Annotated in this window: 79 protein-coding genes and 5 pseudogenes (1 of these 84 cut by a window edge); 49 read left to right on the plus strand and 35 right to left on the minus strand. The window is 68.7% G+C overall.

From position 1 onward, the window contains the following. Nucleotides 1–696, minus strand: the 5' portion of a protein-coding gene (gene pqqB / locus ACZ55A_RS20730) for a pyrroloquinoline quinone biosynthesis protein PqqB (protein WP_468841866.1). It extends 237 nt beyond the left edge of the window; only the first 696 of its 933 coding nucleotides appear in the window; its start codon is at nucleotides 694–696; its stop codon lies off the left edge, out of view. A 10-nt stretch (nucleotides 697–706) separates the two neighbouring features. Next, nucleotides 707–781, minus strand: a pseudogene (pqqA, locus tag ACZ55A_RS20735) (pyrroloquinoline quinone precursor peptide PqqA); the annotation flags it as partial. 657 nt (nucleotides 782–1438) lie between these two features. Here pqqA and ACZ55A_RS20740 point away from each other — a divergent pair. The 4 genes from ACZ55A_RS20740 (at nucleotide 1439) to ACZ55A_RS20755 (ending at nucleotide 4303) form a co-directional block, all read left to right on the plus strand. Next, nucleotides 1439–2530: a PQQ-dependent sugar dehydrogenase gene (locus tag ACZ55A_RS20740; RefSeq protein ID WP_468841868.1), complete on the plus strand. Its 1092-nt coding sequence runs from the start codon at nucleotides 1439–1441 to the stop codon at nucleotides 2528–2530. Nucleotides 2531–2605: 75 nt separating this feature from the next. Next, nucleotides 2606–3166, plus strand: a complete 561-nt coding sequence (locus ACZ55A_RS20745) for a hypothetical protein (protein ID WP_468841869.1) — start codon at nucleotides 2606–2608, stop codon at nucleotides 3164–3166. A gap of 252 nt (nucleotides 3167–3418) precedes the next feature. Continuing rightward, nucleotides 3419–4045 (plus strand): alpha-ketoglutarate-dependent dioxygenase AlkB family protein, encoded by a 627-nt coding sequence (locus tag ACZ55A_RS20750; protein ID WP_468842075.1) that lies wholly within the window; start codon nucleotides 3419–3421, stop codon nucleotides 4043–4045. Nucleotides 4046–4084: 39 nt separating this feature from the next. Continuing rightward, nucleotides 4085–4303, plus strand: a complete 219-nt coding sequence (locus ACZ55A_RS20755) for a DUF2277 domain-containing protein (RefSeq protein WP_468841872.1) — start codon at nucleotides 4085–4087, stop codon at nucleotides 4301–4303. 83 nt (nucleotides 4304–4386) lie between these two features. Here ACZ55A_RS20755 and ACZ55A_RS20760 read toward each other — a convergent pair whose 3' ends face one another. Together ACZ55A_RS20760 and ACZ55A_RS20765 are read right to left on the minus strand one after the other, a co-directional pair. Next, nucleotides 4387–5250 carry an endonuclease/exonuclease/phosphatase family protein gene (locus tag ACZ55A_RS20760; protein WP_468842077.1) on the minus strand — a complete coding sequence of 288 codons (864 nt, stop codon included), beginning with the start codon at nucleotides 5248–5250 and terminating at the stop codon, nucleotides 4387–4389. A 478-nt stretch (nucleotides 5251–5728) separates the two neighbouring features. Continuing rightward, a complete protein-coding gene (locus ACZ55A_RS20765) occupies nucleotides 5729–6346 on the minus strand; it encodes a flavin reductase family protein (protein ID WP_468841874.1) in 618 nt (205 codons plus the stop codon). Nucleotides 6347–6481: 135 nt separating this feature from the next. Between ACZ55A_RS20765 and ACZ55A_RS20770 the strand changes: the two genes are divergently transcribed. After that, on the plus strand, nucleotides 6482–6865 hold the full coding sequence (locus ACZ55A_RS20770) for a hypothetical protein (RefSeq protein WP_468841877.1): 384 nt from the start codon (nucleotides 6482–6484) through the stop codon (nucleotides 6863–6865). Between the two features lie 92 nt (nucleotides 6866–6957). On the opposite strand, the gene ACZ55A_RS20775 is transcribed toward ACZ55A_RS20770, so the two are convergent. Next, nucleotides 6958–7983 (minus strand): helix-turn-helix transcriptional regulator, encoded by a 1026-nt coding sequence (locus tag ACZ55A_RS20775; RefSeq protein ID WP_468841880.1) that lies wholly within the window; start codon nucleotides 7981–7983, stop codon nucleotides 6958–6960. A gap of 62 nt (nucleotides 7984–8045) precedes the next feature. Between ACZ55A_RS20775 and ACZ55A_RS20780 the strand changes: the two genes are divergently transcribed. Together ACZ55A_RS20780 and ACZ55A_RS20785 are read left to right on the plus strand one after the other, a co-directional pair. Next, a complete protein-coding gene (locus tag ACZ55A_RS20780) occupies nucleotides 8046–8633 on the plus strand; it encodes a DinB family protein (RefSeq protein ID WP_468841883.1) in 588 nt (195 codons plus the stop codon). After that, nucleotides 8630–9091 carry a VOC family protein gene (locus ACZ55A_RS20785; RefSeq protein ID WP_468841886.1) on the plus strand — a complete coding sequence of 154 codons (462 nt, stop codon included), beginning with the start codon at nucleotides 8630–8632 and terminating at the stop codon, nucleotides 9089–9091. Before ACZ55A_RS20780 ends, ACZ55A_RS20785 begins: the two co-directional genes overlap by 4 nt. 6 nt (nucleotides 9092–9097) lie before the next feature. Here ACZ55A_RS20785 and ACZ55A_RS20790 read toward each other — a convergent pair. Next, nucleotides 9098–9258: pseudogene (locus tag ACZ55A_RS20790) on the minus strand (3-hydroxyacyl-CoA dehydrogenase family protein); the annotation flags it as partial. 223 nt (nucleotides 9259–9481) lie between these two features. On the opposite strand from ACZ55A_RS20790, the gene ACZ55A_RS20795 reads away from it, so the two are divergent. After that, complete coding sequence (locus tag ACZ55A_RS20795; RefSeq protein WP_468841888.1) at nucleotides 9482–9712, plus strand: hypothetical protein; 231 nt, start codon at nucleotides 9482–9484, stop codon at nucleotides 9710–9712. 199 nt (nucleotides 9713–9911) lie between these two features. On the opposite strand, the gene ACZ55A_RS20800 is transcribed toward ACZ55A_RS20795, so the two are convergent. The 4 genes from ACZ55A_RS20800 to ACZ55A_RS20815 all read right to left on the minus strand — a co-directional run bounded on the left by ACZ55A_RS20800 (nucleotide 9912) and on the right by ACZ55A_RS20815 (nucleotide 15512). Further along, nucleotides 9912–10691 (minus strand): aminoglycoside phosphotransferase family protein, encoded by a 780-nt coding sequence (locus tag ACZ55A_RS20800; RefSeq protein ID WP_468841891.1) that lies wholly within the window; start codon nucleotides 10689–10691, stop codon nucleotides 9912–9914. Nucleotides 10692–10830: 139 nt separating this feature from the next. Further along, nucleotides 10831–12096 carry a hypothetical protein gene (locus ACZ55A_RS20805; protein WP_468841894.1) on the minus strand — a complete coding sequence of 422 codons (1266 nt, stop codon included), beginning with the start codon at nucleotides 12094–12096 and terminating at the stop codon, nucleotides 10831–10833. 563 nt (nucleotides 12097–12659) lie between these two features. Further along, the gene (locus ACZ55A_RS20810) at nucleotides 12660–13802 is read right to left on the minus strand and encodes an alpha/beta hydrolase family protein (RefSeq protein WP_468841898.1); all 1143 of its coding nucleotides are present in this window, start codon (nucleotides 13800–13802) and stop codon (nucleotides 12660–12662) included. A 909-nt stretch (nucleotides 13803–14711) separates the two neighbouring features. After that, on the minus strand, nucleotides 14712–15512 hold the full coding sequence (locus ACZ55A_RS20815) for a helix-turn-helix transcriptional regulator (protein ID WP_468841900.1): 801 nt from the start codon (nucleotides 15510–15512) through the stop codon (nucleotides 14712–14714). A gap of 198 nt (nucleotides 15513–15710) precedes the next feature. Here ACZ55A_RS20815 and ACZ55A_RS20820 point away from each other — a divergent pair, with 198 nt between their 5' ends. The 3 genes from ACZ55A_RS20820 to ACZ55A_RS20830 all read left to right on the plus strand — a co-directional run bounded on the left by ACZ55A_RS20820 (nucleotide 15711) and on the right by ACZ55A_RS20830 (nucleotide 18778). Continuing rightward, a complete protein-coding gene (locus tag ACZ55A_RS20820; protein ID WP_468841903.1) occupies nucleotides 15711–16448 on the plus strand; it encodes an SDR family oxidoreductase in 738 nt (245 codons plus the stop codon). 594 nt (nucleotides 16449–17042) lie between these two features. After that, nucleotides 17043–17882, plus strand: coding sequence for a papain-like cysteine protease family protein (locus ACZ55A_RS20825; protein ID WP_468841906.1), 840 nt, complete (start codon nucleotides 17043–17045; stop codon nucleotides 17880–17882). A 62-nt stretch (nucleotides 17883–17944) separates the two neighbouring features. Continuing rightward, on the plus strand, nucleotides 17945–18778 hold the full coding sequence (locus tag ACZ55A_RS20830) for a hypothetical protein (protein WP_468841909.1): 834 nt from the start codon (nucleotides 17945–17947) through the stop codon (nucleotides 18776–18778). Nucleotides 18779–19041: 263 nt separating this feature from the next. Here ACZ55A_RS20830 and ACZ55A_RS20835 read toward each other — a convergent pair whose 3' ends face one another. Beyond that, nucleotides 19042–20676: a flavin-containing monooxygenase gene (locus tag ACZ55A_RS20835; protein ID WP_468841911.1), complete on the minus strand. Its 1635-nt coding sequence runs from the start codon at nucleotides 20674–20676 to the stop codon at nucleotides 19042–19044. Nucleotides 20677–21048: 372 nt separating this feature from the next. Between ACZ55A_RS20835 and ACZ55A_RS20840 the strand changes: the two genes are divergently transcribed. Then, on the plus strand, nucleotides 21049–23022 hold the full coding sequence (locus tag ACZ55A_RS20840) for a collagenase (RefSeq protein WP_468841914.1): 1974 nt from the start codon (nucleotides 21049–21051) through the stop codon (nucleotides 23020–23022). Between the two features lie 497 nt (nucleotides 23023–23519). Here the strand turns inward: ACZ55A_RS20840 and ACZ55A_RS20845 are convergent, their stop codons facing one another. After that, a complete protein-coding gene (locus ACZ55A_RS20845; RefSeq protein ID WP_468841917.1) occupies nucleotides 23520–24017 on the minus strand; it encodes a GNAT family N-acetyltransferase in 498 nt (165 codons plus the stop codon). Nucleotides 24018–24133: 116 nt separating this feature from the next. Between ACZ55A_RS20845 and ACZ55A_RS20850 the strand changes: the two genes are divergently transcribed. The 3 genes from ACZ55A_RS20850 to ACZ55A_RS20860 all read left to right on the plus strand — a co-directional run bounded on the left by ACZ55A_RS20850 (nucleotide 24134) and on the right by ACZ55A_RS20860 (nucleotide 26287). After that, complete coding sequence (locus tag ACZ55A_RS20850; RefSeq protein WP_468841920.1) at nucleotides 24134–24529, plus strand: DUF6153 family protein; 396 nt, start codon at nucleotides 24134–24136, stop codon at nucleotides 24527–24529. Between the two features lie 119 nt (nucleotides 24530–24648). Further along, nucleotides 24649–25281 carry a DUF305 domain-containing protein gene (locus ACZ55A_RS20855; RefSeq protein ID WP_468841923.1) on the plus strand — a complete coding sequence of 211 codons (633 nt, stop codon included), beginning with the start codon at nucleotides 24649–24651 and terminating at the stop codon, nucleotides 25279–25281. A gap of 169 nt (nucleotides 25282–25450) precedes the next feature. Continuing rightward, on the plus strand, nucleotides 25451–26287 hold the full coding sequence (locus ACZ55A_RS20860; RefSeq protein WP_468841926.1) for an ATP-grasp domain-containing protein: 837 nt from the start codon (nucleotides 25451–25453) through the stop codon (nucleotides 26285–26287). Nucleotides 26288–26530: 243 nt separating this feature from the next. Here the strand turns inward: ACZ55A_RS20860 and ACZ55A_RS20865 are convergent, their stop codons facing one another. The 5 genes from ACZ55A_RS20865 to ACZ55A_RS20885 form a co-directional block, all read right to left on the minus strand. Continuing rightward, nucleotides 26531–28582: an amylo-alpha-1,6-glucosidase gene (locus tag ACZ55A_RS20865; protein ID WP_468841928.1), complete on the minus strand. Its 2052-nt coding sequence runs from the start codon at nucleotides 28580–28582 to the stop codon at nucleotides 26531–26533. A gap of 242 nt (nucleotides 28583–28824) precedes the next feature. Continuing rightward, nucleotides 28825–29769: a carbohydrate ABC transporter permease gene (locus tag ACZ55A_RS20870; RefSeq protein ID WP_468841931.1), complete on the minus strand. Its 945-nt coding sequence runs from the start codon at nucleotides 29767–29769 to the stop codon at nucleotides 28825–28827. After that, the gene (locus ACZ55A_RS20875) at nucleotides 29769–30713 is read right to left on the minus strand and encodes a carbohydrate ABC transporter permease (RefSeq protein WP_468841934.1); all 945 of its coding nucleotides are present in this window, start codon (nucleotides 30711–30713) and stop codon (nucleotides 29769–29771) included. Before ACZ55A_RS20875 ends, ACZ55A_RS20870 begins: the two co-directional genes overlap by 1 nt. 35 nt (nucleotides 30714–30748) lie before the next feature. Beyond that, the gene (locus ACZ55A_RS20880) at nucleotides 30749–32014 is read right to left on the minus strand and encodes an ABC transporter substrate-binding protein (RefSeq protein ID WP_468841937.1); all 1266 of its coding nucleotides are present in this window, start codon (nucleotides 32012–32014) and stop codon (nucleotides 30749–30751) included. Nucleotides 32015–32241: 227 nt separating this feature from the next. Continuing rightward, nucleotides 32242–33939: a glycoside hydrolase family 13 protein gene (locus ACZ55A_RS20885; RefSeq protein ID WP_468841939.1), complete on the minus strand. Its 1698-nt coding sequence runs from the start codon at nucleotides 33937–33939 to the stop codon at nucleotides 32242–32244. Between the two features lie 654 nt (nucleotides 33940–34593). Here ACZ55A_RS20885 and ACZ55A_RS20890 point away from each other — a divergent pair. Beyond that, nucleotides 34594–35622, plus strand: a complete 1029-nt coding sequence (locus ACZ55A_RS20890) for a LacI family DNA-binding transcriptional regulator (RefSeq protein WP_468841941.1) — start codon at nucleotides 34594–34596, stop codon at nucleotides 35620–35622. Nucleotides 35623–35744: 122 nt separating this feature from the next. Here the strand turns inward: ACZ55A_RS20890 and ACZ55A_RS20895 are convergent, their stop codons facing one another. From ACZ55A_RS20895 to ACZ55A_RS20905, 3 genes are all read right to left on the minus strand, one after another. Next, nucleotides 35745–36086 carry a pentapeptide repeat-containing protein gene (locus ACZ55A_RS20895; protein ID WP_468841944.1) on the minus strand — a complete coding sequence of 114 codons (342 nt, stop codon included), beginning with the start codon at nucleotides 36084–36086 and terminating at the stop codon, nucleotides 35745–35747. A gap of 22 nt (nucleotides 36087–36108) precedes the next feature. Further along, entirely contained in the window at nucleotides 36109–36885 is a 777-nt protein-coding gene (locus ACZ55A_RS20900; RefSeq protein ID WP_468841947.1) for an alpha/beta fold hydrolase, read from the minus strand. Nucleotides 36886–37187: 302 nt separating this feature from the next. Continuing rightward, nucleotides 37188–37454, minus strand: coding sequence for a hypothetical protein (locus tag ACZ55A_RS20905; RefSeq protein ID WP_468841949.1), 267 nt, complete (start codon nucleotides 37452–37454; stop codon nucleotides 37188–37190). Nucleotides 37455–37778: 324 nt separating this feature from the next. On the opposite strand from ACZ55A_RS20905, the gene ACZ55A_RS20910 reads away from it, so the two are divergent. Beyond that, nucleotides 37779–38222: a nuclear transport factor 2 family protein gene (locus ACZ55A_RS20910; RefSeq protein ID WP_468841952.1), complete on the plus strand. Its 444-nt coding sequence runs from the start codon at nucleotides 37779–37781 to the stop codon at nucleotides 38220–38222. Between the two features lie 186 nt (nucleotides 38223–38408). On the opposite strand, the gene ACZ55A_RS20915 is transcribed toward ACZ55A_RS20910, so the two are convergent. Further along, nucleotides 38409–39362, minus strand: a complete 954-nt coding sequence (locus ACZ55A_RS20915) for a hypothetical protein (protein WP_468841955.1) — start codon at nucleotides 39360–39362, stop codon at nucleotides 38409–38411. A gap of 107 nt (nucleotides 39363–39469) precedes the next feature. Between ACZ55A_RS20915 and ACZ55A_RS20920 the strand changes: the two genes are divergently transcribed. From ACZ55A_RS20920 to ACZ55A_RS20955, 8 genes are all read left to right on the plus strand, one after another. After that, nucleotides 39470–39676: a hypothetical protein gene (locus tag ACZ55A_RS20920; RefSeq protein ID WP_468841958.1), complete on the plus strand. Its 207-nt coding sequence runs from the start codon at nucleotides 39470–39472 to the stop codon at nucleotides 39674–39676. Between the two features lie 432 nt (nucleotides 39677–40108). Beyond that, entirely contained in the window at nucleotides 40109–40381 is a 273-nt protein-coding gene (locus ACZ55A_RS20925; protein WP_468841961.1) for a hypothetical protein, read from the plus strand. Between the two features lie 22 nt (nucleotides 40382–40403). Next, the gene (locus ACZ55A_RS20930; protein ID WP_468841963.1) at nucleotides 40404–40676 is read left to right on the plus strand and encodes a hypothetical protein; all 273 of its coding nucleotides are present in this window, start codon (nucleotides 40404–40406) and stop codon (nucleotides 40674–40676) included. Nucleotides 40677–40915: 239 nt separating this feature from the next. Then, on the plus strand, nucleotides 40916–41338 hold the full coding sequence (locus tag ACZ55A_RS20935) for a YjbQ family protein (protein WP_468841966.1): 423 nt from the start codon (nucleotides 40916–40918) through the stop codon (nucleotides 41336–41338). A 315-nt stretch (nucleotides 41339–41653) separates the two neighbouring features. Further along, nucleotides 41654–42244: a DUF5994 family protein gene (locus ACZ55A_RS20940; protein ID WP_468841968.1), complete on the plus strand. Its 591-nt coding sequence runs from the start codon at nucleotides 41654–41656 to the stop codon at nucleotides 42242–42244. Nucleotides 42245–42843: 599 nt separating this feature from the next. After that, nucleotides 42844–44085, plus strand: coding sequence for a PP2C family protein-serine/threonine phosphatase (locus tag ACZ55A_RS20945; protein ID WP_468842080.1), 1242 nt, complete (start codon nucleotides 42844–42846; stop codon nucleotides 44083–44085). Between the two features lie 347 nt (nucleotides 44086–44432). Further along, nucleotides 44433–45368: a DUF5996 family protein gene (locus ACZ55A_RS20950; protein WP_468842082.1), complete on the plus strand. Its 936-nt coding sequence runs from the start codon at nucleotides 44433–44435 to the stop codon at nucleotides 45366–45368. Between the two features lie 167 nt (nucleotides 45369–45535). After that, on the plus strand, nucleotides 45536–45964 hold the full coding sequence (locus ACZ55A_RS20955) for a VOC family protein (protein WP_468841970.1): 429 nt from the start codon (nucleotides 45536–45538) through the stop codon (nucleotides 45962–45964). A gap of 47 nt (nucleotides 45965–46011) precedes the next feature. Here the strand turns inward: ACZ55A_RS20955 and ACZ55A_RS20960 are convergent. Further along, a pseudogene (locus ACZ55A_RS20960) lies at nucleotides 46012–46359 on the minus strand (transposase family protein); the annotation flags it as partial. 342 nt (nucleotides 46360–46701) lie between these two features. Between ACZ55A_RS20960 and ACZ55A_RS20965 the strand changes: the two are divergent. The 3 genes from ACZ55A_RS20965 to ACZ55A_RS20975 all read left to right on the plus strand — a co-directional run bounded on the left by ACZ55A_RS20965 (nucleotide 46702) and on the right by ACZ55A_RS20975 (nucleotide 51328). Next, nucleotides 46702–48009: an alpha/beta hydrolase family protein gene (locus ACZ55A_RS20965; RefSeq protein ID WP_468842084.1), complete on the plus strand. Its 1308-nt coding sequence runs from the start codon at nucleotides 46702–46704 to the stop codon at nucleotides 48007–48009. A gap of 151 nt (nucleotides 48010–48160) precedes the next feature. Further along, a complete protein-coding gene (locus ACZ55A_RS20970) occupies nucleotides 48161–49687 on the plus strand; it encodes a sulfatase family protein (RefSeq protein WP_468841973.1) in 1527 nt (508 codons plus the stop codon). Nucleotides 49688–49864: 177 nt separating this feature from the next. Beyond that, complete coding sequence (locus ACZ55A_RS20975; RefSeq protein WP_468841975.1) at nucleotides 49865–51328, plus strand: membrane-associated oxidoreductase; 1464 nt, start codon at nucleotides 49865–49867, stop codon at nucleotides 51326–51328. Between the two features lie 501 nt (nucleotides 51329–51829). On the opposite strand, the gene asnB is transcribed toward ACZ55A_RS20975, so the two are convergent. Together asnB and ACZ55A_RS20985 are read right to left on the minus strand one after the other, a co-directional pair. Then, nucleotides 51830–53656, minus strand: a complete 1827-nt coding sequence (asnB, locus tag ACZ55A_RS20980) for an asparagine synthase (glutamine-hydrolyzing) (RefSeq protein WP_468841978.1) — start codon at nucleotides 53654–53656, stop codon at nucleotides 51830–51832. A gap of 16 nt (nucleotides 53657–53672) precedes the next feature. After that, on the minus strand, nucleotides 53673–55112 hold the full coding sequence (locus ACZ55A_RS20985) for an MFS transporter (RefSeq protein ID WP_468841981.1): 1440 nt from the start codon (nucleotides 55110–55112) through the stop codon (nucleotides 53673–53675). Between the two features lie 390 nt (nucleotides 55113–55502). On the opposite strand from ACZ55A_RS20985, the gene ACZ55A_RS20990 reads away from it, so the two are divergent. Next, nucleotides 55503–55718, plus strand: a complete 216-nt coding sequence (locus ACZ55A_RS20990; RefSeq protein WP_468841984.1) for a heavy-metal-associated domain-containing protein — start codon at nucleotides 55503–55505, stop codon at nucleotides 55716–55718. Between the two features lie 398 nt (nucleotides 55719–56116). Here the strand turns inward: ACZ55A_RS20990 and ACZ55A_RS20995 are convergent, their stop codons facing one another. Next, on the minus strand, nucleotides 56117–56500 hold the full coding sequence (locus ACZ55A_RS20995; RefSeq protein WP_468841986.1) for a VOC family protein: 384 nt from the start codon (nucleotides 56498–56500) through the stop codon (nucleotides 56117–56119). A gap of 456 nt (nucleotides 56501–56956) precedes the next feature. Here ACZ55A_RS20995 and ACZ55A_RS21000 point away from each other — a divergent pair, with 456 nt between their 5' ends. From ACZ55A_RS21000 to ACZ55A_RS21010, 3 genes are all read left to right on the plus strand, one after another. Beyond that, the gene (locus ACZ55A_RS21000) at nucleotides 56957–58966 is read left to right on the plus strand and encodes an NACHT domain-containing protein (protein WP_468841989.1); all 2010 of its coding nucleotides are present in this window, start codon (nucleotides 56957–56959) and stop codon (nucleotides 58964–58966) included. Between the two features lie 162 nt (nucleotides 58967–59128). Continuing rightward, nucleotides 59129–59722, plus strand: coding sequence for a TetR/AcrR family transcriptional regulator (locus ACZ55A_RS21005; RefSeq protein WP_468841992.1), 594 nt, complete (start codon nucleotides 59129–59131; stop codon nucleotides 59720–59722). Next, nucleotides 59719–60555 (plus strand): alpha/beta fold hydrolase, encoded by an 837-nt coding sequence (locus ACZ55A_RS21010; RefSeq protein ID WP_468841994.1) that lies wholly within the window; start codon nucleotides 59719–59721, stop codon nucleotides 60553–60555. Before ACZ55A_RS21005 ends, ACZ55A_RS21010 begins: the two co-directional genes overlap by 4 nt. Before the next feature lie 6 nt (nucleotides 60556–60561). Here the strand turns inward: ACZ55A_RS21010 and ACZ55A_RS21015 are convergent. Continuing rightward, nucleotides 60562–61401, minus strand: a pseudogene (locus tag ACZ55A_RS21015) (IS5 family transposase). A 204-nt stretch (nucleotides 61402–61605) separates the two neighbouring features. Here ACZ55A_RS21015 and ACZ55A_RS21020 point away from each other — a divergent pair. Next, a complete protein-coding gene (locus tag ACZ55A_RS21020; protein WP_468841997.1) occupies nucleotides 61606–62256 on the plus strand; it encodes a LysE family translocator in 651 nt (216 codons plus the stop codon). 46 nt (nucleotides 62257–62302) lie between these two features. Here ACZ55A_RS21020 and ACZ55A_RS21025 read toward each other — a convergent pair whose 3' ends face one another. Then, entirely contained in the window at nucleotides 62303–62530 is a 228-nt protein-coding gene (locus ACZ55A_RS21025) for a hypothetical protein (RefSeq protein ID WP_468842093.1), read from the minus strand. Nucleotides 62531–62569: 39 nt separating this feature from the next. On the opposite strand from ACZ55A_RS21025, the pseudogene ACZ55A_RS21030 reads away from it, so the two are divergent. After that, a pseudogene (locus ACZ55A_RS21030) lies at nucleotides 62570–62882 on the plus strand (transposase family protein); the annotation flags it as partial. Nucleotides 62883–63048: 166 nt separating this feature from the next. Here the strand turns inward: ACZ55A_RS21030 and ACZ55A_RS21035 are convergent. Beyond that, complete coding sequence (locus tag ACZ55A_RS21035; RefSeq protein ID WP_468841999.1) at nucleotides 63049–64524, minus strand: MFS transporter; 1476 nt, start codon at nucleotides 64522–64524, stop codon at nucleotides 63049–63051. 85 nt (nucleotides 64525–64609) lie between these two features. On the opposite strand from ACZ55A_RS21035, the gene ACZ55A_RS21040 reads away from it, so the two are divergent. Continuing rightward, nucleotides 64610–64996 (plus strand): MarR family winged helix-turn-helix transcriptional regulator, encoded by a 387-nt coding sequence (locus tag ACZ55A_RS21040; protein ID WP_468842002.1) that lies wholly within the window; start codon nucleotides 64610–64612, stop codon nucleotides 64994–64996. Nucleotides 64997–65057: 61 nt separating this feature from the next. Here ACZ55A_RS21040 and ACZ55A_RS21045 read toward each other — a convergent pair whose 3' ends face one another. Then, complete coding sequence (locus tag ACZ55A_RS21045) at nucleotides 65058–66197, minus strand: agmatine deiminase family protein (protein ID WP_468842005.1); 1140 nt, start codon at nucleotides 66195–66197, stop codon at nucleotides 65058–65060. 92 nt (nucleotides 66198–66289) lie between these two features. Here ACZ55A_RS21045 and ACZ55A_RS21050 point away from each other — a divergent pair, with 92 nt between their 5' ends. Next, nucleotides 66290–66874, plus strand: coding sequence for a TetR/AcrR family transcriptional regulator (locus tag ACZ55A_RS21050; protein ID WP_468842008.1), 585 nt, complete (start codon nucleotides 66290–66292; stop codon nucleotides 66872–66874). Nucleotides 66875–67231: 357 nt separating this feature from the next. Here ACZ55A_RS21050 and ACZ55A_RS21055 read toward each other — a convergent pair whose 3' ends face one another. Continuing rightward, the gene (locus ACZ55A_RS21055) at nucleotides 67232–68638 is read right to left on the minus strand and encodes a cellulase family glycosylhydrolase (RefSeq protein ID WP_468842011.1); all 1407 of its coding nucleotides are present in this window, start codon (nucleotides 68636–68638) and stop codon (nucleotides 67232–67234) included. Between the two features lie 269 nt (nucleotides 68639–68907). Further along, nucleotides 68908–69213, minus strand: a complete 306-nt coding sequence (locus ACZ55A_RS21060) for a hypothetical protein (RefSeq protein ID WP_468842014.1) — start codon at nucleotides 69211–69213, stop codon at nucleotides 68908–68910. Between the two features lie 649 nt (nucleotides 69214–69862). On the opposite strand from ACZ55A_RS21060, the gene ACZ55A_RS21065 reads away from it, so the two are divergent. The 3 genes from ACZ55A_RS21065 to ACZ55A_RS21075 all read left to right on the plus strand — a co-directional run bounded on the left by ACZ55A_RS21065 (nucleotide 69863) and on the right by ACZ55A_RS21075 (nucleotide 73925). Continuing rightward, complete coding sequence (locus ACZ55A_RS21065; RefSeq protein ID WP_468842017.1) at nucleotides 69863–71893, plus strand: ABC transporter ATP-binding protein; 2031 nt, start codon at nucleotides 69863–69865, stop codon at nucleotides 71891–71893. Next, nucleotides 71890–72894 carry an NUDIX domain-containing protein gene (locus tag ACZ55A_RS21070; protein WP_468842020.1) on the plus strand — a complete coding sequence of 335 codons (1005 nt, stop codon included), beginning with the start codon at nucleotides 71890–71892 and terminating at the stop codon, nucleotides 72892–72894. Before ACZ55A_RS21065 ends, ACZ55A_RS21070 begins: the two co-directional genes overlap by 4 nt. A 617-nt stretch (nucleotides 72895–73511) precedes the next feature. After that, nucleotides 73512–73925 (plus strand): VOC family protein, encoded by a 414-nt coding sequence (locus ACZ55A_RS21075; RefSeq protein ID WP_468842023.1) that lies wholly within the window; start codon nucleotides 73512–73514, stop codon nucleotides 73923–73925. A 133-nt stretch (nucleotides 73926–74058) separates the two neighbouring features. On the opposite strand, the gene ACZ55A_RS21080 is transcribed toward ACZ55A_RS21075, so the two are convergent. Beyond that, entirely contained in the window at nucleotides 74059–74586 is a 528-nt protein-coding gene (locus tag ACZ55A_RS21080; protein ID WP_468842025.1) for an NTPase, read from the minus strand. Nucleotides 74587–74710: 124 nt separating this feature from the next. Between ACZ55A_RS21080 and ACZ55A_RS21085 the strand changes: the two genes are divergently transcribed. Together ACZ55A_RS21085 and ACZ55A_RS21090 are read left to right on the plus strand one after the other, a co-directional pair. Next, a complete protein-coding gene (locus ACZ55A_RS21085; RefSeq protein ID WP_468842028.1) occupies nucleotides 74711–75163 on the plus strand; it encodes a YbhB/YbcL family Raf kinase inhibitor-like protein in 453 nt (150 codons plus the stop codon). Between the two features lie 159 nt (nucleotides 75164–75322). After that, entirely contained in the window at nucleotides 75323–76231 is a 909-nt protein-coding gene (locus ACZ55A_RS21090) for an amidohydrolase family protein (protein ID WP_468842087.1), read from the plus strand. Nucleotides 76232–76352: 121 nt separating this feature from the next. Here ACZ55A_RS21090 and ACZ55A_RS21095 read toward each other — a convergent pair whose 3' ends face one another. Next, nucleotides 76353–77390, minus strand: a complete 1038-nt coding sequence (locus tag ACZ55A_RS21095; RefSeq protein ID WP_468842030.1) for an NAD(P)H-dependent flavin oxidoreductase — start codon at nucleotides 77388–77390, stop codon at nucleotides 76353–76355. 70 nt (nucleotides 77391–77460) lie between these two features. Between ACZ55A_RS21095 and ACZ55A_RS21100 the strand changes: the two genes are divergently transcribed. Next, complete coding sequence (locus ACZ55A_RS21100) at nucleotides 77461–77862, plus strand: winged helix-turn-helix transcriptional regulator (protein WP_468842033.1); 402 nt, start codon at nucleotides 77461–77463, stop codon at nucleotides 77860–77862. 118 nt (nucleotides 77863–77980) lie between these two features. Here the strand turns inward: ACZ55A_RS21100 and ACZ55A_RS21105 are convergent, their stop codons facing one another. Beyond that, complete coding sequence (locus tag ACZ55A_RS21105; protein WP_468842036.1) at nucleotides 77981–79831, minus strand: glycoside hydrolase family 35 protein; 1851 nt, start codon at nucleotides 79829–79831, stop codon at nucleotides 77981–77983. Nucleotides 79832–80130: 299 nt separating this feature from the next. After that, nucleotides 80131–80862 (minus strand): DUF4232 domain-containing protein, encoded by a 732-nt coding sequence (locus ACZ55A_RS21110; RefSeq protein ID WP_468842039.1) that lies wholly within the window; start codon nucleotides 80860–80862, stop codon nucleotides 80131–80133. A gap of 588 nt (nucleotides 80863–81450) precedes the next feature. Between ACZ55A_RS21110 and ACZ55A_RS21115 the strand changes: the two genes are divergently transcribed. The 7 genes from ACZ55A_RS21115 to ACZ55A_RS21145 form a co-directional block, all read left to right on the plus strand. Next, nucleotides 81451–82299 (plus strand): SGNH/GDSL hydrolase family protein, encoded by an 849-nt coding sequence (locus ACZ55A_RS21115; RefSeq protein ID WP_468842042.1) that lies wholly within the window; start codon nucleotides 81451–81453, stop codon nucleotides 82297–82299. A gap of 29 nt (nucleotides 82300–82328) precedes the next feature. Further along, nucleotides 82329–83579: an acyltransferase family protein gene (locus ACZ55A_RS21120; protein ID WP_468842045.1), complete on the plus strand. Its 1251-nt coding sequence runs from the start codon at nucleotides 82329–82331 to the stop codon at nucleotides 83577–83579. Between the two features lie 47 nt (nucleotides 83580–83626). Beyond that, nucleotides 83627–84256, plus strand: coding sequence for a GerMN domain-containing protein (locus ACZ55A_RS21125; RefSeq protein WP_468842047.1), 630 nt, complete (start codon nucleotides 83627–83629; stop codon nucleotides 84254–84256). A 95-nt stretch (nucleotides 84257–84351) separates the two neighbouring features. Then, nucleotides 84352–85044 carry a winged helix-turn-helix domain-containing protein gene (locus ACZ55A_RS21130; RefSeq protein ID WP_468842050.1) on the plus strand — a complete coding sequence of 231 codons (693 nt, stop codon included), beginning with the start codon at nucleotides 84352–84354 and terminating at the stop codon, nucleotides 85042–85044. Continuing rightward, the gene (locus ACZ55A_RS21135; RefSeq protein WP_468842053.1) at nucleotides 85041–86477 is read left to right on the plus strand and encodes an ATP-binding protein; all 1437 of its coding nucleotides are present in this window, start codon (nucleotides 85041–85043) and stop codon (nucleotides 86475–86477) included. The genes ACZ55A_RS21130 and ACZ55A_RS21135 overlap by 4 nt, the downstream gene beginning before the upstream one ends. Next, nucleotides 86474–87010, plus strand: coding sequence for a GerMN domain-containing protein (locus ACZ55A_RS21140; protein WP_468842055.1), 537 nt, complete (start codon nucleotides 86474–86476; stop codon nucleotides 87008–87010). Before ACZ55A_RS21135 ends, ACZ55A_RS21140 begins: the two co-directional genes overlap by 4 nt. Nucleotides 87011–87282: 272 nt before the next feature. After that, the coding region (locus ACZ55A_RS21145; RefSeq protein WP_468842057.1) for an FGGY family carbohydrate kinase at nucleotides 87283–87650 on the plus strand (368 nt) is incomplete at its 3' end.

The following is an 87650-nucleotide window of genomic DNA, read 5'->3' on the forward strand; positions in this document are numbered from 1 at the left end:
CCAGAAGGTGCCGTCGAGCAGGACGAGATCGGCGTCCGTGAGCGCCTTCTGGAGGGCGTCGGGCCAGGCGGCGAGCGCGGGGGCGTAGAGCGCGGTGCCACCGGTGCGGCGGTCGTGCAGCCGGAGCGCGATGACCCATGGCTCGGGTTCCGCGGCGCGGGCCGACGGCTCCCCGTCCGGGCCGGTGGCCGGCCGGCGGTCCGCGTACCGGGGCCGCTTCGCGGAGAGGGGGAGGGCGCTGATCTCGACGTCGGAGCCGTCGCGCAGCGGGACCGGCGCGGAGCCCAACTCCCGCCATTCGAGGTCGGTGTACGGCGTGAGGAGGTCGTCGAGGTGCGCCTGGCCGGATAATGCCGCGCGGACCGGTCCGGTGGCGAACACCTCGATCCGGTCGGCCTCGCGCAGCCGGGCGATGCCGAGGGTGTGGTCGAGCTCGGCGTCCGTGAGCACCACTCCCGCCACGGGGGTACGGCGGGCCGCGGGGCCCGGATGCAGGACGGCCGTGCTCTCGATCTGGTCGGCGATATCGGGGGTGGCGTTGATCAGATACCAGTGGTCGTCGTCGGCTCGTACGGCGAGCGAGGCGTGGCGGCGGCGCCGGCCGGGGTGGTGGCGCGCCCCGGAGCACCCGGGGCACGCACAGTTCCACTGCGGCACTCCGCCGCCCGCCGCGGTGCCGAGCACCTTCAGCAGCACGGCGGGGCGGTCAGCGGGCGGTCAGCGCATAGGCGGTGACTTCGAGTGCGGTCTCGATGACCGTGTAGCCCGGCGTCTGCCAGGCGGACCGCTGCTCGCGGCGTGCCACGGTCGGGGAGCCGGCGGGGCCCGGCAGCGCGCCGGCGGTATGTGACGGCGTCGGTGACTGGATACGTGACTGAATACCTGACTGCGTCCGGGAATTCATGCCGATACCTGCCTTTCGTAGGGGTGGCGGGCGAGGAAAGGTGGGGGGGTGTGGGCGGTGGGGTGCAGAGCATGCGAAGTGTGCGAAACGTCCGGAGCCTCCAGGGCGCAACCGCCGTAACACGGCACGCTGGAGGGAACGGTGGGAGAAGCGGAGCGGCGCGAGTCGCTTTGCAGAATCCTCAGCCGCACGGCCACGGTCAAGGGCGGGACGAGAAAATGATCCGACCTATGGGTCGGTTAGACAGCCGCCCGGCCTTCCCGGATTTCCCAACCCCGCTGCTCATCCCGGGTACTTGGAGAATGCACACCGACGGCAAAGATCTCCATGCCTCAACTCCCCTCCCCCGCAAGCGTGATACCTCCCATCTCCGCTCCCTTGACCACGGTCACCGAGGCGCAGTACGTTCCGGAACCCGCTCGAACAGGAAACTTTCCTATCAGCTCGGCCTGCCCATCAGCCCGGCGCCGCCGATGCCCACCCCGAGGGAACATCCGTCGCAGCGCCTTCCTGACCGGAGGACCCCCCATGCGCATGCGCCCCAGAGTCGCGCGCCACACTCCGCTGACCGCGATCGCCGCCACCGCCCTCGCCGGCGGGCTGCTCATCTCGGCCGCGGGTACGGGCGATGCCGCCGGCCCCGCCGCCCTCGCCTCCGAACCCGGCACCCCGAAAACCCTCTCCACGGGCTGGTCCGTCCCCTGGGGCCTGAGCTGGCTGCCGGACGGCTCGGCCCTGATCACCGAGCGCGACTCGTTCACCGTCTCCGCCCTCGCCCAGGACGGCACGAAGAAGCCGGTCGGCAAGGTGCCCAATGTCGTCAGCACGGGCGGCGAAGGCGGCCTGCTCGGCCTCGCCGTATCACCGTCCTGGCAGACGGACCACTACGTCTACGTGATGCACAGCGCCGCCGAGGGCAACCGCATCGCCCGCCTGACCTTCGACGGCAGCACGCTCAACAACTACAAAGTGCTGGTCGAAGGCATCAAGAAGAACACCAACCACAACGGCGGGCGCCTCGCATTCGGCCCCGACGGCTACCTCTACGCCAGCACGGGCGATGCCCGGAACCCCGACCTGGCCCAGGACAAGAAGTCCCTCAACGGCAAGATCCTCCGGATGACCCCCGGCGGCAGGCCGGCCCCCGGAAACCCCTTCGGCTCGCTGGTCTACTCCTACGGCCACCGCAACCCGCAGGGCATCACCTGGGACGCCCAAGGGCACCTTTGGGAAGCCGAGTTGGGCAACAGCAAATACGACGAGCTGAACCTCATCGAGCCGGGCAGGAATTACGGCTGGCCACGGTGCGAGGGCACATGCTCCACCACCGGAATGACCAACCCGAAGCGCCAGTGGCCGGTCGCGGAGGCCTCACCCAGCGCGGTCGCCTACGCCGACGGGGCGGTCTACATGGCGGCGCTGCGCGGCGAACGCCTGTGGCGGATCCCGGTTTCCGGGACTACCGCGGGCACCCCCAAGGCGTACTACACCCATGACTACGGGCGGCTGCGCACGGTCGAGTCCGTACCCGGCCGGAAGTCCCTCTGGCTGACCACCACCAACGCCGACAGCAACGGGGACGGCGATCCAGGCTCGGACAAGGTCTTCCAGATCGACCTGAAGTAGCTTCCGGCTCCGCCCAACCACCGTGACGTCGGTATTCCGCCAGCACATCCATCACCCCCGCCCCACACTCAACGTGTGCCCTCTCCCCTCCTCCCGCAAGGTGCGGCGTCCGCGTACGGCGACCTCCCCTCCCCCACCCCGTACACCCACGCCGAACTCACCGCTCTCCTCCACCTGTTGACCGCCTCCCGGGCCCGCATCGACACCGTGGTCGTCGGACACAGCCGGGACGCCGCCTCCCGGGCATCCGCGGCGGCGTTCATCGAGGCCTGGTGTGCCACGGAGGGGCGGACGGTCCTCGCCACGGTGGACTGGCCGGAGACCGCCGCGTCCTGGCTACGGGCAGCCCACCGCTTCACCGCCGGGGAACCGGACGCCTGGGTGGTGGCCGCGGCCCCACTCGGCTGGGCCCAGATGAGCCGTCGGCTCCGCCGCAGCACCACCTGGGACCCGGCACGCACCTACGGCTTCGCCCCGCTCGGCGACTCCCGGCTGCCCGTCCTGGCCGGACCGGCCACACTGCACGGCATGAGCGGTGCCACGGCCGACGGCGGGATCTGGACCATCGACCACGGCCGGCTCCCCCGGCACCTGCCGGCCCCCGTCGACCGGCGGCTCCCCCGTGGCACGCTGTAAGCAGGCAGCACGACGAGGCAGGAGCACATGAGCACGCCACTTCCCGGCTTCGAGGATTTCGGGAACGCTACGGGGCACCATGAACTCCGTCGGGAACGCGGACAGGAGCTCGGACACGAACTCCGGCGGGAACTCGGACAGGAGCCCGGACAGGAACTCCGGCGGGAGCTCAGCCAGGAGCTCCAGCAGGAGGCCCACCAGGAGCTCCACCGGGAAGTCCGCGGGCAGGCTCGTCAGAAAGGCCGAAGGGAACTGGCCCCCGGGGCCGTCCACGTCCCCGGCTGGCTGTCCCTCCCCCAGCAGCGGGAACTGGTCAGCGCATGCCGTGGCTGGGCGCGTGGTCCGGCCCCGATCCGGCACACCAAGCTGCCCCGCGGCGGTGTGATGTCCGTCCAGACGGTGTGCATCGGCTGGCACTGGCAGCCGTATGCGTACACCCGCACCGCCGACGATGTGAACGGCGCCCGGGTGGCCGAATTCCCATCCTGGATGGTCGAGTTGGGCCGACGTGCACTGACCGAGGCGTACCAGGATCCGGCCGCGGGCGACGACTACACACCGGACACCGCGCTGATCAACTTCTATGACAGCCAGGCGAAGCTCGGTATGCACCAGGACAAGGAGGAGCGCTCGAACGCGCCGGTGGTCTCCCTCAGCATCGGGGACACCTGCGTCTTCCGCTTCGGCAACACCGAGACCCGCACCAAGCCGTACACCGATGTCGAGCTGGCCTCCGGGGATCTCTTCGTCTTCGGCGGGGCGTCCCGCTTCGCGTACCACGGGGTGCCCAAGGTCCACCCCGGCACCGGTGATCCGGCGACCGGCCTGACCAGCGGCCGCCTCAACATCACCATGCGGGTGACCGGCCTCGGCGGGTGATGCCGGGGCGTTGTCAGACCCCCGAGGCACACTGGACTCATGTGCCGCAGTATCAAGACGCTCCGCCCGCCCACCACCCCCGAGGTGACCGACGAGGACATCCGGGCCGCGGCCTTGCAGTACGTCCGCAAGGTCTCCGGCTTCCGCGCCCCGGCGGCGCACAACCGCGAGGTCTTCGACCAGGCCGTGGACACCGTGGCCACCGCAACCCGAGAACTCCTCGACAACCTGCACATACGCGGCGCCGCCGCCCGCTAGGCGTACTCCGTTATGAGGCGGGTAACCCGCATCGGCAGTTGATCAAGAGAAAACCGCCCGCCGGCCCGCAAGCGCGCCCTCCCTCACCACTCGACCCATGCCTGCACCGGTAGGTGATCGCTCGGAAACTGACCGTGCGCGGAGTACGTATTGATCTTCGCGCGCCGCGTGCGCACCCCCGGCGAGGTGAGGATCCAGTCGATCCGGTCCCCGTCCCGCACCAGTGGCCGGTAGCCATGGAAGGTGGCGTACTGCGTGCTGCGCTCCTCGGCCGTGTCCCAGCTGTCGGCGAGCGCCCCACCGTCCAGCATCGTGTCGTAGACCGGGTTCTTGTGCGCCGCGACGTTGAAGTCGCCGGTGACGATCCGGGGCAGTGCGGCATCCAGGCCGTGCAGCCGCTCGGTGATCAGTCCGGCGGACCGCTCCCGCGCGTACTGATGCGCATGATCGAGGTGCGTATTGAGCGCATAGAACTCGCCCCCCTTCCGCAGATCCCGGAACCGCACCCAGGTCACCATCCGAATGACGGTGTTTCCCCAGGTCGCCGACCCGATCAGATACGGCGTACCGGACAGCCAGAAATGGTCGTACTCCACTGGCGCGAGCCGCCGCACGTCATAGAAGACCGCGGCGAACTCATCCTTGCTGCCCCCGGCCCGCCCCGTTCCCACCCAGTCGTACTGCGGACCAAGATCCTCCGCGATATCGCGCAGTTGCCCGTAAAGCCCCTCCTGAGTCCCAAGCAGCTGCGGGGCCTCCCGCCGCAGCAGGTTCCGCATCACGGGCCGGCGCTCGACCCAGGAGTGCGGCCGGACCTCCGAGGCGTACCGCAGATTGAACGTCATCACCCGCAGCGCCCGCCCGCCATCAGCGGCGTACGCATTCCCCGCCCCGTACGCCACCGACAGCACCGGCCCGCCGACCGCCGCGGCCGCCACCGCCCGCATCGCCGACCGCCGCCCGAACGACGCCGAGGCATCCGCCCCTGACGCATCCACCTGGGCCCGGCCCACCCAACCCCCATACGACGAGGTGGACCGCTTCGAGAGCGACCGCTTCGAGAGAGACCGCTTCGAGGTAGACCGATTCGATAGGTACCGCGTCGACGAGTACTCATCACACGGAAATCCGAGACCAGCCACAGCAACTCCAGTCAGTCAGCCGGCTCCCCAGAGTCTCGGATCCCGCCGTAAGCCGAAAGTGGCCCACAGAGAAACCGACTTGATTCCTTCGCGGACCAGCGACCGACCAGACCAGCGATCAGACCAGCCCCGCGACGCCCCGCCAGACGGACCGCGGGACGTACCGCCAGGCGGGACCGCCAGACGAGCGGGCAGACGGGCGGACACGCGGATGTACAGGCGGCCAGACACGCAGACAGACGGGTCGACCGCGAGGCCGGAAGAAGGCCTTCTGCTCCCCGCCCTACCGGTCGCCCGCCGGCCCCCGCCAGTCCGCATGCCGGATGCGGGAGATCTCCCGTACCTCACCGACCGTGGCCCACTCGTCCTTCCCCAGCCGCGACAACGGCTTCATCTTGGAGATCTCGGGGTGCCCGTCGACCAGCACGTCCTGCGACACGACCGCATGCACCACCCGCCCGAACACAATGGTGGAATCCCCGATCCCGATTGTGGTGTGCACCTCACACTCCAGCGCCACCGGCGCGGCCGCCACCCGCAGCGGCTTGACCCGCACACTCGGCTCGGATTCGATCCCGGCCGCCTCGAATTCACTCACTCCGTGCGGAAAGTCGGTACCCGTGTCATTGATCTGCTCAAAGCACTCCTCAGGCGCAAAATTCACCACGAACTGCCCGGTGGCCTCGATATTGCGCAGGGTGTCCTTACGCCCGACAGAACTGAACTGCACCACGGGCGGCGCGACGCTGGCGATCGTGAAGAAGGAGTGCGGGGCGAGATTGGCGACTCCGTCCTGGGACATGGTGGACACCCAGGCGATGGGCCGCGGCACCACGGTGGCGGTGAGCAGCCGGTAGAAGTCGTTACGGGACATGACAGCGGGATCAAAGTCGGTGCGCATGCGGATCAGTATCCAGGTACCCGACCGCGGACCTTACGGCGGATCCACGGCATCACCCAGCCCCTGAGTTCGTCAGAGAGTGCCTGGCACCCACGGGGCGTGAGGTGCCGGGCGGGTGTCTCCGGACTACCGGGCGTGCTCACCGCCAACCGGGAAAGGCAGGGTGGGACATGCTGTAGCACTCGGGCCCAGCTGGAGGCCGTCGGCCTGCTCAACCAAGCCCTCGCCCTCGAAGCCCTCGACCTCGACCTCGACCTGCGACGGCCCCGGGACTACTTCGAACGCGCCTGGAACACGGTCGAAAAGGCGATCCGCCAACTCCGCCGGGAGAGAGGCTGGTTGACCGTCCGGGCCGTCACCGAAAGGGCCAGCGTCTCCGCCACGTTCCGCTACGAGAACACCGACGCGCGGTCCGTCGTCCAGCTGGCCGTCGCCGACCACCGCAACCGAGCAGGACCACTCATGACCGAACCTCCCGACTCCGACCCGGTCCGTCGTCCGCCCACCAGGTTGGCCTGATCGGGCCGGCGCATGGCGAAGCCCAGGATCGGGGCGACGTGCTCGGCGTAGCGGCAGCGGAGGCGCTCAGTCGGCGCTGTTGTGATCGCGGCTCATGGCTCCTCCGTGTCCGGCACCGGTGAGATCGTTGCGCCGGCCGACAGCAGTCTCTGGGCCAGCGCGCGGCAGCGCGTCCCGAGCTCCGGAGGGTCGAGTACCTCGAAGTCGTGCCCCAGCAGGAGCACGTGCATGAGCACGGCATCGAGGCGTTCGGCGCCACTGAGTACCTCGCAGAGCTCACTCCCTCGCGGTCGCACGACGGCCGCCGACGCCGGAATCTGCGCGCGCACCGTGTCGGCCGACGCGTGCACGAGGAAGCGCGCCTGGTGCGGGTAGACCCGACTCGCCACACCCTCCTGCACGTACGTCGCCGCGTCGGGCGCCGCGCGCGGGCGAAAGCGCCAGGTCCGTGCAGACACATCGGTCATCCGGTCGACGCGGAAGCTGCGCCAGTCGTCACGATCGAGGTCGTAGGCAAGGAGGTACCAGCGCCGGTCGGAGGCGACCAGGCGGTAGGGCTCGACCCGCCGCCGTCGCACCTCGCTCCCTGGGAGCACCTTCCGGACAGAGTCTGGGGGACGGTAGTCGAAGCCGGCCTCGACCTCGTCGCGGCAGGCTTTGGCCAGCGTCAGGAGCACCTCGGGGTCGACCGGCGTGCGGCCTCCGCCAAAAGACTCCACCGAGTCGGAGAGCGCGCGCACCTCGTGTCGCAGCCGGGTGGGCAGCACCTGGTCGAGCTTGGTCAGCGCCCGGAGTGCGGCGTCGCCGGCGCCGGCGACCGCGCCACCCGCGCCGACGAGCAGCGAGACCGCGGTGGCGATGGCCTCCTGGTCGTCGAGGAGCAGCGGCGGCAGGTCCTGCCCTGGGCCGAGCTGGTAGCCGCCGCCGACACCTTGGCCGGCATGCACCGGATAGCCGAGCTTGCGCAGCCGCTCGATATCACGCCGTACCGTGCGCGGCGTGACCCCGAGCCGGTCGGCGAGCTCCGGACCGGTCCAGACCTGGCGCTGCTGCAACAGCCCGAGCAGGGTGAGCACCCGCTCCGTCGTACCCCGCTCGTCGCCGCTTGCCACGTCCATGTCGCCCAGCCTGCCAGAGATAGCGGACAGATCCTGTCCGCCAGAGGTGTCAGGGTGGCTCCATGGACGCAAACGAACTCGACTGGAACCGCACGCTGCGCGAGCAGTGGGAGTTCCACTGGAATCATCAGCTCCGAGCCCGGCTCGACGGCCTCACCGACGACGAGTACTTCTGGTCGCCGGTACCGGACGCCTGGAGCGTGCGGCCGCGCGGCAGCTCGACGGCGCCCGTGCAGGTCGGTGCCGGGGACTTCACGATCGACTACGCCTTCCCGCAGCCGGTCCCCGCGGCCTTCACCACGATCGCCTGGCGACTCGGCCACGTCATCGTCGGCGTGCTCGCCGCGCGCAACGCGGCGCACTTCGGCGCGCCGGCGGCGTCGTACGAGACCTGGGAGTACGCCGGCAGCGCGGCCACCGCGCTCGACCAGCTCGAGACCCAGCTCGACGTCTGGCTGGCCGGGGTGCGCAGCCTCGGCGAGGCCGGGCTCCGGGTCCCGGTCGGCGCGAAGGAGCCCTTCCCCGAGGCGCCCATGGCCGACCTGGTGCTGCACATCCACCGCGAGCTGATCCACCATCTGTCCGAGGTCTGCCTGCTTCGCGACCTCTACCTGCACACGAATCCCGCTACGAACGGAGCAACCCGATGAGCCGCCACATCCAGGTCACCTTCGACGCCCATGACCCGCGGGCGCTGTCGTCCTTCTGGCGCGACGTACTGGGCTACGTCCACCCCGGCCCGCCCGGGGTCGACCTGCCCGAGGGCGCCGACCCGCTGGCAGCGTGGGACGACTTCCTCGCTCGGGTCGGCGTACCGGAGGAACAGCGCAACTCGAAATCGGCCATCGAGGACCCCGACGGGCACGGCCCACGGGTGTTCTTCCAGCAGGTGCCGGAGGACAAGGTCGCCAAGAATCGCGTCCACCTCGACGTCCGTGCGGCTCCCGGACTGCAGGGAGAGGAGCGGATGGCGGCACTGGAGGCCGAGTGCGACCGGCTCGTCGCGCTGGGAGCGAAGCGGGTACGTCGCGATGAGCCCGCTCCCCCGATGAGCGCCGGCTTCATCGTGATGGCCGACCCCGAGGGCAACGAGTTCTGCCTGGACTGACGCAGCTCAGCTGTAGTCGCGGAAGCCATGGCCGGTCTTGCGGCCGAGGTGGCCGGCATGACGAGTTGCTCCAGCAGCGGGGAGGTCGCGAAGCCGGACTCGCGGAACTCCAGGTCGAGCTCGTGCGGCATCGCCAGCGACACGTCGTTGCCCACCACGTCGAGGAGCACGGAGGTCCGGATGGCGTCGCTTCCGAGATTGGCTCATCTCGGAACTCGGCGATGCTGAGCCGTACGTGTGAGCTGCCGTCTTCCCAGGTCACCGGCTTGATGATGAACCCATGGCGGTATTGCCCCTATGCGGCAGCCAACCAACACCGCGATGGTGGAGGCGACTTGGCTGAGCGCCAGGGCCACTCGCAGGCACTGTCTAGGAGACGACGTTCCCACCGTGGACGCCGCAATCAGGGGGTTCGAGCTCCAGTTCGTCATTAACGGCGACCCGTACGAGTACGTGCTCGGCGCGGAACACGTACAGCTGGACGTAGAAACGTCGCAAGGCCACAGCTCCGGCGAAGTCAACCTGGACATGAACCTGCGGCCCATGGCACCGCAGGCCGCTCCTGCCATCAGCTTCAAGGGATACGTCGAGGCCCTTGTCATCGCGGACCTCATCGACTGAACGGCTTCTGTACAGGTCGTATCCGATGGGTCGGCTAAACGAACCGTCGGATACGACCTAAGGAGTGTCCGGCGGGTCACTGACTGAGCCCAAGCCGGATCGACGCGAGGGTCACCGTGCCGTGGAAGACGTCAGACGCCGAGACGACAACAGCCATTGCCAGGTCGTTTCAGCAGGGGTCAGCCGGGACGGGCCGTGCTCAGCCGCCCGAACCACCGAGGAGAACCGTGCGTTTCGATCGGAGCCAGGATCGCTCGGCCACCATCTCGGCCACATCGCCGCGGGCGAGAAACGTCAGCCATGGCTCGTGGCCTTGCCGGCCCAGCCGTTCGATGCGCTCGGCCTCACGGGACTGGACGGCATCCAGCGCGTCGAGAACTGCTGCCGGGCGTGCTCCGTAGGCGGCGCAAAGGGCGTTGAGGCGGCTCCGCAGGGTGTGCTCCCCGGCGATCGGTACTCTTCGCTGCTGCTCGGTGGGACGCAGCGGCACGGCGTACCACGCGAGCTGCGCGAGATCGTCAAGGGCATGGCCGGGCGCTGCGAAGTCCCAGTCGATGAAACCGGCGAGTCCGTCGTCGTTCCAGATGGAGTTCCACGGGCCGAGGTCGCCGTGCCGAATGACCATGCCTGGCCTCCACTCGGTCTCCTGGCCCTGCCATCGCGCATCGGCCGGCGGCTGGAAGTCCCGGACAGCGTCGTGGTAGTCCCGCAGCCAGGACCCCAGTTCGCTGATTCCGACGGTCGAACGCAGAGCCGACGGCCAGGGCGTGAACGCCGGTTCGCCGTGCAGCAGCGACAGCACCTCATCGGTGCCGTCGGTGCCAAGGACTCGCGGAGCCCGAGTGAAGCCCACTGATTCCAGGTGGGTCAACAAGGCGTGCACGGCAGGCGTCCACTCGCCGACCGGCCGGCGGATCGTCCCGCCGATCCGCCGCACCGTGGTCACACTGCCCTTGTCAGTGGCGCCGTCCTCGATCATCGGGTCAGCGTAGCCCTGCCACCGACGTCAGTGTCCTGGATATCAACGCCCAGAACGGTCAGCGCGATGCGCCCGAGGCACCACCCAGACCTCCTTGGCTGTGATCTCACCATGGATGCTGCCAGTTACGGGACAGCCTTTAGTCGAGGTAGATCAGACCGTGCCCCCGGAGGTGCGACAGCCACGTGGTGCGGTCCACCATGGTGATCGAGGAGTGGTTGTCCGACACCAGCCGCTGTGAGTTGACCGGCCAAAGCTTCTTGTGGTCGAGCTCGAAGGCCCCGGGCAGCCCTGGAGCCCCAAGCACTTTCGCGCCCTTGTGCAATGACGCCCCGTAGGGAATGGCGTGGTAGATCGATGACGGGACCTTGATGCGGTTGCGGGTCATGTCGGTGTAGACGGAGGCGTTTTGAATTTGCAGCCGTCGGCCACCCACCACGACGGCTGCGGGCAGTCGGCTGGTCTGCAACCCGTAGCCCTCGTACATCGCCGCGAGCTGGCCGGCCGGCATCGACGCGCAACTCTGGCCGCTGAGCAGGTCGACACCGACGTGGGTCAACCGCTGCGGCGGACGTCCCGTGCTGGCATGGATCACGTCGACAGGGACCCGCCCACAGTCGTTGTTACCCGAGACCACCCCGTGCTTGTCAGGACGCGACACGATGCCCGGTCCCTCCGACCACTGGCCGGGGACGGCCACTTCGCCATACGGGTGCGTCGCGAGATTGCTGGGGGCGTGGAAGGACAACGTGGTCTGGCCAGGGGTGTTGTCACGGGCGATAACGAAAGCGCGCAAGGCGTCCGAATACTGCCAGTCAGCCGAAAACGCATCGACGACGGAGAAGCTGCGTGAATTGGCACCGGTCTTGGCCCGCCAGCCGGAGGAGGCGAAGACCTGGACACGTGACTGGAAGGTGGGGTCGGGCGAGCGCCAGACGAACTTGCCGGCCCCATTGCCCAGCGCGCCCGCACCGGTGGTGTCGGTGAACATCAGGTAGAAGTCGCCGTTGAGGTAGACCACACTCGGCTGACCTGCGCCGTATGTGTTCGGCGTCTGCTGCTGGTTCGCCGGGGTGACGATCGGCCGGCCGTGGTTGAGCCTGGTCCAATGGATCCCGTCGCGGCTGGAGGCGACACCCATCGTGGTCGGTTCGCCGGTTGCCCGCTCGGCTCCGTAGTACAGGTAGTAGATGCCGCCGACGCGCACGACCGAAGGGTCGCAGGTGTGTGTGCTGTCGAAGCTGCCGGTGCCGGTTCCGTCGAAGACCCTCTGGTACGGGGCCGAACTGCCTCGTGCGTGGAACGGGCCGTTCAGGCTGGCCGACTCCGCGTAGAGGATGTCGTCACCGGGCGTCCCTCCCGGCGTCTGGCCGCACCACCACATCCTGTACACGCCGTCAGCCATGATGCTCGGCGCGTAATCGTAGACGGAACTTCCCGCGACGGGCCCAGGACTTGATCGGAAGGAGCCTGTGCCCAGAGTGCGCGACTGGCGGGACGACGTACGGGCGGGCTGGTGCATTGGTGGCGTCGGCGGATCCATCCGCTCCGGGGCCGCTGCGTGGTGACCGCCGGGCGACCCCGCTGCGGGTTCCACCGCTGCCACAAGGGCTGTTGCGACTCCGACAGGGAGTACGGCCAGGAGCAGTGTCAGGACGGCAGCGGATCTTCTCGCGCGCCGGGGCATGCCTTCTCCTCGTGCGGGGGGGTGGGGTGTCAGCGACACCGTGAGTTCAGTGTCGGTAGGTCCAGGTGTATCCGAGCTGCACGGAAGTGCACGTGCCCGGCGGCTGTCGGTGTTCGGGCCCGCTTCTGCACTCGCAGTGGTACGGCTTGGCGGGATATGCCGCGGCGGCATCGGAACGGCGTTACCGGTCGGCATCCGCAACAGGCGCAGCGTGCAGTGTGGCCGGTACGTCGAGATATGCCGTTGCGCTGCGCAGTGGCCGACGGTGAGCTCCGGTCCGTTCAGCGTATGAAGTCGACCTCCGGGTAGTGGCGCGAGGGGCCGTCGAGCAGGTGGCCGTGCCGGTGGCGCAGGTGCTTGTCGAAGAAGGCCGCGAGGTAGGTGCGTTGGACGGCGATGGCGCGGTCGGGGGCGATCGTGCCGAGATCTTGGACGAGTTGGGCCGGGGAGTGTTTGAACGGGCCGGGCGCCTGGGACCAGAGAGCCTCGTAGTCGAAGAAGGAGAGGTGCTCGGCGCCGCGCAGCTTCAGGTCGTACCGCTCTCCGTGCAGATGCTCCCAGAACCTTGCCCAGCTCCGGTCGGTGTCGCGGTTGTGGTTTTGCGAACTGAACAGCAGGAAGGGGCGGTTGAGGTCCTGGGCTTTCGCCGGGCCGAAGAATTGGCCGTCCAGGTTCGCACCGGCATCGATCCTGGAGTCCGCCTGCATGGCCGCAGGTACCACTGCTCCGCCGATGGAAGGGCCGAACATCCCGATGCGTTTCATGTTTATCGCGTCGGACAGCCCATTGGGGAGAGACGCATGGTCCGCGTCCGGGTTGTGGCCTCGGGCGATCGCGGCCAGCTTGTCGATGACGAAGCGGGTGTCGGCGACCCGGGCGGCGATCACGCGGGACGCCGGGGTGGCGGGCGGCATGGTGCTCAGCTCCAGCCGGCCGCCGGGGAACTCCACTTCGGCGTCATCGTGGGTGTCGGCGACGGTGACCACCAGGTAGCCGCGGCTGGCCAGGTCTTCGGCGAGCGCGGTGCCCGCCGCGCGGCCCGAGCCCCGCCCGGGCGAGTACAGCACCACCGGCAACTTGCCGGCCTTGTGATCAACCGGGGCGCCGGTGTGGCCGGCGGTGGTGGGCAGGGTCACCGAGCCCGGGGGGATCTGATAGCTCGCCAGGTAGTGCGCGGCGGCGGCGGACTGTAGCCAGGGTGCGGCGGGGTAGCGGGAGGTGTGTGTGGCGGGGTACCAGAGGGTGACCATCAGCTCGCGCGGCTGGGGGTTGGGCGTCCATGGATCCGTGCGTGTCGAGTCGCGCAGATGGAGGTCGACCGTTCCGACGCGATGGCGCCCGGTCGGGGCGGGGAGGGTCAGCTGGCCCGGGGCTTGCGCCGCGTCCGGGGCTTCCGCCGCGTCCAAGGAGGCCGCCGTGGTCATGGGAGCACCGGTGTTCTTCCCCGCGGCGGTAGCTGGCGCGACTCCGGCGCCCAGGGCGACGGCCAGTACTCCTGTGGCGCTGGCGATCCGGGTGCGAAACCGGCTCTGGCGCTTTCGTGCGTGTTTCAAGGCAGCCCTATTCATGGTGACGATCGCCCTGCGACCGGCGATCGGGTGGCGATCAGCGTAAAGCCAGTTTGCCGTGTCCGCGCCAACTTCACTGATTTCGCGAAGAGTTCTCGCCCGGGGCGACTGGTGGTGTAGGAGCTGCCGGCGCTCCCAGAAATACGAGGCGCCGACTTCGTACCCCGTCCGTCGGCGTGCCGTACGGCCGGCCTTTCCGTGGCCGCGTATGCGCGGGACACGATCTGTCGGCGTTCGTCGTGGAGTATGCCATCGAGTCGGCGGTGGCTGGCCGGGGCGCCGACCCCGGCCAGCAGAACTCTGCCGGAGGTTTGGCTCATTAACGCCACAGCTGGACCGCGACCGTCGGATCCAGAATTCCGCCGGGTTGATCACGATTTCACTGAGCGCTTTTGTTACGCGGCAGTTCGTAACACCGACACCTGAGGCGTTCAGCACATCCGCGACTGTGCGTCACGCGGCGAATGCAGGCAGGGAGCATTCACTCATTTATGCCCCCTTGCTGGAAGGGGGATTGGGAATCTCCCCTCACTTCGCGAAGGGGTCGGGGGCACAGAAGCGGCCTTTCCCTTGAACGAGTTGGGCGCCAACATCGCGCCCCGGTCAGCCTCTTCAGCCGCCCCACCCCGGCCCACCTCTACGGTCCCAAGGGCGGCCGACCGCCCAAGCACGGAGCCGGGTTTGTCTTCGGCAGCCCTGCCACCTGCGGCCCGGCTCACCACAAGGACGGCACGACACCACGCCGCACGGGGTGGTCGGCAGAGCTCAATCGGCGGATTCCCGGCCGTCGGAGTAGATCACCAGTGTCTGTTCAGGCTGTTCGGCCAGGTGGAATGCGGTGTAAGCGAAGTCGACCGCCCCGCCTCCCGGGCGCCGCAGCCGTTTCCGTCCGCCGTGCCGGGCCTGCACGTCGTACTGCGGCCACCAGGCACGCACTTCTGTGCTGCCCGCAGTCAGCTCGTCGATCAGCCGGGTATATCGGACGTCGCCCGGGTGGCGTCCGGCCAGTGTCCGCAGGCGGGCGAGCAGGCCGCGCGCCTCGGGCTCCCAGTCGACCAGAACGTCCCGGGCCGCAGGTTCGAGGAACACCCAGCGGGCGAAGTTCGCCGGCCGGTCCGCGGCCGCGGTGAGGTGCGGGAACAGTTCGTCGGCCGCCTGGTTGTGGCTGAGCACGTCGTAGTTGCCGTCGATGATGTACGCCGGGTGCGGCTGGAGCAGGAGCGGGACGGCCGCCACCTCGGCCGCGAGCGGCTCGGGTTCTTCGGTTTCGGCCGCAGGCGCGTGACCTGCGAGCCGGAAGAGGTGACCGCGCTCGTACCGGTCGAGTTGCAGCGCTGAGGCGAGGGCGGTGAGCACCTGGTCCGAGGCGCGGATGTCCCGACCCTGTTCGAGGTACGTGTACCAAGTTGCGCTGATGCCTGCGAGCAGCGCGAGTTCCTCCCGGCGCAGGCCCGGGGTCCGGCGTCGGCCGGTGTGTGGCAGGCCGACCTTGTCAGGGGTGATCCGCTCTCTGCGGCTGCGGAGGAAAGCGCCCAGCTCACGGCGTTCGTCCGGCTGCTTCTGCATGGTGGATGGCATCCCTGGTTCCAGAATAAACACGCTCTGGATACCAGGCTAAGGCCATCCCAGACTGGAGCTCGGGTGGGGGTGCAGCTCTCACCGATGGCCTGTGGACGGTCATCCCGGCGCCGGGCGGCCCCGGCGCGCGGACGCGTTTCGGGGCGATCACCTGGAACCGGTACCGAGAAGGAAGAGGAAGACATCGTGTCGGGAATCGACGGCAAGGTCGTGGCGATCACGGGAGCCAGCAGCGGCATCGGCGAGGCGGCCGCACTGCTGCTTGCCGAGCGAGGCGCGCGGCTCGTCCTGGGTGCGCGGCGATCCGAGCGCCTCGCGGAGCTGGTGGCGCGGATCGAGAAGGGGGGCGGCACGGCCGTACAGACCCGCACGGACGTGACCCGACGGGACGACCTGCACACCCTGGTCGCACTGGCCGGCGAACGGTTCGGCCGGCTCGACGTGCTGGTCAGCAACGCCGGGGCCGGCACCATCTCGCCTCTCGACGATCTGCGCGTCGACGAGTGGGACCAGATGGTCGACGTCAACATCAAGGGTGTGCTGCACGGAATCGGCGCCGCGCTGCCGGTCTTCCGGGCCCAGGGCACGGGCCACTTCATCACCATCGCCTCCACGGCCGCATTTCGCATCGTGCCGGCCATGGCGGTCTACGCCGGTACGAAGTTCGCGGTCCGTGCCATCTGCGAGGGCCTGCGCCAGGAAGCCGGTGACTCCCTGCGGGTGACCACCGTCTCGCCCGGCGCAGTCGGGACCGACTTCGCCGAGGCATCGACGAACCCGCAGGTAAGAGCAGAGATCACGGCGATGAGGGACCGGATCGCGATCCCGCCCGAGGCGATCGCCCAAGCCATCGCGTTCGCGATCGAGCAGCCAGCGACCGTCGACGTGAACGAGATCGTCGTCCGGCCCACCGCCCAGAACTGACCCCCGCCCAAGTTCGAGGCGCGTTTCAGGCCCGGGCCTTGGAAGACAAGCTCAGAGGTCGTCACATTTGGCGTGGTCGGTATCTGCCGCTCGTGAAGCGCGTGGGGGATGTCCGATGAGGGGGCGAGCCCTCGGCGGAGGCCCCCGGTCCGTCACCTACGACACCGAACACTGCCGTGACCGCAACAAGGTTGAGCGTGCCATCAACAGGTGAAGGCAGGGCCAGGTATCGCCCCGCGCAGGACGCCATCTCGGCGCAGCGGCCATCTGAATCCCGCCTCCTGCAAGCCAGTTGATCCCAGTGGTAGACACCCTGAAAATACCACCCGGTAACCAATCCCAAATCGGGCGCTAAGCCGCCGAATTGATTACTGAGCGTGGGTAATCAATCCGGCGGCGTAACGCTTTCTCCAGTCCTACTCTTCGGTAACGCAGGGGTATTGACAGGTAGTCATTGCCATAGGGGCTTCAAGTGTTGTAATAATTCTCTGCCTCAGGGCATAGACGACGTGCGCTTCCCGACTCTGCATCGCATTCACCTGCGAAGGCGCCCGCGGCATGCCCTGGGTATCCCCCACACGAAAGAGTTGAGATATGCGCATTCGCCTCACGCGAAGGAGAGCCTTAACGGCAGCCTCGGCAGCCGTGGTCGGCGCCGGACTCCTCCTCAATGCCGGAAGCCTCGCCCAGGCGGGCTCTACCACCGGAACCATCACCAGTGGTAAGGGCAACTACAGCACCATCAACAAACGCCAAGCACCCAATCTTTCCGCCCGCATCGTGGGAAAAGCCCACGTCGGCAGCACGGTCTCCATGACCTGCCAGGTGCAGGGCGACAGCGTCAACGGCGACTCCCGCTGGATACGGTCCAGCTCGGGATCCTTCTACATAGCCCACGCGTTCATCAAGGAGAACACCGACAAGCTACCGACCTGCTCCTCGTCCGCCGGCGGACGGGTCGCCCTCAACATCTCCATGCAGAAGCAGGTCCAGGACCAGTGGTGTTGGGATGCCTCCGGCCTGACCATCGCCAAGTACTGGGGATACAACCAGTACAGCCAGGCCGACTTCTGCCGGCTCGCCGCCCAGAACAGCTACCTCAGCTGTGACAACCAGCCCGCCACGCTCGATGACATGGCCAACGCCTGGGCCGGCATGGGCTTCTCCAACACCGGAAACGGCCTGTCCCGCAACGCGTCCTTCTCGGAGACAGGAAACGAGATCAGTGGCGGCCGACCGTTCGGGGTACGCATTGGATGGACTTCCGGCGGCGGCCATATGAATGTCATCTACGGGTACGACCAATCGTCAAACACCATCGCGGTCGGCGATCCCTGGCCTTCCACCCAGACCTACACCTGGTGGAACTACAACGACTACGTCAACAACTCGTCGTTCCAGTGGACCCATTCCCGTATCGGCATTCACAAATAGGACGGGCAGCAATGCGCAGCAAGATACGTTCCATAAACCGGGGTGCTGCTCGTTTCACAGGCATGGCCCTCGGTGCGACGCTCTGCGCGTCGGCATTCCTCTGCACCCAGGCGCAGGCCGCCGACGGCCCGGCGGGCGTACCCGACTACCACGGCGCCCGCCAGGTGTTGCAGTCGCCACAGGTCCACGACACCGTCAACCGCTTCCTCAACGCCGCGGATTCCAAGGGGAAGGCGGGCGCGGACGGTGGGCAGGAGGGCGAAGCTCCCCTGACCTCCGGGGCACAGGACGCCCCGCAAGCCTTCAGCCTGAAGGATCCGGTCGCGATGTACGAGATCACCCCCGATTTCGTCACCGGAAAGGCGAAGCCCACTTCGGCCAGCGCGCTACGGCTGTCGTACCTGGCCTCTGAGGTCAACGGCGCGAACGGCCATCGTGCCACCGCCCTGCTCGCCGGCCAGGCGTCCCCCTCCAAGGGTGGGAAATGGCATCTGGCCGGAATTCAGGACGGCAACACCGACCTCGGCTTCGCCAAGAAGGCCACATCGGACTCGAGGGTATTCAGCGAGCCGCAGATCCACGCCTGGTACCGGCTCAAGAACGGCACGGTCCAACCCCTGAATCGCGAAGCGGTCTCCGGCCTCGGTGGTAAGCGGACGATTTCGCTCACCGCCTACCAGAAGCTGGTGCACGGCCGGTACGCCGACAAACTGCCGGGGTCGGCCTACGACCGCAAGGGCATGGCCGGTGGGTACAAGCTTGCCGCTCCGGCGCACAACGCCCCGTCCTCGACACCGATGCTGGTCGGCGCCTCGGGCGCGTTCGCGCTCGCCCTGGCGGGCGGTACGTTCGGGTTCCGCTTCCGCCGCAAGCGGACGCGCGCCCAGACCAGTTGACGCATACACAGGCAAAATGATGCGCACGCACATGAGTTGACCGTCCGTCCATGCCCCGCCACCCTCATGTGGCGGGGCATGGCGCTGCCGCCCCGCGGTGATCGGCAATGCCGCCGGACTACGGCCCTGGGGCTGCCCGGCTGGTCACGGCCCGGGATCTGCCGGCGGCAGCAGCCCCCGCGCCGGGCGCCTGAATGGCTCGCAGCCGGACCACAAGACCAACCTGACGTGCCCCTGCGGGATAGACAGCAGGACGAGGCTGGCTATGCGGAGGAGGTGGTGGAGAGGACGAAACCGGTGTAGCCGCTCCGGGCCGCGGCATCGCATTCCTCCCGGTACCGGTCCAGCCCGCCCGCGTAGGCCAGGAACACGCGGGGTTTGCCCGGTATGTTCGCTCCCGTGTACCAGGAGGCCACGGCCGGGTAGAGCGTCCGGGCGGCGAGTTCCGCCACTTGGGCGCCCCAGTCCGCCTCGGCCGCTGGAGCGGCGTCGATCTCCGTGAGACCGTTCCTGCGCAGATAGGCGATGCAGTCAGTGATCCACTCCACCTGCTGTTCCAGGGACACCGCGATGTTGGTGAGTACGGACGGGCTGAGGGGCCCGAGGACGGTGAAGAGGTTGGGGAAGCCGGCCGAGACGAGCCCCAGGTGGTGCCGCGGGCCGTCCGCCCACTTCTCCCGGAGCGTCACGCCGCCCTTGCCCACGATGTCGACGGCGAGCTGGGAGCCGGTCAGGGCGTCGAAGCCGGTGGCGAAGACGATCGCGTCGAGGGCGTGCTCCCCCTCCGAGGTCCGGATACCCCGGGGCGTGATGGTCTCGATCGGGGTCGTGCGCAGGTCCACCAATGTCACGTGCGGCCGGTTGTAGGTGGCGTAGTAGCCGGTGTCCAGGCAAGGACGCTTGGTCGCGAACGGGAACGTGCGCGGGGAGAGCAGTTCGGCGGTCGCCGGGTCGGTGACGATCGACCGGATCTTGGCGCGGACGAACTCGGCCACGGTCTCGTTGGCCGTCTCGTCGGTCAGGATGTCGGTGTAGGTGCGCAGCAGTCCGCTCAGCAGCCCCGAGGCCCAGGCCGCCTCGTAGGTGGCCGTGCGCTCCGCCTCGTCCACCTCCAGGGCCGACCGGGTCGGCGGCTCGAAGACGGTCCCACCCCGGGACAGCCGCTGGGCATGCCGGAACTCCGGGTACCGGGCCTTGAGTTCCGCGATTTCCGTGCTCCGCAGCGGGCGGTTGTGGGCCGGCAGCGCGTAGGCCGGGGTGCGCTGGAAGACGGTCAGTGCGGCCGCCTCCTCGGCGATGACGGGTATGGCCTGGACACCGGAGCATCCGGTTCCGATCACGGCGACCCGCTTGCCGGTGAAGGAGACCTCCTCGCGCGGCCAGCGGGCGGTGTGGTAGACGGCGCCCGTGAAGCTGTCTGCCCCGGGGATCCCGGGGTCCTTGGGGACCGACATGCAGCCCGACGCCAATACGACGAACCGGGCGGTGACGGTCCGTCCGGTGTCCGTGGAGACCCGCCAGACGTGAGTGTCCTCGTCGTACGCGGCGCGGGTGACCCTGGTGCGCAGCGTGACGTTCCTGCGCAGGTCGAACCGGTCGGCGACATGGTGGATGTAGCGCAGGATCTCCGGTTGGGACGCGTAGCGCTCGCTCCACTCCCACTCCTGGTCCAGTTCCGGGGAGAAGGAGTAGGAGTACGACATGCTCTCGACGTCGCAGCGGGCCCCGGGGTACCGGTTCCAGTACCAGGTCCCACCGATGTCGTCACCGGCCTCGAAGACCACTGTTGTTAAGCCGAGTTCGCGCAGCCGGTGGAGCTGGTAGAGGCCGGAGAGTCCGGCCCCGACGACGACGGCGTCGACCTGGTGGGCGGCGGAAGGGTCGGGGCTGATGTCCATCGGGTTCTCCTGTCTCCGCGCACACGGCGCGCGGGGCTGCGGTGTGCCGGGGGCGTACGGGCGTCGTGCATAGGGCGGGGAAGGCGTAGGGCGCAGGGGCGACATCCTGGTCCACGCCCGGCGTCACGGGAAGTCCCGTACTCCGTCCGACGGCCGCGGTTCCCAGCGCTCCCGCCTGCATCATCCTTGACCCACCCACCTTCTGACGGTCCATCAGTTCCTTCTGTTCTTGCAACCCTCTTCCACTGCCATGTGAACTGTGAAATTGTACGGTCACACTTTTCGGGCCATGACAGCTGCTCGGAGAGTGCATCACGGTCCCCCCACCGCCGTGCCCCACGCACGGTGCCGACCGGCCCGGAGGCCATCGCTATGCGTAGACCCCCCACGTTCAAAAAACCCGCCCAGCTGCTGCTAGCTACCGTGGCCGCCGCAGGCCTGGGGCTCACCATGCTCGCCCCCAACGGCGGGGCGGCACCGGCCGGAGCCGAGCCACACAAGCCCGCACCCAAGTCGGCCCTCGCCCCGCAGCCCGCCGCCGCCACCGTTCTCGCCGACGATCTCGCACCCGGACACGCCACTGTCCCCGCGCGAGCGGCCGCGAAGGCCGCGAAATCCGCGCAACACCCTCCGCTCCCCGCGGTCCAGAACGCCGCAGAGCGCAAGAAGGCCCGCTCTGCGGCGAAGGCAGCAGCGGACTGTAACGTCAGCGACTTCACCTCGAAGACCGGTGCTGCCCTCGTCGAGCAGATCAAGAAGTCGGAAACCGCCTGCATCAACACGCTGTTCAGCGTGACCGGTGAGGACTCCAAGGCCCTCTTCCGCGAGGAACAGATGGTCACGGTGGCGAACGCATTCAAGGATGTCGCGACCAACTACCCCGGGGACAACAGTACTTTCGCCACCCAGGTGGTGCTGTACCTGCGCGCCGGCTACTACATCCAGTACAACCAGCCGGAGAACGTCGGCGAATACGGCCCGACGCTGAAGAGCGCCATTCAGGGTGCCCTGGACGGCTTCTTCGGCTCGTCCCACGCCTTCGACGTCACCGAGGCCAACGGAGAAACCCTGGCCGAGACGGTCACCCTGATCGACAGCTCCGAGGAGAACGCCCGGTACCTCGACGTGGTCAAGCGTCTGCAGAAGGACTACAACTCGTCGTACGACGAGTTCTACGGGATGCTCTCGGCGGTCAACAACACCTACACCGTGCTGTTCCGCGGGCACCAACTGCCGGAGTTCGCCGAAGCCGTGAAGGCCGACCCCAGCGTCCTCACCGGACTGCGTGACTTCGCCGTCGCCCACGACGATCTGCTCGGCACCGACAAGTCCTACCTGGCCAGCAACGCCGGACGCGAACTCGCCCGCTTCCTCCAGCACGCCGACCTCAAGGACACCGTCAAACCGTTGGTCAAGGAGCTGCTCGGCCGCAGCGAGATCACTGGGCGCACCGCCCCGCTCTGGGTCGGCCTCGCCGAGATGACGAATGAGTTCGACAAGGAGAACTGCTCCGAGTACGACACCTGTGACCTTCAGAACCGCGTGCGCGACGCGGTGCTGACGATCAAGCACACATGTGGTCCGAGCGCGAAGATCCTCGCGCAGGAGCTGAGCGCGTCCGAACTCTCAGCGACGTGCGACAGCATCCTCAAGCAGGACCCGGTCTTCCACGACATCGTCAAGGACAACGGCCCGGTCAAGGACGACAAGAACACCAGCATCGAGATCGTTGCCTTCAACTCCAGTACCGACTACAAGACCTACGCCGGTGTCGTCTTCGGCATCGACACCAACAACGGCGGCATGTACCTGGAGGGCGACCCGGCCGCTGAGGGCAACCAGCCGCGCTTCATCGCCTACGAGCAGCCGGCCCAGGACGGCGCCTTCCAGATCTGGAACCTCAACCACGAGTACACCCACTACCTCGACGGCCGCTTCGACATGTACGGCGACTTCGCAGCCGGGCAGACCACCCCGACCGTGATGTGGGTCGAGGGTTTCGCCGAGTACGTCTCCTACTCGTACCGCGGCGTCACCTACGACAGGGCGATCGAGGAGGCGGGCAAGAAGACCTACAAGCTCAGCCAGCTCTTCGAGACCACCTACGACAACGCCGACACCACCCGTATCTACCAGTGGGGCTACCTGGGCGTCCGATACATGCTCCAGTCACACCCCGAGGACGTGGCCACCCTGCTCGGCCACTACCGCGCAGGCGAGTACGACGCGGCCCACACCCTGCTCCGCGACACCATCGGCACCAAGTACGACGCCGACTTCACCGACTGGCTGAGCAAGTGCGCCGGCGGCGACTGCGGCAAACTGCCGGCCAAGAGCGGCCGGTGATCGGGGCCTCGGCCACCGACAAGAACTGAGCCAAGCGAGCCTGGTGTCCCACGCATCATTCCTGCGCGGGACACCAGGCTTCTCAACTGTCCCGGTTCATCTGCCAACGTGGGTAGCGGGGCTCAGACGGGGATGTCTTTTCGGTGCGGTGCATCAACTCCCGTACGCCCAGCATGAGATGACTCAGCAAGGAGCGTCGACGGACCCCACGCGGACGCAGCCCGGGGGCCGACACGCGGCGGGCGGCGCGGGCGGTGTCGACGGCCCGTTCGCCCTGAAGCCCTTCGGGGACAACCGGCCGTAAGAGTGACTCAGGTCATGCACTGGCATGACATACAGGCGGCCCTTTCCCATCGTGTGTAGGGCGTCCGACTGGCTCCATAGCGCTGGGCGATGGCCGCAGGGCCGCCAACCGTGAGCTGACCAGGGCCCTGAACCAGCGAGGATGACCGACAGCACCACCAAGGGCGGCCGACTTCTTCGGCCGCCCTTGCATGTCACGAGGCGCGCGGCAGCGCGAGCCAGTCCTGCCAGGAAATGTCGCGGCCCAGATAACGGGGCTGCTGGAAGGGCCAGTCGGCGGCGATCCACTGCGGCACCAGCGCGTCGAGCGCGCGCTCCACCTCGCCGCCGGCGAGGTCGTCCACCACCCACCAGGAGACCTCTCCGTCGGAGCCGGTGCGCTCGGGCGGGTCGACGTAGACACAGCCGAGGATCGCCGTCTCCTCCTCGTCCAGCAGCGCGTAGTTGAACGACTGGTGCGCGGCTATCTCCTTCTCGTGCCGCAGCAGGTCGAGCCGGTCCTCTTCATAGGTCATCGTCTCCTTGGGCCAAGCCCAGGCCGGGCCGAAGATCTCCCACAAGCGCTCTCGGGAGCCCATCACGGCGGGGTAGTCGAGCGCGGTGTCCGCCTCCCGGATCGGCCGCAGGTGAAGCGCGGTGTTGGGCACCGGCACGTAGACGGGGTGGACGAAGTCGTCAGGAAGCCAACTCATAAGGGCCGAGGCTACAACCGGTCGGCGCTGCACGGGCCGGCTCCTCGGGGCCCGGCCTCGCTCTGGCGCCGGCAACCAGTGCACGTCGTGTGTCGACGCACCCGTACGATGACGGCATGACCGGCAGCACCCGACCGAGCCGCCGCCCCGCCGGGCGGCTTTTCGTGCTGCTGGTGCTGGCGGTGCTGGCCGGCGTCCTGGGAATGCACGCGCTGCCCCCCGGCGGAACACCGACGCCCGAGCACGCCATGGCCACGGCTATGGCCCATGCCCCTGCCGCGGAACATGCGAGCGGGGGGTGTTCGCACACCGACGGCGGCTTGGGGCACCTCGCGCACGCGGACGGTACCTGTGCGGCAGCCGGTATCGGCTCCGCATACGTGCCGCCCGCGCTGGCCGACGCCCTGCCCGGTGCCCCGACTGCTGGCGGTGTTCCCCTCGCCGCACCGGCGTCGGCCGTACAGGGCCGGGCCCCGCCTGACCTGTCCGAGCTGCAACTCCTGCGGGTATAGAGCGGCCCGCACGGCACCCTCGTACGCCCCGGCCGGGGCGGGTGCCGCGCTGTCGCCTGCTTCCACATCCGTCTGACCTCGCGCGCCGGGACGGGCGCGCGTGAAGGAGTTGCACCATCATGACCAGCAAGCGTTCCCTGATCCGCCGCGGCGCTTCCATGGCCGCCGCCGGCACGGCCGCTGTCGTCCTGGCCGCCTGCGGCACAAACGGCGACAGCTCGGCCGGTCACGACGGCCACACCAGCACGTCGGCTTCCGCCGCCGCTTCGGCTCCCGCGTCGCAGGGGCAGCACAACGCCGCCGATGTCGCCTTCGCCAAGGGGATGATCCCCCACCACCGCCAGGCCGTGGAGATGGCCGGTCTGGCGCCCGGCCGGGCCCAGTCGGCCGAGGTGAAGAAGCTCGCCGCGGACATCAAGAAGGCTCAGGACCCGGAGATCAAGACACTGTCCGGCTGGCTGACCTCCTGGGGCGAGGAGGTGCCCGCCGAGGGTGCCATGGACCACTCCATGCACGGCATGGGCGGGATGATGACCGACGAGGACATGGAGAAGCTGAAGAAGGCGTCAGGCACCGCGTTCGACACCGCCTTCATGGAGATGATGATCAAGCACCACGAGGGCGCCGTCACCATGGCCAAGACCCAGCAGGCCAACGGCTCCCACACCGCGGCCAAGAAGATGGCGGGGCAGATCATCACCTCCCAGACAGCCGAGATCAACAAGATGAACAAGCTGCTCGGCAAGAGCTGATCGCGGCATCCTGCGGGGCGGGCACAGAAGTGCCCGCCCCGCAGGGCACACCCAGCGACGGGGGCACAGAGGGTGCCAGCGCGCTGACACCCTCATGACCGCGCAGCCCTGCCTGCGGACGTGTTCCGCGGGACGGATAGGTTGGTGGCCACCGCTCAAGGAGATCACCATGCCCGTCCGCCCCAGCGTCCTGTTCGTGACCGATCTCGCCTACCAGGCCCGGGGACGACGCTACTGCGACGAGGACATCTTCCTGACCTCCCGCCTGCGCAACGACTTCGACATCGCCCTGTGCCACCCGCTGGATGCCGCCGCGCTGCTGGACGACTTTGATGCGGTCGTGGTCCGCAACAGCGGTCCCGTACTGCACTACCAGAAGGAGTACGACGCCTTCCGGGAGCAGGTTACGGCGCGCGGCACCCGGGTCTACAACCCGCTGTCCGGCCGCGGCGACATGGCCGGCAAGCAGTACCTGCTGGACCTGACCGCCGCCGGATACCCGGTCATCCCCACCGTCGACCGGGCCCAGGACCTGAACCTGCTGCCCAAGGTGGGGCAGTACGCGGTCAAGCCGAAGGCCGGCGCGGACTCCATAGGCCTGGCCTTTGTTCCCCAGGACGAGCTGGGCGGCCTCGAATTCGGCGACATCCTGGTCCAGCCGCGCATCGACTTCCGCTACGAGGTGTCCTTCTATTACGTCGATGACGCCTTCCAGTACGCCCTCCATGCCCCCGACCCCCACCGGCGCTGGGTCCTCGAACCCTACGAGCCCACGGACGCCGACCTCGGCGTGGCCCGCCGCTTCATCGACTGGAACACCCTTGACCACGGCATCCAGCGCGTGGACGCCTGCCGTACCCAGGAAGGTGAACTGCTCCTGGTGGAGTTGGAGGACCTCAATCCCTACCTCTCCCTGGATCTGGTCTCCGACGAGACCCGCGACGCCTTCGTGACGAGCATGACGGCCTCCCTCCACCGGTTCTTGGACACTCCGCCCGCCACCTGACCGTCAGCCCTCTGACCAGCACCCTCATCTGGCGGCGACGTCCCATGGTCACGGCTGAGTCAACTCCACCGTGGCCATGGGACGTTCATGAAGTTCGGGTTGGGGAATTGCACGAGCTTCCACACCGATTCCCCACGCCGCGCCGTCGGTGACCAGTGTCGTCCACGGGCGTCGACCACAACCTCGGCAGGCCGCTTTCGGCGCGTGCCAGGGCTGCTCGGCGCGTTTGCAGTCCGACGATCGCTACCTCTCGACCCGTGTTCCCTGCGAGAGGCCGGCGATCTCGCCTTGTCCGCAGCCGTCCACGCTGACCGTCACCGATGAAGAGCCCAGACGGATGCCGCTGACCTCAAGGGCCCCGACAGGCGAGGCGGCGAGGGGACGCAGCCGGATTCGGCCGGCAGGCAGATCGGGCTGGAGTCCCAGGAGCGATGTCAGCAGGCTCACGCCCGCCGCGGCAGCCCATGCCTGGGGGCGGCAGGAAGCGGGATAGGGGGCAGGGCGGGCATGCGGGCGGCGCTGCTCACCGGCATGCAACTCGGGCAAGCGGTGGTCGAAGGCCGTCGCGGCGTCGAGCAGCCCGTCGAGCAGGGATGCCGCTGCCTGATCGTGGCCGGTCGCCGCCAGTCCGGCGACGGCGATGGCCGTGTCGTGGGCCCAGACGGAACCGGTGTGATACCCGAGGGGGTTGAACCCTTCGGCGTTCGCGCTCATCGTGCGCAGCCCCCAGCCACTGTCCATCTCCGGACGGGAGAGCCGATCAGCGACGAGCCGGCACTCCGCCTGGTCGAGGATGCCGCTGCCCAGCAGGTGGCCCATGTTGGACGCCACGACATCGACCGGTCGCTTGCCACCGTCCAGGGCGATCGCCACATAGGGACCGAGATCGTCTTCGACCCAGAACGCCGACCGGAAGCGCCCGGCCAGCTTCTCCGCCCATTCCCGCCAGTAGTCCGCTCCCGGCCTCCCGAAGGCGGCGAGCAGCTCCGCACCCGCGCGGGCGGCCTCGTAGGCGTAGCCCTGGACTTCGGCAAGCGCGATGGGCGGCTCCGCGAGGCGGGCGGCGGTTGACTGTACGGCGTCCTCGGAGTCTTTCCACCCCTGGTTGACCAGGCCGTTCTCGCGGAGCCTGGCGTACTCGACAAAGCCGTCGCCATCGGCGTCGGCGTAGTCACGCAGCCATGCAAGCGCGCGTTCCGCGGCGGGCAGCAGAGCTGCCACCTCGTCCTCGGGCATCCCCCACCGCCATGCCTCGGCCAGCAGGGTGACGAACAAGGGGGTGGCGTCGATGGTGCCGTAGTACAGCGGGGGCAGGGTGAGACTGGCTTCGCGCCGTAGCTCGTGCATGATCTTGCCGGGCTGCTCCTCGGTGGCCGCGTCGTGCGCGGTGCCCTGGCGACGCGCCAGCGTTCTGAGCGTGCCGGCTGCCAGCTCGGTGCCCAGGGGCAGCATCATCCGGGCTGCCCAGATGGAGTCGCGTCCGAAGAGGGTGAGGTACCACGGCGCGCCTGCGGCGAGGAAATGGTCGGCGCGGTCCTGAGGGTCTGCCATGGTCAGCGCTGCCAGGTCGTCCAGGCTCCGGTCGAGAAGGCGAGCCAGCCGGGAGTCGGTGCAGGTCACGCGCGGCGACGACCACGGCTTCGGGCCGGTTGTGGCAGCGGCCACCACGGGCGGTGGGGAGGCGGCGCTGGATGAGGCGTCCAGCGCCAGGGTCAGCGTCCACTTCTGCGCCGGGGCGAGTTCGATGTCCCAGACGAGAGCGGCGACATCGCGGTCGGCTTCGACTCGGTCGGGGGCGGGCGTCCCCGTCAAGGTGACGGCGTCCTCCCCCGGTGACTTCCACGAAACGCCCCGTCCGTTCGCCGTCGCGGGCAGCGCTTCGCGCGGTCGACCCGACTTCACTTCTGACATGTCCGACAGATCACAGGCCGTCTCCAGCCGCAATGCCAGCCGGGCGCGATGGCGCCCATGGTTGGCGACGGTGATCCGCTCACAGCCTTTGCCCGCTGTGCGCACACGCTCCACGGTCACGGCCGGGTCCGGCGTGTGGTCGTCGCGGCCACGGTGGACGGCCAGGAAGCGGGCTTCCCCCGCACTGGACAGCTGCGCGTCGACAGGTTCCGGCTCCTGGCCGTTGACGCTGAGCACGAGGCGGCTGATCAGCCGGGAATCCGCCGCGTAGAAGCCGTCCGCCCCGTCCCTGATCTGACCGTCCTGCGGGGACACGACAAGGTGTGGGGCCTCGAGGCAGATGATCGCGTCGTGGATGAATGGCTGGGGTGTCCAATTCGTCAATGTCGCTCCTTGGTGAGGGCACGTCTGAGAAGCCCGGTATGTACTGCTGACTTCTTCAGAGCTGCGCGGCGTGGTGGTCGGGGCGTCCCTGTTCAAGGGCGTGAGCTCCCGCGGTAGTTCGCTTACGGCCGGTCCGGCGGACGGGGCGGACGGGCATCCCGTCCCGCCCCGCCCCGTCCTGGGTGGGATCCGTCAGGTATTCCCACCCGGCTTCGAGGGCGATGGCGCCCGTGCCCACGTGGTCAGCCCTTGACGGCCCCGGCGGTCAATCCGGCGACGATGCGACGCTGGAGGATGAGAACCAGGACGATCAGTGGGAGGGCCACGATGACGCCTGCGGCCATCTGCGTGCCGAAGGGCTGCTGATACTCGGAGCTGCCCGTGAACTTCGCGATGGCCACCGTGACCGGCTGGGCGGCGAGGGTGAGGGTCATCGCGTTCGCGATCAGGTACTCGTTCCACACCGCGATGAACACCAAGAGGGCGCTGGTGAACACACCGGGAGCGGCGAGCGGCAGGAGCACCTTGCGGAAGGCCTGCCCTGACGTACAGCCGTCGATCATCGCCGATTCTTCGAGATCCCACGGCAGTTCGCGCAGGAAGCTCGACAGCGTCCAGATCGCCAGGGGCAGCGCGAAGCTGATGTCCGGAATGATCATGGCTTGGTACTGGTCGATCCATCCCCAGTCGCTGAAGAGCTGGAAGATCGGTGTCAGCAGGGCGACGCCCGGGAACATCGAGGCCGCCAGGACGGCTCCGAGCGCCAGCCGCTTTCCGCGGAATCGCAGCCGCACGAAGGCGTACGCCGACAGCAGACCGATCAGCATCGCGAGGGCCGTGGTCGTGCCGGCGATGATGCCGCTGTTGCGAAGGGCGTAGAGAAAGTTGTTCCGGCCGCTGAAGACGGCCTCGTAATTGACCAGCGTGGGAGAAGCCGGCCACAGGTCATTGTTGAAGATGTCGTTCGGCCCTTTGAGGCTGGAGACGAACATCCAGTAGAAGGGCGCGAGGCAGAACAGGGCGATGAGGGCCACGCAGATCGCCAGCCCCGCATTGCTGAGCCTGCGGCGCGCGACGGGGGACAGTCCCCGGCGGACCGACCCCGCGGATCGCTCGTGCACCCTCCGGCGAGCGCCGCGCCGTAGCGTCCGGCTCGCGGGCGCTGTTGGTTGCGCTGTGGTGTGCATCAGGCCTCCTTGCCTTCCTCGGCCGGCAGCAGGCTGGTGCCGAGGAATCTGACGAACAGCAGCGCGACCGCGAAGATGAGCAGGAAGGTCAGCGTCGAGAGCGCGGAGCCGTAACCGAACTTCGTCTGTTCGACAGATGCCTGGACCACGAGCATGGACAGGGTGGTCGTCCCGTTCGCCCCTCCGGTGAGGATTTGCGGCAGGTCGTAAATGCGCAGGACGTCGAGCAGGCGGAACAGGACGGCGACCATGAGGGCGGGCATCAGAAGAGGCAGGGTGATGCTGCGGAAGCGGCGCCAGGCACCGGCGCCGTCCACCTTCGCCGCCTCTTGAAGCTCGTCGGGGATGAGCTGGAGGCCTGCGAGGACGAGCAGCGCGAGGAACGGTGCCGTCTTCCAGGTGTCGGCGATGATGATCGCCCACTTGGCGGGCCACTCACTGCCGGTCCACAGGACGGTCTTCCCGAGCAGTTCGTTGACGATGCCGTCGGGCTGGAGCATCCATCGCCACAGCACACTGGTGAGAGCGGTGGGGATGGCCCAGGGAACCAGGACACTGGCTCGCACCAGCCCGCGTCCGCGGAAGGCGCGGTGCATGACGAAGGCCATGGCAGTGCCGATGACCACTTCCAGCATGAGGGTGACGACCGAGAACAGGGTGGTCACCTGCACAGCGGCCCAGAAGTCCGAGGAGAATTCTCCGGTGAGCGCCGCCCGGTAGTTGCCGAGCCCGATGAACTGGGTTTCCTCGCCGATGGTGTCGCTGAACAGCGACAGGTAGACGGCTTTGACAAGGGGGTATCCGATGACGCCTGCGAGAAGGCACAACGCCGGCGTGATCAAGTACCAGGCCCGCCGTGCCTCACGGCGGCTCCGGCGTCCGCGGCTGGGCTTCGCGGCGGGTGGCGCGCCCGGTGTGGCGGGCGCGCTTCCTGCGGTGGGCACGGTGGCCTCCTGGTTCGTATACGGGATCGGGCAGATCAGCCGGTCTTGACCTTCTTCAACTGATCAGCGAGGTCCTTCAGGGCATCCGAGGTGCTCGTGTCCCCTTGCAGTGCCTTGTAGATCTCCTGCTGGATGCGCAGGCTGGCGTCGTTGTACGCGGCAACCTGCGGCCGGGGACGGGCGTGGAGCAGGCTCTTGCGCAGGGCCGGCAGGTAGGGGAACTCCTTGGCGAGCGCCTTGTCCGTGTACAGATCGCTCAGTACGGGGGCGTTGGACAGGTCCTGCACCTCCACGCGCTGGACCTCGGGGCTCTCCACGAACGCCATGAAGTCGAGGACCGACTTCTTGTGCTTCGAGTAGCTGCTCAGACCCAGGTTTGCACCGCCGAGGGTGGAGGAACCGGGGCCGTTGGCGCCGGGCAGCGGCACCACTCCGACCTTTCCTGCGACCTTCGTGTCGGAGCCCTTGGTGTTGGCGAGGCCGTACACATAGGGCCAGTTGCGGAGGAAGAGAAGGTCGCCCCGCTGGAAGGCGCGGCGGCCGTCCTCCTCCTTGTAGGTGATTGCCTTCTTGGGGATGTATCCCTTGCGGAAGCCGTCCACGAGGAAGTCGAGGCCCTTCTTGGCCTCAGGGCTGTCCACGGTCACCTGACCGTCGCGCCCGTACACAGCCCCTCCCGCCGAGTTGATCGCCTCGCTCGCGTTGACGGTCAGGCCCTCGTACTGGGCGAACTGGCCGGCGTAGCAGTCCATCTCCTGCCGCTTGGCGACAGCGCAGTCGGCGATGAGCTCCTTCCACGTGGTCGGGGGCTTGCTCACCAGGTCCTTGCGGTAGAAGAGCAGCGCCCCGGACGACGCGAAGGGGGCTCCGTACAGCTCCCCCTTGTACTTGGCGGTCGCTACGGCGGCCGGGAGCAGGTCGGCGATGGGCAGCGCGTCGGCATCCAGCTTCTGCACCCACCCGCGGGCGGCGAACTCCGCCGTCCAGACCACGTCCATGGCCACCGCGTCGAACCGGTCGCTCTTGGCCTGGAAGTTCTGCACCATCGCTGCCCGCTGCTCGTCGGCGGACTCGGGCAGCTCGATCAGGGTCACTTTCTCGTTGGGGTGCCGCTTGTTCCAGACGTCGAGGACCTTGGTCTTCAACTTCCCGGTGGTGTCCTTGCCCATGGCGAGGGTGAAGGCACCACGGCCGTCGGTGTCCTCTTCTCCACCGGGGGTGCTGCCGGCGCAGCCGGCAGCCAGAAGCATGGCCGTGCTGGTGAGAACGGCTGCTGCTGCGGCGGTTCTGGGCTTTCTCATGGCTACTCCTTTGTGCCGTGTGTGACCGGGCGGGTCACGGCATCGTGTTGGGGGTTCCGCTGGTTCGGGCTGAGGAACTGACGAGCGCTTCAGGAGGCCGGCGCGGCCGGACCGGGCCGATCAGCCTGATCGAGCAGGGTTCGAGATATCCGAGAGAAGTTGTATGAACGTTCAAACGACATTGCGCAACGATCCATGCAGCTACCTGTTCAATCGCTCAGCCAGCCCTAGGTCACGGTGAGGTCAGCCGTTTCGTGGGACGGCGGGCGCTGCCCGCATTCGCACGGCAGGCTGTCGACGAGCCACCAGGCGGCGCTGTTGGCGGCCAACTTGCCGTCGTCGCACGGGAGGCTGGAGAGCACCGGTCTTCCGCATACGGGTGCGGAGACCTGCGCGTCGGAGAAGTTCACGGCACAGACGAATTTCCCTCCCCGGGCGAAGGCCACGACCTCGGGCGGTGCCGGCAGCCACTGCAACTCGGGGTCGTGCAGCGGGGTCAGGCTGCGACGCAGTTGCAGTGCGTCGCGGTAGAGATGCCAACTGGACCCGCCGTCGCCGCGCAGTCGCTGGACCGCGTATCGGGCGAACCAGTCAGGCTGCGGCAGCCAGGACCGCTGGGGTGGCGCATCGGAGAAGCCGAAGGGTGCTTCCGTTCCCGACCACGGCAGCGGGACCCGGCAGCCGTCACGACCCCGTTCGGGTTGTCCGGTAGCGGCGACGATCGGGTCGGTGAGGACTTCCGGCGGCAAATCGGTGACCTGGGGCAGTCCCAGCTCCTCGCCCTGGTAGAGGTAGGCACTGCCGGGCAGAGCCAGCATCAGCAGCGCGGCCGCGCGAGCCCGGGCCGCCCCGCGGTCCGCATCCGGCTCCTCACCGAGGTCCGCACCATGGCTGTACCGGGTGACGGTGCGCTGCTGATCGTGGTTGTTGAGAACCCAGGTGACGGGGGCTCCGGTCGAGGCGATGTCCCTCATGGCAGCGTCGATCCGCTGCCGGAAGGCGGAGGCATCCCAGGGGGCGTGGAGCAGGTCGAAGTAGAACGCCTGATGGAGTTCGTCCGGCCGAAGGTAGCGGGCCTGGTCCGCGGGGGTCGGCACGGCCACCTCCCCGACGAGGGTGCGCTCCCTGCCGTCTGCCGCGGTGTACGTGTCACAGATGGTGCGCCAGCGACGCCAGATCTGGTGGACCTCCGGCTGGTTCCACGCCAGCGGGTTCACAGCGTCCCTGGCTTCCTCGTCTGCGGCAGGGGCGGGCGAGTCGGGCAGCGCCGGGTGCTTGTACAGGCCGACCGCGACATCGATGCGGAAGCCGTCCACCCCTCGGTCGAGCCAGAACCGCAGCACCGTGTCGAAGTGGTTCGCCACCTCGGGGTTGCGCCAGTTCCAGTCGGGCTGATGCGGGGTGAACAGGTGCAGGTACCACTGCCCCGGTCGGCCGTCGGCCTCCTCCACCCGGGTCCAAGCAGGCCCGCCGAACATCGCCCGCCAGTTGTTGGGCGGCAGCTCACCGCTGACCCCGCGCCCGTCGGCGAAATGGAACCGCGCGCGGGCCGCACTGCCGGGCCCTGCCTGCACCGCCTCCTGGAAACGCGGGTGCTCCGTCGAGCAGTGGTTGGGAACGATGTCGAGGATGACCTTGAGCCCCAGGGTGTGCGCGTCGGCAAGCAGCCGGTCGACATCGTCCAGGTCACCGAAGAGCGGGTCGACCGCGCAGTGGTCCGCCACGTCATAGCCGTGATCGCGCTGCGGGGAGGGGTAGCAGGGGCTCAGCCACACTCCGTCGACGCCGAGCGTGGCCAGGTAGGGCAGTCCCGCCCGAGCACCACGAAGATCGCCCACGCCATCGCCGTTTCCGTCGCGAAAGCTGCGCAGATAGAGCTGGTACATCACGGCGTCGCGCCACCATGGCACGGAGGGAGTCGCCATCTGACAGTGACCTTTCGGGCAGGCGGAATCGACCGGTGGGTATCGGGGGCGGGGGCTGGGGGTTCTGGGCTCTCTTCCGCTGTTCATGCAGGAATGCGCGACGCTGGACAGCGGCATCCCGAGAGGCAGGGCATTGGCGGCGCCCGGGCCGTCGGGCGATGAGGCCCGGGCCCTCGCAGCCGCCACAGTTCACCGTCACCCGCGGCGCGGTGGCATTGCGGGTGAGAGGTGAGCCGGACAGCCAGGACCCGGTTCAGGACCGACTGGGCCAGCGAGTAACAGCGGCGATTTGATCGTTCAAATCGTGCCCAAACAAAAGCACCGCCCGATACCCCTGTCAAGGGATCGCGCACAGAGATGTTTCGCGAGTATGAAGGGTGCCTAAAGAGTGGCGCATACTCTCCGGCAGGCCGTGAGGGTGGCCGCCACCCGCTCCCAGGACACCCCGCCCAAGCCCTGGCCGGTAACACACACCCCGCGGACGCCGCCGTTGACTCAGCTCGCCGACCATGGCACGTTTGAAGCACGCATTTGATCGATCAAATGCGTGCCGGCTTTCCCAGCTACTTTTGCGTGGCTGCGGACCCCTGGCCGGCACAGGGCCCAGGCAGCGCGCCCGACAAGGCAATAGGTGAGGGAGCTGAACGAGGCGACATGACTACGCACCGGCATTCCGAGGGCCCCACCATCATGGAGGTCGCGCGCGTGGCCCAGGTATCGCGCCAAACGGTCTCCAATGCTCTCAACGCCCCCGAGCGGGTCCGCCCCGACACCCTGAAACGCGTGCTGACGGTGATCGACGAATTGGGCTACCAGCCCAACCGGATGGCGAGGTCACTGCGCACTCAGAGCACCCGCCAGATCGGCTACCGCCTCGACCCCGACCGCTCCGACACCGCCAGCGTCCTACAGGACCGCTTTCTGCACGCCCTCACCACCGCCGCCGAATCCGCCGGCTACCTCCTGCTCCTGTTCAGCGCCGGGCAGACCACTGACGAGCTCACCCGCTACGCCGACATGCTCCGTACCGGCAGCGTCGACGGTTTCGTGCTCTCCGGTATCGACCCCGGAGATCCTCGCCCCAGCTGGCTCGCCCAGCGCCGGGCACCCTTCGTCTGCTTCGGCACCCCCGATCCCGACGGCTCGGCCGCCGACATGCTCACCGTCGACGTCGACAACGCTCGGGGCGCCGAGATGGTCGTGGACCACCTCGTGGAGCGAGGGCACCGGAACATTGCCTTCCTCGGCTGGCCCCCCACATCCGGCCCCGGCGAAGCCAGGAAGCATGGCTGGCAGCGCGCCATGCGGAAACACGGCCTCACTCCCGACCGCTGCGTCCGGGCTCTGGACTCGGTGTCGGACAGCGCTCGTGCAGCCCTGCAACTCCTCGACGAGACTCCAGCTCCCACGGCCGTGGTGGCAGCGAGCGACACCTTCGCGATGGGCTGCTACGCGGCGGCCCGGCAACGCGGACTGGAAATCGGCCGCGACCTCGCAGTGGTGGGCTTCGACGACTCTCCCACCGCCGCCGTGGTCAGCCCCGCACTGACCAGCGTCCGGCAACCCCTCGACGAGGTCGGGCGCACTGTCATGCGCCTGCTCATCGGCCGACTCCAGGAAGAGCCTCCCACCGACACCCACGTATTCCTGGAACCACTGCTCGTCGTCCGCGAAAGCTCGTAATCAAGGGTGCGATGCGGTGGGCCCACTGAGGCCCTGGTACAGGCATGGACCTGCCCGCCCTTGACGGTTGCCCGGTATGAGGACCGAGGCACCGGGCCGGCTCGTCATGGTCACGGTCATGGTCATGGGCGCCCATGAGATCGCCTCGGGGCCCCCGCGCGGGAGGAGTGCGGCCGGCGCGGGGATTCCCTCCGGCCCCCGGGGATCCGCCCTTCGGAGATCCGCATCTGTAAGGTCCCGCCGCGGAGTTTCGTGTTGGCCAGGATCGCGGTGTCGAGAAGCGCTCCGCTTAGGTTCGCGCCTTCAAAGTCAGCGCCTTTGAGGTTCGCTCCTCCGAGGCCGGCGCCGGAGAGGTCAAGAGCAGCCAACTGCGCGACCCGGAGGTCTGCCCCCGTCAGGTTCGCGAAGTGGAAGTTCCCAGCGACGCTGCCTTCCTTGAGCCCGAACTCCTGGGATCCGGACACCGCCGCAAGTGAAAATCGAAGGCTAGCGGCCGAGGAATCTTTCGACCACTGTCGCCAGGGCCTCTGGGCTCTCCTCCGGGGCGAAGTGGCCGGCGTCGTTGAAGACCTCGAGCTCGGCGTTCGGATACCACTGGAGCCAGGTGGACCGCATGATGTCAGGGCCCATCGCCGGGTCGTTCGCACCAGCCACGACAAGCACCGGGGTCGGATTTCCCTCGAGCCGCTCGTGGATATCGGAGCCGCGAGTCCAGGATTCGAGGTACGAGCGCAGGGCAGCCGACGAGGAGCGTTCCGAGCCGCTCACTCTGGCATCAAGCCATGCATCGTCGTGCCGACCGCCGGTGGTGACGTCAAAGATCGTCCTGCGCTTGCCGGAATCCTCCACAGCCCCGACGAACAGCTCCCACATCTCCCCTTCGAGTGGGAACCCGGACGCGGGTACCGGCGAGATGCCGACGATCGAGCGGACCCGCGAGGGGGCGTCCAGCAACATCAGCTGGGCCGCCTTGCCGCCCATGGAGTGACCGATGACCGAGAAGGTGTCCCAGCCGAGGTCGTCGGCCACGGCGAGGGCATCCGCCGCGACCTCCTCCATCGTGTACGTGCCGGAGGTGTCCATCGCCTCGCCGTACCCACGGCAGTCCACGAACGCGTAACTGAACGCGCTCCCGTCCAGGTACCGCCGCAGAGAACCGAAACTCGACCTGTCGCTGAGCCAGTGGTGGAGTGCGAGGACCCGCTCCGGACCGTTGCCCTGTACCTCATACGGAATTACGTGTCCTGCTACATGGCCTGTCACGATGCTGGGTCTCCCCCACCGGGCCGGATCCGGAATCCCGTCGGCTTGCGGATTCGCTCCAACGGCACAGCAGCCCGAGCGGGCGACCGAAGGCGTCACAGGCCAGATGAATCTTGCCGGTCAAACCCCTGGACCAACAGAACCCCTCAGCAAGTTTCATCGCGCCAGGGCAGGACTGCACTTTCGCGTTGGCGCCTCGACAGCCGCCACACCCAACCGAAACGGCGAGGCCAGGTGGCAGCTGGGCGAGGAAGCGCAAGCTCAGCTGAGGCGGCTTCACCTCAAAGCTGCGTGGCGAGATCCTATTTCTTAGGGGCGGTAGCGACGGAGTAGCAAGCCTGTGAGGCGAGTGTCATACCCATGCGGTCCAGCATCTCAATGGACTCCAGGAGGATCTTCGTGTCCATCTTCGCCATGGCTTCGCCGAAACGATTGCGCTCGGCCAAGTCCTCTGGGGACACCGCGGTACGAAGCGCCGCTACCCGCTCGGCCAGCTTCTCGCGCTCGGCTTGCATCGCCGCCATCCCACGTACGGCGCGGACGATATCGTCATCAGTCATGTCGCTCATCGGGTGCCCCCTCGGTCTCCTGCTTCAATTCTCCTGATCAGATGAGGCAACTGCCCTCCGAGGTCACTCCATCACGTCGAACTGTGACATGCGCGACTTGGCCGGTTCCGCAGTGCGTCTCCAGCGTGGACTGGGTTTCAGCCGTTCGTCAACGTTCTGCACGATCAGCAGCCACACCAGCCCCAGGACCAAGGCACGTATCAAAAGCGAGTCTTGGTGATGCGCTTGCCTTACTTCAGAGGTAATCGTCTCGGGCTGCCTGCGCCGGCAGGATTGGCGATCTCTCCGCGTCGGAGGACGCGGACCAGGACGGAGAGGTCAGTCATGTCCCTAGCCGCACCCACGAACACGCGTACTGTGGTTGAGGAGTTGTTGCGCAGAATCAGCGAGGGCGACCCCGAGCGCATCGCCGAGCTGTATGCCGAACAGGGCGATTGGAAGCTCGACTGGCCGGAGGCCGAGCACGGCCGTGCTGCCACGCCGTGGATCCGTCACCGATCCACCCGGGCCGACGCGGCCGCCCACTATCGCGAACTTGCCGAGCACCACGTGCCGGAGCACGCGGCGACTGAGGTCGAGCGCATTCTCATCGACGGCAACGACGCGGTCGTGCTCGGCGAGATCCGCCAGACCGCCCGGCCCACCGCACGTGCGTATCGCGCGCGGTTCGCTCTGCATCTCACCGTCGAGGACGGCCTTGTCACCCGGCACCACGTCTACGAGGACAGCCTCGCCGTCGCCCAGGCATTCGAGTCGGAGAGTCGATGAAGGCCACCAGGTCAAGGGTGAAGCTGCTGCTCACAGCCACTCGATGATGGCCGTGACGAGGACGGTGGCCTCATAGCGGGCGGCGAGTTTTTCGTAGCGGGTGGCTACCGTCCGGCGCCTCTTGCGGCGATTGATGACGCACTCCACTCTCCATGGCGCTCCCAGTAGTCGATCTTGTCGAACTTCTCAGGCGGTGGTGGCCCCGCCCTTGGCCAGCCGTCCCGTCACTTCGGCCAGCGCGGCGGCCAGCCTGGCGCGCCCGGTCCGGGAGTCGCGGACACTGCGGCTGTTCTCAATGTGCAAGAAGGGGACGCCCCTCGCCGCCGCCATGCCTGCCTGCACGTTGGTGGTGCCTTCCAGCCGACCGCAGTCCTGGTCCCACGCCCGGCACACCGTGAACCCGGCGGAGGACAGCGGGAGCGCCGCCTCGCGCACCCGGGGGCTCGCCTCGCCCGGCCCCGCTGACACCACCACGTCGTTGCCCGGCGAGCTGTCGTCGGCGAAGCCGTGCACCTGAATACCGGGGATCCGACGGGCAGCCAGCGCGGCACACACGGCGTTGAAGACCGAGTCCTGGCGGTGCGCCACATCTGCCGAGTTGCCGCGGCCCGCATCGCGGGGGGCGCCCGCCAGCACCAGGACCCCGCCGGGGGACCGGGAGAACAGCTCCGCGCCGAGCAGCTCGGTGTGCTGATCCGAAACCGGGTGCGGCACCTGCGCACTCCATTGCACACGCCGGCTCAGATCGACGAACACCTCGCCCCAGCCGCGCGGTTGCGCTCGCTGCCCGGGGGCCTCGGCGACCTGCGCGACCACCCGGTGCGAGCCCGCCAGACGCACGGTGCGCACCGTATAGCCGACCTCGGACAGTGGTTCGCGCGCCGCGTCGAGTCTGCCGTCGACGATGTCCGCGACCCCCTCGCTCACCCGCGCGCGTTCGACGGCGTCGGGGATCCGGTACTCGTGTTTGGAGGGGAAGTGCCGGATGTACCCACGGATGTGCTCCTCCAGATCGACCGTCGGCGCGGCGGACGGCGGCGCGTGTGTGGCTCGGACCGCGAGGGTGATGAGCGTCGCCGTCACGCTGAGGACGAGTAGTGCGGCGACCGCGAGGAAGCGCCGGTTCCGCAGCTTGCGCACGGCCCGCTTCACGGCAGTGATAAGGATCAACGTTTCACCCTGTCCTTTGGTCTCAACACCCGGATAAGTCCCGCCCTCTGTAAGGGAGCAAGGAATGCCCAGGAAGGTTGATCGCCTATGTCGGCAGGTTCAAGGGCTGCACTGCTCCGCATCCACCACAGCGGGTGCGGCGAAAGCACCTCGCCGTTTCCGGGATCACCGCCATGACCCTGGGCCGCTCCAACGACAGCGGCTCCAACGACAGCGCGGTTTCGCATCCCGTCGTCGAGTCCCAGCAGCTCATGGCCGCACCTGGTACCCGGCGCTGGAAGTGATCATCACCGAGCCCAGCGACGTGCTCACGGCCCCGGCGTGGTCATCCGTGCCGTCGGCGTGCGGTTCGACGCGGCGGTCGGGTTCCGAAGGCGACAAGCGGAACGGGCTGCCTCCATGAACGCCTGGTCTCGTGGGTTCGGTGGACCGTCGGCCGGAGTACGGTGAACACATCGGGATATTTCGAGCGCTCCCACCCCTGGCAGTGATTCCTCTCGGCAAAAACGGGAGGAACGCAAGCTTTCACCGCAGCGATGTCTTGCCGGAGCGGAAAGACCGGCAGTGGGCCCGGCCGGAGCATCCCGTCGTCCGTCGGCAATACGCCGCGGACAGCACGATGAGGGCGGTGAGGACGCCACCCCTTCCATGGCTGGCGGCGCTAGGTGTGAGCCTCCCTTCGCCCCGTGGGCACCTCGCCTGACAGAGAGGCCGGCATGAGTCCGAGAGAAACGATGCCTTCGGCAGGGATGGCCGAGGTCCGTATCGTCGCCGCATCCCCCGAGGCCGCCCGCCGCGTCGCAGAAGTTCTGCGGCACGGTTTCCCCGCCTCCGAACAGCGCAGCTATCCCGCCGGCCACGATGGCGGGACCCGCCTCCACATCACCGTGGACACCACGCACACCCCCGAGCCCAACGCGACAGCCCCGCCGTGGCTGGCGGCCAGCAAGTCAGCCGCGCGTGGCCGCCCGCATCCGGACGAGGTCTGAGGAAGCCTCCGAGGTGGCAGTCATGGCATCACTGGCCGACCGGAAGGCGTACCGCGAGAAGATCATGCAGGCTCTCTACGAGGCCACCGAAGGCAACCGCCTTCTGGGTGTCACCGGGACGAAGCTGCTCCAGGACCTCGCGATCCCAGAAGAGGATCTGGCAGCCGCCTGCACCTATCTGGTGGGCGAGGACCTGATCACTGTCGACTGGGCGTCGGGCAATACGCCGGCCATGGTCACGCTGACGCACCAAGGCATTCGACGCATGGAGGCTGAAGAAGAAGAGCACGATTGACGCGATGCTCAGGCTGCGTCCGGACCGTTCGACTGCCACATCGCCTGTAACAGCAATGGATGTGTGTGTGGGGCCGGGCGGGCCGGGAAGCCGCGATCCACGTCTCGCCTTGCGGGACTCGGCTGCGACGGCACGAGGGATCTGTCAGGTACGGGAGCGCGTGCCCTTACGGCGGAGTTCCGGAGGAACAACCCATCCGGCCGTTAGTGCTCGGGCTGTGCGAGGGGTACCGGTGAATCATGGCTGGCACCTTCACCACCCGCACGATCAACATCACCACCGGCTCCACTGAGACCCTGCACGACCTCACGAACGCATGCTCCGCGTTCCTCCGAGAGGCCGCTCACGGGCGAAACGGACTGCTGAACGTCTTCACCGCCCACGCCACGTCCGGCCTGGCCATCATCGAGACCGGCGCGGGCAGTGACGACGACCTGCTGGCGGCCCTCCGCGGCATTCTTCCCGCAGACGACCGTTGGCAAGACCGTCACGGGACTCCAGGCCATGGCGGCGCCCACATGCTCCCGGCTCTGGTGCCGCCACACGCCACGTTGCCCGTGGTCGATGGTGAGCTCGAGCTGGGGACCTCGCAGTCCGTCGTCCTGGTGAACACCGACCGGAACAGCCCGGAACATCAAGTCCGGCTGTCTTTCCTCAGCTGACCACACGGCTCACCCGGCCCTGCGGCTCACCCGGCCCTGCGGCTCACCCGGCCCTGCGGTGACCCGGCCCTGCGGCTGACCGCCCCCGCTGGCAGCCGGGGCCGTACGAGACCGTCCAGATGCCCGCACGAGCGGCTATCCCAAGGACTCCTGCGCCGTTCACCCCGTCGCTCCGCATCGGTCCAGCGGGCCTTACCAGGAGTAAGCTGGAACTACCGAGGGCACTCCGTACACCAGCTCCCATGCTCGTGTCGTTTTCGGCGATTCACGACACCGGGCCGGTTACGGTCGGCCCGGGGCAGGGTGGTCTGCGTCATGACCACGACCATTCGGTATCCGCCTGCGGTCGGAGACCGGACCGCTTCGCTCCCCCTCCGCCTCATGCTGGCACCGGCCGGCACCACTCCGGCTCTGCTCGACGGTGCGTGGTGGCCCCGCTCCCGTGACCTCACGGCGGAACTTCCCGCACTGACGGCCGTCCTTGACCGGCTGTGGGGGCGGATCACCCACGTCACGGTGAACCCCACGTTCTGGCCGGTCATCCCACGGAAGGTGCCCGTCGACGGGCATGTAGTGGGTGTCGGCTGGTTCAAGGCCGAGCAAGATCCCCACAAGCTGCTGCTGCTCTCCTACACCGTCGGCCGCTGGGACCTCCTGGTGATCCCCCCGGAGACCAGTCCCGCCATGGCCGCCCGGCTCATGGCCGAGGCCGCCGATCCGCTGGGCACCCGCACCGCGAGCGCCCTGATGGACGAAGCGGAGCAACGCCGGATCGCGGAGGAGATGGAACTGTCCCTGGTCTCGGTCTGGGACTCCGAAGGCGGCTATCCAGCAGGCCTGCCGACCTCTCGTCCCCCCGCCCAAGCAGTCACTGCTCAGGTGCCAGATGCGGCGAAAGGTATCTGAGCACCGTGTCAGTCATCGAGAGCGCGACGTCGATCCCGCAGCCCGCTCCGGAGATAAGCCCCAGGCCAACAGCCTGGGGCTTATCTCCGGACCTTTCCACCGCACGCCGTTCACGTGCACAACGTGCCGAACAACACGCCGAGTTGGCATGCTGAAGGAGGCTGACACGCCGCCACTGGCGCAATGAGCCCTTTGGGCCGGTTGGCTGGGTCACGCTGTGCGAGTTGATCACGGTGGTTTCAGGAGCCCGTGTGCACAGTCGCATGACGGTGGTCTGCCCGTGGGCCCTGTGCGGCCGGCGGCCGCCGAGCAGGGCGTGAACTTGTGCTCCAGATCCTCACCGAGCGGGAGGAGCCGAAGGGCCACAACGGACTCGAACACTCCGACGGTGGAGTGCGGCAAGGCCTCGCTGGCCCGCCTGCGCTCAGTCATTCGCGGACCGGCTCACCTTCCCCTCACCCTCATCCAGGCCCGCACCCAGTGCTACTGGAGCCAAGGCACCGAAGTCGAACGCCAGGCCGCCCGATGACTGACCCGTTGGAGACAGCCGGTCCAGCGGATGAAGGCGCAATGAGGCTGCTTGGTGAAAGGGCATGGGTATGGCGGCAGGTGAGCGGCAGCCGGACACGGGCGCGGTGGACCGGTCGGAAGGGTTCGGCGAGCGACTGCTGGGGGTGCTGCTGGACCGGGCGCACGAGATGCCGCCGCAGTTGATCGCCCCGCTGATCGCGGAAGAGGTGGCGAGGGTCGGCGGCCGTAACGTCTCGATCCTCTTGCAGGACTATGCGCAGCTGCTGCTGGTACCGCTGCCAGGTAGGCGGCTGACCGTCGGCCGGCCCGAGCTGATCGGTGACTCGCATGCGGGCACGGCCTTTCTGCATGCGGCCCCTGTCGAGGTGCCGCAGGCCGACGGCGTTCGGATGTATCTGCCGTTGCTTGACGGCAGCGACCAGGTGGGCGTGCTGGCCCTCACCCTGGACACCGTCGATGACAATGACCGGCGCTTGTTGCGCAGACTCGCAGGACTCGCCGCCGACATGCTGGTCACCAAGCACAGCTACACCGACCAGTTCTTCCTCGCCCGGCGACGCGAACCGATGAGCTTGGCCGCGGAGATCCAGTGGTCTCTGCTACCGCCGCTGGCGATGTCCGTCCCGCAGGTCGCGGTGGCGGGAATCCTGGAGCCGGCCTACAACGTGGCCGGCGACAGCTTCGACTACGCCCTCAATGAGGACATCCTGCACGTGGCCATGGTCGATGCGATGGGCCACGGCCTGGATGCCGCCACCATGGCGACCGTCGCCATCGGCGCCTACCGGCACGCCAGACGCGCCGAAATCGGCCTGTCCGAGATCTACGCGTTCATGGACCGGGCCATCGCCGAGCAATTCGGACCCGACCACTTCGTCACCGCGCAGATGATGCGCCTCAACATCACAACGGGCCACCTTCAGTGGGTCAACGCGGGCCACCCCTCACCGCTGCTGATCCGCAACGGCCAGGTTGTCCGGCAACTGGCGGGCCCGACCACCTTGCCGGTGGGCTTCGGTGGTGAAGAGCCCCGGATCAGCGAGCAGATGCTCCAACGCGGCGACCGGGTGCTGTGCTTCACCGACGGCCTGATCGAGGAGCACGAAGCCGGCGAAGAGCAGTTCGGCGAGGAACAACTCATCCACTGGGTCAACCGCATCGAGCACACAGAGAAGGGTGTGCGGGCGGTGGTGCGCTCGCTCTCCCACACCCTGAAACAGGAGCGGGGCGGGAGCACCAGCGACGACGCAACCCTCTTCCTGATCGAGTGGCGCGGGGGCGCCGCCGACCACCTCGCCGTCCTGGAGTGAGCCGGTACTCGCATCATCATTGACGGAGCCGACGGCGCGCAGGCCCGCTGCCTCGCCAACCGTGATGCGCACTCGCCACTGGCTTCCCTCTGCGCGCCCTGGCCGACGCCGCACCCGGAGCCGAGCTCTCACGAGCCATGCCAGCCGGGGCACGGCCCCAAGAGATCTGGGACCTCTGCGCTTCCGCGCCGAACATCGCAACCTGCCCCGCACCACGCATAACGCCGTCAGTGCAGTGCTGCGCTGCCCCTGGCGGTGCATGAAGAATCACCGCCATCGCCGAACCGCTCCCTCCCACCCCCGGCGCGGGTGCCGGACGCCGCCCGCGGGGTCATCATGGGAGCGTGATGGAACTGTTCCCACCGATGCCACTGACGGAGTGGCGGGACACCAAGGAGACACTGCACCGCTTCGCGCAGATCGTCGGCAAGATCCGCCTGGCGGCGAGCGCCCGGCGCAACCATTGGTGGAACGTCCCGTTCCATGTCACGGGGCGCGGCATCACCACGCGTCCGATGGGTCAGGTCGACGGGAATCCGATCTTCACGATCGACTTCGACTTCGTCGACCACCGGCTCATCGTCACGACACTGGAGGGCGAAGAGCGGTCCTTCCCACTTCCGGGCCAGTCCGTCGCGTCCTTCCAGGACGCGACCCTGGCCGCTCTGGCTGCGCTGGGGGTCCGGGTGGACATCGCCATTCCCAGGCCCTTCGACCTGCCCGACGCCGGCCGGCCGTTCGCCGAGGACACCGAGCACTCGACATACGATCCCGTGGCCGCCAATCGCTACCGGCGGGTCCTGAGCCAGGTGGCGTCCGTGCTGGAGGAATTCGCGGCGGGCTACTCGGGAAAGAACAGCCCGGTGCACCACTTCTGGCACACCTTCGACATCGCCCACAGCCGGTTCTCCGGGCGACGGATAAACCAGCCCCCGCAGGCCGACCCCGTTACCCGTGAGGCGTACTCCGAGGAAGTGATCAGCTTCGGCTTCTGGTTCGGTGACGACACCTTCGCCGAGCCCGCTTTCTACTCCTACACCGCCCCCGAGCCCGCCGGCCTGGCCGGGGAGTCGCTCAGCCCCGCGTCCGCGCGGTGGGTCGCGCGCGGCGACAGCCATCTGGCCGTGCTGCGCTACGACGCGGCCCGCGTCGAGACCGATCCCCGTGCCGCCGTCCTCGCCTTTTACGAGAGCGCCTACCGGGCCGGGGCCGGACGCGCCGGTTGGGACCTCGCGGCGCTCGCGTGCCCCGGAGGCATCACGGACCCGGTCCGGCAGATCTGACTCCCGGACTCCCGGACCGGAGAGTCCAACGATCGAGCGCGGGCAGTGAAGCTGCGGCCTCCAGTCGCCAGGGATCTTGTCCCGGGGCCTGGAGTGGGCTGCCTGGCTGGCAACATGCAGATCCCTACCGGGAGATGAGCAACAAAGCCCCCTGCTATGGTGCGCCGATGGCATCGGTAAAGCAGTTCCAAGTCACCTTCGACTGCGCAGAACCTGAGCGCCTCGCTCGTTTCTGGTGCGAGGTGCTGGGGTACGTCGTACCGCCGCCACCGGAGGGGTTTGCCACTTGGGACGATTTCAAGTGCTCGCAGCCGCCTGAGCAGCGGGATTCATGGTTCGCTTGCAGTGATCCGTCAGGTGTGGGCCCGCGACTGTACTTCCAGCGTGTCCCCGAAGGGAAGGCCGCCAAGAACCGGGTGCATCTTGATGTGCGGGTCGGCACCGGACTCGTGGGGGAAGAGCGCCTCGCCGCACTTGAGGCCGAATGCGCACGACTGGTCCCGCTCGGCGCGGTGCACGTGCGAACGCTGTATGACGGCAATGATTCCTGCATCCCGATGCTGGACATCGAGGGCAACGAGTTCTGTATCGACTGAGCATTCTCCGAGCCGGAGGGGTGGGGAGCCGGCTCCCTTGGGCCTAAGACGTGCTCGACGCGAGTCCGGACCTTGCGGTGGGAGGTGTTGTGCTTCTCCTTCCAAACAGGCAGTTCGATCTGGCCGCGTTCGCGGCGGTGCGGGATGACCAGGCCGGTGCCCCGATAGCCGCCGTCCGTGATGACCGTGGTCCCGCCGACGGCGGCTGAAGCGCGCGACGGCCCGAGGCGGCCGATGATGCGGCCAGCGGCCGACTTCGACACCCCGAACGGCGGGGCGAGCTGACGCGGCGTCAAGTTCTTACCTCAGTAGGCCGCTACCAGCAGGGTCCGGTCCTCCAGTGTCAGGCTCCACGGCCGGCCCTTGCGTACCGGGTCCGCACCCTCGCGCCGCATCGCAGCGCGGCGGTGCCGGCGCACCAAGACAGGGCCCCTCGGTAGCTCGGGGTTGCGAAACCAATCGAGCCCGCCAGCAAGGTGATTGAGGAATTCTTCCCATATGCATTCGCCACGTCACACGCAGTCGCGGATTGATCTCACGAACTGTCGCGTAATAAAAGCGGTCAGTAAACACAGGGCCCAACGCTGAGGAATTCTGGCTCCGATGGTCGTCATCCGGCGGTGGATAACTCCTCTCGCATTCAGGGGAGTTGGCGCGAACACGGGCAGACTGCCTTTACGATGATCGCCAGCCGGTCGCCGGTAACGTGGCGATCGCCACCATGGAGGGGGCTGCCCATGAAACACGCACGAAAGCGCCAGAGCCGGTTTCGTACCCGGTTCGCCAGCGCCACAGGAGTTCTGGCCGTCGCCCTGGGCGCCGGGGTCGCGCCGGCTACCGCCGCGGGGAAAACCACCGGTGCTCCCATAACCACCACGGAAATCCCGGACACGGCGAAAGCCCTGGGTACGACGAAAGCCCCGGACACGACGAAAGCCCCGGACACCGCGAAAGCTCCGCGCAAGCTGACTCTCCCCGCCCCGACCGGGCGCCATCGCGTCGGAACAGTTGACCTCCACTTGCGCGACTCGACACGTACGGATCCGTATGTGCCCGGCCACCGGCCGCGCGAGCTGATGGTCACGCTGTGGTACCCGGCCACGCACACCGCCCACCATCCCACCGCGCCGTATATGCAGCCCGCTGCTGCCGCGCGTTACCTGGCCAACCATCGGGTGCCGCGGGGCTCGGTGACCCTGCCCACCACTGCCGGGCACACCGGCGCCCCGGTTGACCGCAGGGCCGGCAGGTTGCCGGTCCTGCTGTACTCGGCCGGGTTGCACGGGCCCCGCGCGAAGGGCACCTCACTGGCTGAGGACCTGGCCAGTCGCGGCTACTTGGTCGTCACCATCGACTTCACTCACCAGTCCGAGGCGGTGGAGTTCCCCGGAGGGCGGCTTGAGGTGAACACCATGCCGCCGGATGCCCACTCGTCCGACACGATCGACGTCCGGGCGGCGGACATCCGCTTCGTCAACGACCAGCTGGAAGCGATCGCCCACGGCCGCAACCCGGACGTGGAACACAAGCCGCTCCCCCACGGGCTGTCCAAGGCCGTGGATATGAACCGTATCGGGATGTTCGGCTCTTCCCTCGGCGGAGCAACCGCGCCAGAGGCCATGCATGCGGACTCCAGAATCCGCGCCGGCGCAAATCTGGACGGCGAATTCTTCGGCCCGGCGACCACCCGTGACCTCGACCGCCCCTTCCTGCTGTTCAGTTCCCAACACCACGACCGCGACTCTGACGAGAGCTGGGAAACGTTCTGGGAGCACCTGAAAGGAGAGCGCCTCAACCTGAAACTGCGCGACTCCGGGCACAACTCCTTCACCGACAACCAGGCCTTCCTGTCCCAGGCGCCCGGCGCTTTCAGCAGGTCCCCGGACCAGCTGGAGGACGCCATCGGCACGATCGACCCCAACCGCTCCATCGAGGTCCAACGCACCTACCTCGCCGCCTTCTTCAACAAGCATCTGCGCGACCGGCCCGGCCACCTGCTCGACGGCCCCTCCAACGACTACCCGGAGATCGAATTCATGCGCTGAACCGAGTGGAAACCACCGTCCGCACTGCTCAGCGCAAACTTCCCCCCCCACACTCTGCGACGCGCCTTTGGGGCGGCCGGCCTGCACGGAAATACGCACGCTGTGAGCTGCCGGCCCGCGGACCTGACCCGCTCCATCACAGTTACGGAAGGTGCGCAAGGTGAGGTTGATACGGCAGGCAGCCGGCTTCGTTGCGCTGGCCCTGCTGGTGGCAGGCGTTGCCGGTTGCGCCCCAAAGCGGCACGCCGCGGCGGCGAGTGACCCGGACCGGCCCAATATTGTGCTGGTGATGGTCGACGACATGGACCAGGGGCTGGTGCGGTTCCTGCCTCAGGTGCGGCGGATGCAGCAGCAGGGAGCCACATTCACCAACGCCACGGTCGCCGACTCATTGTGCTGTCCGTCCCGCGCGTCATTCCTGACCGGACGGTACCCGCACAACACCGGGGTGCTCACCAACGGCAAACCGAATGGCGGCTTCAGCGTGTTCCACGGGCGTGGTGAAGAAAAGGACACGGTGGGCACGCAGTTGCGGGCGGCCGGCTATCGGACCGCGTTGATGGGCAAGTACCTCAACGAATACGAGACCGAGCCCGCGACCGCCGGTGGTGTCAGGTCCTACGTGCCGCCGGGCTGGACCGAGTGGGCAGTCGCCGGGTCTGGCTACCGGGGGTATGACTATGACCTCAATGTCAATGGCAGGATGGAGAAGCACGGCAGTAAGCCGACGGACTATCTGACCGATGTCCTCGCCAAACACGGCACCGACTTCATCCGGAAGAGCGCCAAGGCCGGCACTCCGTTCTTCCTCGAAGTCGCACCGTTTGTGCCCCACCGGCCCTCCACACCCGCGCCGCGGCACGCCGACCGGTTCCCCGGACTGACCACACCGCACAAACCGGCATTCAATGAGTTCGACAAGTCGGACAAGCCGAAGTGGCTGCGTCGGCTCCCACGGCTGACCCGCCATCAGATCGCCACGATGGACCAGGAGTACCGCAAGCGTGCCCAGACTCTGCAAGCCGTCAGTAACATGCTGGCCGACATCCAGCAGACGCTGACCGCGACCGGGCAGGCCCGCAACACCTATGTCGTGTTCACCTCGGACAACGGCTACCACATGGGTGAACACGGACTCATGCCCGGAAAGCAGACCGCGTTCGACACGGACATCGTCGTGCCGCTGATCATCACCGGTCCGGGCGTCCCAGCCGGGCGCAGGATGCCGCAGCAGGTGGAGAACATCGACCTGCGGCCAACCTTCGCCGAGCTCGCATCCGCAGCCCCGAATTCGACCGTGGACGGACAAAGCTTCGCCGACGTGCTGCACGGGCGGCCCACGCCGCCGGGCAGCAAGACCGTGGCACTGGTCGAGCATCACTCGCCGATCACCCGGGGTGAGGCTGGTCCCGACCGGCAGATGACCAAGAGCGCGGACCCGCCGACCTACAACGCGATCCGTACCCCGGAGGGAACCTACGTCGAGTACGAGACCGGGGAGCGCGAGTACTACGACCGGGCGACTGATGCCTACCAGCTGAACAACAGCTACGCCACACTCCCACCCGACCGGCGCAAATTCCTCCATCGCACACTCAGCGCACTCACACGCTGCCACGGCAGCAAGGAATGCAGGCAGGCCGCCCGGACGGCACCGCCGACCCGTCGGTCCAGCTGATTCCGGACCATCCGCCGGCCCCGGCCTGCTGACGGCCTTGGGGAGAATCAGTCGACCGGTGCGCATCGGGTTGCCCTGATCGACTTTGGCGGAAGAGTCGGGATGAGCGAGGCGGCCCGACCAGGAGGCTTCAGGGGAAGTTGACAGCTTCGGGCCGTGGCGTCAGAGTCCCGGCTGATGGACATAAACGATCTTACGCCTGCCGAGCTGCGGGTGTGGCAAGCCTTTCCCAGGGGCGCGTCCGTGGACTTCCGTACGGCGGACGACGAGGACACCGCGCAGGGAGCGGACTGGGGCCCCGAACGGACCGTCCGGGCAGACGTGTTGCGGGCCCTGCTCCTCAACGGCCCGCTGGACGACGGGGAGATACCCGCCCTCAGACTGGGCGGCGCGCGGATCACCGGGGTCCTCAATCTGCAATACGGCACGATCGACCACGCCGTACGGCTGAGCGACTGCTTCTTCGAGGACGCACCCCTGCTGTACGCCTCCCGACTTCGCCAGCTGAACCTCAGCGGCTCCGTACTGCCCGGGCTGGCCGCCGCCACCGTGCGGGTGGAGGGCATGGTGCAGTTGTCGGGCTGCCGGTTCCTCGGGCCGGTGCGGCTCGGCGGGGCGCAGATCGCCGGGGCGCTGTACCTGGACGGATGCGAGATCACTCCGCCGGACACCGAGTGGCCTGCGCTCCGCCTCGGCTATGTGACCATCGGCGACAACCTTTGGGCACCCGGGCTGCGGACGCACGGGGAGGTGCGACTCAGCGGCGCCTCGATCGCCGGGTCGGCGACCCTCGACGACGCACGGCTCAACCACCCGGGCAGCGTTGCCCTCGACGGGCAGACACTCGTGGTGGGAGGCGACTTCCATATGCGGCGCATGCACACGCAAGGCTGGATCGGCCTGCGGGGCGCCCGCGTCACCGGGCGGCTCGACCTGTCGTACGCCCGCCTGTCGAACCCCGGCGACGCGGCGCTGCGCGCGAGCAGCTGCACCATCGGGGAACTCTGGTTGCGGAAGAGTCCGCCCATGGAAGGCACTCTGAATCTCCGCCGCGCCCAGATCGAGGTTCTGTTCCTGGAACCGGAAGTGGTGCCGGACGACGTGCTTCTCAACGGGCTCGTCTACACCACCCTCACGCCGCACGAGCCCGCAGAGCGCCGCCTGCCCATGCTGAACAAGGACAGCGAGGGCTATCTCCCCCATGGCTACGAACAGTTGACGGCGGCCTACCTCCGCGTCGGAGACGACCACGCCGCCCGCGTCGTCCAGCTCGCCAAGCTCCGCAGACACCGCCGGACCCTCCCCTGGTACAGCCGAGTGTGGGGGCACCTCCAAGAGGTCACGGTCGGCTATGGCTTCCGCCCCATGCTCGCCTGCGTCTGGCTTCTGTCCCTGCTCGCAGTCGGCTCGGCCGCCTACAGCGTGCACCGCCCCCGCCCGCTCAAGGCGTCCGAGGCCCCCGACTTCAATCCGGTGTTCTTCACGCTCGACCTGCTGTTGCCAGTGATCTCCTTCGGCCAGGAGGGGGCGTTCGCACCGAAGGGCTGGTACCAGACACTTTCCTACGCCCTCGTCGTCGCCGGTTGGATTCTGGCCACGACGGTCTTCGCCGGCGTGACCCGAACCGTCAGCCGCCAGTGACCGCCCGCCCGCACGACATGCTGGGCGGCCAGGCGCAGGGCCCCCCCTTGAACGGACCATTGGCCGGCCGCCCACGGAAACCACTGGCGGGCGTTGGGGAGGAGGCGCGCGTTGGGGAGGAGGTGGGCTGTGCGGAGGCATTGGGGGCCGGGTGACTCCGCGGTGCAGGCCGCGAGCGCGAGGCAGGCGGCGGTGATGACCGTAGCGGCAGTACGGCGCATGGTTCCCCCGGAGGCGATGTAACGGCGAGGGGGAGACCGCGCACCGCCACCGAAGATTGTATGGCCGTTCGCCGACGCCCGTCCGTCGGCGAACGGACTGCTACGTGGCGGCTCCCACGCGCCCCGAGTGGCCGAGCGTAAGTGCGCGGTGCCGGCGAATCGCCTCCGTAACTCACCCCTCCACCCCGCCACCGGTAGGCGATTCGGCCCGCGGGCACCTCCGCTGACCTGCACAAACACCCTGCGTGGGCGCCCGAGCGCGGCCCGCGGCGTGGGCTCCTCAGAGGGCGAGTTCGGGTCGGTGGTGGTCCAGCCAGAGGGCGAGGTCGACGACGCGTTCGAGGCGGAGGCGGTGGCTCCACTCCAACCGGTCGGGCGGGGTGTCGAGGGAGGGTTTGATGCGGGCCTCGTCGGCCAGGGCACGGACCTGATCGGTGGACAGGGCGTCGCGGGCCAGGTCCTGAAGGCCGCGGTTGTAGTCGGGGTGATGGGTGGCCGGGTAGTGGTTCTTGGGCCGGTGCAGCACGGAGTCGGGCGCGAGTCCGGCGCCGGCGGCGCGCAGCAGGCTCTTCTCCCGGCCGTCGAAGCTCTTGAGTGCCCAGGGCGTGGCGAAGGCGTACTCGACGAGGCGGTGGTCGCAGTAGGGGACACGGACCTCCAGGCCCTGGGCCATGCTCAACCGGTCCTTGCGGTGCAGGAGTTGGCGCAGCCAGCGGGTCAGGGACAGGTGCTGCATCTCGCGTTGCCGGTGCTCGGCCGGGGTTTCGTCGTCCAGATGCGGTACGGCGGCCAGCGCGCTGCGGTACGTGTCCTCGCGGAACTCCCCCATGCGCAGGTCGAGCTCCGGGTTGAGTGGCATCGCGGCCTCGTCACCCGTGACGAGCAGCCACGGGAAGGTGGCCGCGGCCAGTGCCTTCGGGTTGTGGAACCAGGGGTAGCCGCCGAACACCTCGTCCGCCGCCTCGCCCGAGAGGGCCACGGTGGAGTGCTTGCGGATCTCGCCGAACAGCAGGTACAGCGAGGTGTCCATGTCGCCGACTCCAATCGGGGAGTCCCTCGCCACGACGACCGCCTTGCGGTGCTCGGGGTCGAGCAGGGCGCGCGGGTCGAGGACGACCGTGCTGTGGTCGGTGCCGATGAAGGCGCCGGCCTCGGTGGCGTACGGGGTGTCGTGGCCGGTGCGCAGGACGTCGCCGGTGAACTGCTCGACCTGGTCGCTGTAGTCGACGGCGTAGGAGCGGATGCGGGCGTCCGGGCCTTCGCGCAGCCGGAGTTCGTCGGCGAGCAGCGCGGTCAGGACGGTGGAGTCGAGGCCGCCGGACAGCAGGCTGCACAGCGGGACGTCGGCCTCCAGCTGGCTGCGGGCGGCCGTGCCGACCAGCTCACGGATCCGTTCGACGGCCGTGTCCCGGTCGTCGTCGTGGACTCCGGCTTCCAGCTGCCAGTAGCGGCGTTCGCGGATGCCGTCCCGGTCCAGCACGAGCAGGCCGCCGGGCTCCACCTCACGCACCCCGGACCACACCGTCGGCCCGGTGTTGAACAGCAGGCTGTACGCCTCCCGCAGCCCGTCGGCGTCCACCCGGGGACGTATCTCGGGGTGGGCGAACAGGGCCTTGGGCTCGGAGGCGAAGGCCAGGCCGCCGTCGACGGCGGCCCAGAACAGCGGTTTGACGCCGAGGCGGTCACGTACCAGCAGCAGCCGCTGCGCGCGCTCGTCCCATACGGCGAAGGCGAACATGCCCTCCAGGTGGTCGGCGAGGCCCTCGCCCCACTCGGCGTAGGCGCGCAGTACCACCTCGGTGTCGCTGCGGGTGCGGAAGTGGTGTCCACGGCTGCGGAGTTCGGTCCGCAGCTCGTGATGGTTGTAGACCTCGCCGCTGTAGCTGAGCACGATGTTCGGCCGGTCGGGCCGGTCGGTCATCGGCTGCACGCCGCCGGCGAGGTCGATGACGGCCAGGCGGCGGTGGCCGATGGCGGCGCGCTCGCCGAGCCAGACGCCGCCCGTGTCGGGGCCGCGCGCGGTGAGGGTGGTGGTCATGGCCTCCATTACCGGGGCCTGGGTGCGGGCGTCGTGATGGAAGGACGCCCAGCCGGTGATTCCGCACATTGCAGTGACTCCTGGTTCAGTTGTGGGCGGCGGGCGCCGCGTCGGCGGTCTTGTCCGGCACGTGGGCAGGCCGTCGGCCGGGCAGTGCGAGCAGGGGTACGGCGAGACAGGCGGCGGTGGCGGCCAGGGCCAACCCCGCTCGGTCACCGTTGGTCAGGCCCCAGGCCGCGGTGGCCAGGGCCGGGCCGAGGGTGAAGCCGAGGCTGCGGGCGAGTTGCACCGTCGAGCCGACCGTCGCGATGCGGTCCGGCGGGGCCGCGCCCATGACCAGAGCCTGGGTGGGGCCGCCGTTCAGGCCCATGCCGAGTCCGGCCAGCGCCAGCCGCCAGGCCACGTCCAGCGGTGACCAGCCGTCGCCGAGCGGGATCAGCAGGAGCAGGCCGGCGGCGGTGAGCGCGGCGCCGGTGACCGCAACCGGCCGGGCGCCGATGGGGGTCCCCCCTGCTCGACCGGAGCCGAGAGCTCGGGGGATGTCCGCGAGGCGGCCGCCGAGCGGGCCGGCCAGTCCCATGCCCAGGGGAAAGGCGAGGACGGTCAGGCCGGTCGTCGTGGCGCTGAAGCCGTCATCGCGCTGGAGGTGCAGGGCGACGACGTAGTGCATGGCCGCGAATCCGGCGGCGAGGGCCAGCACGGCCCCGTGCGACCGGAACAGCCCCACCGTCCGGAGCACGCCGGTCACCGGACGCCCGCCCGGGCCGCGCAGCCACCACCACAGCGGCGGTACGGCGGCGAGGGCGAGGAGCAGCCAGGCCGGGCCGTCCGGCGCCAGCGTCAACGCCAGCAGCAGAATCGCGGTGCCGGTGGCCACCAGCAGTGCGTCGGCCACCGACCGACGATCAGGCGTCCGCAGTCCGCCGTCCCTCGGCATGGCCCGCCAGGCGACGACCAGGGCGAGCACACAGAAGGGGATCTTCACCAGGAAGACCGAACGCCAGCCCAGATGGTCCAGCAGCAGGCCGCCCAGGGCGGGCCCGGTCACCGCGCCCAGCGGGCCCAGGGTGGCGGGCACGCTCATCGCCCGCCCGCGCAGCTCCGGCCGTACGGAGCGGATCGCCAGGACCGGCATCAGCACGAACAGCACCGCCCCGAACGCGCCCTGCATCAGGCGGGCGGCGATCAGCCAGGCCACCCAGGGCGCGGCGGCGGCCAGGGCGCTGCACAGACCGAAGCCGCAGATACCGACGAGCACGGCGGAACGCAGCCCCACGCCGTCGAGCCACCGACCGACGGGCAACAGCAAGGCCACAACGGGAAGTTGGTAGCCCAGCGCCACCCACTGGGCAGTCGCCGTGGACACCTCCAGACCGTCGGCGATGTCCGCCAAGGCCACGTTGACGATGTTCATATCGAGCATCGCCACGAACGCCAGCACGCCCGCCACAGCGACCAGCAGCCAACGGTCCTCGCCGACGGGTATGCGACCGGTCTGTTCCGAACCGGGACCGCCGTGTGTCACCCTTCCCCCTCACCAACGCGGGTGGGCTGCCGGTCAGCAGCCTCGTCCCATAAGTCGGGCGGAAAATGGGGTGAGTTCCCGGCTGTGCCCCGCCCCCAGAAGTGACCGCCCGCCAGCACGGGTTTCCGCGCCGATCAGCAGAGCCTCTCGGGTACCGCGAGCGGAGCCCGGTCAGTGAGCGTCACGGCATGGCGCGTTCCGATTGCACCGACGGCGCGATGCCACGCCTGCGCCGCTCCCCTGCCCCGTCCCCGTATCCAAACCGGCGCGCGGCCGTGGGAACTCCGTACCCCGCTCAGCCGACTTCTGAGGTGAGGGCGTCGGCCTGAACACCCGCACCCGCGCATCCGTACACCACCAAAATCCCCCATGACACCCAGGAGTTCCCCCATGGACCAGAAGCAGTACAACGTCACCGGCATGAGCTGTGAGCACTGCGTGGCGAGCATCACGGAAGAGGTCTCCGAGGTGCCGGGTGTCAGCGAGGTCGTGGTCGACCTCGCCGCGAACGCCGTCACGGTGCACGGCACGGACCTCGATGACGCGCGGCTGCGCGCTGCCATCGTCGAGGCCGGGTACGGCGTCACCGACGCGATCGCTGCCTGATCCTCCGAAACCGCGGGCCGGGCAGGGCGGCAATCCCCTCCTGCCCGGGCCGCGTTCATCCGCCGTCCGAACGCCTCGGCCGGCAGGGCGGTAATGAGGACATCGCGGGGTGGTCCGGAGGCGATCATGGCTCCGGCATCCGGACGGCGGCTACTGCGGATCGTGCTTCTGCATCCGGACGACAGCTACTGCGGATAGTGCTCCGACTATGCCGTCGAAAAGGGCGACGCCACCATGGGCCGCGCCTCAACTCGCCCGATTTGCACCGCATCCTCCCCTGCCCGGGCCCGGGACTACTCCCACGATGGTGGCAGTTTGCGCTCGACACGCCGTGTGGACGCGGCTCTCTGTGGCCCGTGACGCAGCCACTCCCAGGTCCGCACCGAAGGACACCATTGTCACAGCGGCTTGAGCCGGGTGCGCAGGAGGCAGAACTCGTTGCCCTCGGGGTCGGCCAGGACGTGCCAGCCTTCGGTGCCGGTCTGGCCGACGTCGACGGGCCTTGCGCCGAGAGCGAGCAGTCGTTCCAGCTCAGCATCCTGGTCGCGGTCTGTGGCGTTGACATCGATGTGCAGCCGGAGCTTGCCCGTCCGGGGGGCGCTGGTCGGGCCGAAGACGAGGGTGGGCTGCGGGCCGCCGAAACCGGCGTCGGGCGGGCCGATCTCGATGCTTCCGTCGCTCTCCCGACCGAGCTCGACGTAGCCGAGGACGTCGCTCCAGAATGCGGCCAGCCGGTCGGGGTCCGCGGCGTCGATGACCAGTTCACTGATTCTGCATGCCATGACCGTCACCTTACGAGATGACGTGACGGGCTCGGCCGCCGTGGACTGCTGGTGAAGGGCACCGAAACATGACGCGACAGTGCCCGTATCCCAGCGAACTGTCCGATGTCCGCTGGGAGTTGATCGAGCGCACCTTGACAGCCTGGCGTACCACCGACGGCGGCAGCGGGTGGCGTAGGGATCGCCGTGCACGGGCTGAAAGGATCGCGCCGAATGGCCATGGCGTAACGCCTTTGGGGAATTGATGCTCTGTGAGTGCGAAGATACAAGTGTAGAAGTTGGCGCGGCGGCATCGGAAGGCGCTCATGCCTATCCGCTCCCCGGCACCGTACCTCTGGGGGATGTTCGACATGCCGGACACCAGGTAAGCCTGTCATGGCCGCGCGCAGGAGGAGGGTTGTAGCTGCGATTGCGCTGGCTTGCGCCAGTGCTAGCTCGGGGGTTGCCACCGAGCTCGTGCCCTATCAACTGCCGGGCTGGCTGGTGAAGAATTCCGCGCTCGCCTGGGCCGCCTTCAGCATCACGGCACTGCTGTGTCTCGGGGTCGCGGCATGGCAGGCATGGATCGAGCCGCAGGAGGATCCCGCACCCGATGCTCCGGTTCAGCAGCAGCACCGGAGACTGATGCTCCAGCGCCAGCGGGACTTTTGGATCGACGGGGTCCTGAACCAGTCACTGGAGGTGGTGACGAGGCTTGAGCTGGGGCTGGAGACCCGCTCGGACGCTGTCGAACGCCCGTGGAACGTAGTGGTGTACGACGATCCGGACCGGCCGCGTGCACTTCCGCCGGGAACATCCGCCATCGATGTTCTCGACCAGTCCGGAGGCTCCCTGCTGATCCTTGGCATGCCCGGGTCCGGCAAGACGACGTTATTGCTTGAGATAGCCGCGGAGCTGCTTCAGCGGGCGCAGTCCGACTGCCAACAGCCGATGCCCGTCGTCTTCAACCTCTCCTCGTGGGGGAAGTCCGAAAGTCCGCTCGGCCAATGGCTCGAGGACGAGCTGCATCGCCGGTACACCGTTCCGCGAAAACTGGCCCGGCAGTGGCTCCACGACGAGATGATCCTGCCCCTTCTGGACGGTCTCGACGAGGTCAGGGTCGACCGCCGCGATGGCTGCGTCAGGGCGATCAATGACTTCCTTGGCGCGAACGGCCCACTGCAAATCGTCGTCTGCTCGCGGGTCGCGGACTACGACGCCATCGGCTCGCGGCTCCGCCTGAACAGGGCCGTCCTGATTCGTGACCTGACGCAAAGCCAGGTTCTCACCCACCTCGCCGGCGCTGGAGCTCAGCTCGCAGGGCTGCGCACGGCTATCGAGCATGACGATCAGCTGCTGTCACTGCTGTCCTCTCCGCTGCTGCTGAATGTGGCCTCCCTGGCCTATCGGGGCTTGTCCGCAGAGGAACTGGAGGCCGAAGGGCGGGTTGCGGACCGCCGTTCACACCTGATCGACAGCTATGTCCAGCACACGCTGCGCCGCAGGCCGACCGGCCGTGCCTACGATGGCGAACGCGTCGTCCGCTGGCTCGGTGAACTCGCGCATCAGATGAGCCAGGACGACCAGACCGTGTTCCACGTGGAGTGGATGCAGCCTGCGTGGTTGTCGAGCCCGCTGCTGAGGATCATGACGGCATGCTTCTCCCCTCTTCTCCTCGGGGTGGCGATGGCTCTGGCGACCGGGTACGCAATCGACCACGCCAACACCCTCGGTGCCAAGCTCTTCGGCTTGGGGAACGACGTCTATGTGGCGGGCATGTCGACGGGCTGGCTCACAGGTGCAGCGATCGGGGGGCTGGTCTGCGTCTTCGCGTTCGACAAAGCGATCCGTCCAGCCGAGATCATCTCTTGGTCGTTGCGCTCCCTGCGGCAGAACGCCGGCCGGCAACTGCGCTTGGCCCTGCCCTGGGGCGTTGCACTCTCAGCCACCGTTGGGACCATCATGCACGTGTGGGGCCTGACCACCACCGTGGTCTTTGCGGTCTTCTTCATGGTCTTGCCGATCACCTTCTACGTGGTGGTCGGTGGGGTGTCGCCGCAGCTTCGAGAGGCCCGCATCAGTCCGAACGAAGGAATGCGCCGCTCTCTGATGAACGCTGTCGCCGTCGGTCTGCCCGGAGGAACGGCCGTCGGCATCCTGGCAGGAGTGGCGTTCGGGGCACGGATGACGTTGCTGTTCGGCGTGATCGATGGGCTGACGTGCGGCATTTCCGTCTTCGTTCTGACGGCGTTGCACACCGGAGGACGCGCCTGGCTGCACCACTACACCCTGCGGGCGATGCTGGCGCTACAGGGCCGCATCCCGCTGAGGTGGGTGCGGTTCCTCCAGTACGCGAGCGACCGTATCCTGCTCCGCCGGGTCGGCGGCGGCTACATGTTCGTTCACGGCCTGTTCCTCGACCACTTCGCGGCCCTGCACGCCCGTGCCGTGCAGGGCTCGACACCTGCCGAGCCATCGGCCCGGTGAACGTACCGACACGTCACCCCATACGCCTCACCCGGGACTCCACCCAAAACTGGGGCGGCAGAAAACGACGGTTTGTTGGCTGAACGCCGCCCAGGTGCACCTCTCAATTGCGCTTCCTAATACCTCTAGGTTATACCTAGCTTCTCTAGGAAGGGAGAGAGCATGGCGCGGGCCGGACTGACGGCGGAGCGGGTGACGATCGCGGGTGCCGAGTTGGCGGACGAGGTCGGGCTCGAGCAGGTGACCATGTCGCAGGTGGCACGGCGGCTGGGTGTGAAGGACGCGAGTCTCTACTCACACGTCCGCGGTCTGGAGGATCTGCGCGGACGGATCGCGCTGCTGGCCGCGGACGAGAAGACCATCCGTATCGCGGAGGCGACCGCCGGGCGGGCAGGCAGGGATGCGCTGGTCGCGTTCGCCAACGCCTGGCGGGAGTACGCCCACCGGCATCCGGGCCGCTACATGGCGACGCAGACCCCGATCGAGATCGACCCGGAGCTGGCCGCAAAGGCGCCCGGACCGCGGCGCGCGGTCGAGCTGACCTACGGCATGCTGCGCGGCTACGGACTGGCCGAGCCCGACCTGACCGACGCGGTCCGGCTGCTGCGCAGCTCGTTCCACGGGTTCGTCGCGCTGGAGGCCGCGGGCGGGTTCGCGCACGCGCGTTCGCCTCAGCAGTCCTGGGTCCGCGCCCTCGACGCCCTGCACACCCTCCTGGAGCACTGGCCCACTTCCCGAGAAGGAGACTCCGCATGACCGACCCGACCACCGGAAGCCTGCGCGTGCACGGCGCGACCCTGCACTACGAAGTGCGCGGCCAAGGCCCGCTCCTGCTGCTGATCCCCGGAGGGGCGGGCGGCGCAGCGTCCTTCGACGGCATCGCCGACTACCTGGCCGCTGAATACACCGTCGCGACCTACGACCCGCGCGGCATGTCCCAGAGCACGCTGGACGACCCCGAAGCCGAGCAGCGAGTGCCCGAGCACGCCGACGACGCGCTCCAGATACTGGAACTGCTCTCACCCGCTGAACCCGCCCGGGTGTTCGGCACCAGCTCAGGCGCGATCGCCGCCCTGCACCTGCTCACCACCCACCCCGAACGCGTCGAACGCCTCTTGGCGCACGAGCCGCCGGTAGTGGAGGTCCTGCCGGACGCCGCCGAACACCGCGCGCTCATCGCCCGCGTGCAGGAGACACTCCGCACACAGGGGCTCATGCCGGCAATGGCCGAGTTCGCCGCAGGTCTGAAGAAGGACGGCGACACCACCGAGCCGAAGGCCGAGGTCAAGCTTCCGCCGCAGGCGGCGGCGCGGGCCGAGCAGACGATGGCCAACCTGCCGTACTTCGTCGGACGTATCGTGCCCAGCTTCATGTCCTATGCCCCGGACATCCACCAGTTGGAAGCACTGTCGGACCGGCTCGTGCTCGCCTGCGGCCAGGACTCACCCGGCGAGCTGCCCTACCGCTCCGCCGCTTTCCTTGCCGAGCGAATCGGCACGCAAATCCACCATTTCCCCGGCGGGCACACCGGGTTGACCACACACCCCGCCGAGTTCGGCAAACTCCTGCGGAAGGCATTCCATGCCTGAGAGGAGCTAACACAAGGTTCGGACGCGTCGGTAGGCGATCACGCAGCAGGCCAATTCGAGGAACGCCTCGTGGATGTCGTCCCGGATGTCCCAGCGGATCCGCAGGCGCCGGAAGCCTTGGATCCAGGCGTTCGTCCGCTCGACGGCCCACCGCACGGTCCCGAGCCCGGAGCCGTGCCGCACACTCGGAGGGCGATCACCGGCTTGATGCCCCGCTTCCACAGCAGGCGGCGGTACTCGTCGAAGTCGTAGCCGCGGTCGGCGAACAGCTGCCGGGGCCGGTGGCGTGCCCGCCCCGTTCTGCCGCGGATGCACGGGATGGCATCCAGGAGCGGCATGGGCTGGGTGACGTCGTGGCGGTTGCCACCGGTCAACGCGATGGCCAGAGGGGTTCCCGGCCGTCTGTGATCACATGGTGTTTCGAGCCAGGCCGGGCACGGTCGACCGTGCTCGGCTCCGTTTGGGGCCGCCGCGACGGGCCAGGCGGTGCGAGCCGTCGATCACCGCCCGCGACCGCTCCACTTCCCCGGCACGGCGCACTCGGTCAGCAGCACCTGGTGCAACCGGTCCCTCACCCCGGCCTCGTGCCAGTCCCGCAGCCGGCGCCAGCAGGTCATGCCCGAGCCGAAGCCGAGCTCTGCGGCAGCCCGCCCACTGGATCCCCGTGTGCAGCACGAACAGGATCCCAGCAGGTATCCCCGGTCATCGAGTGGTGGACGGCCGAGCTTGCGAAGCCGTTGTTGCCGCGTCCGGTAGCAACGGCTCGACCCGGCCCCACAGGTCGTCCGACACAAGCCACAGCGGTCCCTTCCCCACGACCCAACGAGCGGCGGAAAGAACGCACATGGGCACCTCCTCCTCGCAGCCGGTGTTCTCATTGCAATGCCTTCCTCTGTACGAGGGCCAACTCGTGCCGCGACTTCGCCGGTCTCGATCTTGGTGACAGTCAGCGTGACGAGGTGACAGCTGTCTCGGCTCGGCACGCTGGGCCGCACATGACTGTGAACTGCTAGGTTGCGTCCAGGCGAACGCGCGTACGGGGGTAGTGCTGTGATCGAGCTGGGAGCAATAGCGGGGATCGCGGTGGTGGAGCTCGGCATGGTGCTGACGCCGGGGCCGAACATGATCTACCTGGTCTCCCGCTCGATCGCCCAGGGCCGCCGGGCGGGGCTGATCTCGCTGGCCGGGGTCTTCCTCGGCTTCCTGGTCTACCTCTTCGCGGTGTCCGCCGGTATCGCCACAGTCTTCGCGCTGGTGCCGGAGATCTACCTGGCGATCAAGCTGGCCGGGGCGGGCTACCTGCTCTGGCTGGCCTGGAAGGCCGTCCGGCCGGGCGGCCGATCCGCTGTCGCGACCCAGGAGTTGGAGCAGGACGGGGCCCGCAAGCTCTTCCTGATGGGCTTCCTCACCTGCCTGCTCAATCCCAAGGTGGCCATCCTCTACATCTCGCTGCTACCGCAGTTCGTCGACCCGGCGCGCGGCCATGTCGGCCTACAGGGGCTGCTGTTGGGGCTGACCCAGATCGCGGTGGGGGTCGCGGGCAACGCGTTCTTCATCGTGACGGCCGGCTCCGTCGCCGGGTTCTTCGCCCGGCACCCGCTATGGCAGCGCCTACACCGCTATGCGATGGGCACCGCGCTGGCGGGCTTCGCCGTCAGGGTCGCCACCGAACGAACGGGCGCGACGGTCGCCCTGCGCTGACAGCTGGGCGCTGAGGGCGGCCCACCGCAGGCCAGCTGACCGATCGTCAGCCGAGGTACTGCGAGAAGATCTTCGAGAGCTCGTACGGCGCCTGCTGGATGTTGGTGCCCTTGAACAGGGCGCCGGTGCAGCGTTGGCGTCCCAGCTCTCTCCTCCAGGAGGCCAGCATGCCGAGGTGGTGCTGCTTGGCGAAGGTGACCAACTGCTGGGCGGCGGCCTGGTTGTAGTTCTGGTGGTCGTCGTTCTCGCCGAGCATCGGCGTGACGCCGGTCATCGCCCAGAGCTGAGCGCCGGTCTTGGCCGGGTAGAGCGTCTTGAGCTCCTGGATGCCATCCCGTGCATCCGCGGCAGAACGGGGCGGGCACGCCACCGGCCCGGCAGCTGTTCGCCGACCGCGGCTACGTCTTGGACGAATACCGCCGCCTGCTGTGGAAGCGGGGCATCAAGCCGGTGATCGCCCTCCGAGTGTGCCGCACGGCTCCGGGCTCGGGACCGTGCGGTGGGCCGTCGAGCGGACGAACGCCTGGATCCAAGGCTTCCGGCGCCTGCGGATCCGCTGGGACATCCGGGACGACATCCACGAGGCGTTCCTCAAATTGCCTCTCGATGACTGCCCGGACGCGTGACAGGCCGGCGTCGCCGGATGCTTTAGTTGTCCAGTTGCGCCCCCGCGCGGCGTATGCGCAACGGAGCCGTCAGCGAGTCATGCGGAGGGGTGCGGAGGGGCACCAAGAACGGCACATCCCGGTTTTGGCTGGTGCCTCATACCGGGATGTGCCGTGACAGGGCCGGTCAGTCGACGAGGGCGAGCTCCGGCTCGTGCGATGACTTCTCCGCCGGCTTGTCCGCCGGCTTGTCGGTCTTGCGCCGTCCGAGGACTCCTGACAGTCCGATGAGCAGGCCGATGGCCGAGAGGACAGTGACCGTGAGCAGGGCCGGGGTGAAGCCGGCGAGCAGGGCGTCGGGGCCGGTCTTGCCTTCGCCGCCGGCAGTGAGGACCGCTGTGACGATGGCGAGTCCGATCGCGCCGCCGACCTGCGTCGAGGTGTTCAGCAGGCCGCCGGCCAGGCCCTGTTCATGGTCCGGGATGCCGGCGGTGGCCTGGATGTTGAAGGACGCGAAGGCCAGGGTGAACCCGATACCGAGCAGGATCATGCTGGGCAGCACACCGACGACGTACGGGGCGTCCCGGTCGATGACGAGGAAGAGCACGTATCCGATGAGGTGGGCGATGACACCGCCCGCGATGGTGCGTGAGGTGCCGAGCCGTGCGATCAGGGGCTCCATCTGCGGCGAGCCGAAGGCGACGATCAGCGCGGCCGGAAGGAAGCCGAGCGCGGTCTGGATCGCCGACCAGTGCAGCACCGACTGGAAGTAGAGCATGACCACGAACTGGAAGCCGATGTAGCCGCCGAAGAACACCGATATGCCCAGATTGGCCCGTACCAACGAGCCCGAGCGGAGGATGCCGAGACGGACCAGCGGATGTGTACTGCGGCGTTCGATCAGGATGAAGGCGAGCAGCAGCGCCGCGGCGACCGCGAACTGGATCAGCGTGCTCGGCGCGGCCCAGCCGGCCTCCGGCGCCTCCACGACGGTGTAGACGAGCAGCAGCATCGCGCCGACCGAGGTGATCGCGCCGGGGATGTCGTAGCCGCCGGAGGAGCGGGGGCCGTCCTTGGGCAGCAGGCGGCTGGCCGCGATCCACGCGATCACCGCGACCGGCACCGGCAGGAAGAACGTCCACCGCCAGCCGACCTGGGTCAGCAGGCCGGAGAGCACCAAGCCGGCCGAGTAGCCACTGGCTCCGAAGACGGAGAAGATGCCCAGCGCCCTGTTGCGTGCGGGCCCTTCGGCGAACGTGGTGGTGACGATGGACAGCGCGGCAGGCGCGGTGAACGCCGCCGCCATGCCCTTGAGTATGCGGGTGGCGATCAGCAGGGCTCCGTCGTCGACCAGACCGCCGAGCACGGAGGCGGCAGCGAACACGGCTACCGCGGTCAGGAACACCCGGCGGCGTCCGAGCAGGTCGGCGGCGCGTCCACCAAGCAGCAGCAGCCCGCCGTAGCTGAGGACGTAGCCGCTGACGATCCACTGCAGCGCGCTGGTGGACAGGCCCAAGTCGGCCTGGATGGAGGGGAGTGCGACGCCCACCATCGAGACGTCGAGTGCGTCGAGGCCGATGACGAGGGAGACCGTGAGCAGAACTCCCCAGAGTTTTGCGTTCCACGTGGATGTGGTGGCGGACAGAGGTACGGACGAAGTCATGCCGCGACTCTCACATGCACACGCATCGAATGCAAGTGCATTTAATTTGGATGCATCAGATGCTGACGCATGGTATTCTGGCTCCATGGTCGGTGGCACGGAGCAGGAATTGGTCGCGGAGTGGCGTGAGCTTCTCGCCCGTCACGCCGCCGTGCACAACGCTCTTGAGCACGATTTGCAGGCACAGCACGGCATCAGCGTCAGCGAGTTCGAGGCACTCGAACTGCTCGCCTCCTCCGACCACGGCAAGTGCCGGGGCCAGGACCTCACCAACGTGGTGCACCTGAGTCAGAGCGCCGCCTCCCGGCTGGTCGCCAGGCTGGAACGAGGCGGCCTCGTCGAGCGCGTCATGTGCGATCTCGACCGCCGCGGCATCTTCGTCGTCCTCACCGACGAAGGCCACAAGCGTTACAGCGACGCGAAACCGACCCACCGCTCCACACTCGCACGGACACTCCGCGGAGACGGCTGACCAGCCCCTCCCCCGCCGCAAACGGACCGATGCCCCGTCCCGCCCTACCGCGCAGGGGAGTTCAGTCGGCCTTGGGGCGCTGCTGGGTGGCGCAGTGGATACCGCCGCCGCCCTCGCCGAGGTTGTCCAAGGGCAGTTGCACGACCTCCCGCCCCGGGTACAGGTCCCGCACCACGGACGCAGCCCGGCCGTCGGCCTTCTTGTCGCCGAAGCGGGGCATGACGACGGCGCCGTTGGCCACGTAGTAGTTCACGTAGCAGGCCAGGAAACCCTTCCCCCGGGGCCCGATGTCGGACGGCTCGGGCAGCTCGACGACCTCGAGCCGCTTCCCCCGGGCATCGACGGCCCGGTCCAGGACCTTGCGAGCCTGCTCGTAGGCGGCGGTGAAGTCATTCCGCGGGGCGCCCTTCGCCGGGGTGCTGAGGACCACGACGCCGGGTTCGGAGAACCGTGCCAGCGCGTCGATGTGGTAGTCCGTGATGTCCTTGCCCTTCACGCCCTTCGTCCAGATCACCTTGGTGGCACCGAACAGGTCCTTGAGCGCCCGTTCGATGTCGGCGCGGGACTTTCCGGGGTTGCGGTTGTCGTTGACCAGGGAGCTCTCGGTCGCCAGCAGGGTGCCGTTGCCATCGGTCTCCACCGCTCCGCCCTCGGCGGTGATGGGGGCCTTGATCCTGGTGAGGCGTTCGTCGTCGAGTATCGCTCGGGCGACGTGGCGGTCCCGCCCGTGCTCCTGCTTGTTCCCCCAGCCGTTGAAGTTGAGGTCGACGCCGGCGACGCCGTCGGGTCCCAGTACGAAGACCGGTCCGCTGTCGCGCATCCACAGGTCGTCCACCGGAGTCGGGATCACCTCGACCCCGGCGCCGCACGCCCGCTGCGCGGCCTTCGCCTCCGGCTCATTGGCCAGCAGGACCACCGGCTCGAACTCGGCGATCGCCCGTGCGATGTGCGCGATGTCGGCGCGGACACCGGCTACGTACGGCCCCCAGATCTGCCGCGTGGGCCAGGCCATATAGGTCGCCTCGTGCGGGTGCGTCTCCTCGGGCAGCCGTCGGCCGCCGGCGGTCGTGGCCGCCGCGGGGACCGCGTGGCTCCCGCCCGGCGCAGGACGGCTGCTGTCCCGGGTGCCGCAGGCGCTCAATGCCCCGCCGAGTGCGACAGCCGCCGCCGTCTGTAGGGCCTGACGTCGGGGTATGCCCATGATGGACCTCCTGACTGAAAATTTGGTCAGGATGAGCGTAAGGCATGATCGGACCGAGCCACAGTTGATTCCTCGAACCGCGGGAGCCTTCGATGCCGGACCGCCCCACCCAGATCCTCGAAGCCGCCGCCCGGCTGATCGCCCGGCGCGGCGTGCGCGGGCTGCGTGTTGAGCAGGTTTCCGCGGAGGCCGGCGTCTCGACCGCGCTGATCTACTACCACTTCAAGGACCGGGCCGGTCTGCTGCGGCGCACGCTGGAGTTCATCAACCGGCGGGCGATCCGCTACACCGACGCCGCCCTGGGCGCCTCCGCTGCCCCACGCACCCAGCTCACCGAGATGCTGCTGCTGGAATTCCAGGACGTCCCCGAGGTCAGGGAGAACAGCACAGCCTGGGGCGAGTTGCGTGCCACTGCCGTCTTCGACCCGGATCTGCGGGAGCTGCTGGCCACCGCGACCCGCGAATGGGCCGACGATCTCGCGCATCTGATCCGCCAGGCGCAGGAGGCCGGCACCGCCGACTCCGGAATCGACCCGGAGGCGGCGGCCGAACGGCTCTCCGCGCTGGTCGAGGGTCTGAGCGAACGCTGGCTCAGCGGCACCACGACGCTCGCCCGCGCCCATGAACTGATCCGCGGCGCCGTCGACGCAGAGCTCCGGCTGCTCTCACGGGACTGACAGGCCAAAACGGGTGACATGACATCAGCTCGGGTCTCGCGGCGGACACCGTAGCGGCCGGCTCCCTGCAAGTCGTGCAGCCCGGCCCTCGTGGGCGGCGGCGTATCCTCCGGCCCGAGGAATCACCCCGAGGATCGCCCGGCGCGGCGCCCCACAGACGAAGCGAGAACGGGACAGGGCCTTCCGGACAGGGACGCGAACGGCCCTCGGGAGGGACGATGCACAAGCCGAAAGGGCGGCCCCGGCACGGGGGTTGAAGCCGCGCACGGCGAACGCGCGGTGCGGTGAAGTCGAGCCGGGCCGCCGTTCCGGTCCTGTCGACCGGCCTGGCGGGGGGGGTACGGACCGGCGCCAGCCTCATCCCCGTGCCGAGACCGTCACCGTGACCCGCCCGGAGGCACCTGGCCGGGTCCGCACCCGGATAGTGCCCCGTTGCCCTGACGGTACGGCACGCGGCCAGGCCACCGCCGGCCCTTGAACCGACACCCGCCATCCCGCGGCCGTAGGCGGAGTGGACAGCTCGCTGACGCCGGGCCGTCCCGAGGAGTCGTAGACGAGGCGGAACGTCCGCGTCACAGCGTCGTAGCGTTGCGCGCGCACCGTGCCTGCGACGGCGGGGGCATACGGACGCGCGGTCTGGTCCTTGTTGGCGTGGAAGCGGCCGTCTTCGCCGACGGCGCAGTACCCGCCGCCGTAGCACCACACATAGCCCGCCCAGCCGGAGCTGTAGCGGTCGAGGGAGGCGAGGGCATCGCCGTAGAAGCGCGCCATGTTGGGCAGCGAGCCGTCCCGCGGACCCCACTCGCCGACGATGACCGGTATCTGCTGGGCCCTCGGGTAGGTGGTGACGGCCTTCTCATAGGTCTCGATCCAGTGCGCCGAGGGGTCGTAGTCGCCGCCGGCCTCCATCGTGGCGTTGTAGAAGTGCGGTGCGTAGACGACCTTGGGGTCGTGGATGCGGCCGAGGCCGGTGGGCAGCCCCTCGCCGACGATGGGCGTCGGTTCGACGAACAGCCTGCTGTGGCGGTCGGCCGTGCGGATCGCGCCTGCTATCCGGTTGTACATCGGGGTCAGCTGTTCGGACTCGATGCGACGGGCGGCTGCCGGAAGGTCCTCGCCGTCGCGGAGCCGCCCCATGGGTTCGTTGATCAGGTCATAGCCGAACACGGCGGGGTGGTGGGCGAAGCGCTGAGCGAGCACCTGCCACATGCGGGCCTGTGCCCGCTGGAGGTCGGTGTCCTGGTAGAGGTGCTCGAAGGCCGCCTGCACGGCCGGTTCGAAGTACTCCGCGAACCAGTCGTCGGGGTGTGGGGTGAAGGGCAGCCCGTCGGTGCGGGTGGCCCACTCGGGGATGCCGCGATGGCCGAACGTGGGGCCGAAGACGTCCTGGTGGGCGTCGATGACGACCTGGATGCGCCAGCGGTGGGCCCAGTTGAGGATCCGTTCGATCTTGCGGAGGTAGCGCTCGCTGTAGTGGCCGGGCCGCGGTTCCAGGTCGTCCCAGAAGACCAGCAGGCGCGCGAAGTTGAAGCCTTGATCGTGCAGATCGTGGAAGTGCCGCTGGGTGATGGCGCTGAGCGCATCGGCGCCGCGGTGCGTCTTGTCCTCGACGTTCCAGCCGCGCAGGGTGAGCGTGCGCCCGCGGTCGTCGGTGAGCGGCGGCGGTGACGCCGGGGCATCGGCGTGAGCCGCGCCCGGTGAGAGCAGCCCGATGACGGTGGCCAGGGCTAATCCCGCCCTGACGATGAATCCGTACGTGGCCATGATCCCCCCAGGCTTCGCACCGACACGACCTTCCGAACAGATGGCCGTCAGCCCTTGCGCTCAAACCTGGGGGCGGGCTCCCGGCGCGACTTTGAGTACGGGGCCGACCGGCACGGCACGTCCACCCCGGGGACTTCCCACCCGGGCCGCGCGCATGGCGGTCACGGGTCCGGGTGGGGTGCCCCAAGTGGCAGAGAGAGGAAGGCAGTTGTTCCGTTATCGCCCTGGGATGACAGGTTCAGGGCGGTGCGGTGGCCTCCCTGCGCCTGCTATTCGATCAGCTCGTAGGAGAGTGTGTAGTAGGCGTCATCCTCGGTGAACTTCATCTCGTAGTGGCTGAGCCGGGGAATCTGCTCGCCGAGGAGGTCATCGCCATCGGAGCTGTCGCTCTCGTATAACCGGACGCGTGCGACATCGCCGTTGTACCGGAAGGACTGGTTGATGTTGTGCTTCCCGCCCTCGCCGATCCGGGCCGAGTAGACCCGCTTCCCGTTGATCGTGATGTAGATGTCGTCCTTACCGTTCCAGTCCTCCTGCTTGACGCATTCGAGCTGGCCGAACTTCACGAGACCCATAGGTCTTCCCCCTCATGGTCGGTGGCGCATGGTGTGAGGCTCATCCTGTCCACCGGAGATCAACGATCACTAAACGGCGGCATCATCGGCAATGCGTTCGGTGGTACGGCGAGCCGGTGGGTGTCATCCGCCGGGCGGAGCAGTCGTAGCCGGTTTGGCGGGGCCGGAACGCCACTTCGGGGCCGCGGTGGAGGGCCGCATCAAGGGGCCGACGGCCCGTCCTCCGGCGCACCGATCTCCCGCGGCACGCCCTCGCCGCTGCCTTCCGGGCCATGCCCGCATTCCCTTCCGGACCCGCGACAAACAGGGCGGCGCAATCCCACGAAGGGGTGAAACGCACCGTTCGAGCACCCACCTGGACACGCAACCGAAGCCGCGTCCGCCTTCCGTCGCTGAAGAGAACTTGTGTGCACGATCTGCCTCCTCGTCACCCGTTACGGGGAGCAGAACGGGCCGTTCTTTAGAGCACCTGTACCCACCTCCGCCCCTTTCGGAGAGTCATGCATCCTGCGTATGTCCTCGCGCATCGCTCCGTTCGGTTCGAACGGCGGCAGCCCGTGCCCCTGGCGGCGGGACTCCCCCGGCACGTAATTGACGCCTCTTCCCGCCGTGTTGACCGCTCATCGCGTCCGGATACGTGGTGGTGGGCATGAGTGCGGAGGAAGACGGCACGTCCCCGTCACCGGTGCAGCGCGCGGATCTGCCCGGGCCCCGCCGCGAACCGCTGGGCCTCCCGTCGACTGCTGTGCCCACGGCACCGGGGGACGGTGATGTGGCTGATGAGCTGGAAGAGGCGTACTGGTCGATCTACGACGGCGCAGCGGCCAAGTCGACGGTCGGCGAGGTCCTGACGCGGCTGCCGCGCATCGTGCGGCAGATCGGCCGGCTGGCGTGGCAGGCGGACCGCTCGGCCACCGTGGCGGTCGTGGTGCTGCAACTGGTCTCGGCAGTAATGCAGGCCTTCGGGCTGGTGGCCTCGGTGGGCGTGCTGCGTGAGCTGTTCGGCAACGGGCCGACGCCGGACAAGGTCCACGGTGCGGTGCCGCAGATCCTGCTCGTGGTGGGGTTCCTGGCCGCCCGGGCGCTTCTTGAGGCCGGAGTCGCTGTCGCACAGGCGCGGGTGACCCCGAAGATCCGCACCGCGCTGGAGTGTGACTTCCTGCGACTGACCGCGCATGTGCGGCTGGAGGTCGTCGACGATGCCGACTGGCACGACGACGCCTACCGCGCTTCCGACCGCGGTCTGTTCTACGCCCGGCAGATCGTCGGCCAAGTCGTCTCCCTGGCCTCCGCTCTTCTCGGGCTGATCGGGACGGCCGGCGTACTCACCTCACTGCACCCCGCCCTCCTCCCCCTCCTCCTGCTGTCCGTCCTGCCGGTGGGCGCCGCGGCGGTACGTACGGCACGGGCCCGGTTCCACAGCTTCAAGCGGTGGAACGCCCTCCAGCGGCGGGTGAGGGTCTTCTCCTGGCTGCTGTTGGAGCGTGACGCCGCCGCCGAACTGCGCTCCGACACCGCGCAGAACGCCCTGCTGGAAGAGCACCGCCGGCTGGCCGCCCGGATCGCTGAGGAGGACACCCAACTCGGGGTGCATTCCGCCGTGCTGACGCTCGCCGGCCGGGCCGTGGGAGGGACCGGAACGGGCATCACCTACATCGCTCTGGGAGCCATGCTGATCGCCGGATGGCTTCCCCTCGCGGCCGGCGCCGGCGCGGTCCTGGCGATCCAGACCAGCCAGACCGCGCTGACACGCTTCGTGGATGTGGCACACCTGGTCTACGAGCACGCCATGTGGGTCGATGACCTCCTGCAATTCCAGGAGCGCTGCCGCGGGCTGCAACCCCGTCGCCGCCAGGTGGCCGCACCGGCCTCGGTCGCAGCCCTCGCCCTCAACGACGTCAGCTTCACCTACCCCGGCAAAGAGAAGCCGGCGCTGCGCGGTATCTCGATGACGTTGCGCGCCGGCGAGACTGTCGCGTTCGTGGGCGTCAACGGCTCCGGAAAGAGCACCTGTTCACGGCTGATCGCCGGGCTGTACGAGGCAGACGAAGGGTCCGTGTGCTGGGACGGGGTGGACGTGAAGGACATGGACGCCGAGTCACTTCAGGCGCGCGTCGCCACCGTGTTGCAGGACCCCGTGCACTTCCCCTTCAGCGCCCTGGCGAACCTGACCATCTCGCGCGGCACGCTCACCGAGGCCGACCCCCAGCGGGCGTGGGACGCTGCTCGGGCCTCCGGGGCCGATCAGGTCATCGCCGGTCTGCCGGGCACCTGGCAGGCCGTGCTGTCCAAGCGGTTCCGGGGCGGCCAGGAGCTGTCAGCCGGCCAATGGGCCAAGATCGCCGTCGCGCGGGGCCTGTACAAGAACGCTCCGGTCCTGCTGCTCGACGAGCCGACCGCGAGCATGGATCCCAAGGCCGAACACGCGGTGTACCAGGCGGTGTTGCGGAACAAGGCAAGGGCCGACCAGATCACCGTGCTGATCTCGCACCGGCTGGCGAGCGTCGTCGAGTGCGACCGGATCTTCGTCTTCGACGGCGGCCGCATCACCGAAGCCGGCTCGCACCAGCAGCTCATGGACCTCGGCGGCGACTACGCCCAGATGTTCACACTCCAGGCAGCCGGCTATCGCACCGCGTCTGCGATGTCCGACTCCGAACCGAGGACGGTGCACCCGTGACCGAGCAGACCTCACAGACCGACTCCCCCCTGCCGCATCCGCTCCCACGGGTCCCACGGGTCCCACGGGCGAACGCATCAGCATTGATCTACAACGGTTCCGGCGAGTACCTGCTGCATCTGCGGGACGACATTCCCGGCATCTGGGAGCCGGGATCATGGTCCCTGCTCGGCGGCGGCCTTGAACCGGGTGACCGGTCCTTGGAGGAGACGGTCAGACGGGAACTGCGGGAAGAGGCCGGCCTCGACCTCCCCGACCTGGTCCCCTTCGCCGTGGAGCAGGCTCGCGGCAACGACGGTACGACCGTCCCGATCCAGATCTTCGCCGCTCAGTGGGCCGGTGATCCCACGACGTTGGACCTGACCGAAGGCGTCATGCTGCACTGGTTCCGGCCAGAGATCATGCCACGCCTGCGGATGGCCCCGTCCACCCGCAATCTGGTCCGCCGCCACGCCGCGCTGCTCCCTGCCGACAGCCCGGGCACCGCTCCCCCGACGGCCGCCGGCGGTGCCGCCGTGGCCCGCCGCTCTTGTACGGCGTCAGCACCGGCCCGAGGCGGAAGAACCGTCCTCAATGGCATCGGCGCCCATCTCTACGTGGAGAACACCGACGGAGAGGTCCTGCTCGGTCTGCGCCACCCCGATTCCGCCTACGCCGCATCCATGTGGCACTTCCTGGCCGGCCACTGCGAGCAGGAGTCCGCCCTCTCCTGCCTCGTCCGCGAGGCACACGAAGAAGCAGGGCTGCTGATCGATCCCGGCGACGTCGAACTCACCCATGTCGTCCATCTCGTGGACACACCCGGCGGCCGGCCCCGGATGCAGATGGTCTTCCGGGCCCGCCACTGGTCGGGAACTCCGCAGGTCCGGGAGCCCGACAAGTGCACGGGCTGGGGCTGGTGGCACCCGGACGACCTCCCGGCGCAGACCGTGCCCTACACCCGGGCCGCCATCGAGGGCATCCGCGCAGGCCGTCTCTACACGGAGATGGGCTGGTCATGACCGCTGAGACGAACCGAATCGGCACGCAGGGCGGCGCGCTGCCCCGGAACGGCCGGTCCCTGCCGGCCGGGACCGGCGACCCAGGACATGCAGACGACGCGGCGACGGCGCGGGCAGCTATGGCCGCCCGGCTGGAGGCGGCCGGTGCCTCGGGCCCGGTGCGGCCGACAGTACGCACGGCTCCTGGCCACACCACAGCAAGCTGCCGCTCTGCTCGGCTGGGGCGAACAGGGCTACCACCAAGCAGAGCAGGCCGCCCACATCGCCCGCGATCGATGGGGAATCCCACTCGCCGCCCCGTCACCCATCACGGAACTCCCCTGCCGGGGCGGGCTGTCGCGATTCAGGCACGTCGAGGACCGGTCGACGCGATGGCCGGTCGACGCGAAAGAGACCGACCAGAACGGCAAAGGAGCCCAGCCATGACCTTCGAACCCGCCGACGGCGCTCCCGTCATTCCACTGCGATGAGTCCCCCCGCACGCCTGGCGAGATCTCACCCGCCACGTTCACAGACGGTCGGCGAACGGGTCATGCAGTCGCGCACGGCAGGCCGTTGTCAGCGGCCCGCGCTAGTCTGCCCGTATCCGATCATTTGACCCATTCGGGGAGGTTGTCATGGCCTCGCGCCTTAACCCATATCTCAGCTTCGACGGCAACGCCCGGCAGGCGATGGAGTTCTACAAGGAGGTCTTCGGCGGCACACTCCGCCTCAACACCTTCGGGGAGTTCGGCCAGAAGGACACCCCGGAGGCCGACAAGATCATGCACAGCATGCTGGAGACGCCCAGCGGCTTCACCCTGATGGGCGCCGACACCCCACCGGGCATGGCGTTCACCAAAGGCAGCAACTTCTCGGTGAGCCTCAGTGGCGACGACGACACCGAACTGCGCGGCTACTGGGAGAAGCTGTCCACCGGCGGCTCGGTTTCCGTCCCGATGGAGAAGCAGATGTGGGGCGACGTGTTCGGCATGTGCACCGACCGCTTCGGCATCCCCTGGATGGTCAACATCAATCAGCCGCAAGGCTGACCGAAGCCATACCGCGATGCCCCCACATTCTCGCCTCCTGGCCACCTGGACCGGCATGCTCCCGCGAAGCGCCGTACCTACCAGTAGGTACGGCACAGGTGCTCCCCACGGGGTAGGGACTCTGTGAAGGGCGTCATGGACTGTCGAACCTGGCTGCCAGGTCCTCGGGGAGGGCGTCCCGGTTCGCCCGGTTCACCTGGACGAGTTCGACGTCGGCGCGCCGCTTGAGGGCGTCGGTGAACGGGTCGCTCTTTGCGTGGACGGTGGCGACGATGTCGATGTCGGACGTGAACAGGCGCCGGACCACGTCCTGGAATGCGGTGCTTGCCAACTCCATACTCCCGAGCTCGTCGATCAGCACGAGCTCTCCACGAGCCGGATCCGCCGACCTGAGCGGTGGCAGGGCGAGCCGCTCCATGACGCCAAGGTCGACGCCGTACCGGCCCACCCGCGGTGGACCTGGGAGGTCGACGCCGGCGAGGACGGCCCGTAGACCGCTGTCCAGTGTTTCCAGCGCGAAACCGGTCCGGGTGCCGCCGTGCCGGATCTCCTCCGTGGTGAAGCCGATGGCCCTGCGGTTGAGCAGCAGCGCGGCCAGTCGACGGACAACGGTTGTCTTGCCCACGCCGGGGCGTCCCTCAAGCAGGATTCTCGTCGGCATCGTGTGCTCCGTATCGGGTGCGTCGTAGAGGATTCCCGGCGCGCTGGTCGGTGTACGCGGCCAATCGGGTGTTCTGCCCGGCTGGACCGGTGCCGACCGGGCCGATCGGGGTAGGGCCGCGCGCATGACAGGAATTGAGCTCAGAAGTGTCGCGTTCAACGACCATGCGGCGATCCCTCGACGCCACAGCGGGGAGGGCGACGACGTCTCGCCGCCGCTGACCTGGTCGGCGGTGCCGGACGGTGCGTCGGAGTTGGTTCTGCTCTGCGAGGACCCTGACGCGCCGGGCGGGTCGTTCCTGCACTGGCTGGTCACGGGTATCGATCCGGGGAGTTCCGGCGTAGCGGAGGGAGAGTCACCTCACGGCGGCCAGGAATGGCCCAACGGATTCGGCCGGGTCGGCTGGGGCGGTCCGATGCCTCCGCCGGGGCACGGGGTCCACCGCTACTTCTTCCGCCTGTGGGCCGTTTCGGAGCCGCTTTCCCTGCACGGCAAACCGACGGTCGACGCTGTGCATCGTGCCGTGAGGGGCCAGGAGTTGGCGAGCGGCACGCTCGTGGGCACCTACCAACGTTGATCAGTGTTGCGGGCGTTGGACGCCGCCGGCTCATCTCCACCCGGCACTATCTGCGTCATCCCAACGCCCGTGGTGGCACCAGCGTGATCGACGCCGGTGGCGGCCATCAGACATTCCCGGATGACTACGGGGTGATCAACCGGCTGCACAAGGACGGCGATCTCACGGTCCGTATCGGCTACCACACTCACCCAGGCACCGGGCAAGGAACTCACCGACTTCCAGCGCATATCGGAGCTGGTGAGTCCCGGCGACGGAGACGACCATCTGCGGATGGTCGGGGCAGGCGAGATGCTCGTCCACTCCGCGGCCGACTTCGAGGATTTCGCGCAGCCGCGGCCGGACCTCGCCCCGTCGATGGAAGGCCAACTCCGCGGCGTCCTGGGCCTTCTGGCGGAGAAGCGGTGGCCGTTCCGGCTGCACGCCACGTACGACGAATCGATCAGCCGGTTCCTCGACGTGCTGGAGGAGGTGCACGGCCCCGGCGGACCGGGCGTGCGGTTCATCCTCGATCATGCCGAGACGATCAGTGACGCCAACATCGAGCGCACCGCCCAGCTGGGTGGCGCGGTCGCCCTGCAACACCGTATGGCCTTCCAGGGCGAGATGTTCCAGCAGCGGTACGGGGCGCAGGCCGCGGCCCGGACACCACCGGTGAAGCGCATGCTGAGCGCAGGTCTGCCGATCGGTCTCGGCACCGACGCAACACGGACCGCGGTGTACTGGATCACCTCCGGACGCACCCTCGGCGGACAGTTGCTCTACCCGTCCGCCAACCGGCTGGACCGGTGCGAGGCCCTGGGTCTGATGACCCGCGGCAGCGCCCGGCTCTCCCACGACGACGGTGTCAAGGGAACCCTCGCCCCGGGCTATTACGCGGATCTCGCCGTGCTCTCCGACGACTACCTCACCGTCCCGGAGGCCCGCATCCCCGCCCTGACCTCCGTGCTCACGATGGTCGGCGGCCGGATCGTGTACGGCGCGGCCGAGCATGCCGCACTCGACCCGGAGCTGCCGCCCGTGCAGCCGTCCTACTCACCGCTCTTGACCGGCGCGAACGACATGTGACGGGCGCGGCTGGGCCACCCTGTGCGGCCCAGCCACCTCGATGCCTCATATGCCCCTCACTACCTCGGCATCGCCCGCTTCATGGCCAGCCGGGGGTCCGAGGCTTGCTGTGGGCGCAGCGTCAGGGTGTCCGTGTCCGCCCCATGAGGGTTGCGGCACGAGCGGCGATGTCCGCCACGATGCGGCCCGCCGGGGCGACGTCGTGGACGAGCCCGGCGCTCTGGCCCGCGTAGAGGGCGAGAGCCTCCAGGTCGCCCGTCATGCCGGGGACGGGGACCATGTCCTCGTAACGCGGCCAGGCACGGCCGTCGGCGCTCCGGGCCACCACGGCGCCTTCTCCGGGACGGTTGGGTGCGGCGGGACGGTCCGCGGCCTCCCAGGCGCTGAGCGTGGAGTTGCGCAGTGCACGATGCGGGGCGTTGGGCCAGCCGCCGTCGAAGCACCGTGTGTGTACGGCGTCCTGTGGCGCCGCCCGGATCACGGCTTGGCGGTAGACCTCGTGCGTGGCCGCCTCGCGTGCCGTCAGGAATCGGGTGCCCAGCCATCCGGCTTGGGCCCCGAGAGCCAGTACGGCGGCGAGCCCACGCCCATCTGCGATACCGCCGGCCGCGATGACGGGCACCGGGTGCACGGCGTCCACGACCGCGGGCACGAGCGCCATCGTGGTCACCTCCCCGCGCACATGGCCGCCTGCTTCACACCCCTGGGCCACGATCACATCGACGCCTGCGGCAACGGCGCGTTCGGCCTCGGAGACGGAACCGACGGTGTGGAGGTGAACGGCGCCGGCCGAGTGCACGCGTTCGGCGACGGCTGAGGGATCGCCCCAGAACGTCGAGATGACCGGCACGCTTTCCGCCAGGCAGGCGTCGAGAAGCTCGTCGACCGGGAAGTCCAGCACCAAGTTCACGGCGAAGGGCTTCGGCGTCAGCCGCCGAACCTCCCGGATCCTGCGCACCGCTTCTCCTGTGGTGACCCACGTCAGAGCGAGGGTGCCGAGCCCGCCCGCGTCCGCCACCGCAGCCACCAGGTCTGTCGTGACCGCAGAGCCGATGGGCGCCTGCACCACGGGCACCTCGATTCCCAACTGCCGGCACAGAGGCGTGGTCAACGCCGTCATGCTGTCCTCCCTGGTGGAGCGTTTCGGATTCCGAATCACCGGGCGATGTTAGTGTTTCGGAAACCGAATCGCCAGGGCTGTGGACCTGAAGGAACGCAGGAGGACCGCGATGGCCACACCGACACCAGGACGGCCGGTACGTGGCTCAACCACCGGACGCCCCCTCATGGCCGCGCTCGATCTGTTCGGCCGACGATGGAGCCTGCGAGTGGTGTGGGAACTGCACGAAGGCGCCCTGGGGTTCCGCGCCCTCCGTGGGCGCTGCGGCAACATGTCCTCCAGCGTGCTGCGCCAACGCCTCGTCGAGCTGATCGAGGCACGCCTGGTGCACCAAACCCCGGACGGCCACTACGCCCTCACCGCGCTGGGACGAGAGGCTCACACAGCGCTCAGCCCCCTCGTCGACTGGTCGACCACCTGGGCCGCCGAACTGGCCGAGCAGTCCGTCGATCCCGGCACCTCTACCGACGGTGCCCCGGACACCCGTGATGAGGGGCAGGAGCAGGCGTAGGTGTGCTGCCCCGCCGCGCCGGCCCGCCGGATGGCGGTACGGCGCGGCGGGTGGGGTGCGGGAGCGGTACCTACGACGTACGGGCGGAGGAGGTACCCGACCCGACCGGCGCGCGAACCTAACCGATGTCGGGCTCGGACCGTAGCTCGATCCGGTCGCCCGTGCGCTCCATCTCCAAGACGACGAGCTCGTTCCGTCCCCGCCGCCACAGATGGCTCGGTGCGTACAGGGTGACCTGCGGCCCGAGGGACCAGTAGCGGCCGAGCGCGAACCCGTTGAGCCACACCATGCCCTTGTCCCAGCCCGGAAAGGCGAGGAAGCCGTCGGCGGGGGTGTCGACATGGAGACGTGCGCGGTGGAACGCGGGGCCGGTTGGCGTGTTTCCGCCGGCGAACTTCAGGGCGGAGAGGTTGTCGAGAGGCAGTCGGCGGATCTCCCAGTCGCTCAGTTCCTTGTCGTTGAGGAGGACCTTGCCGTTGATTCCCTTGGGGTCATTGAGGCCCTGGCCGAAGTTGACCCGTCCGGTGGGGTCGACCAGGAGGTCGAGGGTGCTGGCTGCGCCGGCCACGGTGAAGTCGACGGTGTGGTCCGGCTGGTTGCGGTCGAAGGTGCCTATGCGCTTACCGTCGCCGAACACCAACGCACGGTCGCCCAGGCCCGTGACCCTCAGGCTCTTGGTCCCCTGCGGCCCGCGCACCCGAGTCCGGTAGTGAATCAGTCCGTACGGCTGCCCGAGTGCCTCCATGTGGACGGGGGTGATGTGCCGTACGGGAGTGCTCAGCGCATCGAGCGCGTCCATCAGCGGCACCGATTCGCGGACGGCGACCTTCTGGGCGGGCATGCGGCGCGGCGTGGCCGGCAGGGGCGTGCTCGGCAAGGTGGTGTACTTGGCCAGCACGTCACGCACCTTGTGGAATTTCTCGGTGAGTTCGCCGGATTCGCTGATCGGGGAGTCGTAGTCGTAGCTGGTGACGGTGGGCTGGTAGGCGCTGCCGCTCAGGTTGGCACCCGCGTACCAGCCGAAGTTCGTTCCGCCCACCGCCATATAGAAGTTGATCGACGCTCCCGCTTCGAGGAGCTTCTCCACGTCGGCGGCGGTCTGCGCCGGGTCGGTGGTGTGGTGGTGCTCTCCCCAGTGGTCGAACCAGCCGTCCCAGAACTCCGTGCAGAACAGGGGCTTGTCCGGCTGGAATGCGCGCAGTTCGGCGAAGGGTCCGGTGGGGTCCCCGGCGAAGTTGACGGTGGAGAGGAGGTCGGGAAGGCTGCCGTTCTTCAACGCTTCCTGGGTGGCCCCGTTGGAGCAGAACAGCAGGCTGTCTATGCCCTGCGCCCGCATGGTGTCCCGTAGATGTTCCAGATGCGCATGGTCGTCGCCGTAGCTGCCGTACTCGTTCTCGACCTGCATGGCGATGATGGGCCCGCCGTGCGTGGCCTGTTGATCGACGAATCGGGGCAGCAGTTCGGCGAACCAGGCGTCAACCGCCCGCTCGTAGGCGGGGTCGGAGCGGCGCAGCGGCGCGTCCTTGTCCTTGAGGAGCCAGGCCGGCAGGCCGCCGAAGTCCCATTCCGCGCAGATGTACGGTCCCGGTCTCACGATCACCTTGAGCCCGACCTCGTCCGCGGTCCGTACGAACGCGGCGACATCGCGCCATCCGGTGAAGTCGGCCTTCTTCTCGCGCGGTTGGTGGAAGTTCCAGGCGACGTAGGTCTCCACCGTGTTCAGGCCCATGGCCCGCATCCGCAGCAACCGGTCGCGCCAGTCCTTGGGGTGCGTCCGGAAGTAGTGGAAGGCACCCGAGAGGATCCGGAACGGCTTGCCGTCCAGCAGGAATTCGTTCCCGCGGATCGTCAGCCCCCGTGGGCTGTCGGCCTGGGCGAGGGTCGTACGGCCGCTGCCGAGGGCGACACCCGCGGACGCGACCCCCACCATGGCCGCGCTCACAAATCTACGTCGGCTGAACTGCGTCATGTCTGCTCTCCTCGGCTCGACCGACCGTCACTCAAGGTTCGAACATGTTCAGTGGTGCGCGCTTCTGTGCATTGAGGGTCATTGAGAGTGTTATCTAGAACAGAAACGAGCACAAGGGTTCGTGAGTCCGAGTACGGTGAACCGGGCGGACTGGGAGATGGATGTGCGGGGGGGACGGTGCACGGCATCACAGCAGGTGTGTGTGGCCCGGCGGTTGGCGGTCGGCGGCGGCCCCGGCGCTGACCGCGGCCATGGTGGCGTTCAGCTCACGGGAGGCACCTCGGACCAGGCTCAGTACGTCAGTACGTCAGCGCGTCGGACGCCGAGCCCAGCCAGTAGGTGACCGCGGCGTTGTCGTCCTTGTGTGTGCCCGCGGGCAGGGCGAGCGTGAGGGGGGTGCCCACTGAACCGGAGCCACTCCGCGGTGCGAAGTACACCGTGAGGCGCTGGGCGGTGCGGCCGCCGGAGTCACCGCCGCCCTCGCCGCTGAGCAGGATCGAAGCATAGGCGGACCGACCCGGCGCGACGGTCACGACGGACTGCGGCTTGCTCTCCTCCATGATGCGGGTCGCCGCCTGCTCGTCGTCGAAGCGCAGGAGGGGTGCGAAGTAGGCGTGGCAGGCGCGTGATCCCGTGTTGGTGATCGTGAGGAGCAAGTGATTGACGGGGCGGGCAACCTTGCTGACAACGGCCTTGGTGTTCTCTCCCGTACAGGTGGCCGACGCGCCGTCCCCGGTGCCTTGATTCCTCCCGGTGCCTTGGTTCTTCCCGTTGTCTCCCCCCTTTCCGTTGCCCTTTCCGTTGTCTCCGCTCTTTCCGGTACCGGGTCGTTCTCCGTGTGCCGTACCGGTTTCGCCGGCCTCGCCGCCCGGCCGGCTCGTGGTAGCGCCGGCTTCCGTGCGGGCCGGGGACGGGGTGCCGGACACCGCATCGGAGGCACTCTGGCAGGCGGACAGGGACAAGCCCACGAGTACGGCGGCGGAGGCGGCGACTGCGGTACGGGTACGGGTGCGGGATCGGATGGTGCGCATGGTGATACGGCTTCTCCTTGAACGTGGTTTCAGGGGTGGTTGATCAGCGAGACCACCACCGCGGCACAGGTGCCAGTACAGCGAGGGCGACAACGTCGCTGAGACACCAGCGGGTTCGGCTGGCGTCTTCCGTCTCGGCGGTGCTCACCACAGCGTGCGTGGCCTGCGCTCGGGTGCCAACCGATCCGGAACAATGAGGGAAGCCGGAATGCTGAAACAGGCGCTGACCTGGGGAAATGGCCGCTCCCTGGAATGCTGTTCTGGAACGGTGGAATGAATAGGGGGAGCAGGGTGGGGCGGAAACGGAGGGGTTCGCGCGGCTGTTGCGCCTGCTGAAGGAGCGCTCGGGACGCCGCTGAGGGCCGAGGGCGCGGAACCCGAGGCGGAGCTCGCCTTCTCCGGACTGCACCAGCTCCTGAGCCCGGTTCTGGCAGAGGCAGAAGGGCTGCCCGTCCGGCAGCGGGGAGCACTGCCGGTGCGACGGACCGCGGTGCTGTTCCCCGTGCCCGTGTGACTGCCCCTTTCTCGTTGTGTGACCGGTAGATGACCGCCCGGCCGATCGGGCCGGTGTGCTGATTTCCTCGGGGCATGAACAAGGACATTTCTTCCTGGACCGCCGCCCCTCAACCCGGTCATCGTCACCGGCCCCGCATTGGCCGACGGTTCGCGCCGGTCGTCCTCCTCGCTGTCATGACGGTGGCCGGCGCGGTGCTGGCCGGCTGCGGGACGGCCGGCGGCGGGGACGACGGGGAGAAGGCGGTGGATCAGAAGACGGCACAGAAGGGGAAGAGAGTTCTCTGGATGGGCGACTCCATAGCGGGGGCCGAGGCTCCGCCTCTCGAGGCCGCGCTGAAGGCGAGCGGTCTGGAGTTCAAGGACGCGTCATCCGACGGCGGCGGCACGGTCGTCGAGGGCGACAAAATGGCGGCGTCGATCGCGGCGTCCACGTGGAAGGACCTCAGCAAGAACGTCGAGTCCTTCCGTCCGGACGTGATCGCCTACCAGGTCACCACCTACGACTGGGGCAGTGCCGACCAGCAGCGGGCCTCGTACGAGAAGCTCGCGAAGACCGCACAGAAGGCGGGCGCCGAGCTGGTGCTCGTCCCGGCCCCACCGTTCAAGATCGGCGACTTCTACAAGAAGTACGAGAGCGCGATCGCGAGCGCGCCGAAGGCGGCCAAGGAGGTCGCCGACCGTAGTGGCGGCAAGGTCCGGTTCCTCGACGCCTCCGCGCTGTGGGGCACCGACCCGGGCGCCGAGAAGGCCCAGCGCTCGTCCGACGGTATCCACTCCTGCCAGCAGGGCTCGGCCGCGTTCGCCAAGTGGTTCACCGAACAGCTCGGCAAGGCCTACGGCTTCACTCCGGCCGCCCCGGAGAAGTGGGCCACCGGCTCGTGGACCGGAAACCAGCGGTACGCCAAGCTCAACTGCCGCTGACCCGCGCCGCGCAGACCCCGAGGACCGCCATGTCTTCCTCTCCGTCCCTGTCCGCGCCGCGTTCGCACCGCCGCCGGCGCGCCGGGCCCGCTCCCGGCCGTTCGCGTACCGCCCACCTCGCCCCGCTCGACGGACTGCGCGGACTGGCCGTCGTCGCCGTCCTGCTCTTCCACGCCGGGCGTCTGAGCGGCGGCTTTCTCGGCGTCGACCTCTTCTTCGTGCTGTCCGGCTTCCTGATCACCGGTCTGCTCCTGCGTGAGGCGACGGAGCGGGGCAGGGTCGGCCTGACCGCTTTCTGGGGCCGACGGGCGCGCCGCCTGCTGCCCGCGCTGGCCGTTATGGGCGTCGGCACCCTCCTGCTCACCTGGGCCTTCGGGGCCGCGTCCGTCCTGCTCTTCGCGCTCGACGACGCGCCGTGGGTCGCGGCCCAGGCCGTGAACTGGCACTTCATCGTCGAGCAGATCGGGTATTGGGACGCCTCCGGCACCCGCGTCTTCGCGCATCTGTGGAGCATCGCCGTCGAGTGGCAGTTCTACCTGGTGTGGCCAGTGGTGGTGGCGCTCGCCGGGCGGGGCCGGGGCGGGCAGCGGCGGGTCGCCGTCCTCGCCGGCGTGGGGGCGCTGGTCTCGCTCGCGCTGATGCTCCGGTACGGCGGTGCCGTGGATACCACGCGGGCCTACGAGGGCACCGACACCCGGGCGTTCTCGCTGCTGCTCGGCGCGCTGGCGGCCACGGCCCCGGTCCGCCGCCTGGTCGCCCGGGTGCCTGGATATGTGGCGGACGGAGTCTGCGCGGTGCTGGTGTGCGGTATCGGCGCCGCCTGGGTGCTGACGGACGGCGAGAACGCGCCCGGCCTCTTCCAGGGCGGAATGTTCGCGCACTCCCTGGCGGCCGCCGTACTGATCGCGCTGCTCGCCCGGGCTCCGGACGGGCGCGCCGGCCGGCTGGCCGGCAGCGCCATCCCGCGAGGACTCGGGGAGCTGTCGTACAGCCTGTACCTGTGGCACTGGCCGGTGTATCTGCTGCTGCCGCAGACGGTGTTCGGGGTCGGCGGGTGGGGGCGCACTGCCGTGGCCATCGGGATGTCGCTGCTGGCCGCCTGGCTCACGAAGGTCGTGGTGGAGGACCCGGTCCGGTTCCGGGCGCGCTGGGCGACCGGCCGCCGCGGCCTGCTGGCCCTCGCCGTCGCCGTCGCCGTGGCGGCCGGTGTGTGGGCGGCCGTCCCCAGGCCGCAGCCCGGTGCGGGGACGGTCGACCTGGACCGGCTGGTAGCGCGGTGAGGCGGCGGCGGGCGGGTACCGGCCGGCATGCGGAGAGACTGGGGTGTATGCGGATAAAGCGATACAGGCCGGACGGCACGGGAAAGGTGCGGTGGGGCGTGGCGTGGAAGGCGCTGGCCGGAGCCGGGTGGCGGCCGTGCCGCGCCGCCGTGGTTCTGCTGGCCGCTTCCTGGGCGCTCGCCGCCTGCGGTGTCCCCGACGCCGGCCCGACGGCGGCCGGTGCGCCGGCCGAAGGGGGGCGCACGGCGGGCACCGCCCACTGGGTGCGGGCGTACTTCGTCGCCCCGAACGGCAGCTGGCCCGTCGCCCGTCCCGCGCCGGCCGGTGCCGGACCCCAGACGGCGCTGGACAAGCTCGTCGCGGGCCCCACCCGCGGCGAACGGGCCCGCGGTCTCCGTACGGCACTGCCGGCCGGGACACACCGGATCCGGGCCGAGGCGACGGCGCCCGGCACGGTCGCCCTGTACCTGCCGTGGCTCGTGTCGGAGCTGGACGCGGCGGCGGTGAACCAGCTGGTGTGCACGGCAGCCGCAGCACCGGGGATCCCGGGCGGAAAGCGGCCCGAGGACGTTGTCGTACGTGTCTACGAGTCGGGGATCTCCGCGGCTGCCTGGACGGTTATGTGCGACGAGACCGGTGTGGCGGCGGCGGTAGGGGCGTCTCCCCCGGCCGGCTGACGCCCCGGCAATATGTCGCTGTTCGACACCCTATTCATCCCTTTACGGGGTTCTGGAGGGAGGATGGGCGATGAAGGAAAGGAGGGGGCCGGTCCATGACACGCGTCCTGCTGATCGAGGACGATCCCGCCGTGCGCCGCGGCGTCACGCTCGGACTGCGGCGCAACGGCCATGAGACGGAGGCGGTCGGCACCGGCGAGGACGGGCTGGAATCGCTCGCACCGTTCGCGCCGGACCTCGTGCTGCTCGACCTGATGCTGCCCGGTATGAGCGGCCTGGAGGTGTGCCGGGTCATCCGCGAGACCAGTCAGGTGCCCCTGGTGATCCTCTCCGCCCGCGGTGACGACATCGATGTCGTGGTGGGTCTGGAGGTGGGCGCCGACGACTACATCATCAAACCCGCGAGCAGCGACGTCATCGAAGCGCGCATGCGCGCCGTGCTGCGCCGGGTCGCCCCCTCGCAGCCCCGGCCCGGCCGCCGCGACGAGCCCTTGGCCCACGGCGATCTGGAGATCGACCCGAGCGCGGTGCGGGTGTGCAAGCACGGCCGGGAACTCACGCTCGCCCCTTCGGAGTTGAAGCTCCTGCTCTTCCTGTCGGGCTCCCCGGGGCAGACGTACAGCCGTCAGCAGCTCCTCGAACACGTCTGGGAGCACAGCTACTACGGCGACGCGCGGCTCGTCGACGCATGCGTCAAACGACTCCGCGCCAAGATCGAGGACGACCAGCGCAACCCGCGCTACGTCCAGACCGTGCGCGGCTTCGGCTACCGCTTCGGGCCGCTGTGAGACGCCGCCTCCTCCGGCGGGGCCTGCGCACCCGCCTCGTCGTCGCCTTCCTCCTGGTCTCCTCCCTCAGCGCGCTCACCGCCGCCGCCCTCACCTACCGCCAGGCACGGGACGCCATCCTGGACCGCGCCCGGGACAGCGCCGTACACAACCTGCGCACCCAGACCGGCTCCCTGGCCCCCGACCTGCCGTCCCCGCCCACCGAAGCCGACCTGCGCACCCTGACGCTCCAGCTCGACCGGGCCGGCGGCTCCCGCGACTGGCGCACCGCGGCCGCCTACCGCGACGGCGCGCTGGTCTCCGCCGCGGGGCCCGCGCCCGTCCTGCCTCAGCCGGTGCGCCGCACCGCCTCCTCGGCGCGTACCGCCGTCGTCCAGCGTTTCCACCACGCCGGGCAACCCTGGCTGGCCATCGCCCTGCCGGTCATGCGCGCCGGCCGCCCGTCCGAGCCGTCCGGGCTGGTGATCTATGCGTCCTTCTCGCTCACCGACCAGGCCCGGGACGTCGCCAGCCTCGTCTCCGCCGCGCGGGCCGGCGCCCTGCCCGTCGTGCTGCTGTCCGTCGTCCCGGCGCTGCTCGCGGCCCGGCGCGTCCTGCGCCCGGTACGGCAGTTGCGCTCGGCCGCCGAGAACATGGCGGCGGGCTCCCTCGACACCCGGATCCGGGTCACCGGCGACGACGAACTCTCCGACCTCGGCCGCACGTTCAACACCATGGCGGCGACCCTCCAGGCCGACGCCGCCACCCTGCGTGCCATGGAGGCCAGAGCGCGCCGCTTCGCCGCGGACGTCTCGCATGAACTGCGCACCCCCCTCGCCGCGATGACCGCCGTCACCGGTGTCCTGGACGAGGACGCCGCCTCCGGGGCGCTGGACCCGGAGACCGCCGAGGCGCTGGCGCTGGTCGCCGATGAGACGCACAAGCTCGTCCGCATGGTCGAGGACCTCATGGAGATCTCCCGGTTCGACGCGGGTGCCGCCGTCCTGGACCTCGACGAGATCGACGTCGGCGAACTCGTCCGCAAGACGCTCGCCCTGCGGCACTGGCAGGACCGGGTCGGCGTCGATGTGCCGAGCGGACTGCGGGCCCGGCTCGACCCGCGCCGCATCGATGTCGTCCTCGCCAACCTCCTCGGCAACGCCCTGCGCCACGGCGGCCCGACGGCACCGGTGGACATCCGGGCCCGGGCCGAGGGCGACCGGCTCGTCCTCAGCGTCGCCGACGGCGGACCCGGTATCCCGGGGGATGTTCTGCCGCATGTCTTCGACCGCTTCACCAAGGGCGACGCTGCCCGCACCCGCAGTGAGGGCAGTGGGCTGGGCCTCGCCATCGCGGCCGAGAACGCGCGCCTGCACGGCGGCACCCTGACCGTCGCCAACGACCCTGGTGGCGGAGCGGTGTTCACCCTCACGCTGCCCCGGGAGCCGGTATGAAACCCCGCGCGGTGTACGGGCCGCTGCTCGCCCTGTGCCTGGCGGCCCTGACGGCCTGCGGGATCGACGACACGGGCCCCGGCGGGGCCGGAGCGCCCGCCTCCGGACTGCCCCTCCCGGGAGGCCGCCCGGACGTGGTGCACGTCTACTTCTCCTCGCCTCTCGGTCTCGAACGGGTCTCCCGCCCGTACCGCGGCCCCGACACGATCCGGGCCGCCATGGACCGGCTCGTGGCCGGCCCCGACCCGGCCGAGCGGACCCGCGGCCTGGTCAGCGCCATCCCGCCGGGCACCCCCGCGCCAGTTGCCCTCCTACGGGGACGGACCACGGCTGATGTGTACCCCTCCCCCGGCTGGACGGCCAACCGCACCGCGGTCCGCCAGCTCGTCTGCACGGCCGCCGACGCCGTCGCCATGAGACGACGCGCCGAACCTGAGGACGTACGCATCACGCTGCACCGCCCGGAGGGCGGAGAGCCCAGCACGGAAGTGTGCGCGCCGCTGGCATCATCACGGCTCAAACCGGCCGGCTGACCAGGCGGCGTCACGCCCTTCCGGCTCTCAGGAGACGCCGAGGTTACCGGTGAGCAACCCCTTGACGTCTTTCCCAGGTCCGATAAGACTGCCGTCCAGTGGTCGACATTGTCGAACAGCGGACGGGAATCGGGGCAGCGTCGCTCCGATCGGGGCCATGTCTGGGTGCGGTCGACGAGGCGAATCGTCGCTGGCCCGCACCGGCTGGCCTCCCTGTACATCGAGCCCCCGCCGCCCCCGCACCGTATTGAGCCGCTCCAGGAGCACACACCGTGACCGACGCGCATACCGCCGGCCCGTTCATCGCCGCGATCGACCAGGGCACCACCTCCAGCCGCTGCATCGTCTTCGACCGGGACGGCCGCATCGTCTCCGTCGACCAGAAGGAGCACGCGCAGATCTTTCCCAGGCCGGGGTGGGTGGAGCACGACGCCGGTGAGATCTGGACCAACGTCCAGGAGGTGGTCGCCGGCGCCCTCGGCAAGGCCGGAATCACCCGTGCCGACCTCAGGGCGGTCGGCATCACCAACCAGCGTGAGACCACCGTCCTTTGGGACAAGAACACCGGTGAGCCGGTCCACAACGCGATCGTCTGGCAGGACACCCGCACCGACGCGCTGTGCAAGGAACTCGGCCGCAA

The organism is Streptomyces sp. NPDC034111 (assembly GCF_055575375.1).

What these genes read in the sequence shown, in the direction of transcription:
- ACZ55A_RS21050 (WP_468842008.1), top strand. Translation starts at nt 66,290, where the DNA reads ATGCCGGACCGCCCCACCCAGATCCTCGAAGCCGCCGCCCGGCTGATC.
- ACZ55A_RS20800 (WP_468841891.1), bottom strand. Translation starts at nt 10,691, where the DNA reads ATGATCGAGGACGGCGCCACTGACAAGGGCAGTGTGACCACGGTGCGG.
- ACZ55A_RS20855 (WP_468841923.1), top strand. Translation starts at nt 24,649, where the DNA reads ATGACCAGCAAGCGTTCCCTGATCCGCCGCGGCGCTTCCATGGCCGCC.
- ACZ55A_RS20845 (WP_468841917.1), bottom strand. Translation starts at nt 24,017, where the DNA reads ATGAGTTGGCTTCCTGACGACTTCGTCCACCCCGTCTACGTGCCGGTG.
- ACZ55A_RS21005 (WP_468841992.1), top strand. Translation starts at nt 59,129, where the DNA reads ATGGCGCGGGCCGGACTGACGGCGGAGCGGGTGACGATCGCGGGTGCC.
- ACZ55A_RS21125 (WP_468842047.1), top strand. Translation starts at nt 83,627, where the DNA reads ATGCGGATAAAGCGATACAGGCCGGACGGCACGGGAAAGGTGCGGTGG.
- ACZ55A_RS20910 (WP_468841952.1), top strand. Translation starts at nt 37,779, where the DNA reads ATGTCCCTAGCCGCACCCACGAACACGCGTACTGTGGTTGAGGAGTTG.
- ACZ55A_RS20850 (WP_468841920.1), top strand. Translation starts at nt 24,134, where the DNA reads ATGACCGGCAGCACCCGACCGAGCCGCCGCCCCGCCGGGCGGCTTTTC.
- ACZ55A_RS20890 (WP_468841941.1), top strand. Translation starts at nt 34,594, where the DNA reads ATGACTACGCACCGGCATTCCGAGGGCCCCACCATCATGGAGGTCGCG.
- ACZ55A_RS21035 (WP_468841999.1), bottom strand. Translation starts at nt 64,524, where the DNA reads ATGACTTCGTCCGTACCTCTGTCCGCCACCACATCCACGTGGAACGCA.
- ACZ55A_RS21055 (WP_468842011.1), bottom strand. Translation starts at nt 68,638, where the DNA reads ATGGCCACGTACGGATTCATCGTCAGGGCGGGATTAGCCCTGGCCACC.
- ACZ55A_RS20835 (WP_468841911.1), bottom strand. Translation starts at nt 20,676, where the DNA reads ATGGACATCAGCCCCGACCCTTCCGCCGCCCACCAGGTCGACGCCGTC.
- ACZ55A_RS20840 (WP_468841914.1), top strand. Translation starts at nt 21,049, where the DNA reads ATGCGTAGACCCCCCACGTTCAAAAAACCCGCCCAGCTGCTGCTAGCT.
- ACZ55A_RS20935 (WP_468841966.1), top strand. Translation starts at nt 40,916, where the DNA reads ATGGCTGGCACCTTCACCACCCGCACGATCAACATCACCACCGGCTCC.
- ACZ55A_RS21025 (WP_468842093.1), bottom strand. Translation starts at nt 62,530, where the DNA reads ATGACCGGCGTCACGCCGATGCTCGGCGAGAACGACGACCACCAGAAC.
- ACZ55A_RS21080 (WP_468842025.1), bottom strand. Translation starts at nt 74,586, where the DNA reads ATGCCGACGAGAATCCTGCTTGAGGGACGCCCCGGCGTGGGCAAGACA.
- ACZ55A_RS20995 (WP_468841986.1), bottom strand. Translation starts at nt 56,500, where the DNA reads ATGGCATGCAGAATCAGTGAACTGGTCATCGACGCCGCGGACCCCGAC.
- ACZ55A_RS20825 (WP_468841906.1), top strand. Translation starts at nt 17,043, where the DNA reads ATGCGCATTCGCCTCACGCGAAGGAGAGCCTTAACGGCAGCCTCGGCA.
- ACZ55A_RS20780 (WP_468841883.1), top strand. Translation starts at nt 8,046, where the DNA reads ATGGACGCAAACGAACTCGACTGGAACCGCACGCTGCGCGAGCAGTGG.
- ACZ55A_RS20755 (WP_468841872.1), top strand. Translation starts at nt 4,085, where the DNA reads ATGTGCCGCAGTATCAAGACGCTCCGCCCGCCCACCACCCCCGAGGTG.
- ACZ55A_RS21065 (WP_468842017.1), top strand. Translation starts at nt 69,863, where the DNA reads ATGAGTGCGGAGGAAGACGGCACGTCCCCGTCACCGGTGCAGCGCGCG.
- ACZ55A_RS20860 (WP_468841926.1), top strand. Translation starts at nt 25,451, where the DNA reads ATGCCCGTCCGCCCCAGCGTCCTGTTCGTGACCGATCTCGCCTACCAG.
- ACZ55A_RS20950 (WP_468842082.1), top strand. Translation starts at nt 44,433, where the DNA reads ATGGAACTGTTCCCACCGATGCCACTGACGGAGTGGCGGGACACCAAG.
- ACZ55A_RS21140 (WP_468842055.1), top strand. Translation starts at nt 86,474, where the DNA reads ATGAAACCCCGCGCGGTGTACGGGCCGCTGCTCGCCCTGTGCCTGGCG.
- ACZ55A_RS20765 (WP_468841874.1), bottom strand. Translation starts at nt 6,346, where the DNA reads ATGCGCACCGACTTTGATCCCGCTGTCATGTCCCGTAACGACTTCTAC.
- ACZ55A_RS21010 (WP_468841994.1), top strand. Translation starts at nt 59,719, where the DNA reads ATGACCGACCCGACCACCGGAAGCCTGCGCGTGCACGGCGCGACCCTG.
- ACZ55A_RS20940 (WP_468841968.1), top strand. Translation starts at nt 41,654, where the DNA reads ATGACCACGACCATTCGGTATCCGCCTGCGGTCGGAGACCGGACCGCT.
- ACZ55A_RS20775 (WP_468841880.1), bottom strand. Translation starts at nt 7,983, where the DNA reads ATGGACGTGGCAAGCGGCGACGAGCGGGGTACGACGGAGCGGGTGCTC.
- ACZ55A_RS20830 (WP_468841909.1), top strand. Translation starts at nt 17,945, where the DNA reads ATGGCCCTCGGTGCGACGCTCTGCGCGTCGGCATTCCTCTGCACCCAG.
- ACZ55A_RS21085 (WP_468842028.1), top strand. Translation starts at nt 74,711, where the DNA reads ATGACAGGAATTGAGCTCAGAAGTGTCGCGTTCAACGACCATGCGGCG.
- ACZ55A_RS21060 (WP_468842014.1), bottom strand. Translation starts at nt 69,213, where the DNA reads ATGGGTCTCGTGAAGTTCGGCCAGCTCGAATGCGTCAAGCAGGAGGAC.
- ACZ55A_RS20810 (WP_468841898.1), bottom strand. Translation starts at nt 13,802, where the DNA reads ATGACCACGGCGGCCTCCTTGGACGCGGCGGAAGCCCCGGACGCGGCG.
- ACZ55A_RS20975 (WP_468841975.1), top strand. Translation starts at nt 49,865, where the DNA reads ATGGACATAAACGATCTTACGCCTGCCGAGCTGCGGGTGTGGCAAGCC.
- ACZ55A_RS20955 (WP_468841970.1), top strand. Translation starts at nt 45,536, where the DNA reads ATGGCATCGGTAAAGCAGTTCCAAGTCACCTTCGACTGCGCAGAACCT.
- ACZ55A_RS21120 (WP_468842045.1), top strand. Translation starts at nt 82,329, where the DNA reads ATGTCTTCCTCTCCGTCCCTGTCCGCGCCGCGTTCGCACCGCCGCCGG.
- ACZ55A_RS20945 (WP_468842080.1), top strand. Translation starts at nt 42,844, where the DNA reads ATGGCGGCAGGTGAGCGGCAGCCGGACACGGGCGCGGTGGACCGGTCG.
- ACZ55A_RS20785 (WP_468841886.1), top strand. Translation starts at nt 8,630, where the DNA reads ATGAGCCGCCACATCCAGGTCACCTTCGACGCCCATGACCCGCGGGCG.
- ACZ55A_RS20760 (WP_468842077.1), bottom strand. Translation starts at nt 5,250, where the DNA reads ATGCGGGCGGTGGCGGCCGCGGCGGTCGGCGGGCCGGTGCTGTCGGTG.
- ACZ55A_RS20870 (WP_468841931.1), bottom strand. Translation starts at nt 29,769, where the DNA reads ATGCACACCACAGCGCAACCAACAGCGCCCGCGAGCCGGACGCTACGG.
- ACZ55A_RS20880 (WP_468841937.1), bottom strand. Translation starts at nt 32,014, where the DNA reads ATGAGAAAGCCCAGAACCGCCGCAGCAGCAGCCGTTCTCACCAGCACG.
- ACZ55A_RS21075 (WP_468842023.1), top strand. Translation starts at nt 73,512, where the DNA reads ATGGCCTCGCGCCTTAACCCATATCTCAGCTTCGACGGCAACGCCCGG.
- ACZ55A_RS20925 (WP_468841961.1), top strand. Translation starts at nt 40,109, where the DNA reads ATGAGTCCGAGAGAAACGATGCCTTCGGCAGGGATGGCCGAGGTCCGT.
- asnB (WP_468841978.1), bottom strand. Translation starts at nt 53,656, where the DNA reads ATGTGCGGAATCACCGGCTGGGCGTCCTTCCATCACGACGCCCGCACC.
- ACZ55A_RS20965 (WP_468842084.1), top strand. Translation starts at nt 46,702, where the DNA reads ATGAAACACGCACGAAAGCGCCAGAGCCGGTTTCGTACCCGGTTCGCC.
- ACZ55A_RS20885 (WP_468841939.1), bottom strand. Translation starts at nt 33,939, where the DNA reads ATGGCGACTCCCTCCGTGCCATGGTGGCGCGACGCCGTGATGTACCAG.
- ACZ55A_RS20990 (WP_468841984.1), top strand. Translation starts at nt 55,503, where the DNA reads ATGGACCAGAAGCAGTACAACGTCACCGGCATGAGCTGTGAGCACTGC.
- ACZ55A_RS20815 (WP_468841900.1), bottom strand. Translation starts at nt 15,512, where the DNA reads ATGCAGAAGCAGCCGGACGAACGCCGTGAGCTGGGCGCTTTCCTCCGC.
- ACZ55A_RS20905 (WP_468841949.1), bottom strand. Translation starts at nt 37,454, where the DNA reads ATGAGCGACATGACTGATGACGATATCGTCCGCGCCGTACGTGGGATG.
- ACZ55A_RS21100 (WP_468842033.1), top strand. Translation starts at nt 77,461, where the DNA reads ATGGCCACACCGACACCAGGACGGCCGGTACGTGGCTCAACCACCGGA.
- ACZ55A_RS21040 (WP_468842002.1), top strand. Translation starts at nt 64,610, where the DNA reads ATGGTCGGTGGCACGGAGCAGGAATTGGTCGCGGAGTGGCGTGAGCTT.
- ACZ55A_RS21115 (WP_468842042.1), top strand. Translation starts at nt 81,451, where the DNA reads ATGAACAAGGACATTTCTTCCTGGACCGCCGCCCCTCAACCCGGTCAT.
- ACZ55A_RS21130 (WP_468842050.1), top strand. Translation starts at nt 84,352, where the DNA reads ATGACACGCGTCCTGCTGATCGAGGACGATCCCGCCGTGCGCCGCGGC.
- ACZ55A_RS20805 (WP_468841894.1), bottom strand. Translation starts at nt 12,096, where the DNA reads ATGGCTGACGGCGTGTACAGGATGTGGTGGTGCGGCCAGACGCCGGGA.
- ACZ55A_RS21045 (WP_468842005.1), bottom strand. Translation starts at nt 66,197, where the DNA reads ATGGGCATACCCCGACGTCAGGCCCTACAGACGGCGGCGGCTGTCGCA.
- ACZ55A_RS21110 (WP_468842039.1), bottom strand. Translation starts at nt 80,862, where the DNA reads ATGCGCACCATCCGATCCCGCACCCGTACCCGTACCGCAGTCGCCGCC.
- ACZ55A_RS20740 (WP_468841868.1), top strand. Translation starts at nt 1,439, where the DNA reads ATGCGCCCCAGAGTCGCGCGCCACACTCCGCTGACCGCGATCGCCGCC.
- ACZ55A_RS21105 (WP_468842036.1), bottom strand. Translation starts at nt 79,831, where the DNA reads ATGACGCAGTTCAGCCGACGTAGATTTGTGAGCGCGGCCATGGTGGGG.
- ACZ55A_RS20930 (WP_468841963.1), top strand. Translation starts at nt 40,404, where the DNA reads ATGGCATCACTGGCCGACCGGAAGGCGTACCGCGAGAAGATCATGCAG.